Origin of the sequence: Burkholderia sp. BCC1993, from assembly GCF_905339865.1 — a bacterium.
Lineage (GTDB): Bacteria > Pseudomonadota > Gammaproteobacteria > Burkholderiales > Burkholderiaceae > Burkholderia.
The window spans coordinates 56,474-171,816 of the sequence record NZ_CAJPGZ010000011.1 but is presented as its reverse complement, the minus strand read 5'-3'; the positions used below and the strand labels follow the sequence as shown (position 1 = coordinate 171,816).

89 protein-coding genes, 1 pseudogene and 1 riboswitch (2 of these 91 running past the window's edge) are annotated in these 115,343 nt (G+C 67.3%); of the genes and pseudogenes, 42 read left to right on the top strand and 48 right to left on the bottom strand.

Annotation, left to right across the window (positions count from 1 at the left end):
* Positions 1–280, top strand: partial view of a FadD3 family acyl-CoA ligase gene (locus U4Y91_RS20005; protein ID WP_321806644.1) — the final stretch only. The gene continues 1,265 nt to the left of window position 1, outside the view; 280 of the gene's 1,545 nt are visible here — the last part of the coding sequence; its start codon lies beyond the left edge, outside the window; it ends in the stop codon at positions 278–280.
* A 58-nt stretch (positions 281–338) separates the two neighbouring features.
* Positions 339–1,145 carry an SDR family NAD(P)-dependent oxidoreductase gene (locus U4Y91_RS20000; RefSeq protein ID WP_321806521.1) on the top strand — a complete coding sequence of 269 codons (807 nt, stop codon included), beginning with the start codon at positions 339–341 and terminating at the stop codon, positions 1,143–1,145.
* Positions 1,146–1,249: 104 nt separating this feature from the next.
* Here U4Y91_RS20000 and dmpG read toward each other — a convergent pair whose 3' ends face one another.
* The 6 genes from dmpG to U4Y91_RS19970 all read right to left on the bottom strand — a co-directional run bounded on the left by dmpG (position 1,250) and on the right by U4Y91_RS19970 (position 8,007).
* The gene (gene dmpG, locus U4Y91_RS19995) at positions 1,250–2,281 is read right to left on the bottom strand and encodes a 4-hydroxy-2-oxovalerate aldolase (protein WP_059539660.1); all 1,032 of its coding nucleotides are present in this window, start codon (positions 2,279–2,281) and stop codon (positions 1,250–1,252) included.
* A gap of 16 nt (positions 2,282–2,297) precedes the next feature.
* Positions 2,298–3,197, bottom strand: coding sequence for an acetaldehyde dehydrogenase (acetylating) (locus tag U4Y91_RS19990; protein WP_044845651.1), 900 nt, complete (start codon positions 3,195–3,197; stop codon positions 2,298–2,300).
* 19 nt (positions 3,198–3,216) lie between these two features.
* Entirely contained in the window at positions 3,217–3,999 is a 783-nt protein-coding gene (dmpE, locus tag U4Y91_RS19985; protein ID WP_321806520.1) for a 2-oxopent-4-enoate hydratase, read from the bottom strand.
* Between the two features lie 83 nt (positions 4,000–4,082).
* A complete protein-coding gene (locus U4Y91_RS19980) occupies positions 4,083–5,465 on the bottom strand; it encodes a DUF1329 domain-containing protein (RefSeq protein ID WP_321806519.1) in 1,383 nt (460 codons plus the stop codon).
* Positions 5,466–5,506: 41 nt separating this feature from the next.
* Positions 5,507–7,072, bottom strand: a complete 1,566-nt coding sequence (locus tag U4Y91_RS19975; protein ID WP_321806518.1) for a DUF1302 domain-containing protein — start codon at positions 7,070–7,072, stop codon at positions 5,507–5,509.
* Between the two features lie 155 nt (positions 7,073–7,227).
* Positions 7,228–8,007: an SDR family oxidoreductase gene (locus U4Y91_RS19970; protein ID WP_321806517.1), complete on the bottom strand. Its 780-nt coding sequence runs from the start codon at positions 8,005–8,007 to the stop codon at positions 7,228–7,230.
* Positions 8,008–8,145: 138 nt separating this feature from the next.
* Between U4Y91_RS19970 and U4Y91_RS19965 the strand changes: the two genes are divergently transcribed.
* The 6 genes from U4Y91_RS19965 (at position 8,146) to U4Y91_RS19940 (ending at position 12,639) form a co-directional block, all read left to right on the top strand.
* Positions 8,146–8,982: an alpha/beta fold hydrolase gene (locus tag U4Y91_RS19965; RefSeq protein WP_321806516.1), complete on the top strand. Its 837-nt coding sequence runs from the start codon at positions 8,146–8,148 to the stop codon at positions 8,980–8,982.
* Between the two features lie 62 nt (positions 8,983–9,044).
* The gene (locus U4Y91_RS19960; protein WP_321806515.1) at positions 9,045–9,833 is read left to right on the top strand and encodes a glucose 1-dehydrogenase; all 789 of its coding nucleotides are present in this window, start codon (positions 9,045–9,047) and stop codon (positions 9,831–9,833) included.
* A 38-nt stretch (positions 9,834–9,871) separates the two neighbouring features.
* Positions 9,872–10,621 carry an electron transfer flavoprotein subunit beta/FixA family protein gene (locus U4Y91_RS19955; RefSeq protein ID WP_321806514.1) on the top strand — a complete coding sequence of 250 codons (750 nt, stop codon included), beginning with the start codon at positions 9,872–9,874 and terminating at the stop codon, positions 10,619–10,621.
* 16 nt (positions 10,622–10,637) lie between these two features.
* The gene (locus U4Y91_RS19950; RefSeq protein ID WP_321806513.1) at positions 10,638–11,600 is read left to right on the top strand and encodes an electron transfer flavoprotein subunit alpha/FixB family protein; all 963 of its coding nucleotides are present in this window, start codon (positions 10,638–10,640) and stop codon (positions 11,598–11,600) included.
* 3 nt (positions 11,601–11,603) lie between these two features.
* Complete coding sequence (locus U4Y91_RS19945; protein WP_321806512.1) at positions 11,604–12,134, top strand: transferase hexapeptide repeat family protein; 531 nt, start codon at positions 11,604–11,606, stop codon at positions 12,132–12,134.
* Positions 12,135–12,390: 256 nt separating this feature from the next.
* Positions 12,391–12,639, top strand: a complete 249-nt coding sequence (locus U4Y91_RS19940; protein WP_321806643.1) for a hypothetical protein — start codon at positions 12,391–12,393, stop codon at positions 12,637–12,639.
* 23 nt (positions 12,640–12,662) lie between these two features.
* Here U4Y91_RS19940 and U4Y91_RS19935 read toward each other — a convergent pair whose 3' ends face one another.
* Positions 12,663–13,826 carry an MFS transporter gene (locus tag U4Y91_RS19935; RefSeq protein ID WP_321806511.1) on the bottom strand — a complete coding sequence of 388 codons (1,164 nt, stop codon included), beginning with the start codon at positions 13,824–13,826 and terminating at the stop codon, positions 12,663–12,665.
* A 345-nt stretch (positions 13,827–14,171) separates the two neighbouring features.
* Here U4Y91_RS19935 and U4Y91_RS19930 point away from each other — a divergent pair, with 345 nt between their 5' ends.
* The 3 genes from U4Y91_RS19930 to U4Y91_RS19920 are packed head-to-tail and all read left to right on the top strand — an operon-like array spanning position 14,172 to position 16,002.
* Positions 14,172–14,816, top strand: a complete 645-nt coding sequence (locus U4Y91_RS19930; protein WP_044844625.1) for a DUF1326 domain-containing protein — start codon at positions 14,172–14,174, stop codon at positions 14,814–14,816.
* Entirely contained in the window at positions 14,813–15,604 is a 792-nt protein-coding gene (locus U4Y91_RS19925; RefSeq protein ID WP_321806510.1) for a DUF2182 domain-containing protein, read from the top strand. Before U4Y91_RS19930 ends, U4Y91_RS19925 begins: the two co-directional genes overlap by 4 nt.
* Positions 15,605–15,648: 44 nt before the next feature.
* Positions 15,649–16,002, top strand: a complete 354-nt coding sequence (locus U4Y91_RS19920) for a copper-binding protein (RefSeq protein WP_321806509.1) — start codon at positions 15,649–15,651, stop codon at positions 16,000–16,002.
* A 438-nt stretch (positions 16,003–16,440) separates the two neighbouring features.
* On the opposite strand, the gene U4Y91_RS19915 is transcribed toward U4Y91_RS19920, so the two are convergent.
* The 5 genes from U4Y91_RS19915 to U4Y91_RS19895 all read right to left on the bottom strand — a co-directional run bounded on the left by U4Y91_RS19915 (position 16,441) and on the right by U4Y91_RS19895 (position 24,109).
* Positions 16,441–17,979: a tetratricopeptide repeat protein gene (locus U4Y91_RS19915; RefSeq protein ID WP_321806508.1), complete on the bottom strand. Its 1,539-nt coding sequence runs from the start codon at positions 17,977–17,979 to the stop codon at positions 16,441–16,443.
* A 127-nt stretch (positions 17,980–18,106) separates the two neighbouring features.
* Positions 18,107–20,101 (bottom strand): phospholipase D-like domain-containing protein, encoded by a 1,995-nt coding sequence (locus U4Y91_RS19910; protein ID WP_321806507.1) that lies wholly within the window; start codon positions 20,099–20,101, stop codon positions 18,107–18,109.
* A 35-nt stretch (positions 20,102–20,136) separates the two neighbouring features.
* On the bottom strand, positions 20,137–22,872 hold the full coding sequence (locus U4Y91_RS19905) for a type VI secretion system Vgr family protein (RefSeq protein WP_321806506.1): 2,736 nt from the start codon (positions 22,870–22,872) through the stop codon (positions 20,137–20,139).
* Between the two features lie 301 nt (positions 22,873–23,173).
* Positions 23,174–23,584 carry a VOC family protein gene (locus U4Y91_RS19900; RefSeq protein WP_321806505.1) on the bottom strand — a complete coding sequence of 137 codons (411 nt, stop codon included), beginning with the start codon at positions 23,582–23,584 and terminating at the stop codon, positions 23,174–23,176.
* 63 nt (positions 23,585–23,647) lie between these two features.
* Positions 23,648–24,109, bottom strand: a complete 462-nt coding sequence (locus U4Y91_RS19895) for an Lrp/AsnC family transcriptional regulator (protein ID WP_321806504.1) — start codon at positions 24,107–24,109, stop codon at positions 23,648–23,650.
* Positions 24,110–24,224: 115 nt separating this feature from the next.
* On the opposite strand from U4Y91_RS19895, the gene U4Y91_RS19890 reads away from it, so the two are divergent.
* The gene (locus tag U4Y91_RS19890; RefSeq protein ID WP_321806503.1) at positions 24,225–24,863 is read left to right on the top strand and encodes a LysE family translocator; all 639 of its coding nucleotides are present in this window, start codon (positions 24,225–24,227) and stop codon (positions 24,861–24,863) included.
* A gap of 126 nt (positions 24,864–24,989) precedes the next feature.
* On the opposite strand, the gene U4Y91_RS19885 is transcribed toward U4Y91_RS19890, so the two are convergent.
* Positions 24,990–26,918 (bottom strand): TonB-dependent receptor domain-containing protein, encoded by a 1,929-nt coding sequence (locus U4Y91_RS19885; RefSeq protein ID WP_321806502.1) that lies wholly within the window; start codon positions 26,916–26,918, stop codon positions 24,990–24,992.
* 322 nt (positions 26,919–27,240) lie between these two features.
* Positions 27,241–27,434: riboswitch (cobalamin riboswitch) on the bottom strand.
* A gap of 110 nt (positions 27,435–27,544) precedes the next feature.
* Positions 27,545–28,591, bottom strand: a complete 1,047-nt coding sequence (locus tag U4Y91_RS19880) for a helix-turn-helix domain-containing protein (protein ID WP_321806501.1) — start codon at positions 28,589–28,591, stop codon at positions 27,545–27,547.
* 169 nt (positions 28,592–28,760) lie between these two features.
* Here U4Y91_RS19880 and U4Y91_RS19875 point away from each other — a divergent pair, with 169 nt between their 5' ends.
* From U4Y91_RS19875 to U4Y91_RS19855, 5 genes and pseudogenes are all read left to right on the top strand, one after another.
* Complete coding sequence (locus tag U4Y91_RS19875) at positions 28,761–29,105, top strand: hypothetical protein (RefSeq protein ID WP_321806500.1); 345 nt, start codon at positions 28,761–28,763, stop codon at positions 29,103–29,105.
* The gene (locus U4Y91_RS19870) at positions 29,095–29,727 is read left to right on the top strand and encodes a Dabb family protein (protein ID WP_321806499.1); all 633 of its coding nucleotides are present in this window, start codon (positions 29,095–29,097) and stop codon (positions 29,725–29,727) included. Before U4Y91_RS19875 ends, U4Y91_RS19870 begins: the two co-directional genes overlap by 11 nt.
* Before the next feature lie 56 nt (positions 29,728–29,783).
* Positions 29,784–30,776 carry an NADP-dependent oxidoreductase gene (locus U4Y91_RS19865; protein ID WP_321806498.1) on the top strand — a complete coding sequence of 331 codons (993 nt, stop codon included), beginning with the start codon at positions 29,784–29,786 and terminating at the stop codon, positions 30,774–30,776.
* 44 nt (positions 30,777–30,820) lie between these two features.
* A pseudogene (locus U4Y91_RS19860) lies at positions 30,821–31,698 on the top strand (SDR family NAD(P)-dependent oxidoreductase).
* Position 31,699: 1 nt separating this feature from the next.
* On the top strand, positions 31,700–32,524 hold the full coding sequence (locus U4Y91_RS19855) for an SDR family NAD(P)-dependent oxidoreductase (protein WP_321806497.1): 825 nt from the start codon (positions 31,700–31,702) through the stop codon (positions 32,522–32,524).
* A 150-nt stretch (positions 32,525–32,674) separates the two neighbouring features.
* Here the strand turns inward: U4Y91_RS19855 and U4Y91_RS19850 are convergent, their stop codons facing one another.
* From U4Y91_RS19850 to U4Y91_RS19835, 4 genes are all read right to left on the bottom strand, one after another.
* Complete coding sequence (locus U4Y91_RS19850; protein ID WP_321806496.1) at positions 32,675–32,914, bottom strand: hypothetical protein; 240 nt, start codon at positions 32,912–32,914, stop codon at positions 32,675–32,677.
* A gap of 131 nt (positions 32,915–33,045) precedes the next feature.
* Positions 33,046–34,020, bottom strand: coding sequence for a threo-3-hydroxy-L-aspartate ammonia-lyase (locus U4Y91_RS19845; protein WP_321806495.1), 975 nt, complete (start codon positions 34,018–34,020; stop codon positions 33,046–33,048).
* Between the two features lie 57 nt (positions 34,021–34,077).
* Positions 34,078–34,716 (bottom strand): transcriptional regulator, encoded by a 639-nt coding sequence (locus U4Y91_RS19840; protein WP_321806494.1) that lies wholly within the window; start codon positions 34,714–34,716, stop codon positions 34,078–34,080.
* Positions 34,713–35,234: a YbaK/prolyl-tRNA synthetase associated domain-containing protein gene (locus U4Y91_RS19835; RefSeq protein ID WP_321806493.1), complete on the bottom strand. Its 522-nt coding sequence runs from the start codon at positions 35,232–35,234 to the stop codon at positions 34,713–34,715. The genes U4Y91_RS19840 and U4Y91_RS19835 overlap by 4 nt, the downstream gene beginning before the upstream one ends.
* Before the next feature lie 414 nt (positions 35,235–35,648).
* Here U4Y91_RS19835 and U4Y91_RS19830 point away from each other — a divergent pair, with 414 nt between their 5' ends.
* On the top strand, positions 35,649–37,232 hold the full coding sequence (locus tag U4Y91_RS19830; RefSeq protein WP_321806492.1) for an isocitrate lyase: 1,584 nt from the start codon (positions 35,649–35,651) through the stop codon (positions 37,230–37,232).
* Between the two features lie 78 nt (positions 37,233–37,310).
* Here the strand turns inward: U4Y91_RS19830 and U4Y91_RS19825 are convergent, their stop codons facing one another.
* Positions 37,311–38,027 (bottom strand): EthD domain-containing protein, encoded by a 717-nt coding sequence (locus tag U4Y91_RS19825; RefSeq protein WP_321806491.1) that lies wholly within the window; start codon positions 38,025–38,027, stop codon positions 37,311–37,313.
* A 51-nt stretch (positions 38,028–38,078) separates the two neighbouring features.
* Entirely contained in the window at positions 38,079–38,600 is a 522-nt protein-coding gene (locus U4Y91_RS19820) for a nuclear transport factor 2 family protein (protein ID WP_044844607.1), read from the bottom strand.
* Between the two features lie 218 nt (positions 38,601–38,818).
* Between U4Y91_RS19820 and U4Y91_RS19815 the strand changes: the two genes are divergently transcribed.
* The 6 genes from U4Y91_RS19815 to U4Y91_RS19790 all read left to right on the top strand — a co-directional run bounded on the left by U4Y91_RS19815 (position 38,819) and on the right by U4Y91_RS19790 (position 46,283).
* Entirely contained in the window at positions 38,819–39,319 is a 501-nt protein-coding gene (locus U4Y91_RS19815) for a nuclear transport factor 2 family protein (RefSeq protein ID WP_321806490.1), read from the top strand.
* Between the two features lie 52 nt (positions 39,320–39,371).
* Entirely contained in the window at positions 39,372–40,238 is an 867-nt protein-coding gene (locus tag U4Y91_RS19810) for an SDR family NAD(P)-dependent oxidoreductase (RefSeq protein WP_321806489.1), read from the top strand.
* Positions 40,239–40,247: 9 nt separating this feature from the next.
* A complete protein-coding gene (locus tag U4Y91_RS19805) occupies positions 40,248–41,003 on the top strand; it encodes an SDR family oxidoreductase (protein ID WP_321806488.1) in 756 nt (251 codons plus the stop codon).
* 144 nt (positions 41,004–41,147) lie between these two features.
* A complete protein-coding gene (locus U4Y91_RS19800) occupies positions 41,148–41,924 on the top strand; it encodes a glucose 1-dehydrogenase (RefSeq protein WP_321806487.1) in 777 nt (258 codons plus the stop codon).
* A 524-nt stretch (positions 41,925–42,448) separates the two neighbouring features.
* Positions 42,449–44,314, top strand: a complete 1,866-nt coding sequence (locus U4Y91_RS19795; protein ID WP_321806486.1) for a phosphoenolpyruvate carboxykinase (GTP) — start codon at positions 42,449–42,451, stop codon at positions 44,312–44,314.
* Between the two features lie 448 nt (positions 44,315–44,762).
* Positions 44,763–46,283, top strand: coding sequence for a cellulase (locus U4Y91_RS19790; RefSeq protein ID WP_321806642.1), 1,521 nt, complete (start codon positions 44,763–44,765; stop codon positions 46,281–46,283).
* A 213-nt stretch (positions 46,284–46,496) separates the two neighbouring features.
* Here the strand turns inward: U4Y91_RS19790 and U4Y91_RS19785 are convergent, their stop codons facing one another.
* The 5 genes from U4Y91_RS19785 to U4Y91_RS19765 form a co-directional block, all read right to left on the bottom strand.
* Positions 46,497–47,405 carry an NAD-dependent epimerase/dehydratase family protein gene (locus tag U4Y91_RS19785; protein ID WP_321806485.1) on the bottom strand — a complete coding sequence of 303 codons (909 nt, stop codon included), beginning with the start codon at positions 47,403–47,405 and terminating at the stop codon, positions 46,497–46,499.
* 78 nt (positions 47,406–47,483) lie between these two features.
* Positions 47,484–48,320 (bottom strand): SDR family NAD(P)-dependent oxidoreductase, encoded by an 837-nt coding sequence (locus tag U4Y91_RS19780; RefSeq protein ID WP_415750481.1) that lies wholly within the window; start codon positions 48,318–48,320, stop codon positions 47,484–47,486.
* A 40-nt stretch (positions 48,321–48,360) separates the two neighbouring features.
* Complete coding sequence (locus U4Y91_RS19775) at positions 48,361–49,119, bottom strand: SDR family oxidoreductase (RefSeq protein ID WP_321806484.1); 759 nt, start codon at positions 49,117–49,119, stop codon at positions 48,361–48,363.
* 40 nt (positions 49,120–49,159) lie between these two features.
* Positions 49,160–50,017, bottom strand: coding sequence for an SDR family NAD(P)-dependent oxidoreductase (locus tag U4Y91_RS19770; RefSeq protein ID WP_321806483.1), 858 nt, complete (start codon positions 50,015–50,017; stop codon positions 49,160–49,162).
* A gap of 3 nt (positions 50,018–50,020) precedes the next feature.
* Positions 50,021–50,437, bottom strand: a complete 417-nt coding sequence (locus U4Y91_RS19765; protein ID WP_257773627.1) for a nuclear transport factor 2 family protein — start codon at positions 50,435–50,437, stop codon at positions 50,021–50,023.
* A gap of 457 nt (positions 50,438–50,894) precedes the next feature.
* Between U4Y91_RS19765 and U4Y91_RS19760 the strand changes: the two genes are divergently transcribed.
* Both U4Y91_RS19760 and U4Y91_RS19755 read left to right on the top strand, forming a co-directional pair.
* Positions 50,895–51,104: a hypothetical protein gene (locus tag U4Y91_RS19760; protein WP_321806482.1), complete on the top strand. Its 210-nt coding sequence runs from the start codon at positions 50,895–50,897 to the stop codon at positions 51,102–51,104.
* A gap of 319 nt (positions 51,105–51,423) precedes the next feature.
* Positions 51,424–52,920: an FAD-dependent oxidoreductase gene (locus U4Y91_RS19755; RefSeq protein ID WP_321806481.1), complete on the top strand. Its 1,497-nt coding sequence runs from the start codon at positions 51,424–51,426 to the stop codon at positions 52,918–52,920.
* Between the two features lie 152 nt (positions 52,921–53,072).
* Here U4Y91_RS19755 and U4Y91_RS19750 read toward each other — a convergent pair whose 3' ends face one another.
* Positions 53,073–54,737 (bottom strand): acid phosphatase, encoded by a 1,665-nt coding sequence (locus U4Y91_RS19750; protein ID WP_321806480.1) that lies wholly within the window; start codon positions 54,735–54,737, stop codon positions 53,073–53,075.
* Between the two features lie 417 nt (positions 54,738–55,154).
* Between U4Y91_RS19750 and ftsH the strand changes: the two genes are divergently transcribed.
* Together ftsH and U4Y91_RS19740 are read left to right on the top strand one after the other, a co-directional pair.
* Positions 55,155–57,122, top strand: coding sequence for an ATP-dependent zinc metalloprotease FtsH (gene ftsH / locus U4Y91_RS19745; RefSeq protein WP_321806479.1), 1,968 nt, complete (start codon positions 55,155–55,157; stop codon positions 57,120–57,122).
* A gap of 124 nt (positions 57,123–57,246) precedes the next feature.
* A complete protein-coding gene (locus U4Y91_RS19740; RefSeq protein WP_321806478.1) occupies positions 57,247–57,714 on the top strand; it encodes an OsmC family protein in 468 nt (155 codons plus the stop codon).
* 22 nt (positions 57,715–57,736) lie between these two features.
* Here the strand turns inward: U4Y91_RS19740 and otsA are convergent, their stop codons facing one another.
* Entirely contained in the window at positions 57,737–59,143 is a 1,407-nt protein-coding gene (gene otsA / locus U4Y91_RS19735; protein ID WP_321806477.1) for an alpha,alpha-trehalose-phosphate synthase (UDP-forming), read from the bottom strand.
* A gap of 465 nt (positions 59,144–59,608) precedes the next feature.
* Positions 59,609–61,636, bottom strand: a complete 2,028-nt coding sequence (locus U4Y91_RS19730) for a TonB-dependent receptor (RefSeq protein WP_321806476.1) — start codon at positions 61,634–61,636, stop codon at positions 59,609–59,611.
* 462 nt (positions 61,637–62,098) lie between these two features.
* Here U4Y91_RS19730 and adhP point away from each other — a divergent pair, with 462 nt between their 5' ends.
* Positions 62,099–63,127 (top strand): alcohol dehydrogenase AdhP, encoded by a 1,029-nt coding sequence (gene adhP, locus U4Y91_RS19725; RefSeq protein WP_321806475.1) that lies wholly within the window; start codon positions 62,099–62,101, stop codon positions 63,125–63,127.
* A 64-nt stretch (positions 63,128–63,191) separates the two neighbouring features.
* On the opposite strand, the gene U4Y91_RS19720 is transcribed toward adhP, so the two are convergent.
* From U4Y91_RS19720 to U4Y91_RS19710, 3 genes are all read right to left on the bottom strand, one after another.
* Positions 63,192–64,652, bottom strand: coding sequence for a sialidase family protein (locus U4Y91_RS19720; protein ID WP_321806474.1), 1,461 nt, complete (start codon positions 64,650–64,652; stop codon positions 63,192–63,194).
* Positions 64,653–65,105: 453 nt separating this feature from the next.
* On the bottom strand, positions 65,106–65,537 hold the full coding sequence (locus U4Y91_RS19715) for a MarR family winged helix-turn-helix transcriptional regulator (RefSeq protein WP_321806473.1): 432 nt from the start codon (positions 65,535–65,537) through the stop codon (positions 65,106–65,108).
* On the bottom strand, positions 65,534–66,451 hold the full coding sequence (locus tag U4Y91_RS19710; protein ID WP_044844586.1) for a serine aminopeptidase domain-containing protein: 918 nt from the start codon (positions 66,449–66,451) through the stop codon (positions 65,534–65,536). The genes U4Y91_RS19715 and U4Y91_RS19710 overlap by 4 nt, the downstream gene beginning before the upstream one ends.
* Positions 66,452–66,752: 301 nt before the next feature.
* On the opposite strand from U4Y91_RS19710, the gene U4Y91_RS19705 reads away from it, so the two are divergent.
* On the top strand, positions 66,753–67,718 hold the full coding sequence (locus U4Y91_RS19705; protein ID WP_321806472.1) for an ABC transporter substrate-binding protein: 966 nt from the start codon (positions 66,753–66,755) through the stop codon (positions 67,716–67,718).
* Positions 67,719–67,770: 52 nt separating this feature from the next.
* Complete coding sequence (locus U4Y91_RS19700; protein WP_321806471.1) at positions 67,771–68,871, top strand: LLM class flavin-dependent oxidoreductase; 1,101 nt, start codon at positions 67,771–67,773, stop codon at positions 68,869–68,871.
* A gap of 134 nt (positions 68,872–69,005) precedes the next feature.
* Here the strand turns inward: U4Y91_RS19700 and U4Y91_RS19695 are convergent, their stop codons facing one another.
* The 6 genes from U4Y91_RS19695 to U4Y91_RS19670 form a co-directional block, all read right to left on the bottom strand.
* Positions 69,006–69,938 (bottom strand): ABC transporter substrate-binding protein, encoded by a 933-nt coding sequence (locus tag U4Y91_RS19695; RefSeq protein WP_321806470.1) that lies wholly within the window; start codon positions 69,936–69,938, stop codon positions 69,006–69,008.
* Positions 69,939–69,972: 34 nt separating this feature from the next.
* A complete protein-coding gene (locus U4Y91_RS19690) occupies positions 69,973–71,760 on the bottom strand; it encodes an amino acid ABC transporter permease/ATP-binding protein (RefSeq protein ID WP_321806469.1) in 1,788 nt (595 codons plus the stop codon).
* 59 nt (positions 71,761–71,819) lie between these two features.
* A complete protein-coding gene (locus U4Y91_RS19685; protein WP_321806468.1) occupies positions 71,820–73,178 on the bottom strand; it encodes an LLM class flavin-dependent oxidoreductase in 1,359 nt (452 codons plus the stop codon).
* A gap of 7 nt (positions 73,179–73,185) precedes the next feature.
* Positions 73,186–74,244: an LLM class flavin-dependent oxidoreductase gene (locus tag U4Y91_RS19680; protein ID WP_321806467.1), complete on the bottom strand. Its 1,059-nt coding sequence runs from the start codon at positions 74,242–74,244 to the stop codon at positions 73,186–73,188.
* A gap of 39 nt (positions 74,245–74,283) precedes the next feature.
* Complete coding sequence (locus tag U4Y91_RS19675) at positions 74,284–75,225, bottom strand: ABC transporter substrate-binding protein (RefSeq protein WP_321806466.1); 942 nt, start codon at positions 75,223–75,225, stop codon at positions 74,284–74,286.
* A gap of 62 nt (positions 75,226–75,287) precedes the next feature.
* On the bottom strand, positions 75,288–75,848 hold the full coding sequence (locus tag U4Y91_RS19670; RefSeq protein WP_321806465.1) for a GNAT family N-acetyltransferase: 561 nt from the start codon (positions 75,846–75,848) through the stop codon (positions 75,288–75,290).
* A 917-nt stretch (positions 75,849–76,765) separates the two neighbouring features.
* On the opposite strand from U4Y91_RS19670, the gene U4Y91_RS19665 reads away from it, so the two are divergent.
* Complete coding sequence (locus U4Y91_RS19665; RefSeq protein WP_321806464.1) at positions 76,766–77,548, top strand: alpha/beta hydrolase; 783 nt, start codon at positions 76,766–76,768, stop codon at positions 77,546–77,548.
* A 708-nt stretch (positions 77,549–78,256) separates the two neighbouring features.
* Positions 78,257–78,541: a hypothetical protein gene (locus tag U4Y91_RS19660; protein ID WP_155636938.1), complete on the top strand. Its 285-nt coding sequence runs from the start codon at positions 78,257–78,259 to the stop codon at positions 78,539–78,541.
* Between the two features lie 145 nt (positions 78,542–78,686).
* Here the strand turns inward: U4Y91_RS19660 and U4Y91_RS19655 are convergent, their stop codons facing one another.
* The 4 genes from U4Y91_RS19655 to U4Y91_RS19640 form a co-directional block, all read right to left on the bottom strand.
* A complete protein-coding gene (locus U4Y91_RS19655) occupies positions 78,687–78,896 on the bottom strand; it encodes a type II toxin-antitoxin system MqsA family antitoxin (RefSeq protein WP_321806463.1) in 210 nt (69 codons plus the stop codon).
* A gap of 47 nt (positions 78,897–78,943) precedes the next feature.
* Positions 78,944–79,978: a succinylglutamate desuccinylase/aspartoacylase family protein gene (locus U4Y91_RS19650; protein ID WP_321806462.1), complete on the bottom strand. Its 1,035-nt coding sequence runs from the start codon at positions 79,976–79,978 to the stop codon at positions 78,944–78,946.
* Positions 79,979–80,221: 243 nt separating this feature from the next.
* On the bottom strand, positions 80,222–80,497 hold the full coding sequence (locus tag U4Y91_RS19645) for a hypothetical protein (protein WP_321806461.1): 276 nt from the start codon (positions 80,495–80,497) through the stop codon (positions 80,222–80,224).
* Positions 80,498–80,770: 273 nt separating this feature from the next.
* Positions 80,771–82,321: a diguanylate cyclase domain-containing protein gene (locus U4Y91_RS19640; RefSeq protein WP_321806460.1), complete on the bottom strand. Its 1,551-nt coding sequence runs from the start codon at positions 82,319–82,321 to the stop codon at positions 80,771–80,773.
* A gap of 507 nt (positions 82,322–82,828) precedes the next feature.
* Between U4Y91_RS19640 and U4Y91_RS19635 the strand changes: the two genes are divergently transcribed.
* The 3 genes from U4Y91_RS19635 to U4Y91_RS19625 are packed head-to-tail and all read left to right on the top strand — an operon-like array spanning position 82,829 to position 87,674.
* Positions 82,829–85,705: a xanthine dehydrogenase family protein molybdopterin-binding subunit gene (locus U4Y91_RS19635; RefSeq protein ID WP_321806459.1), complete on the top strand. Its 2,877-nt coding sequence runs from the start codon at positions 82,829–82,831 to the stop codon at positions 85,703–85,705.
* Positions 85,702–86,418, top strand: coding sequence for a (2Fe-2S)-binding protein (locus tag U4Y91_RS19630; protein ID WP_321806458.1), 717 nt, complete (start codon positions 85,702–85,704; stop codon positions 86,416–86,418). Before U4Y91_RS19635 ends, U4Y91_RS19630 begins: the two co-directional genes overlap by 4 nt.
* Complete coding sequence (locus U4Y91_RS19625) at positions 86,415–87,674, top strand: cytochrome c (RefSeq protein WP_321806457.1); 1,260 nt, start codon at positions 86,415–86,417, stop codon at positions 87,672–87,674. Before U4Y91_RS19630 ends, U4Y91_RS19625 begins: the two co-directional genes overlap by 4 nt.
* A gap of 95 nt (positions 87,675–87,769) precedes the next feature.
* Here the strand turns inward: U4Y91_RS19625 and U4Y91_RS19620 are convergent, their stop codons facing one another.
* From U4Y91_RS19620 to U4Y91_RS19610, 3 genes are all read right to left on the bottom strand, one after another.
* Positions 87,770–87,943 carry a hypothetical protein gene (locus U4Y91_RS19620; RefSeq protein ID WP_185640807.1) on the bottom strand — a complete coding sequence of 58 codons (174 nt, stop codon included), beginning with the start codon at positions 87,941–87,943 and terminating at the stop codon, positions 87,770–87,772.
* A 289-nt stretch (positions 87,944–88,232) separates the two neighbouring features.
* Positions 88,233–88,724: a peptidoglycan-associated lipoprotein Pal gene (gene pal, locus U4Y91_RS19615; RefSeq protein ID WP_321806456.1), complete on the bottom strand. Its 492-nt coding sequence runs from the start codon at positions 88,722–88,724 to the stop codon at positions 88,233–88,235.
* Positions 88,725–89,041: 317 nt separating this feature from the next.
* On the bottom strand, positions 89,042–90,223 hold the full coding sequence (locus U4Y91_RS19610; protein WP_321806455.1) for an AraC family transcriptional regulator: 1,182 nt from the start codon (positions 90,221–90,223) through the stop codon (positions 89,042–89,044).
* A gap of 65 nt (positions 90,224–90,288) precedes the next feature.
* On the opposite strand from U4Y91_RS19610, the gene U4Y91_RS19605 reads away from it, so the two are divergent.
* Positions 90,289–91,488, top strand: coding sequence for a cytochrome P450 (locus tag U4Y91_RS19605; protein ID WP_321806454.1), 1,200 nt, complete (start codon positions 90,289–90,291; stop codon positions 91,486–91,488).
* A gap of 2 nt (positions 91,489–91,490) precedes the next feature.
* A complete protein-coding gene (locus tag U4Y91_RS19600) occupies positions 91,491–92,534 on the top strand; it encodes an NAD(P)-dependent alcohol dehydrogenase (protein ID WP_321806453.1) in 1,044 nt (347 codons plus the stop codon).
* Between the two features lie 229 nt (positions 92,535–92,763).
* Here U4Y91_RS19600 and U4Y91_RS19595 read toward each other — a convergent pair whose 3' ends face one another.
* Positions 92,764–94,023: a porin gene (locus tag U4Y91_RS19595; protein WP_321806452.1), complete on the bottom strand. Its 1,260-nt coding sequence runs from the start codon at positions 94,021–94,023 to the stop codon at positions 92,764–92,766.
* 569 nt (positions 94,024–94,592) lie between these two features.
* On the opposite strand from U4Y91_RS19595, the gene U4Y91_RS19590 reads away from it, so the two are divergent.
* Positions 94,593–107,003, top strand: coding sequence for an LWXIA domain-containing protein (locus U4Y91_RS19590; protein WP_321806451.1), 12,411 nt, complete (start codon positions 94,593–94,595; stop codon positions 107,001–107,003).
* A 119-nt stretch (positions 107,004–107,122) separates the two neighbouring features.
* Here the strand turns inward: U4Y91_RS19590 and U4Y91_RS19585 are convergent, their stop codons facing one another.
* Positions 107,123–107,782, bottom strand: coding sequence for a response regulator transcription factor (locus U4Y91_RS19585; RefSeq protein WP_321806450.1), 660 nt, complete (start codon positions 107,780–107,782; stop codon positions 107,123–107,125).
* On the opposite strand from U4Y91_RS19585, the gene U4Y91_RS19580 reads away from it, so the two are divergent.
* The 3 genes from U4Y91_RS19580 (at position 107,748) to U4Y91_RS19570 (ending at position 112,962) form a co-directional block, all read left to right on the top strand.
* Positions 107,748–109,691, top strand: coding sequence for a hybrid sensor histidine kinase/response regulator (locus tag U4Y91_RS19580; protein WP_321806449.1), 1,944 nt, complete (start codon positions 107,748–107,750; stop codon positions 109,689–109,691). The two genes, U4Y91_RS19585 and U4Y91_RS19580, sit on opposite strands and share 35 nt — an antisense overlap.
* A 463-nt stretch (positions 109,692–110,154) precedes the next feature.
* Positions 110,155–111,036 carry a sterol desaturase family protein gene (locus tag U4Y91_RS19575; RefSeq protein ID WP_321806448.1) on the top strand — a complete coding sequence of 294 codons (882 nt, stop codon included), beginning with the start codon at positions 110,155–110,157 and terminating at the stop codon, positions 111,034–111,036.
* A 9-nt stretch (positions 111,037–111,045) separates the two neighbouring features.
* The gene (locus U4Y91_RS19570; protein ID WP_321806447.1) at positions 111,046–112,962 is read left to right on the top strand and encodes a serine hydrolase domain-containing protein; all 1,917 of its coding nucleotides are present in this window, start codon (positions 111,046–111,048) and stop codon (positions 112,960–112,962) included.
* A gap of 154 nt (positions 112,963–113,116) precedes the next feature.
* On the opposite strand, the gene U4Y91_RS19565 is transcribed toward U4Y91_RS19570, so the two are convergent.
* Positions 113,117–113,758 carry an ankyrin repeat domain-containing protein gene (locus tag U4Y91_RS19565; RefSeq protein WP_321806446.1) on the bottom strand — a complete coding sequence of 214 codons (642 nt, stop codon included), beginning with the start codon at positions 113,756–113,758 and terminating at the stop codon, positions 113,117–113,119.
* A gap of 92 nt (positions 113,759–113,850) precedes the next feature.
* Positions 113,851–115,343, bottom strand: partial view of a catalase gene (locus U4Y91_RS19560; protein ID WP_415750482.1) — the 3' portion only. The gene runs 10 nt beyond the window's last position; 1,493 of the gene's 1,503 nt are visible here — the last part of the coding sequence; the start codon falls outside the window, past its right edge; the stop codon is at positions 113,851–113,853.

Genomic DNA, 115,343 nt, shown 5'->3' with positions numbered 1-115,343 from the left:
GGCGGAAATCGAGAACATGATCGGCGCGCACCCGGACGTCGCGCAGGTTGCGGTGATCGGCGTGCCCGACGCGCGGCTGGGCGAAGCCGGCCACGCGTTCGTCGTGCCGCGCGCGGGCGCGGCGCTCGACGAGGCGACGCTCGCCGCGTGGTGCCGCACGCGGATGGCGAACTACAAGGTGCCGCGCGGCATCGCGTTCGTCGACGCGCTGCCGCTCAACGCGTCGGGCAAGGTATTGAAGCCGGCGCTGCGCGCATTGTTTGCGCGGGATGCGGCGTGACGTGCGACCGTCGGCGCTTGAACCATCGACACAAAAAATTCAACACGGGAGACAACACGTGACGATTCGAACCCCTTCCTCGCATGGCGACGTATCGCGCATTGCACTCGACGCACCGGCCACCGGCGTCGTCGTGACGGGCGGCGCATCGGGCATCGGCCACGCGTGCGCGGAAGCGCTCGCGGCGGTCGGCCGCCCGGTCGCGATCTGGGACATCCAGGCCGACAAGGCGCGCGACGTGACGGGCCGGCTCGCCGAGCGCTACGGCGTGCCGACCTTCTGTATCGGCGTCGACCTGTGCGAAGCCCGCCAGATCAACGACGCGCTGGCCGCGACGCGCGCCGCGTTGCCGACGCTCGGCGGCCTCGTGCATGCGGCGGGCGTGGTCGACCAGAGCGGCATCGACGGGCTGACCGAGGCACGCTGGGACGCCGTGCTCGACGTGAACCTGCGTGCGCTCGCGCTGCTCGTGCAGGCGATGCTGCCGGACCTGCGCGGGCAGCGCGGCTCGGCGGTCGTCGCGATCGCGTCGATCAACGCGACGCTCGGTAACGGCTTGATTCCGGCGTACACGGCATCGAAGGGCGGGGTGCTCGCGCTGGTCCGCTCGCTCGCGGACGGCCTCGGCGACGACGGTATCCGCGTGAACGCGATCTCGCCGGGCCAGATCCTGACGCCGATGCTCCAGCCGGCCGTCGACGCGTTGCCGGCCGGCACGTTCGAGCGTCGCATCATGCTGGGCCGGCTCGGCGATCCGGCGGAGATCGGCCGCGTGGCGCGGTTCCTGATGTCCGACGAGGCGAGCTATGTGACCGGGGCCGAGCTGGTCGTGGATGGCGGCAACATTCCGTCGCAGCGGTTCTGAGTGAATCGTCGTAGCGAATCGCAGTTGAAATGAAAACGCGGAGCACGAGGCTCCGCGTTTTTCATTGGGACGGCCAGGGCGGCCGCCGAACGCAATGGTTCAACTCAGGCCGCCACCGCCCGTGCCCGCGCCATCGTCAGCGCCGCATCCTCGATCATGTCCTCCTGCCCGCCGACGAGCCGCTGCCGGCCGAGTTCGACGAGGATGTCGCGTGCCGGAATCCCGTACTTCGCCTCCGCGCGCTTCGCGAACAGCAGGAACGACGAGTAGACGCCCGCGTAACCGAGCGTCAGCGCATCACGGTCGAGGCGGATCGGCGCGTCCATGATCGGCACGACGAGATCCTCGGCGACGTCGGAAATCGCGAACACGTCGACGCCGGTCTCGATTCCCATCCGGTCGCACACCGCGACGAACACTTCCATCGGCGTATTGCCCGCGCCGGCACCGAGGCCGGCGGCAGCCGCGTCGATCCGGTTCGCGCCGGCGGCGACCGCCGCGACCGAGTTCGCGACGCCCATCGCGAGGTTGTGGTGGCCGTGGAAGCCGAGTTCCGTCTCCGGCTTCAGCGCGGCGCGCACCTGGCCGATCCGCGCGGTCACGTCGTCGGGCAGCATGTGGCCGGCCGAATCGGTGATATAGATGCAGTTCGCGCCGTACGACTCCATCAGCTTCGCCTGCACGACGAGCTGCTCGGGCGATGACATGTGCGCCATCATCAGGAATCCGACGGTATCGAGGCCGAGCGTGCGCGCGAGGCCGATATGCTGTTCCGACACGTCGGCTTCGGTGCAGTGCGTCGCGACGCGGATCGTGCCGACGCCGAGCTCGTGCGCCATGCGCAGGTGCTCGACGGTGCCGATGCCGGGCAGCAGCAGCGCCGACACCTTCGCCTGCTTCAGCTCCGGTATCACGGCGCTCAGGTACGCCTCGTCGGTATGCGCGGGAAAACCGTAGTTGACCGAAGCGCCGCCGAGCCCGTCGCCGTGCGTGACCTCGATCAGCGGCACACCGGCCGCATCGAGCCCGCGCGCGATGTTGCGCATCTGGTCGAGCGTGATCTGGTGACGTTTCGGGTGCATCCCGTCGCGCAACGACATGTCGTGGACGGTGATCTTCTTGCCTGCAAGTGACATCGTGTGACTCCTCGACTCAAGCGGTGGCGGCCGTCGCGGCCAGCATCTGTTCGGCGAAACGCTCGGCCGTGGCGGCCGCGGCGGCGGTCATGATGTCGAGATTGCCCGCGTATTTCGGCAGGTAATCGCCGAGCCCCTCGACTTCCATGAAGACCGACACGCGGTTGCCGTCGAACACCGGGCCGTTCTTCAGCGTGTAGCCGGGCACGTAGCGTTGTACCTCCTTGACCATCGCATGCACCGACGCGGTGATCGCGTCGACGTCGGGCGGGCCGTCGGTCAGGCAGTGAATCGTGTCGCGCATGATCAGCGGCGGCTCGGCCGGATTGATCACGATGATCGCCTTGCCCTTGCGCGCGCCGCCGACCTGTTCGATCGCACCGGACGTCGTGCGCGTGAATTCGTCGATGTTCTTGCGCGTGCCGGGGCCGACCGAGCGCGACGATACGGTCGCGACGATCTCGCCGTACGCAACCGGCTGCACGCGCGACACCGCGTACACCATCGGGATCGTCGCCTGGCCGCCGCAGGTCACCATGTTCACGTTCATCTGCGCGCTGCCGAGATGCGCGTCGAGGTTGACCGGCGGCACGCAGTACGGCCCGATCGCGGCGGGCGTCAGGTCGATCATCTTCACGCCGAGCGCGGTGAGCTTGTCGGAGTTGTCGCGATGCACGTAGGCCGACGTCGCGTCGAACGCGATGCGGATCTCGTCGTCGGCGACGTGCGGCAGCAGCCCGTCGACACCCTTGTCGGTGGTCTTCAGCCCGAATTCACGCGCGCGCGCGAGGCCGTCGGACGCCGGGTCGACGCCGACCATCCACACCGGTTCGAGCACCGGCGAGCGGCGCAGCTTGTAGAGCAGGTCGGTGCCGATGTTGCCGGGCCCGATCAGTGCGCATTTGATTTTCTTCATCAGGATTCTTCCTCTTCCTTTAGATAAAGCGGACGTCGCAACCGCCGATGCCGGAAATGTGCATCGACAGCGCGTCGCCGGCCGTGACCGGAATCAGTTTCGCGAGCGAGCCGGACAGCACGATCTCGCCGGCGAGCAGCGGTACGTCGTATTCGGCGAGCGTGTTCGCGAGCCACGCGACCGCGTCGGCGGGATGGCCGAGCGCCGCATCGCCGCGGCCTTGCGCGACGGTCTCGCCGTTCTTCTCGATCGTCATCTCGCACGCGGCGAGATCGAGCGTGCGCGGATCGACGCGCGCATCGCCGAGCACGTACACGCCGCACGACGCGTTGTCGGCAACGGTGTCCTCGATGCGGATCGCCCAGTCGCGGATGCGCGAATCGACGATCTCGAAGCAGGGCGCGACCGCGGCCGTCGCGGCGATCACGTCGGTGCGGTCGATGCCGGGGCCGCGCAGGTCGCGCGCGAGGATGAACGCGATCTCGCCTTCGGCGCGCGGCGCGATCAGCGACTCGGCGGCGATCGCCTCGCCGGCCGCGTAGTGCATGCCGGACAGCAGGATCCCGAAATCGGGCTGGCGCACGTTCAGCATGTCCTGCACGGCCTGGCTCGTCACGCCGATCTTCTTGCCGACCACCGATTCACCGCATTCGACGCGGCGTTCGATGAAGTGTTGCTGGATCCGGTACGCATCGTCGAGGGACAGCCGGCGCGGCCGCCCCGACAGCGGCGCGACCGGCGCGCGGGAGTGCCACGCGGCATACAGCTCGTCGCCGAGCGTCGCATGCAAGCGGTTGGACATGGTAGGGCCCTCGAATGGAAAAGGCCGCCGTCTCGGGCGGCGTCAGGCGCCGGAGCGAGGCTCCGGCGCGTGCGGCGATTTGCTTAGTTACCCGAACTTCGGATCGCGTCCGGCGAGAAATACGCTTCGCTGAACTGCGGGCTGCTGTCGAGCTTCGGCATCGGCCCTTCGTTGGTCAGGCGGTCGGCCATGTAGGCGCCGGAGATCAGGTCGTGGAAGAACACGACGCCCGGGTAGAACGTCTTCGCGTCATACGCGTACAGCGTCGTCGCGACGTTGGTGCGCCACAGCTGGCCGCGTGCGTCGTAGTTGTCGGCGAGCAGCGTCATCCACGAATCCTCGTCGATGTACAGCACGCGCTTCGCGTACTGGTGGCGATAGCCGCTCTTCAGCGTCGCCTGCAGCACCCACACGCGATGCAGCTCGTAGCGGATGTACGAAGGGTTTTCATGTCCCTTGGTCAGCAGGTCCGCATACTTGACCGAGCTGTCCATCGCCTTGTAGTTGTCGTACGGCACGTAGACTTCGCGCTTGCCGACGATCTTCCAGTCGTAGCGGTCGCCGGGGCCGTTGTACAGGCGGTCGTCGTCGACGGTGCGGAAGCCGCCCGGGCCCTGCGGCTGGTCATAGCCGTATTCCGGCGCCTGGCGCACGCGCCGCGTGCCGGGGTTGTACATCCACGTGCGCGACGAGTTGTCCGCGCCGGCCTTGTCCCAGTTCTGGAAGCCGACGATCAGCGAGCCGCGGTCCGACAGCGGCAGCTCCGTCGCGTTGCGGTAGAACGTGCGGTTGTTCAGGTCGCTCTTCACGTCGTACTTGCCGACGTTGCGCGGCGAGTAGATGTCGTAGCGCACCTTGCCCCACGCGATGTTGCCGTCGGAGTACACGACCGCCTGGTCGTAGGTTGCCTGCTCGGTGCCGATCGCCGACGAGAAGCGCTGGTTCCACAGCAGCTCGGCGGCCGTCTTCGGAATCGGGTACGGCACCTGCGGCGGCGCGTTGGTCAGCCCGTTCGCGTCGGACGTCATCGTCGAATCCGGCGCATACGTGCGGATGTCCTTGTAGACGGCATCCGCGTAGCGGAAGTCGCGATGGCTCGGATAGACGTTGATCTTGAACGTGGCCGGATAGCGCTTGAACATCGCCTTCTGGCCGTCGGTCAGGTGCTCCGCGTACTGCGCCATGTTCTCGGCGGTGATCGTCGCGACCGGCTTTTCGTTCGCGAACGGATCGGGGTAGCGGCTGCCGCGCTTGTACTGCACGTCGGGCGGCGTGCCGAGCCACTTGCCCGACCACTCCGGCACGCTGTTGTCCTTGCTTGCGGCGCGCACTGCGCCCATCGGCGTGAGCGGGCCGTCGAGCGCCTTCAGGTCGTCCGGCGTGACCTTCGCGAACGAGGCCGTCGCGACGAGCGCGCAAGCGGCCATCACCGATGCGCGCAGGAGGGGGAGACGAGTTCGTTTCATGACAAATCCTCTTCTTGCTGAGTGACGAGCGGCCGGGCCGCTCAGAAGTGGTAGGTCGCCGTGGCGAGCACGTAGTCGCGATCCGCGAGCGGACGCGTGACCGGGTTGGGCGAGCCGAGGAACTTGGCGTAGACGAGCGCCAGCTGCAGGTTGCTCAGGCGCGTGAACGTCACGCCGGCCGTCACGCGGTGATCGCCCTGGCCCGTCAGCGAGCCGAGCGCACCCGCGAGCGGCGACGTGCCGGTCAGGTCGTGCGAGTAGGTCAGCGGCACGTCGAGATCCCAGCCGTTGAACACGTTCTTGTAGCTGAGCGTCCACGCGATCTCCATCGCGAGCGCGTTGCGCGAGTTGGCGAGCGTGGTCGAGCCGTCGAGCGCGGAGATGCTGCCGGCATGCACGTACGTCAGTTCGCCGACCAGCGACTGCGAGTTCGCGAGGAAGCTCGGCCCGATCGAGTAGATGCCCGACAGGTTGGTCTGCAGCACGTTCGCGCGCGTCGACTGCGGGCCGGTGGGCGTGTTGACGAGCACGGCCGCGCCCTGGCGATACGACACTTCGCCCGCGACGTTCACCGGGCCGACCTGCGTCGAGAAGCTCGCGCCGGTCAGCTTGATGTTGCTGAAATATTTTTGCTGGTACTGGAGCGTCGGGAAGTACGTCGTGACGACGCTCGGGTTCATGTCGTTGTAATGCAGGTGGTACACGCCGAGCTCGGTGTCGCCGAGCACGCGCACGCGTGCGCCGATACCCCACTGGTTGCGGGCGCTCGGCTTGTCGTCGGCCCCGCGCGGAATGATCATCCCGCCCGGGCCGATGATGAACTGCGCGCCCGGGCCGACCACGTCCGAATAGCTCCAGTACGTGCCGGGCGCGGTCAGGCGGTTCTGCTGGAACGAGAACTGGTAGTAGCCGAGCAGGCTGAAGTTCGGCGTGATCTGCCATTGCGTCGAGATCTGCGGCACCGGCAGCAGGATGTCCTTCACCTGAGCGCCCGCGACATAGGACTTGGTGGCATCGGCCGGGCCTTGCGCGCCTGCGATGTTCGGGAAGAACAGGCTTTCGCCCCACGCGACCACCTGGTCGCCGACCTTCACGTTGAGGCTCGTCGGGCCGATCTTGAAGGTGTTGTAGGCGTAGGCGGCGAGCAGCGTCGTGTGGCCGCCCGACCAGTAGCGGGCGTCGCCGGTGAAATTGTTGTACTGGCCCGTGTGGTTGACCGTGCCGGGCGCGTCGTTGTAGTTCGGGTGGCGGTACGCCTGATCGTAGAACGTGCTCGCGCGGACGAACACGCCCCAGTCGTCGTGTTTCAGGTTCACTTCGCCGAGCAGGCTGACCTGGTTCTCGATCAGCTTGTTCTTCGCGAAGTTGCGGTCGCCGTCGTCGCCGTTGATGTTCGCGGGCGTCAGCAGATTGCCGCTCGGCGCACGCGTGCGCATGCCGAGGCCGTAACTCAGCGTGAACGTGTAGTCCAGCGTCGTGTCGGCGCCAAGCTCGATCGTGCTGCCGGCGTGCGCGTCGGGAACGGCGCACGTCAGCAGCGCGGCGGCCAGCGTCGACAGCGTGGCGATGGCCCGCTTGTCGGTACGGCGCGAAATCCGTTGATGCATGGTGTCTCCTCTGGGGGTATCGACGACGGTCGACTGTGGTTGTCGTGAGAGGCAGAGTAGGGAGATCGCGATAGCAGGGAATCGTCAAAATGAACTAGATGACTTCCCTAGGACTGGAAACCATCGAGCGCACGACACCGCTCGCGCCGCGCGGGTTATCGCGCGTCGGTCTGTGCCGCCGACAGAAATGCGGGCCGCTCCCCGCCGCCGTCGAGCCGCAGGTTCGCGCCGGACGTGTACGACGCATCGGGTGACGCGAGGAACAGGCACGCCGCCGCGACGTCGTCGGGCGTCGCGAGCCGTCCGGCCGGAATCGTCGCGCGGATCGCGTCGAGCGCCGCATCGTCACCGTAGTGGCCTTCGGTCGCGGATTCGGTTTGCACGAGGCTCGGGCTGATCGCGCACACGCGCACGCGCGGCGCCCACTCGACCGCGAGCGACGTGACCGCGTTGACGAGCCCCGCCTTCGCGGCGCCGTAGGCCGCGGTGCCGGGCGACGGCCGCGACGCGCTGACGCTCGCGATGAACAGCATCACGCCGCCGCGCGGTTGCGGCTGCATGATCGCGTTCACGCGCTGCGCGAGTTGCAGCGGCGCGATCAGGTTCAGCCGCACGATCGATTCGGTGAAGCGCGGCGATGCGTCGGCCGCGAGCACGAACGGCGAGCCGCCCGCGTTGTTGACGAGCACGTCGAGGCCGCCGGTCGCGGCGCGGACCGTCGCGAGCATCGCATCGACCTGTTCGATGTCGCGCAGGTCGGCCGCGACGAAAGTGGCCGTGCGGCCGCCCGCCGACGGCGGCATGTCGGGTGCGCTGCGCCCGCACACGAACACGCGCGCGCCCACCGCGAGAAACCGCTCGGCGATGCGCCGCCCGATGCCCTTGGTGCCGCCCGTCACGAGCACCGTCTTGCCGCTGTAGTCGAATCCGTTCATCGTCTGCCTCCGTTTCGGTGGCCCGATGATAGGAACAAGCGCGCGCGGCTTCGTAGTCTGAAAGGATGATGCCGGCCGGCGCCGGCGGCGCAATCATCGTGGCAGGCATCCATCGACCGAGGAAGGAGACAACCCGCGATGACGACCCCCACGACGCCGCCGGCCGGCATCTTCACCGACGTACCGGGCGGCCTGCGCCTGCATCATTTCGAGGCGGGCGAAGGCCGCCCGGTGGTGTTCATCCACGGCAGCGGCCCGGGCGCCAGCGGATTCAGCAACTTCAAGCACAACTACCCCGCGTTCGCGGCGGCCGGCCACCGCGCGATCGTCGTCGACCTGCCGGGCTACGGGCAGTCGTCGAAGCCGTCCGACGTCGCCTACACGCTCGATTTCTTCGTCGGCGCGCTGCACGCGCAGCTGTCCGCGCTCGGCATCGGGCCGGCCGTGCTGCTCGGCAACTCGCTCGGCGGCGCGATCGCGCTGAAATACGCGCTCGATTACCCGGACGAAGTCGACGGGCTGATCATGATGGCGCCGGGCGGCGTCGAGGATCGCGACACCTATTTCCGGATGGAAGGGATCCAGCGGATGGTGAAGCTCTTCACCAATCGCCAGATGAATGACGACACGATGCGCGAGCTGCTGACGCTGCTGGTGCACGATCCGGCGATCGTCACCGACGCGCTCGTCGCCGAGCGGATGAAGGTGTGTGTCGAGCAGCCGACCGAAGTGCTGTCGACGATGAGCGTGCCGAACCTGACGGGCGCGCTCGGCGACCTGCGCTGCCCGGTGCTCGGTTTCTGGGGCACGGACGACCGCTTCAATCCGGTCGGTGGCGCGCTGACGTTCCTCGAGCGCTGCCGCGACGCGCGCTTCGTGCTGCTGAACCGCTGCGGCCACTGGGTCATGGTGGAGCATGCGGCCTATTTCAATCGGGAATGCCTCGATTTCCTGGCTGCGCCGAATACGCGATAACGCCAGATACCCCTGATGACCGGCCGGTGCGAGGCCGGTCCGCCTGATTACACGGAGACACCATGAAACTCATCGAAGACCTGTTCGACCTGCGCGGCAAGGTGGCCGCGATCACCGGCGGCGCGCGCGGCATCGGCGCGGAAACGGCGCGCACGCTGGCCGCGGCCGGCGCGAGCGTCGCGATCCTCGACGTGCTGTCGCAGCCCGCGGAAGCGCTCGTCGAGGAGATTCGCGCGCAAGGCGGCCAGGCCGCGTTCTGGTCGCTCGACGTCACGCACGAGGCCGACGTCGAGCGCGTGTTCGGCGAGATCGTCGCGCACTTCGGGCGCCTCGACGTGCTCGTGAACAACGCGGGCATCGAAGGGCACAACGTGCCGACGCACGAACTCACGCTCGCGCAATGGCAGCGCGTGCAGGACGTGAACGTCAACGGCGTGTTCCTGTGCACGCGCGCGGCGATTCCGCGCCTCGAAGCGGCCGGCGGCGGCTCGATCGTGAACCTGTCGTCGATGTACGGGATCGTCGGCGGCCCGGACGTGCCGGCGTATCACGCGTCGAAGGCCGCGGTGCGGATGATGGCGAAGGTCGATGCGATGCTGTATGCGGCGAAGAACATCCGCGCGAACTCGGTGCATCCGGGCTACATCCGCACGCCGATGCTCGAGGAAGCGTTCCGCCAGATGGGCCAGGATCCCGACAACGTGTTCGGCTATCTGCAGACCCACGTGCCGATGGCGAAGATCGGCAGCCCGCGCGACATCGCGGCCGGCATCCTGTATCTCGTGTCGCCGGCCGGGCGCTACGTGACGGGTGCGGAGCTGGTGATCGACGGCGGATACACCGCGCGCTGACGCGCCGCGGCGATCGCAACGAAACAGGAGACAGGCAGTTGAAAGCGCTCGTGGCAGTGAAGCGCGTGGTCGACGCGAACGTGAAGGTCGGCGTGAAGTCCGACCGCACCGGCGTCGACATCGCGAACGTGAAGATGTCGATGAACCCGTTCGACGAAATCGCGGTGGAAGAGGCCGTGCGGCTGAAGGAGGCCGGCGTCGTGACGGAGGTGGTGGCCGTGTCGGTCGGCGTCGCGCAGGCGCAGGAAACGCTGCGCACGGCGCTTGCGATCGGCGCGGATCGCGCGATCCTCGTCGAAGCTGGCGACGCGGTCGAGCCGCTCGGTGTCGCGAAGATCCTGAAGGCGCTGGTCGACAAGGAACAGCCGCAACTGGTGATCCTGGGTAAGCAGGCGATCGACGACGATTCGAACCAGACCGGTCAGATGCTGGCTGCGCTGGCTGGCCTGCCGCAAGCGACGTTCGCGTCGAAGGTGACGATCGCCGACGGCCGTGCGACGGTCGCGCGCGAAGTCGACGGCGGCGCGGAAACGCTGTCGCTTCGACTGCCCGCAGTCGTGACCACGGACCTGCGCCTGAACGAGCCGCGTTACGTGACACTGCCGAACATCATGAAGGCGAAGAAGAAGCCGCTGGAAACGGTGAAGCCGGAAGACCTGGGCGTCAACGTCGCGCCGCGCCTGAAGACGCTGAAGGTGGCCGAGCCGCCGAAGCGCGCGGCCGGCGTGAAGGTGCCGGACGTGCAGACGCTGGTCGACAAGCTGAAGACCGAAGCCAAGGTGCTGTAACAGGGAGCGGACGGACATGACGATTCTGGTAATCGCCGAGCACGATGCGGCATCGGCAGGCGGCGCGTCGCCCATCAAGGCCGCGACGTTGAACACGGTGGCGGCGGCCGCCGAAGTTGGCGCGTTCGGCGGCGGCGACATTCACGTGCTGGTCGCGGGCCACCACGCGCAAGCGGCGGCCGATGCGGCAGCGAAGATCGCAGGCGTTGCGAAAGTGCTGCTCGCCGACGCGCCGCAACTCGCGGACGGTCTCGCGGAGAACGTCGAAGCGACGGTGTTGACCGTCGCGTCGAACTACTCGCACATCCTCGCGCCGGCCACCGCCTACGGCAAGAACATCGCGCCGCGCATCGCCGCGAAGCTGGACGTCGCGCAGATCTCCGACATCACGGCGGTGGTATCGGCCGACACGTTCGAGCGTCCGATCTATGCAGGCAGCGCGATTGCGACGGTGCAGTCGGGCGACCCGATCAAGGTGATCACGGTGCGGACGACGGGCTTCGATCCGGTCGCGGGCGTTGGCGGCAGCGCAGCGGTCGAGAAGATCGAAGCGGCAGCAGACGCGGGTGTGTCCCAGTTCATCGGCCGGGAGGTGACGAAACTCGATCGCCCCGAACTCACCAGCGCGAACATCATCGTGTCGGGCGGCCGCGGCCTGGGCAGCGGCGAGAACTACATGAAGGTTCTCGAGCCGCTGGCCGACAAGCTGAGCGCCGCACTCGGCGCATCGCGCGCGGCGGTGGACGCCGGCTACGTGCCGAACGACTACCAGGTCGGCCAGACCGGCAAGATCGTCGCGCCGCAGTTGTACATCGCCGTCGGTATCTCAGGCGCGATCCAGCATCTGGCCGGCATGAAGGATTCGAAGGTGATCGTCGCGATCAACAAGGATCCGGAAGCGCCGATCTTCGGCGTGGCCGACTACGGCCTCGTCGGCGATCTGTTCACGCTCGTGCCCGAAGCGGCCGCGGTGCTCTGAGCGATGCCGCTGTTCGAATTCAACGGCATGCGCCCGCGCGTCGATCCGTCCGCGTACGTTCATCCGAGCGCGGTCGTGATCGGCGACGTGACGATCGGCGCGGGCTGCTACATCGGCCCGCACGCGAGCCTGCGCGGCGACTTCGGCGCGATCGTCGTCGGCGATGGCAGCAACGTGCAGGACGGCTGCGTACTGCACGTCGGCATCCGCGAGACGTGCCGGCTCGGCGTGAACAGCCACATCGGCCATGGCGCGATCGTGCATGGCGCGACGCTCGAGCCGGACACGATGATCGGGATGAACGCGGTCGTGATGGACGGCGCGACGATCGGCGCGACCACGATCGTCGCGGCCTGCGCGTTCGTGAAGGCCGGTTACGACGTGCCGCGCGGCGTGCTGCTCGCGGGCGTGCCGGGCCGTGTGGTGCGGCGGCTGAGCGACGCGGAGATCGACGCCAAGGCGAACGGCACGCGGATCTATCAGCAGCTCGCGGTGGATTGCCTGAGGACGCTCCGGCAGATCGACGGCGCATAAGCGATGCGCGTCGTCGTTCAGGCGGCGGATGCTTGCCGGCGGCAAGACCGTCGTGCGTCAGCGTGAATACCGCAAACCCGTGCGCGCCGCACGACGCCGCGCCGAAAGCGCGATGTCACGGGTTTTATCGGGGTTTGTGCGGATGGCGATTCGCCGTCGTGCATGCCGGTCGCGGCGTTCGCGCGGGATCGATTGCCTGATGCGGCGCCGTTGTCTTAAGATCGGCGTCAGACCATCCCACCGCCTCCGGCGCCGAATGAAAACGACCCTACGCCTGCGCGTCGCCATTATCGCTTCCGCTTTCGCCGTCTATCACGTATTCATGCACATCCAGTGGGTCGCCAGCGGTTGCATCGAATTTCGCGGCAGCCGGCATTGCAGCTTCGAGAACAGTGCGAATTTCGAAGGCATGATGGACTTCGACCTGCTGCTGACCTGCGCGTGGGTCGCGGGCGCGATGATGGCGTGGTTTGCCGTCGCTCGCGCGCCGAAAAAAACTGGGTGACCGCGCCGGCATGGCGCCGCCGCTTATTGCGTGCGCACCGGCTCCGGCCGGTCGCGCAGGATCGCGAGCGACAGCGCCGCCAGCCCGCAGCTGGCGATGAGCATCAGCAACGCGCCCTTGCCGGCATGCACCATCACCCAGCCACCGATCGACGGAAACCCGAACGCGCCGATGAAATACGACGCGACGAACCAGGTCAGCACGCCATGCCGTTGCGCGTCCGGGCAATCGTTGACCGCCTGCGCCAGGATCACCGGATACATGAGACCGTAGCCGGCGCCCAGCAGGACGGCCGCGACGGACTGCAGCGATGCGTGCGCGGCAGCGCCGAACATCGCGAGCGCGCCGAGCAGCATCAACATGAGCAGGCCCTTGGTCGCCGTTTCGGGGCGCGCCATCCTGACCCATCTCCCGAGCAGCCAGCGCGCGCTCACCACCGTCATCGTATAAACACTGAAGAATGTGCCGGGCCGCGCCTGCGTGCCCTGCATGAGCGACATCTGGAACGTCATCAGGCCGGAGAACACGCAGGTGCCGAGCGCAATCATCGCGATCGGCGCGGCCGCCCGCGTGCGCGAGATCGTGCGCAGCTCGCGCACCCACCGGCCGCCGGCGACGGGGGCGGACGGACGCGGGCTCAGGCGGCCGAATGCTTCCAGCATCAGCGACGCGAGCGCGCACAGCGCGCCGACCGCGTAAAGCGTGTCGTCGATCGACCAGTGGAGCATGCGCATCGCATAGGCGGCAAACGCCGGGGATGCACCGATACCGGTCATCTGGAACGTCGCCGATCGAAAGAACCAGGTGCCGCGCTCCGCACCGCTGGTACGCTCGGCCAGCGACATCGGCGCGGCCAGGTGAAACGCGCCCCAGCCGAAGCCGACCAGGAAGCCGGACGGCAGGTCCGCGTAGGCCGCGCGCCCGACGAGCGCGAAGCCGACGATGCCGGCGCCGATGCACAGTGACGACAGCGCGGCGATCCGTGCGGTGCCGATCTGCTGCGAGAACCAGCCGACGAACGACAAGCCGGCGAACGTGCCGACCGTCGCCGCGGCCAGTGCCGCGCCGGTATCGAGATCGCTGCCGCCGATCGCGCGAAAGCGCATCGACAGCAGGAAGGTTGCACCGTAGCCGCCCGCGGTGAGCAGGGTGCCGACGAGAAAAAGCAACGCACTTTGAACGCGCATGACAGCCATCCGGGGCGACGGCGACGGTCGGGGTAAATCGTCGATTGCGAGACAGTATGGACCAGGACCGATGCGGGATGCCCGCATTCGTGATGCCGCGGACGTGCCGTCGGCTTTTGTCCGACATGGCTCGAACACGCTCGTTCGAGCGCGCCGTTGCGCATCGAAAGGCCTGCATCGGCGGGGCTGCACGGCGATGTCGAATGCGTCGGGCCAGGACCGTTGCGCGCCGCGCGGGCGCGCGGTTTTTTTCGACGCACGAGGCACTCGCGCGCACTTTGATTTCCCCTGTCCGCTGCACTAGATTCGAAACATTACGTGCCAGCGACTGCGCGAGGTGAAGCCATGACGCCGTGGGAGATTCAGGGAACCGAACTGATGAACTGCAATTGCTCATACGGTTGCCCCTGCCAGTTCAATTCGTTGCCGACGCACGGCAACTGCGAAGCGATGGGTGCGATTTCGATCGACAGCGGCCACTACGGCGACGTGGTGCTCGACGGTGTCCGGATCGCGGTCGTGTTCCAGTGGCCCGGGCCGATTCACGAAGGCCACGGCCGGTGCCAGCCGATCGTCGACGAGCGTGCGAGTCCCGCGCAGTGCGAAGCCGTGCTGAAGATCATGACCGGTCAGGATACCGATCCGTTCGCGACGATGTTTTCCGTGTTCGCATCGACGCTCGAACAGGCCTACGAGCCGATCTTCGCGAAGATCGATTTCGACGTCGATGTCGATGCGCGGCGCGGCCGGATCAGCATCGACGGCGTGCTCGACATCGTCGGCGAGCCGATCCGCAATCCGGTGACGGGCGCCGAACATCGCGTGCGGATCGACCTGCCGCACGGCTTCGAATACGAGCTGGCCGAGATCGGATCCGGCACCGGCCGGTCGCACGGCCACATCCAGCTGGATCTCGAGCGGAGCTACGCGCAGTTCGCTCGGCTGCACCTGAACAACCACGGGCTGATCCGGCATCGCGTCGCGGCATGATCCCCGTCGGCGAGCTTCTCGGACGCGAGCGCGTCGTCACGCTGCTCGGCATGACCGTGCTCGTCGGCGCGTGCTGGGCCTACCTGTGGACGGGGGCCGGCACCGGCATGTCGGCGCTGGACATGACGGCGGTCGCGCTGTTCCCGCATCGGCTGGCCGACGGCATGGGCGCCATGGATCCGTCGCTGGCGACCGTGATCCTGATGTGGTGGGTGATGATGATCGCGATGATGACGCCCGGCGCGGCGCCGGTCGTGCTGCTGTACCGGCGCGTGCTGCGGCATCACGATCGGGGCGGTGCGGGGTCGGCATTCACGTCGACGTGCCTGTTGGCCGGCTATCTGGCCGTATGGCTCGCGTTCTCGGTCGGCGCGGCCGTGCTGCAGATGCTGCTGCAGCCTGCCGGCCTGATCTCCGGGATGATGCTGTGGTCGAAGAGCGCCGCGCTGTCCGCGATCGTCCTCGCGCTGGCCGGCGTCTATCAGTTCTCGCCGCTGAAACAGGCATGCCTGCGGCAATGCCGGTCGCCGGTGCGGTTTCTCGCGACATACTGGCGCCCGGGAATCACCGGCAGCTTCCTGCTCGGCGCGCGCCACGGCGCGTATTGCGTGGGCTGCTGCTGGCTGCTGATGGCGCTGCTGTTCGTCGGCGGCGTGATGAACGTCGTGTGGATCGTCGCGTTGTCGCTGTTCGTGCTGGTCGAAAAGGTGCTGCCGGGCGGCGAGCGGGTCGGCCGGGCGCTGGGTGTCGTGCTGATCGGGTGGGCGGTCGCGACGTTGCTGGTGTAGCGGGCGCGTTGCATGCGTTACCCGCTGCAGCCGGGAGTCGGTTGATGAAGATTCGAAATATTGCCGTCGCCGTCCTCTGCGCGATGAACGTCGTCGCGACACCGGCGTATTCAGCCGGCAGCATGTCCGACATGAACATGGACATGGGCGACCCGAAGACGTCGGCGCCGGATTCGGCGCTGACCGACGCCGAAGTGAAACAGATCGATGCCGGACACGGCATGGTGACGCTGAAGCACGGCGCGCTCCAGAACGTCGGGATGGCGCCGATGACGATGGCATTCAAGGCCGGCGACCCGGCGATGATCGCGTCACTGCACGTGGGCGACAAGGTCAAGGTCCGGGTCGAGCGCGTGAATGGTGCGCTGACGATCGTGAAGCTCGAGAAGCAGCGGTGAGGTTCGCCGCGCGTGATGGCAGGCGAGACGGGCCAAACCCGAACGCTTCGATCTGCATGCGGCACATCGTGCCCGGGAAGGATCGCAGGTACGGCGCGTGAGGGGGGCGCGTCCGGCGAGCATTCCGGGGGGCGGTAGTCCTGTCACGCTCCGGACCACGACCCGGTAGTCGAGCGACTGACCAACGTGCAGCCGTATGTCGTGCGATGTCGATGGAATGCAACTAGCACGTCACCGATGTACAACTTCGCATCGCCCTCAACTATCGTCGGTGTTCAGTACCCTTGGCGTTCGATCGCATCGCCTGGCCGTCTACCGCATCGGTATTCGAACCTGTCGTAACGGTGTTGTCATGAGGTACGAGCGTATCGCCCACCACGATGACCTGACGGACCATTTGTTCTTTGCTCGCGCGAGACAGCGTGGTGGGCCGAACGCTTACAATCCAATCGTATAGATGCCAGGCACGCCGGTTTCCGGATTCGGACTGCCTAGGTACGTCCATTGCACATCCGTCAAGGCGACGTCGATGAAGCTATCTCCGGAGTGCGGAAATTCCTGGCCTTTCTCGACGAATGCTTGACGATCCCACCCGTTGTACAGTGCTGCCATCGGATGCTCCGCAGCCACGCGACCTTCCCATATTCCGGTTTGGGGGCAACGTTGATGACCACTACACCGGACTGGAGAGGCTGTCTCGGGCACTTCACGCAGCAACCCCGTCTCGATCATGTGCTTCAGAAAATCATGGCGTTGCGGGGGCAGGGCATAGGCTTCGCCAAGGTAGTGCCACTGCACCTGCTCAGCGGCCAGCCAGTCGAATGACGGTGCGCCGAAGCGTTCCCCGATTTGATAGCGCTCCGCAATGTTACGGCGGGCGGGGATCAGCTCGGCTTTGGAGGCAGAGGGTGGGCCATACAGCGCGAGCCAATAGCCATCGCGTGGTACTGGTTTGTCGCCCGTGACAACCATCGTGCTATGTTCTCGTGCCGCCACGGCATACCCGTCCGGAATGAATTCCCGGCCTTGCTGCGCCACACTCTTTTGCGGCTTGGGGGGCGGTGTCACGGCCTTTGCGCCGTCGATCAGCGTCTGTGCTTTACCATCCCATTTCGGCAACGGGGCGGGTGGCAGCGGGAGTACCTTGTCAAGATTCGGCAGCTTCAGGCGACCCTGATAGAACTCGAGCGCATCCCCGAGCTTGCTGTAACGTTCCGCACGTGCTTTGTCGATATGCCCGACCAGGTTGGTTCCATCGGTAAGGTCCATTCCATCGAATTCGGTGAAAAGCTTATTTGCGCATTCAGCGGAACCTAGCTTGACCCCTTGATGAAGAACATGAAGCGCACGCAGCTTCGCTTCAGCAGTTTGCGGTCTCGCGTAGACGTGTCCTAACTCTTTCGCAGCAGTTCCATATCCCTGCGCGAGGGCACATTCCAGCATTTGCGTCGCGATAGGCAAATTTCCCCAGAATTCACCGCCGGGGTCGTCATATGCAGCATCTGTCTTTGTTCCAATGAACGTTTGTGCGGACGGGCTGCCCATATCAGCAGCGCGCTGGAAGAAGGCATAGGCACTGGTGGCATCACCACCTTTAATCAGCCCGTTCTGATGGTAGATCCCCATCATGTCGTAGGCGTCAGGCACGCCCAGTTTCATCGCTTTTTCTACCCAGCGGATAGCAGTTTCGGGATCATGGGTTGGAACACCCTGACGATCGCTCAATATCAGTGAGGCGATATTCAGCATGGCCTTCCAGTGATTGCGCTCGGCAGCCTGCGAGTAGAGTTGGTAAATCTTCGGGTAATCACGCTTACCGTAGTCAATGTTCGGGTCATCAAGCGCCAGCGCCTGCTGAAACCACAATTCAGCCTGGGGGTCGACAGGCGGTACGTGTTGGGCCTGATACACGCACGCGAAGGACTTGCGATGAGGGCTGAATAACGGCAGTTTCTCGTAACGGGGCAGGTCGGACATGGAGGCACTCAGCTGGCTGGTCTGGGCTGAAAAAGGGCTAGCTTGCGAATTGGCGGCCAGCAAGCAGAGGCTGGCGAATAGAAATCGCAGAACGAGGGTGATCAGTTTCGCGTTGGATCGATTCATCTCAAGTAAGGGCCGATGTGTCTGACGTCGATGGAATGGTCGCGGAGGCGTGCATCGTGCCAGTAGCGCGGTGATCCTCGAAGGGGAGAAGAAAACCTTTGAGAGCTGTCTTGCCTGCTTTCCATACGTCGCGATTGTTGTCCATACGCGCCACCCATCGCTTGAACACTGAAGGGATTTCTTTAAAGTCGCCGCTGCCTACGATATCTCCGCCGGAATGCAGCTTGAATATTCTTTCTCGCAATGGAGCAGCATAGTCCAACCCGGTCGCTCCAATGTTGATCTCGCTGTCCGCAGTCATGCTGCGCTGATTCATGTTCGCGCTGCCAACCGTAATAAATACATCGTCGACAATCATCAGCTTCGAGTGAATGTAGATTTCACGGTAGGCCATATCGTGATCTGAGATCGGTCCACTTGCGCGCAGCCGAGCAATACTGACCTTGATTCCATATACGGACGCCAATTCCTGTACGCTGGGGTGATCGAGAACCTTGGTCTCTGAAAAGACCGGACCCATACCGGTGTCACGTTGATACGAAACAGTCTTCGCATCGGGGTAGTCTTGAGACCGATGGTTTTCCTTGTCATAGGTACCCTGGTTCGACATTGCAGGATTATTCGCTGTCGGGTCGCTCGCGCCAAACTCGGTCAGCATGTCGTAGGTGCGCGGAATCATGCCATCATCCTCGGGATGCGGGATGACGATGAACATATGCAGGATGCCCATTTCGCTGCTTGGTCTTCCGGATTTTTCAGCCCATGCCTTCCAGTGATCTTTTCGTATCGATTTCAGTTTTTGCGCGAAGGTCGGATAGAAGAAATACTGGTTCTCCATGTAGATATAGTTGCGCGCCCAGGAACTTGCGTGAATGTAGAGTTCCTTGATCGTTTTATCCTTATCCCGGGGATGAGTGCGAACGATCTGCACTGCATGGTTGGCGTTTGCAGGCACCTTTTGAATATTACTCGGTACCTCCGCAAGCTCCGGCATTCGGTGCGTATCTGGGGCGTAGTGATTCCAGTCCAGTGCAAAGTTGTCATACACCCGCTTCAACGCCGGACCGAACAGGCGGCACGCATAGTCCTGATAGGGGCGAACATGTTTATAGCCCTTTGTAGCCGGTTGCTCCAGCGTTGCCTCCTCATGAGCCTGCTCAGCCTCCAGTCCTTTGCTCGCCAGCAGTTCTCGCAGAGGATCGTCGATGGCGTGCTTCGTCGTGTCCCAGTAGTCAGTCACGGAGTTCAATCCCATCACGTAGCCGACCGCTTTGTAGCCGTTGTTGTAGTCGTAGTCGATCACGATCGGCTTCTGATGATGGGTGGGATAGTCCGTCATGAGAGGACGTTCATTGGTCGGCAACATACCATCTTGCGGTTTGAACTCCTCGTCGGCCAAAGCGTGCGCGGCGTCTGCCGAATCGACGGAACGGAACGTCACCAGCAAGTTTTTGTTCTTTCCGCTGCAGTTCCCCTTGGGGCGATGCGTCTTCCACCACTCGATGCAGTACTTCTGGCGATCCTTGTTGTCGTAAGGAGATTTGGACGTGCCAACGACAAAAGCGGCCGGATTCGTAAACGGGTTGTGGCCGGTGTCGGAGTAGCCCGGGACGTTATTCTGTTTAGCAGACGCGGTTTCCTGGTACCACACCATCAGCCGAACCGTGACGCCTTTGTTTGCAATCTCCTCGAGCAGTTCGCCATAGGTCTGGCCACGTGGCCATTTCGCTTTGCCTTTGTCGCGGATGAGTTCCATACCCGGGTCGAAGCCCCAGCAGCAGAGGTTGACCGAACCCTTCGCGAGCTTCAGATCATTCGCGATATTCGCGAACCCCTCTTCGCCGCAAATCTGGAACTCAAGGTGATTCTCATAGGTTATCGGCGCGATGTCCTGCCGGTTTTCCAGTAACCATTGTGCAGATGATTTCGCCGCGCGCGACTTTTCGTCAATCGCGACGGTCGCTGGATTTTGGGATTTCAGGATACAGTCGACCACGTTGAGGTCCTCATTATATGTGGCGCAATATGCAGTTATCCGCCCAACCGTTCGCCGCGGTTGGTTCGCTGGTCATGGTGATCGGGATCGTCCTGGAGTGCGTCCTTGACCTTCAAGTCAAACTGTCCGCCATTCGCAAGCTTGACCTGGTAGGCCGGCGTACCAGGTTCATGATCGTTCACCACGACACGTCCGAATTCATCCGTCACGCCTTGTCCGATTTTGGCGCCACCCTTGTATAGATCATACGGTTCACTCACGTACTGATGTGCCTCGCCGGGTAGCGCTCCCAGCGCGAAATGCAACTGCTCTTTCTCTGGCGGCGATGCGGGAATGCTTGGCGTGCTGACACTGTCTGGCCCAGTCCACGTATGGTTTGCCGCATGGACCTCGAAGCCGCCCGACGTCCCACTCTTGATTTGGCCTGCCGTCCATCGCGTATAGCTGCCGCCACCGTTGATTTCGACTTCCTGCTGTGCGCTGAGGGTGATCTTCGTGGCCGTCACCGTCACGTTCAGCTTGGCCAGCAGATTAATGCTGTCCTTCAGCGCTTTCACATCGATGTCGCCGGCCGCTGCAATAAGCCGCATGCCCGCTTCCGTGACGAACAGACGCAGTGCCCGGCGCGCGCTTGCAAAGAACCCGCCTCCCGTGCTGATCGACACGTGCTCGCCGCTCGTCAGCGCGGTGGTCTTGCCACTACTGAGGTGAATTTGTTCCGGAGTGCTTGTGGCGATACCGGCGGGACTCGCCAACACCAAATGCGGCTGCTCGAACTGCTTCAATGTACCGCCGCCCTGGATGGCTTTTGCCTGCGCTTTCAGGGACCGGGCAACAGCTTTCTGTTCGTCCTCTTGCGCACCGGCCGATTGGGCGGATTGCGCGAGGCTCGCGGCGGTATCGTGGGCGTTTGCCAACTGAAGGTTGACCTCATCGACGCTGAAAGCGTCGCCGCTTGCGCCGGGGCGAGGATGGGTCGTCAGCAATAGCCCGCGTGCACCGCGCACGGCGGCATTCCCGTCGGTGCGCAGTTCGACGCCTTCGCCACGCTTCTCGCCGCGACCAGCGGGTTCGCTCACGCGCGTGAGATAGCCGGCATGAAAGCCTGATTCGAGGTGGTCGCTGCGTATCTGGGTCTGCACCTGACCTTGTGTGTCGTCTTTAAGCCAGACGTTGTTTTGTACGCCACCTATTTCCTTACTAACGAAGCCCGATAGTGGATGCTGGTCAGGCAGGTTCCACTGCGGCCGGTTTGCGCCGTTCCCGACGCGGGCGGTGATGATCGGCCTGTCGGGATCGCCGTCAAGGAACGATACAACCACTTCATCGCCGATTCTTGGCAATTGGATGCCACCGAAACCAGCGCTCGCCCATGGCTGTGCCACGCGTACCCAGCATGAACTGCGCTCGTTGCGCTGGCCGATCCGATCCCAGTGAAACTGGACCTTCACGCGACCCAACTCGTCGGTATAGATTTCCTGCGCCTGCGGCCCGACGACCGTTGCAGTCTGCATTTGCATAACGGGTTTGCAATGTTCGAGCGGACTGCGGAATGGAACGGACTTGCGTTGCGTTTCGATTTCGACGAAGTAAAGACCTGCGGAGCCGTCTGGGTGAGCGACTCTGATCGCCCCGGTTTGTTGACGGTTTGACGCTGCGTCGGCCAGCCTACTTTGGAGGCTTCCGGGTAGATTCGCGTGGTGGCTTGACCCTGGAAGATTGTTTTCGATTAACCACGACGTTTCGAGAACGACGAACTGGCGCGTGGCCGCCGAATCCTGGTCATGCTCGGGATGGCCGGTCAATTCGAACCATCGTCCAGCATCCACTCCGCGCAGACCCCCTGTGCCATGGAACCGCTTTGCGCGCGACTCCCATTCCTCCATCCGGATTCTGGTCAAGTGCTCGCCACGATCGTCCTTCAGGTACGTATAGGCACCCGTGTATTCGTAGACTTCCAGTTCCTCCGGCAACTCGTGCGACAGCGTTGGCACATGGGTGCCTTTCGGATTGGCAAGTGACGACGGACTCTTGTAGTCGAACGTACGGGTCGCAAGCGCGGCACTGTGCAGGCTTCGCACGCCCGACCAGTGCAGCAGTGCGTCGACCTCACTATTCATGCCGTCGCGCGAAAACGGCACCGTCTGCGGCGTGAGCGATTCGCAAGCCTCGAGCCTGTCGGTGACGGTCAGTGTGTGTGACTTGCCGTCATTGGCCTGTTGCCAAATACCGAACAAACCTTCAGCTTCCATCAGCCGGTGAACAAAGGTCCAGTCATCTTCATACTGCGTGCAGTACGAACGCGGTTCGAGTGGCCTCGAAATCGCAAATCCAAACTGTCCTTTTGCCTGGGAATGCGCATTGAAAACGTCGGTCAGGATTTGATCTACAGTCTGGTCCTGCCAAATGCGTTGGTCGCGACGGAACTTCAAGAAATGCATCCACGACGCGAAACGGAGTTGGTAACTTGTCAACCCGCCTTCTGATCCCAGCCGCCGGACGGAATAGACATAACCGTGGCGGGGGAGATAGGAATGATTGGCCTGCTGAAGCCATAGGGTGACGGGCTGACCAATCAGCTGCTTGAGTTTGATATTGCTATTGGCCGACTGGACGTCGAGCGTAAACTCGAAATGTCGGCCAACGCGTGACCATCCCGCCACACGCTGCGGTAACAGTACGTCCGGGCCGAGCGGCGTGTCGAGCTTGACCAGTCTCTCATTCTGGATCAGGCCGCTGCGGATTGCCCTCACAATATCCTGCGCACTCATGTTCCATCCCTTTATTATAATTGCCCACTTTTTGTCATTGGTTTGACACATCATCGGACCGGCCGATTCTACAGCCTATTGACCTGACGATTGCAAGAAATCGCAAGGTACAAAATACCGACTCTCGTCCTCCGCGGGTTCGTGCCTCTCCGCGCCATCTATTCAACAAACGGCGAAATGCTTGAAAAGCACGAGGATTTGTTTAGATTCGTACGCGAAAGGGCCAGTTTCCGCTGCGAGGTACGCGGAAACCGCATGTGTGACGATGTTCAGGAAAACCGCAGCGTCGATGTGCCGAGCGCTAATTCCGTTTGTCGCCGGAATTTCCGCCGGCTTCTGCAAAATTCAACTCGACGCCATTACCGGCCGGATCGGTGAAAAAGATCTGCAGCTGGCTCGTGATCGGCACGTACCGGCGCGCGTACCGGACCTGCGCGTCGGCAAGACGCCGCTCCATGTCGTCGGCATTCGCGCACGAAAACGCCATATGGTCGAACGTATTGACGACGTTCGTCGGCCGCACCTCGCCGGGTCGCGCTTCCGACAGGTGGAGGAGCGCCTGCGCCCCCGCGTAGAGCCAGTAGCCGCTGCTCTGGAACGGCGGTCGATATCCGGGTTCGAGGCCCACGACGTTCACATAGAAGTCGCGCAGCGTATCGAGCGTGGCCCGATCCGCGCGCAGGTTGTAATGATCGAGTCCGATGACTGACATGGCAGGTTGTCCTGTTCGCGCAAGCTGCGCATGGCACAGCATCGCGCAGCGCGGGGCATCCTGTCACCCCCGCATGCCTTTGACCGCCGCGGCCGGACGCGCGAGCCCGCGCGCCGGCAGCGGCGTCGACATCACGATCGACGTGCGCGTTTCGCCATACAGGTTGATGCGCTCGATCAGCTGTTCGAGATGCGCCATGCTGACGGCGACGAACCGCATCACGTAGGAATCCGCGCCGGTCACGTGATGGCACTCGACCACTTCGGGAATGGTCTCCAGCAGCTTCAGGAATTTCGCCTTCGCCGGCTGCGGCACCGTGATGCCGATCAGCGCGCTCACCGGGTAGCCGGCCGCGGCCGGATTGACCCGCGCCGCGTAGCCGTCGATCACGCCGGCCGATTCGAGGCGCTTCACGCGTTCCGTGACCGCCGGCACCGACAGGTGAACCTGGCGTGCCAGCTCCGTGTAGCTGATGCGGCCGTTGGCCTGCAGCAGCGCGAGTATTTTCCAGTCGAGTTCGTCCATCGCGGCGGAGTTTTTAAGGTGAAGCGGCTATTTTTCCTTAAAAACCGCCTTCAGCGGCGACCGGAGTTTCCCTACGATGACGGTTCAACGCATTGCATGTCGCGAGGAGCCGGCCATGCTGTTCATCAAGTCCGTCGTAATGGGATTGTCGATCGCGGTGCCGGTCGGCCCGATCGGCATGCTGTGCATCCAGCGCAGCCTGAGCCGCGGCTTTCACGCGGGGTTCGCGACGGGCATCGGCGCCGCGTGCGCCGATGCGATCTACGGGCTGCTCGGCGCGCTGGGCGTCGCCGGCATCGTCACCGCGTTCCCGATGCTGACCGTCGCGCTGAAAATCGGCGGCGGCGCATTCCTCGTGTGGCTGGCGTGGTCGATCGCGCGGCAGGCGCCGGCCGCGTCGGCGGCGGTGCGCGACGTGCCGCGCACGACCGTGCTGCGCGATTTCCTGACGACCTTCGGCCTCACGCTGTCGAACCCGATGACGATCCTGTCGTTCGTCGGGATCTTCGCGGCGCTCGGCCCGCTGGCGGGCACGCATGAAGGTGCGGTGGGGGCGACCGTGGCGCTGATGGTCGCCGGCGTGTTCCTGGGTTCCGCGACGTGGTGGCTGTGCCTGAGCGGCACGACTGCCGCGTTGCGCACGAAGATGTCGCTGACGTTCATGCACGGGCTGTCGCGCATGTCGGCCGTCGTGATCGCGGCGTTCGGCGCGATCCAGTTGATCGCGGGCGTGCGGGGCGTCGTAGGGGCCTGACGCGTAGCGCGGTGCGAGCGAACGCGATCGCGCGATCGCTCGCTCGCGGCCGACGACATCCGGCACCCGTACACCCGTCGGCATCGACACCCGCGCACCTGGGCGCCGATGCACCGACCACCCCGCTCAGAACGTATAGCTGACCTTGCCGAACGCCGTGCGGCCGAGCGTGTTGTAGCCGTACGCGGTCATGTACTGACGGTCGAACAGGTTCGACAGCGTTGCGGACACCGTCAGGTGCGCGTTGATCCTGTACGACGCGCGCAGGTTCACGCTCAGGTACGACGGCAGGTACGTCGTGTTGGCCGGGTCGTCGAACGTCGTGCCGCCGTAGCTCAGCGACGCGCCCGTGCTCAGTGCGTGCAGATGGAATTCGTCCCACGTATGGTCGATGTTCACGCTGACGGTCTGGCGCGGCCGGCGGTTGAGCCAGCTGTCGTTGGTCTCGTCCTGCGGATTCAGGATCCCGATCGCGACGCTGACCGGCGTATAGCGACCGATCGTGCCCTTGTACGACAGGTCGATGCCGCGGATATGCGCACGGCCGATGTTCATCGGCGAGAACGTCGCGGGGTTGTACGCGATCAGGTTGCTGACGCGCGTGTCGTAGATCGCGGCGCTGAACGTGCCGTACGCGGTGTTCGCGTCGAGCGCGGCCTCGACCGAATCGCTGCGTTCCGGGCTCAGGTCCGGATTGCCGTAGCCCGGGTAGTACAGGTCGTTGAACGTCGGCAGGCGGAACGCATTGCCGTACGACACGCGCGCCGTATAGACCGGCGTAATGGCCCACGACAGCGCGGCGTTGCCGGTGTTCACGGCCTTCCCGGCGATGATCTCGTGGCGGCCCGCGACGAACATCGTCACGCTGCCGAGCGTTGCCGACTGATGCAGCGAGAACGCGGAATCGTTGCGCGTCGGCACGCCGTCCGGCACGTCGACCGGCAGGAACGCCTGTTCGCGCGTGAAGTCGTACGCCACCTTCGTCTCGCCCGACAGCGGCAGGCCGAACAGGTGGAAGCCATGCGCCTGATGGGTCAGCGACGTCGACGAACTGATGCGCTGCGAGTTGATCTGGTCGGTCGGGATGGCCGGGTCGCTCGCGTACAGGAACTGGCGATCGTTCGCATAACCTAACGACTGGTCGAACTGCGTGTCGGGCGTGATGTCGAGATGGAACGCGAGGCCGGTCGTCAGCTGATGATCGAGCTCGCGGTTCGCAAAGCCGGCGTTGTCATAGGACAGGTCGGAGCGGTGGTACAGCGCGAACGTCGAGATCGACCAGTTGTCGCGCGCATAGCCGAGGCGCGCATCGAGGTCCTGCGCGTGATACGGATTGCGGCCGTCTTCGTGGTAGGGCAACACGGGCCGCGTTGCGTCGATGCCCGCCGTGTTGTAGTCGTGCAGGCCGAGCGTGTAGGTGAGGCCACTCAGCGCGGCGAGCGGCCCCGTCGACGGCACGGTGCCCGACGTGCGCAACTGCGTGTCGAAGGTCTTGTTCGAGCCGCCGCCGAACGACACGGTGGTCTGGTTCGGCTGGCCGGCGGCGCGGCGCGTGAACAACTGCACGACGCCGCCCATCGCGTTCGCGCCGAACGACGCGGCGGCCGGCCCCGAGATCACCTCGACGCGCTCAAATGCTTCGGTCGGCAGGTCGGCCCACGGCGCGATGCCGGTGGTCGGCGAGCCGATCCGGATGCCGTCGATGAACACCGCGACCTGGCTGGCCGACGAGCCGCGGATGCTGACCGACGCCGACGAACCCGGGCCGCCGTTCTGCGAGACGGTCACGCCCGGCAGCGTCGCGAGCGCCTGCGTGATGCTCGGGTCGCTCGGCGACAGCCGGTCGAGATCGGCGCGCGTGAGCACCTGCGTCGTCGCATAGCGCTGGTCGAACGACTCGGGCAGATGCCGCGTGTCGGTCACGCTGATCGTCGGCAGGTCGGCGCCTTCGGCGGGTTGGGGTGGCTGCGCGGGCGGCATGTCGCTGGCGGCGTGGGCGATCGGGGAGAGCAGCGCCGTGGCGGCGGACGTGGCGAGAAGGTGGCGAAGATTCATGAGGCAGCGAGCGTGATCGTGTTGCAGGTACGGCGAGCGTAAGCGGGGGGCGGCGAGTATCGCCTGGTTATCGTTGGTCTATCGCGAGACCGGGCAGCGTGGGCGGCATTCACGCGTGTCGTCATGACACGTGCCGGACGACTCGGCACACGCGTGCGGACACGCCGCGCGGACTGGCCGCGCAACGGCACGACGCTTCCGGCGTGGAAGCGGAGGCGGAAAGATCGGACATCTGAAGGGTCCTGAGGTCGGGCCGTCCATGCAACGGGGCGACCGCCAAAGGCGGTGCTGGCGCATCGGGACACCCCGCCCGGTGCGGCTGCTTGGACCTCGGGTCGATGGCAGGTCTCCTGGCTCGCGGGTCGCTATTCGCACCGGCCTTCCCGGTTTCCCAGTGGCATGGGGTGGTGCGGATTCGCCGCTCACAGTTGCGGGGGCAGCCGCAGATTCGAGGCACGGCCTCTCCTGCGTTCCCTTTTGATCCCGTTCCCGGGAACCATCAGCGCGCAAGCGTAATGGCGAGCGCGCCGGCGCGTCAATTATCGAAGTGCGCAGGGATGCGAAAAAACGTCAGTGTTCGCCGGATGCTTTCGAAATCATTTCAATTCGAGCCTTCGCACCGCGTTTCATGCCTGACGAAACGGATCGCCGGCGGCGCTGCAATCGCGCCGGAACCGGCTCGGCGCGATGCCCGTCCAGCGCACGAACGCCCGCCGAAACGCTTCCTCGCCGCCGAACCCGAGATGCGCGGCGATCCGCGCGACCGGCCAGTCCGACTCGCGCAGGCAGCGCCGCGCGACGTCGGCGAGGCACTGTTCGCGCAACGCGTGATAGCCGCTGCCTTCGGCCGCGAGCCGCCGCCGCAACGTCGCCTCGCTGACGCCGAGCCACGTCGCGAGCTCGGCGAGCGCGGGCAGCGCCTGTTCGCGCGCGAGCGCCGCATCGAGAAAGCCGCGCACCTGCTGCGCCCATGACACGACGGCCGGCGCCGCATCGATCAGCCGAAACGGAAAATCGACGAGAAACGCGGTCAGCTCGCCCGGCTGGCGGATCACGCGCGCATCGAGCCGCATCGCGTCGAACGCGAAGCCGTAGGTCCTGCGGCCGACGTCGACCGGCGCGTTGAACAGCCCGAGCAGCGGCATCGCGTCTTCGCGGCGCGGATGGCCGAGCCAGACTTCGTCCGGCCGCAGCGGCTGCCCGATCAGCCAGCCGAACAGTTGCAGATAGCAGAACAGCCCCGTCAGGTCGACGAGGCACGCGGCGGGGCTGCGCGTGCGGCGCAGCGAATCCATCCGGAACGTCGCGCGTCCGTCGCGCACCGCGAGCGACAGCGCGCCGGCGCGCGGCGTCAGCATCTCGCAGAACTCGGCGGCGCAGCGGATCGCGTCGGCGAGCGTCGCGCAACTGAGCAGGCACCGGCACATCAGGTCGACTTCCTGCTTGCGCATCGGCGGATGGCCGTCGCCGCGCGCGACCTGCGCCTCGAGCCGCTCGATCGCGTCGCGGTACAGCGCGACGAAGCCGCCGGGTGTCGTCGTCGACGCAGCAGCAACGGCAGGCGGCGCAGGCCGTTGCGCCGGCGGCACGCCGCTGCGCGCCAGTTCGTCGAGCAGACGGGCACCGAGGCCCGGCAGCACGCGGCCGCGTGCCGGCAATGCGCGCTGTTTCATATGTCTCCCGGTTTGAGCGTCCTGACAGGGGCCGGTGAGCGTGCCGGTAGGGGTTCGCCGGCCGCCGCCACGCAAGAATGCTATCCACGCCGGCCGCTTCCGGCCTCGCCGGAACGGCGTAGGCGGCCGGCACCGCATTGCGCCACGAACCACCCGAGACGACCCGCGAATGATCCAGATCGTAGACGAAATCACGCTTGCGCCCGAGCGCATTCCCGACGTGCTGGCGCTGCTGCGCGACCGCTATTTGCCGGGCCACGCGGCACGCGGACTGACGGCGGCCGGCCGCTGGGTGTCGCCGCCCGTCGCGGTGCCGGGGCGGCCGAGCACGCTGTGGCTGACGTGGCAGGTCGCCGATGCGCCGTCGTACTACCGGATGCGCGCGCTGACCGATGGCGACGTGGTCGCGTTCTGGATGGCCGTCGACGCGCTGTGCGACGCTCGCCGTCGCCATGTGATGACGGATGCCGATGCGCCGCTGCCGGCCCTGACGGAGGTCGACCATGCGGCATGACACGGCCCAGATATTCGTTTCGGCGACCGGCGATGCCGGCGCATTCGAACGCGCGTTGCACGATGCCGCGCAGGCGTTGCCGGGCGCGACCCGCGTCGCGCTCGCGCGCAATCTCGACGGCTGCTGGGGCGCGGGCGACTACACGCTCGACGTGCTGCGCGACGCACGGGCGACCGGCCACGCGACGGATTTCGCCGCGCTGGCCGGCCTGCCGGGCGTCGTGCGGATCGACGGCGCAGCGTGTCATGCGATCGGCGGCGGCCTGCGCGAACCGGCGCTGCGCGACGGCGTATGGCGCACGCTGATGCTGCGCGTGCGGCCCACGGCCGACGAAGCGCAGGTGCGCGACCTCGAGCGCGAGTTGCTTCGGATGCCCGCGTTCATGCCCGGCATCCGCAACTGGCGGCTGAGCCGGATCGTGACGCCGGGCGCGTGGACGCACGTGTGGCAACAGGAATTCGCGCACGTCGGCGATCTGCTCGGCGAATACCTGCTGCATCCGTATCACTGGGGCTGGGTCGACCGCCGCTTCGACGCCGAAAGCCCCGACTGGACGGTCGATGCGATTTCGCATGCGTTCTGTCCGCTCGCGTCGAGCCTGCTGGCCGACACGGCGGCGTGACGCAAGGCGCGCACGCAACGCGCCGCCATACACATGACAACACCGGAGACACCACCATGCGAGCCTTGCTGATCGACCGCGTCGGCCATTCCGACGCGCTGCGACTGGCCGACGTTCCCGCCCCGAAGCCGGGCCCCGGCGACGTGCTGATCCGCGTCGCGTACGCGGGCGTCAATCCCGCCGACTGGAAATGCCGCGAAGGCTATCTCGGCGCGTTCATGCAAATGACGTTTCCGTTCGTGATCGGTTTCGACGCGGCCGGCGTGGTGGAAGCGGTCGGCGACGGCGTCGACGGTGTCGCGCCCGGGATGCGCGTGTTCGCGCAGACCGACGTCGGCGCGGGGCGCTGGGGCGCGTATGCGGAATACGTCGCGGTGCGGCACGACTCGGTCGTGCGGCTGCCGGACGCGGTCGGCTTCGCGGAAGCGGCTGCCACGCCGACGCCCGCGCTGGCCGCGTGGGCCGGCCTGTTCGACGACGGCGGGCTGCGGGCCGGACAGACCGTGCTCGTGCACGGCGGCGCGGGCGCGGTCGGCACCTTCGCGATCCAGCTTGCCGCCCAGGCCGGCGCACGCGTCGCGGCGACGTGCTCGGCGCGCAACCGCGCGAGCGTCGAAGCGCTCGGCGCGGCGGCGAGCATCGACTATCGCGCGCAGGACATCGCGACGGCCGTGCGGGCGTGGGCGCCCGGCGGTGTCGATCTCGTGCTCGATGCGGTCGGCGGCGACACGCTGCCCGCCGCGCTCGACCTGCTGGCGCCGGGCGGCACGCTCGTGACCATCATGACGCTCGCGCCCGGCGATGCGCAGCGGCTGGCCGCGACGGGCGCGGAGGCCGCGCGGCGCGGGTTGCGCACCGCGATGACCTACAGCCGGATGCCGAGCGGCGCCACGCTTTCATCGATCGCCGAGCGGCTCGGCACGCGCGCGCTGCGCGTGCCGCGCTTCGACAGTTTTCCGCTCGAACAGGCGGCGCGCGCGCTCGACCTCGTTCAAACGGGCGACGCGAAAACCAAGTTCGTGCTGCACGTTGCGGATATCGCGGGCTGACGCATAACGCTCCCCGACACAACATCACCTACACCGGAGACATCATGACCGACCACCGAACCGCGACGCTCGCGGGCAAATGCGCGCTCGTGACGGGCGCGAGCCGCGGCATCGGCCGCGCGATCGCGCAGCGCCTCGCAGCCGAAGGCGCGACCGTCGTCGTGACGGCGCGCAGCCTCACGCACTCGGCGACGACCGCCGGCACGCTCGCCGAAACGGTCGCGCTGATCGAACAGGCCGGCGGCCGCGCGCTCGCGCTCGCGGCCGACCTGTCGAAGCCGGCCGAGCGCGACGCGCTCGTCGCGCGCGCGGCCGAGGCGGCCGGCGGCCTCGACATCCTCGTGAACAACGCGGGCGTGGCCGACTACGCATGCGTCGACGCGATGCCGATGACGATGTTCGACGCGACACTCGAACACTATCTGCGCATCCCGTTCGCACTGAGCCAGGCCGCGATTCCGCTGATGCGCGCGCGCGGCGCCGGCTGGATCGTGAACGTCGGCTCGGTCACCGCGCTCGCGCCGCTGCGGCCGTTCGACGACTTCGCGCGCGCGGGCGGCGCGACCATCTATGCGGCGGTCAAGGCCGCGCTGTCGCGTTTCACGCAGGGGCTTGCGGCCGAACTCGAAGCCGACGGCATCGCGGTGAACCTGGTCGCGCCGAGCACCGCGATCCGCACGCCGGGCGCGGCCCGCTACATCCCCGAAGGCTATCCGACCGAGGACGTCGCGTATCTGGCGGAAACCGCGCTCGCGCTGTGCAGCCTGCCGGCGCGCGAGCGCACGGGCCTCGTCACGCACAGAGCCTGCATTTCCCGCTGTCGCAGGGGCTCGCGGTGCGCTCGCTCGACGGCCGTACGCCGGTGCCGCCGCCCGAGATTCCGGCGTACGCGCATCCCCATATCGACCCGACAGGACTGTGACATGACGAACTCGATTCGCTTCGACGGCGGCACCGCCGTGATCACCGGCGCGGCCAGCGGCATCGGCAGCGGGCTCGCGCGCCATGCTGCGGCACTCGGCATGCGCGTGGTGTTGGCCGACCTCGACCCGGCGAAGCTCGACGCGTTCGCCGCGACGCTCGACACCGACGTGCTGTGCGTGCCGACCGACGTCAGCCGCCCGGAAGCCGTCGACGCACTGGCCGACGCCGCCTGGCGGCGTTTCGGCGGCGTCGACCTGCTGTTCAACAACGCGGGCGTGATGGCGACCGGTTTCAGCTGGGAAATCACGCCGGAACGGTTCGAGCGCAGTTTCGCGATCAACGTGCACGGCGTGATGAACGGGATCCGCAGCTTCGTGCCGCGCATGCTCGAGCGCAACGTGCCGGCGCGCGTCGTCAATACCGCGTCGGTCGGCGGGTTCCTGCCGAGCCCGTTGATGTCGCCTTACTCGGCGACGAAATTCGCGGTGGTCGCGCTGACCGAATCGCTGTACGGCGAACTGAAGATGCTCGGCGCGCCGGTCGGCGTGTCGCTGCTCGCGCCGGGCCCGGTGCAGACGGGCATCTTCAACGATCCGTTCGGCGCCGCGCACGACCGGCCCGAGGTGCAGGGCTTCGTCGAGACGATGCGCGCGATGCTGAACGCGCACGGGCTCACGCCCGACGCGTTCGCGGCGCGCGCGTTCGACGGCATTCGCGACGGGCGCTACTGGCTGATTCCGCAGCCTGAGACGCTCGACGGCGCGCTGCAGCGGCGCACGGCGGACATCCTCGCCGCGCGCGATCCGTCGCTGCCGTCGTTGTGATGGCGTGACGCGCTGAAGTGCCGAAGCACCGAAGCACCGAAGCACCGAAGCACCGAAGCACCGAAGCACCGAAGCACCGAAGCACCGAAGCACCGAAGCACCGAAGCACCGAAGCGAGCCGGCCGACCGACGCGGCCGGCTCGCGCGGCATTACATATGCGTGCCGCCGCGCGCGCGACCGGCCGGGTCGCCGCCGCGATCGGGCGGCGTATTGTTCTGATCGATCTTCGCGAGCACGAAGCCGGCATGCGGCAGCGCGGCGGGCGAACGGTGGGCGACCGGGGCGTGCGGCAACGTGGCGGGAAAAACGGATGACGTCACGCCCGGTTGAGCGAACGCCGAAAGGGATGCTGCCGCGAGGGCGGCGGCGACGATCGCGTGCGTGTTCATGGTGACTCCTTCTTCACGACTGACTGCGGGACAACGCATTCAGTCTAGGGCGCGAAACTTAACGCGGCGTGAAGGAGCGGCGGCGCGCGGATGACAGGATGTTCATGCGGTCATCCGCGCGCTGCGACGCATCACGCGGATGCGGATACCAGCGCGCAGAAGTTCTCGAGATCGACGTTGCCGCCGCTGATCACGATGCCGACGCGCTTGCCTTGCAGTTCGTCCTTCATCCGGCGCGCGGCCGCGAACGACAGGCAGCCGGTCGGCTCGACGACAATCTTCATACAGGTTGCGAAGAAGCGCATGCAGTCGACCAGCTCCGCGTCGGTCGCGGTCAGGATGTCGTCGACGTCGCGCCGCAGGATCGGGAACGTCAGGTTGCCGAGGTGCTGCGTCTGCGCGCCGTCGGCGATCGTGCGCGGCGTGTCGATATGGACGATCGACCCGGACCGGAACGATTGCTGCCCGTCGTTGCCGGCTTCCGGCTCGACGCCGTACAGCTTCGCGTGCGGCGACAGCGCGCGCGTCGCGAGCGCCGTGCCCGACAGCAGGCCGCCGCCGCCGAGCGGCGTGAAGACCGCGTCGAGCGGCCCGACTTCGTCGAACAGTTCCTTCGCCGCCGTGCCCTGGCCCGCGATCACGTCCGCGTGGTCGTAGGGCGGCACCAGCGTGAGCCCGTGCTTTTCCGCGAGTTCGCGGCCGATCTGCTCGCGGTCCTCGGTATAGCGGTCGTAGGTCACGACGTTGCCGCCGTAGCCGCGCGTCGCGGCCATCTTCGCGGCCGGTGCGTCCTGCGGCATCACGATCGTCGCCGGGATGCCGAGTATGCGCGCCGACAGCGCGATCGCCTGCGCATGGTTGCCGGACGAGAACGCGACGACGCCGTTGCGCCGCTGCGTCGCGTCGAAGCGCGACAACGCGTTGAACGCGCCGCGGAACTTGAACGCGCCCATGCGCTGCAGGTTCTCGCACTTGAAGAACACCTGCGCGCCGAGCGCTTCGTCGATCGTGCGCGACGTCATCACGGGCGTGCGGTGCGCGTGGCCGTCGAGCCGCGCCGCGGCGGCCGCGACGTCGTCGTAGGTGGGGAGGGTCGGAGTGTTCATGAGTCGCTCGTCGGAAGAGTCAGTCAACAGGTAAGCGGGGCGCGCCGCGGGCACGCATCATTTCGCATCGTTGTATACAGTGGCGCGCGACACGCCGAGGTGCTGCGCCACGATTTCCATCGCGCGGCGCACCTCGAGGAAGCCGTCCGCCTTCAGCGTCTGCAGCAGCTCGCGGCGCTGGTCGGTCTTCAGCTCGCGCGGCGTGGTCGCGAGGCGCGTCGCGAACGCGTCGATGCGCTGCCGGATCGCGTCCGCGCCGGCCGGGTCGAGCGTTTCGGCGACCGGCGCGCCTTCGGTGCTGCAGAACTGGTTCAGCATCCCCTGGAAGCCGCGGAACAATGTGACGTCCGCGTTCAGGCACAGCGCGGCCACATAGCGGCCGCCCGAATCCTTGATGCCGATCGACGTGCTTTTCGCAGTGCGGCCGTCGGCGAAGCGGTTCGCGTAGTTCGCGAGCACCTGCGGGAAGTCGTCGTCCGCGATGCGGGCGAGCCCGAGTTCGGTCGCCGGATCGCCGATCGCGCGGCCCGACAGGTTGTTGTGGATCGCGAGGATCGCGTGCTCCGGCGTGCGCAGGTCGTGCACGACGACTTCGGTGAACGGCGCGAACATCGCGCCGAGCCCTTCGGCGATGCGCAGCACCTGCTCGATCAGCGACGCCTGTTCCGACTGCGGCCTGGGGCGGGGCGTGGTCATGCGCTGGCCTCGAGCGCGGGCGCGCCGGTCGTTTCCGGCCGCGTGATGTCGGCCAGCAGCGGGCGGGCGATGCGCACGTAGTCGGACGCGTCGAGCACGACCGAGCGGTCGAGGCGGCCCGCGTTGAACGCGATTTCGTCGTTGAGTTCGATCAGCGCGGGATCGACGACGAGCGTCACGTTCGCGTCGAACACGAACGGCGGCACGGCGCCCATCACGCAGCGCGTGACCGTGGCGGCGAGTTCGGGCGGCGCGAGCGTCGCCTTGCGGCGGCCGACCGCGTCGGCGACCTTGCGGAAGTCGATCTTCAGGTGACCAGGGATCACCGCGAGCGCGGTGGCGTCGCCGCCGTCCTTGAACGTGCAGAGCATCGCCTTCGCGCCCTGTTCCGGACGCGTGCCGCGAAGCGCGGCGATCACGTCGGATTTGCCTTCGGCCGGGTGATCGAGCACGCGGAACCGCGCGCCGGAGGTGTTCAGCAGTTCGCACAGCGTGTCGAAGACGGGGTAGTCGCTCATGGGGTTCCGGGCAGGAGGGCGCGCATCGCGGTACGCGGGGACGGCGCGCCTGTCGGTTTGTCGTCGATGGATTGTCCAAGTATAGACGTTTTGTCATGTCTGTGGCAAAAGCGCGAAACATGGATCGCCGCGCCTGTCCTCCCACCAACTGCCGAAAGGCCGTTTCATATCGCGGAATGCACGCCGAATTCCCGCCGTGTCATCTTCCCGCGGCTTGAAAACCTGTTTTGCATCGCAAAACGCGCTGCTTATCTCATTGAAAAACAAGAAGAATTTATATCTTATGTCTTATATAAGAGTTGATCGACAGTGCGTCGCGCAGCGTTACCATTGAGTCCATGCAGTTCGCTTCGTCACACGGAGCGGGCACGCTGAACCCTTTACTCAAATGCGCTTCGTTCCCAGGAGATTGACATGTCCCAATATCAAGACGACATCAAGGCAGTGGCTGGCTTGAAGGAAAACCACGGCAGCGCGTGGAATGCCATCAGCCCCGAGTATGCGGCCCGCATGCGTGCCCAGAACAAGTTCAAGACGGGGCTCGACATCGCGAAGTACACCGCGAAGATCATGCGCGCCGACATGGCCGCGTACGATGCCGACCCGGCCAAGTACACGCAGTCGCTGGGATGCTGGCACGGCTTCATCGGCCAGCAGAAGATGATCTCCATCAAGAAGCACTTCAACAGCACCGAACGCCGCTACCTGTACCTGTCGGGCTGGATGGTCGCCGCGCTGCGCTCGGAGTTCGGCCCGCTGCCGGACCAGTCGATGCACGAAAAGACCTCGGTCAGCGCGCTGATCCGCGAGCTGTACACGTTCCTGCGCCAGGCCGATGCGCGTGAGCTGGGCGGCCTGTTCCGCGAGCTGGACGCCGCCAAGGACGCCGCTGCCAAGGCCGCGATCCAGGAAAAGATCGACAACCACGTGACGCACGTCGTGCCGATCATCGCGGACATCGACGCCGGTTTCGGCAACGCGGAAGCGACCTACCTGCTGGCCAAGCAGTTCATCGAAGCGGGCGCGTGCTGCATCCAGATCGAGAACCAGGTGTCCGACGAGAAGCAGTGCGGCCACCAGGACGGCAAGGTCACGGTGCCGCACGAGGACTTCCTCGCGAAGATCCGCGCGATCCGCTACGCGTTCCTGGAACTGGGCGTGGACGACGGCATCATCGTCGCCCGTACCGACTCGCTCGGTGCCGGCCTGACCAAGCAGATCGCCGTGACCAACGCGCCGGGCGACCTGGGCGACCAGTACAACGCGTTCCTCGACTGCGAGGAACTGTCGGCCGACCAGCTGGGCAACGGTGACGTCGTGATCAAGCGCGACGGCAAGCTGCTGCGTCCGAAGCGCCTGCCGAGCAACCTGTTCCAGTTCCGCGCCGGCACGGGCGAAGCACGCTGCGTGCTCGACTGCATCACGTCGCTGCAGAACGGCGCCGACCTGCTGTGGATCGAAACCGAAAAGCCGCACATCGCGCAGATCGGCGGCATGGTCAGCGAAATCCGCAAGGTCATTCCGAACGCGAAGCTGGTGTACAACAACAGCCCGTCGTTCAACTGGACGCTGAACTTCCGTCAGCAGGCATATGACGCGCTGAAGGCCGCGGGCAAGGACGTGTCGGCATACGACCGTGCGCAGCTGATGAGCGTCGAGTACGACGAGACCGAACTGGCCAAGCTCGCCGACGAGAAGATCCGCACGTTCCAGGCCGATGCATCGCGTGAAGCCGGCATCTTCCATCACCTGATCACGCTGCCGACGTACCACACGGCCGCGCTGTCGACCGACAACCTCGCGAAGGAATACTTCGGCGACCAGGGCATGCTCGGTTACGTGGCCGGCGTGCAGCGCAAGGAAATCCGCCAGGGCATCGCGTGCGTCAAGCACCAGAACATGTCCGGCTCGGATATCGGCGACGACCACAAGGAATACTTCAGCGGCGACGCAGCGCTGAAGGCCGCGGGCAAGGACAACACGATGAACCAGTTCTGAGCGTCGTCGTAATCGAAGCAGAACGCCAACCCGTCATCACGGGTTGGCGTTTTTTTTCATCCGAGCGATCGCCGCGCGTTAGCCACGCACCGCCTTCACGACGTACTGGCTCGTCGGCACCACGTCGATCTTGTCGAAATCGATGAAGCGTCCGCAGCTGTCCATCATCTCCGCCACGTTGCGCTGGAATTTCTCCTCGTCGCCGACCGCATCGAAGAACGCGTAAGGATCGGTCATCGCCGCGGCCGGGAAGCACTCCTCGACGATCGCGTCGTAGCCGGGCGCCGCATGCGTGAGCGCGCGCACGACCACGTTCTGCACGTACAGGAAGTTATCCTGAGTATCGATCGCGACGCGCGTGTGATGGCCGTGCCACACGTCGAGCCACGCTTCGTGCGTGAGGCGCGGCGGGCGCTTCAGGAACGCGAGCTGCGAGAAGCCGCTCGTGCGCTCGCCGGGCCGTGCCGGAAAGCGCGTGTTCGGAATCGGCTGCGATTCGGTGACGAGATACGCGGCCATGTGCGGGACGACCGCGCGCACCGCGTCGTCGAACGGCTGGCGGAACATCGGGTTCGCACTGTCGATCCACACCGCGACGATGCCGTCGATGCCCGGGTGCGTGTTGGTCTGCTTGAGGCCGGCGGCCGGCGCGACATCGGCGTCGGCGACGTTCACCTGCACGCCGTGCGCGCCGAGCGACAACAGCTTGTCGGCGAGCTGCGCGCGCACGCTGCGGATCCACGGCTCGGGCGCGGCCTGCGCGTCGCGCCACAACACGTAAATGACTTTCTCCATTGCTCCGGCTCCAGGGGGGAATGACGGGATCGGCGGCGCTGCCGCCGGGTTTCAGGAAGCGCTGGCGGCCGAATCGGCCGGGCGCGTTGCGTCGTGCGCGTGCGGCGCGAAGCGGTTCGCAGTCAGCGTGAACGACGGCGGAATCGGCGACGTGACGGTTTCGAACAGGCGCTCGTGGCGCGTCGCGTGAATGCGCCACGCGCCGTCGCGTTTCACGTACTGGTCGTCGTAGAACGCGGCGCCGTGCATCAGGTAGTTTTCCTCGAGATTGATCGCGTGATCCTCGAGAAACCACACGCCGCACGCGTGATCGGCGGACACCAGCGTGAGCTCGGGGTGATGGCCGTGATGCATCGTCAGGAAGGTCGGCTTGCCGATCAGCGCACGCAGGCTCGACACGAATGCGTCGCGGCCGTCGTACGCATAGCGGCCGCCTTGCAGCCGCACCTCGCAATCCTCGGTCACGCATTGTTCGAGCAACGCCCAGTCGTGCGTGTCGATCGCGCGGAAATACCGGTACTTCAGCTGGCGGATCTGCTCGTACTCGTAGAGCGTGCGGGTCGTCTCGTCCATCGCCGTGTCTCGTGGTGGTGTCGTCCGATGGTAGGAACGAAGCCACCTGCGTCACATCGTCTGTTCGGACGAACGCCGCGACGGTAGCGACCGCCGCATTCACCGTCGTCGATACGAACCCTCGGTTTCATCCAAACAGGTGATGGCCGGCCATTCGTGCGCCTGTAACGTGGCGTCGACGCGGCTTCGATCCGCGCACACGAGACCAAGGAGACGGCATGACCCCGATCGAACGAATGGAAGTGCGCGTGCGCAGGCTCGAGGACGCCGACGCGATCCGCCAACTGAAGGCCCGCTACTTCACGTGCTGCGACCGGAAGGATCCGCAAGGGATGCGCGATTGCTTCGCGCCCGGCACCGTGCACATCGACTACGGCCGGATCGGCACGTTCGACCATCGCGACGCGCTCGTCGACGTGTTCGAGCGGCTCGGCTGCCACACGCACATCGTCGAGATGCACCACGGCGTGAATCCCGACATCACCGTGCTCGACGACACGCATGCGCGAGGCACCTGGGGGCTGCATTACCAGATGCTCGACACCAACGCGCGCACGCTTACGCAGCTGGGCGCGACCTACGACGACGAATACCGGAAGGTCGACGGCGAATGGAAGATCGCGGCCACGCGCTGCGTCGTCACGTCGACGCTGTCGGCCCGCTACGACGGCGATGCGCCGGGCGTGCTGTTCGCCGGCGCGCAGCCGCCTGCCGCATGACGACGCGCGCTACCCGCGCCGGTTGAGAACATTCCCCCAGGAGACATCGAACATGACACAGAACCACGAGGCGCCGGTCGCCGTCGTGACGGGCGCGTCGCGCGGCGCGGGCAAGGGCATCGCGCGCGCGCTCGGCGCGGCCGGCATGACCGTCTACGTGACGGGCCGCTCGCAGAACGAAGGCGATGCGCCGTTGCCCGGCACGATCTACGAGACCGCGCGCGAGATCGACGCGCTCGGCGGCCGCGGGATCGCGGTCGCGTGCGACCACGCGGACGACGCTCAGGTGAAGGTGCTGTTCGAGCGCGTCGAACGCGACAGCGGGCGGCTCGACATCCTTGTCAACAACGCGACGTACCTGCACGACCAGCTGATCCTGCCGGGCCCGTTCTGGGAGAAGTCGCTCGACCTCGTGAACATCCTCGACGTCGGGCTGCGTTCGGCCTATGTCGCGAGCTGGCATGCCGCGCCGCTGATGGCGAAGCGTCGCAGCGGGCTGATCGCGTTCACGTCGTCGTTCGGCGCGAGCTGCTACATGCACGGCGCCGCGTACGGCGCGCAGAAGTCCGGCGTCGACAAGTTCGCGAAGGACATGGCGGTCGACCTGAAGCCGTTCGACGTCGCGACCGTGTCGATCTGGATGGGTCCGCTGCGCACCGAGCGCACGACGCGCGTGTGGAACGAGCATCCGGACCTGTACAAGGAATTCTCGCTCGTCGCCGAAAGCCCCGAATTCACCGGCCGCGTGATTCAAGCGATCCATGCCGATCCGCAGCGCATGGCGCTGTCGGGGCAGGTGCTGGTCGGCGCGGAAGCCGCGCTGCAATACGGCATTGCCGATCTCGACGGCAAGCAGCCGCCGTCGTATCGCGACCTGCTCGGCGGGCCCGTGCAGGCGCATCCGGCGATCGTCGCGTAAGGAGCGCACATGGGCATCCTCGCAGGCAAGGTCGCGCTCGTGACGGGCGCGGGGCAGGGCGTCGGGCAAGGCGTCGCGCACGCGCTCGCGGCCGAAGGCGCGCAGGTGGCCGTGGTCGGCCGCACGCGCGACAAGCTGGTCGCGACGTGCGATGCGATTCGCGCACGCGGCGGGGTCGCGGAGCCGTTCGTGTGCGACGTGATGGACGCCGCGCAGATCGTGCAGTGCGTCGATGCGGTGGTCGAGCGTTTTCGCGGCGTGCAGATCCTGATCAACAACGCGCAGGTCGTGCCGCTCGGCCGCCTGCTCGACGTGACCGACGCGGATTTTCTCGCGGGCCTCGACTCGGGGCCGGTCGCGACGCTGCGGATGATGCGCGCGTGCCATCCGCATCTGAAGGGCGATGGCGTGATCGTCAATTTCGCATCGTCGGCCGCGGTGCGCTGGGACACGTCGGGTTACGGCGCCTATGCGGCAACCAAGGAAGCGATTCGCGCGCTCACGCGTGCGGCAGCGTGCGAATGGGGCGCCGACGGCATCCGCGTGAACGCGGTCGCGCCGCATGCGCTGTCGCCGGGGCTGAAGGGCTGGGTCGACGCGAACCCGGATGAGGCCGCCGCGTTCTTTCGCACGATCCCGCTTGGCCGCGTCGGCGACTGCGAGCAGGACATCGGGCGCGCGATCGTGTTTCTCGCGAGCCGCGATGCGGCGTATCTGACGGGCGCGACGCTGCCGCTCGACGGCGGGCAGGCGTACTGGGGCTGACGGCGGGCGCGGCATCGCCGCGTCGTCGTCAACTCGTAATCGGCCGGCGCACCGGCGCGCAGCCGCGCGTCACGGCCGGCAAACGGAATCGGAACCGGAACTGAAATCGGAACTGAAATCGGAACCCATCGAAGAGAGAACGACATGACTCGACTGGAAGGAAAGGTAGCGATCGTCACGGGCGGCGCGCGCGGAATGGGCGCGGCGACGTGCAGGCTGTTCGTCGAAGCGGGCGCGCGCGTCGTGATCGCCGACGTGCTCGACGCGGAAGGCGAGGCGCTCGCGCGCGAGCTCGGCGCCGCCGCGCGCTTCATGCGGCTCGACGTGGCCGACGAAGCGAACTGGCAACGCGTGGCCGACGCGACCGTCGAGCAGTTCGGCCGCATCGACGTGCTCGTCAACAATGCGGCGGTGCTGATCTTCGGCGCGATCACCGAGTTGTCGAAACGCGATTTCGAGCGTGCTGTGTCGATCAATCTGGTCGGCACGTTCGTCGGCATTCGCACGATCGCGCCGCACATGATTGCGCAGAAGAGTGGGTCGATCGTCAACATTTCGTCGGTCGACGGGCTGCGCGGCGTGAATGCGCTGGCCGCCTACGTATCGAGCAAATGGGGCGTGCGCGGGCTGACGAAGGTCGCGGCGCTCGAACTCGGCCAAAAGGGCGTGCGCGTCAATTCGATTCATCCCGGAGGCGTGAACACGGTGATGTCGAATCCGACCGGCGCACCGCTCGACGAAGTCAACAAGCACTACACGCACGTGCCGCTGCAGCGCGTCGGTTTGCCTGAAGAAATCGCGCGCGCGACGCTGTTTCTCGCAAGCGACGAAGCGTCGTACTGCAACGGCGCCGAGCTGTCCGTCGACGGCGGGATGGCGGCGGGCGCGTATTACCCCGAATTGCCCGGCGCGCCGTTTTGAGCGGTAGCGTACACAACGCGCGTGCGACCGATGTTTGTGTACGCAACCTAATTCAGGGTTTGCCTGAGTAGCGAAAACGCGAATTCGGACGGCGACGGTTCGGGTGCATCGCATGCGAACGTGTCGCGCCGATTTTGCGTTATTTCGAAACCCTTGCCGGACGGACGTTCCAGCGGTTTCGTCCCCAAAGCGCACGCGGCGGCGCAGAAAAAAGGACCGGCCGGCAAGCGGCGTGCCGGCGCGTCGACACAGTTGTTTCTTGTTGCAACGCAACGCCAGCCCAATAACGGCGATGGTATGCTGGCCGATATGGAGTTGTACGGCAGGTTGCTTGCATGGCGAAACTCGCGTTCGCACGCTCATACGAGACATCACATTCTCTCGCCCGCATCGCGGCATCGACACGCGCTCCGCTCGCGTGTCCCGCCTTGCGCGTCGCTGCACCCTGCGCTCCGACCGCATTCCCCATCTCGCGGGCTCGCCCCGCATCCCCCATCCCCGCCCAATAATCTGGAGACATTCCCATGTCGCAAAACTCTTTGGCCGAAGCGACGCACGGCCCGCTGATCGCTCCCCCTGCATACGTCAAACATCGCAAGCTGATCGACTGGGTATCGCGCATCGCGGCGCTGACGGAGCCCGAGCGTGTCATCTGGTGCGACGGCTCGCAGGAAGAGAACGACGCGCTGTGCCAGGCGATGGTCGACCAGGGCACGCTCACGCGCCTGAACCCGGCGAAGCGCCCGAACTCGTATCTCGCGCAGTCCGATCCGTCCGACGTCGCGCGCGTCGAGGACCGCACCTTCATCTGCACCGAATCGCCCGACGACGTCGGCCCGACCAACAACTGGATCGCGCCGGAAGAAATGCGCGAGACGCTGAACGGCCTGTTCCGCGGTTCGATGCGCGGCCGCACGCTGTACGTCGTGCCGTTCTCGATGGGCCCGCTCGGCTCGCCGATCGCGCACGTCGGCGTCGAGCTGTCCGACAGCCCGTACGTGGCCGTGAACATGCGGATCATGACGCGCATGGGCCGCGAGGTGTATGACGTGCTCGGCGAGGACGGCGAATTCGTGCCGTGCGTGCACAGCGTCGGCCATCCGCTCGAAGCTGGCCAGCAGGACGTGCGGTGGCCGTGCAACCCGGTCAAGTACATCGTGCATTTCCCCGATACGCGCGAGATCTGGAGCTTCGGCTCCGGCTACGGCGGCAACGCGCTGCTCGGCAAGAAGTGCTTCGCGCTGCGCATCGCGTCGACGATGGGCCGCGACCAGGGCTGGCTCGCCGAACACATGCTGATCCTCGGCGTGACGTCGCCGACCGGCAAGAAGTATCACGTCGCGGCCGCGTTCCCGTCCGCGTGCGGCAAGACCAACTTCGCGATGCTGATCCCGCCGCAGGGCTTCGACGGCTGGAAGGTCACGACGATCGGCGACGACATCGCGTGGCTGAAGCCCGGCCGCGACGGGCGCCTGTATGCGATCAACCCGGAAGCCGGCTTCTTCGGCGTCGCGCCGGGCACCGGCGTGAAGACCAACCCGAATGCGATCTCGACGCTGAAGGAGAACGTGATCTTCACGAACGTCGCGCTGACGGAAGACGGCGACGTGTGGTGGGAAGGCCTGACCGACACGCCGCCCGCGAAGCTGACGGACTGGCAGGGCAACCCGTGGACGCCGGAAGTCGGCAAGGAGACGGGCCGCAAGGCCGCGCATCCGAACTCGCGCTTCACGGCACCGGCGTCGCAATGCCCGTCGATCGACGCGGACTGGGAGAACCCGGCCGGCGTGCCGATCGACGCGTTCATCTTCGGCGGCCGCCGCTCGACGACCGTGCCGCTCGTGACCGAGGCGCGCGACTGGGTCGAAGGCGTGTACATGGCCGCGACGATGGGCTCCGAGACGACCGCCGCCGCGGCCGGCCAGCAGGGTGTGGTGCGCCGCGACCCGTTCGCGATGCTGCCGTTCTGCGGCTACAACATGAGCGATTATTTCGCGCACTGGCTGAAGCTCGGCAAGCAGCTCGAAGGCGCGGGCGCGACGCTGCCGAAGATCTATTGCGTGAACTGGTTCCGCAAGGACGCGAACGGCAAGTTCGTGTGGCCGGGCTTCGGCGAGAACATGCGCGTGCTGAAGTGGATGCTCGATCGCCTCGAGGGCAACGGCGGTGGCGGCGAACATGCGTTCGGCGTGTCGCCGGCCTATGACGATCTGCACTGGGACGGGCTCGACTTCACGCGCGAGCAGTTCGAGGCGGTCACGTCGATGAACGCGGACGAATGGCGCGACGAGCTGAAGCTGCATGCGGCGCTGTTCGACACGCTGAAGCTGCGTCTGCCGACCGAGCTGAGCGACACAATGAAGAAGATCGAACAGCGCATCGGCGGCTGACGATCCGGGTCGCCCATGACGCCCCGCAGCCGGTTCGTATAGCCGGCGGCGGGGCGTTTTTGCATCTTCACTTCGCGCGATGTCCGTTACGGCCAGCATCGCGCTCGCGATTCCGGCGCCCGCCGATTGAATGAGTGCGATAACGCACGATCGCAGCCACCAGATTCGAGACAATCCAGATCGATTGTGCGCGTTCGCGTAGTCGGTCTGTCCTGCGAACCGCAATCGAAACCCGGCCTTGGACACGATGACCGGGCGAGTTATTGCCTTAGGCGCCCGTGTTCGTGGCAGCCGGTGCCTCGGTACACATTCACAGGGAGCGCGGATGATCTCCAAAGCAATAAGACGGCTGTCGAATGCAGCCGCTCGAGCGCGATCGAATCGTTCGATTCGTCAGGGTGATCGCGCGAATTTGGTTCAGGCCGGATTGGCGTGGGCGACGCTCATCATGGCGCTGCTGGCGGGCCTGGCGGGGCAACCTGCAATCGGCCAGACCAATACGCCCGTGCCTGCGATCAATCTGGGCAGTGAAATCAACGACATCATCAACCAGAACGCCAGCGACCCGACGCAAGCCATCAACAACTACATGGCCGGTCTCGCGGCCACGAATGCTCGCTGGGTGCGGATCGATATCAACTGGGCGCGCATTCAACCGTCGCAAAGCACGATCAACATCAACGACCCCAATCCGGGTACCAGTAGCGGATTGAACTGGGGTGTAACGGACACGGTCATCCGTGCCGCCCGCAACCATGGTTTGCGCGTGCTGGGCCTGATTTTGCTGACGCCGCCGTGGGCGGCCAGTTCGAAGTGTTCGAGCAGCTACCAGCAAGCGAACGGGGTTGCATCCTGGCTGTGCGCACCGGATCCGACGTTCTACACCAACTTTGCCCGGGCCGCGGCCAAGCACTACGGCAGCGACAGCTATGGCGGCCAGGTCGACGCATGGGAAATCTGGAACGAGCCGAACTGCGGCGTCGATTTCATGCCCCACGATCCGGTGCTGTATACGCAGATCCTGAAGAGCGCCTACCCGGCGATCAAGCAGGCGAATCCGGGCGCGTACGTGTATGCGGGCGGGAGTGCGGCCTGTACGACCTCCCCGAACAACACGAGCGGAGCGCTGCCGTCGAACGGTGTGGCCGGGCTCGTCAATTCGACCAACCCGAATTATCCTGCGCCCACGCGGTGGGACCCGCGCGACTGGCTGGCGGTGATGTACGCGAATGGCGCACATGGCTATTTCGATGCACTTGCCCATCACCCGTACTGCTATTCCGACGACTGGCAATCGGCTCAGGACCAATGTCCGAGCACGTCGCTCAACACGACGCATCCGCAGTACTCGAATGCGTTCAACATGATGTGGCATAGCTTCTCGTCGCCGTCGTACGCGTGGCCGTCGAGCAGCGGCAATACGTTTTCGAGCTACACCGGAACGAGCTTGCGCGATCAGATGAATGCGGCGGGCGACGGCGCGAAGGCCATCGCGCTCACCGAGTTCGGCGCGCCCACGACAGGGACGGACGGCGCGACCAACTTCACCGGGCAATTGGGTGGCTCGTCGGAGCAATATACGAACGCCGATTTCCGGACCAGGGAGAATGCGCCATTCCTGACGCAGGCCAACCAGGCGCGCGAATACCGGGCGCTGATGGCATGGATCGCGCAGCAGCCGAAGGGCGCCTACGGTCCGGTGTATGCGTACTGCTATTCGGACATGGCGTTGTCGTTGCCGAACAGCACGAACATCTATGAGCCGTACTTCGGCATTGCCACGCTCGGCCCGACGACCGGATCGACTGGCACTCCCGGCCCGGCGAAGATAGCAGGCACGCCTCAGGCGACTTCGAGCCAGTATTATCCTGCATGGCCGGATTTCGGTACCAATGCGCGTGCGGCTGCGGCGGGCACCGCCGGTTATGCGCCGATCGGTCCGGGCTGGTTCAACGCGTTGGGCAAGTAACCGTTTCGGATGGCGCAAGCCCGCGCATCTGGACATCGACGGGTACCCGGGGAGCGGCCGGCCGACTTGCCGCTCGTGACCGATGCGCGTGACTGAGCCGAATGCGCGGAGACATGCCCGCGACGGCGGGCTCCGAGGCGCTTCCCGACGTCCCGCCACCGGCATCCATCGCCGGCGGCGGGACGTTCTTGCATCCGCGCCGCTCGCTTGCGATTACTGCATGCCGCACTGCGCAACCACCTCATTCACCGCGCGCTGCACGTCGCCGCGCCGGTAGCGCAGCAGCGCGATATCGGCCGGGTCCGGCTCGTATGACACGACGTTGCCGCGCCCCGTATAGATCGCGATGTCCGGCAACAGCGGATGCTCCTGGTCGAGCGATGGCACCGGCTGCGGATTGCCGGCCGCCCGGAAGAACGCCGCGAAGTAGTCGGCGAAGCTCAGGTTCTCGTCGCCGACGAGATAGGCCTTGCCGGATTCGCCGCGTTGCAGCGCGCCCAAGATCGCTTCCGACAGCGATTGCGTCGAGATGAAGTTGCTGCCGCCGGCCGGCCCGTACACCGGCAGTCCGGCGAGCTTGCCCTGCGCATAACCCGTGTACGCGGCGAACATCTCGTTGCGCAGCCCCGGCACCGAGCCGACCACGAACGGCGCATTGACGCTGCACACCGCGAACGACGGCGACGCGAGTGCGCGCACGCGCTCGTCCGCGAGATGGCGCGAGCGCACGTACGGCACCGTGTCGACGAGCGCCGGCGCGACCTGCGGATAGAAGCTGCCGACCAGCACCGCGCGCTTCACGCCCGCGTCGCGCGCGAGCGCGAAGAAGCGCGGCACCGCGTCGACGTTCGCGCGTTCCCAGTGCGCGGCTTCGTCGGTGCCGGGCGGCAGGTGGCGAATGTCGTTGCCGGCTGCGAACACGACCGCGTCGAACGGCGCGAGATCATCACGCGTGAAGTTGTCGGCCACGTAGTCGCGCAGCAGCACGTCGAATTGCGCGAGCGCGCTGCCCGGCGCGGGCGGTTTGCGCGCGGCGAGCGTCACGTCGTTGCCTTGCGTGCGCAGATGCAATGCGGCGTGGCCGCCGATGAGGCCGGTACCGCCGATGATCAGGATTTTCATGGTGTCTCCGGTGGCGGCGCAGGCGCGCCGCTTGAATTGAACCGATGATTGAACGGACGAATCCGTGCGGAACGTCGCTCAGAAATTGAAGCCGTTGCCGGTGACGACCGGCATGTTGGTCCAGAAGCCGTTCGGATCGCGATACCAGCCGGCCGCCGCGAGTGCGCCGCCGTCGACATGCAGCGTCGTGCCGGTGACCCACGCGGCGAGCGGGCTCGCTAGGAACAGCGCGGCGCCCGCGATGTCGCCGGCCGCACCGAAGCGCCCGAGCGGAATCCAGCGCGGGATGTGCTCGCGATGCTCGGCCGCGACCATCGCGCTGACCGGCACCTGCGGCGTCTCGGTGGTCTCCGGCGCGATCTGGTTCACGCGGATGCCGGCCGGCCCGAGTTCGAGCGCGAGGCTTTTCGTGAAGCCGGTCAGCGCGGCCTTGAACGATGCGTACACGGTGCAGTTCGGAATCGCGCGAAAGCCCTCGATCGACGACACGCCGACGATGCTGCTGCCCGCGCCGCGCTTGCGCAGCAACGGCAGCATCGCGCGCGTGACGATGAACACCTGGCGCAGGTTCACGTCGAACAGCCGCGCGATGTCGTCGTCGGTATGGTCGTCGAACGGTTTCGCGATCTGCAGGAAATCGCCGACGTTGTTGACGAGCACGTCGAGGCCGCCGAAGCGGGCGTCGATCGTCCGCGCGAATGCGTTGACCTCGTCGCGGCGCGTGACGTCCACAGTGCCGACCAGCGCGTCGACGCCCGCGGCTTCGAGTGCCTGGCGCACGTCCTGCGCGCGGGCGGGATCGACCTCGGCCACCACGACGCGTGCGCCTGCCGCGCCGAACGCCTGTGCGCACGCGCGGCCGATGCCTGCGCCGCCGCCGGTGACCAGCACGGTCTTGCCGGAAAAGGAAATCATCGGAACGCTACCCCTTCGAACGGAAAAGCCACGCGCCGCATCACAGCGACGCAACCAGTTGCGCGTTGTCGATCCGCAGCTCCGCGCCGTTCACGAAGCGCGATTCGTCGGATGCGAGGAACAGCACGAGATTCGCGACGTCCTGCGGGTCGCACATGCGTGCCATCGGATCGTTACCGATGCCGAGCTCGGCCGGATCGAGGTCGGGCATCAGCGCCTGCGTCATCGGCGTCCAGATGCCGTCCGGGTGGATCGAGTTGCAGCGGATCCGGTAGCCGCTGCGCTTGCAGTGCACGGCGACGCTGCGCGCGAGCGCCGTCACCGCGCCTTTCGAGCCGGTGTACGCGCACATCATCGGCAGGCCGCCGAGCGCGGCGACCGACGACATCATCACGATCGAGCCCGGCGTGTCGTTGTGCTTCATCGCGCCGATCGCGTACTTGCAGCCGAGAAAGTAGCCGTCCGCATTGACGCGCAGCACGCGCCGCCAGGTGTCGAGGCTCGTGTCCTCGATCGAGCCGACCGGGCAGATCGCCGCGTTGTTGACGAGCACGTCGAGGCGGCCGAAGCGCTCGAGCGTCGACGCGATCGCGTGCCGCCAGCCGTCTTCGTCGGCGATGTCCTGATGGACGAACAGCGCGGTGTCGCCGATCTCGCGCGCGAGTGCGCGGCCGGCGTCCTCGTCGATGTCGGTGAGCACCACGCGCGCGCCTTCGGCGGCAAGCAGCAGCGCATCCGCGCGGCCGACGCCGCTCGCCGCGCCGGTGATCAGCGCGACCTTGTTTGCGACTCGATTCATGTCAGGTCGATTTCCGGTGACGTTGAAAGAAGGCGGGCGCTCATGCGGCGCCCGGCGCACGGCCGGCCTTGACCGCGTCGAGCGCGGCCGCGCCGTAGATCTGCGCGATCGTGTCGTCGACGCGCGGGTTGGCGCGCAACTCGTGGCCGCCGTCGACCGCGAAGCTCTGGCCGGTGACCCAGCCCGACTCGGGGCCCGCGAGATAGCGCACCGCGTGCGCGATCGCTTCCGGCTCGCCGAGTGAGCCGAGCGGAATCTGGTCGAGGAAGCTGTCGACGAGCGCCCGGTTGTCGAACATCGGCGCGGTGGCCTCCGAGCGCGTGAGGCCCGGCCGCACCGCGTTCACGCGGATCTTCGCGCCGGCCAGTTCCTCGGCGGCCCCGCGCACCAGCGCTTCGAGCGCGGCCTTCGCGGTGCAGTACGCGGTCAGCCAGCGGAAATTGATCTGCGCGGCCGTCGACGAGATGCAGACGATCGTGCCGCCGCCGCTGTCGGCGAGCCGCGGCGCGGCGTGGCGGATCGCAGCGAACGCGCTGTGCAGGTTCAGGTCGAGTTCCGCGCGGAAGCTGTCGGCGTCGTGCATCAGCAGCGGCCGGAACCCGGCGCCGCCGACGGTCGGCACGACGATGTCGAGACGGCCGTCGAGCGCCCACGCGGTGTCCAGCGCCGCCTGCAGGTCGCCGTCGTCGCAGGCGTCGCCGGCATGGATCGCGACGCGGCTGCCGGGCAGCGTGTCGGTCAGGTGCCGCTGCGTGCGTTCGAGTGCATCGCGGCGGCGGCCCATCAGCACGACGGCCGCGCCATCGGCGGCAAGCGCGTGCGCACAGGCCGCGCCGATGCCGCCGGCGCCGCCCGTGACGAGCGCGGTGCGGCCGGCGAGGGGAAGGGATGCGCGCATCGTTCAGCCCTCCAGCGGCAGGTCTTGCGACCAGTCGACGTGCAGCGTGCGCGCAGCGAAGCGCCACGTGCCGCCGTCGAACACGCAGCGGTCGCGATAGCGCAGCCCCCAGTCGAGCTTGCGCTTCACGCCGTCGCGCACGTACACGTGGCACGCGAGGCAGTAGGTCTCGACGTCGGCCTCACCGCCGTCGAGCGTGACGAGCTGGTTGTGCACGTGATGCTGGGTGGTTTCGTAGCGCTCGATCACGCGCATGCCGGCGACGATCGCATCGCGGTCGTCGAAACGGAAACCGGGGCCGTCGAGCTGGGCGTCGGCGGTGAAGAGGGTGGCGAGGCGCGGCCAGTCGCGCCGGTCGACGGCCTGCGCGTAACGGCACGCGAGTTCGTACAGCGCGTGGCGGGGATTCGAATCGGTCATGCGGTACTCCCGTGAATGAACGGAAAGACTCGGCCGCGCCGCGAGTGCGGACGCGGCGGCATTGCGACGTCGACCCGCAGGTTCGCATCGGACCGCACGATCCTCATCATCCATACGGAGCAGGGGCACGATCGGGGAAAACACCGGCGCGACGGCCGCTCATCGTCCGATGGTGCGATGCAGCGGCGAACGCGCGGCGCGCCCGAAGATCGCGCGCCCCGTCACGACAGGCTGCGGCACGCGGTTTTCCGATCGCGACGACGCTGCCGCCGCACGGCGATGCTGCGGCGCCGCACGTCGCGCCAGGCCCGCTGCGTGTTTGCCCCTAGTTGAAATGGACGATGGCCGGCGGGCCGGCGCTGGCTACCGTGCAGTCATCCGGTGCGGTTGCCTGTTTGCCCGAGGCCAGTGCGCCGGACACGAACCGCGATAGCGGCCAACCGGAGGGGACACGATCATGAGACTGACGACTCGCAAGCTGTGCGTATTGGCGATCGGCGCGTTCGCGGCGATGGCGATGGCGCGATATGGCGCCGAGCAGGTCCCGGCGCCGCCGTATGCGGCCGGCATCCTGCAATGCCGCTCGCTCGATGTGAACGGCCTGCCGACCGGTTGCGTGCCGATCGATCCTTCGCGCTTCGGTTTCGCCGCGTTGCGCGGCATGTGACGACGGCACGGCCGCGTGCCGCGCCGACTCGATGTCACGTTGACGCCGTCACGATGCGACGGCGACCGGGTGGACGGCGTTCGTACAGCGCAGCGCAGTGTCACGGTGCGGCGCACTCACGGCAGTTCGTCCGGCGCGTGCATGCCCCCGGCTTGGCTCGCCGCTGGCGCTCGATTTCCCCGTCGACGACGCGGCGTTCGCGTGCCTGCGATCGCTCGCATCGACGTCGCGCCGGTGTCCTGGCCGGCCTGCCGGTCCGGCCGCGCAGCGCCCCGGCCGCCGCCTTTCACCGAATCCCTTCACGCAGACCCTTGCCTCCATGTCATCCGAATACTCCCTCGCTCGCCCCCAGAACATCCGCGACGTGCATCGCTGGGACGCCGAACACGACGTCGTGATCGTCGGCTTCGGCGCGGCCGGCGCGTGCGCGGCGATCGAAGCCGCGAGCGCCGGCGCCGACACGCTGATCGTCGAGCGTGCCTCGAGCTACGGCGGCACGAGCGCGCTGTCCGGCGGCGAGATCTACCTCGGCGGCAGCGGCGGCACGCCCGCGCAGCGGCAGGCCGGCTTCAGCGACGAAACCGAGGACTTGTACCGCTACCTGATGCTCGCGGGCGGCCGCGACGCCGACGAGGCGAAGGTGCGCCTCTATGCGAACGAGAGCCTCGCGCATCACGACTGGCTGGTCGCGCAGGGCGTCACGTACAAGAACACGTTCATCGCCGAGCGAATCATCGAGCCGGAAACCGACGACTGCCTGATCTGGTCGGGCAGCGAGGAAGCCTGGCCGTTCAGCGAGGCCGCCAAGCCGTGTCCGCGCGGCCATACGCCGCAATGGCCGGGCTGGGGCGGCGGGCAGATGCTGATGCGCGTGCTGGCCGAGCGCGTGCAGGCGCTCGGCGTATCGACGCGCTACGACACGCGCGCACAGGCGCTGATCGTCGATGATGCCGGCGTGGTGCGCGGCGTCGTGCTGCGCGCGTACGGCGAGACGGCGTTCGTGCGGGCGCGCCGCGCGGTGATTCTGTGCGCGGGCGGCTTCGCGATGAACCGCGACATGGTGCGCCAGCACGCACCGCAGTTCCTGCGCTCGGCCGAACCGATCGGCAGCCCCGGCGACGACGGTTCGGGCATCCTGCTCGGCCAGAGCGCGGGCGGTGCGGCGATCCACATGGACCAGGGTTTCGTCAGCCTGCCGTTCTACGCGCCCGAATCGCTGATCCGCGGGATCTTCGTGAACGCGCGCGGCCAGCGCTTCATCAACGAGGACGGCTATCACGGCCGCACGGGCCACCACGCGTTCCACCAGGCCGACGACCGGATCTACCTGCTGGTCGACCAGGCGACCTACCAGGAACCGCCTGACATCGCGCGGATCGGCATCGCGGCGGCCGGCGAGACATGGGACGAAGTCGAGCGCGACCTGCAGATGCCAGCCGGCACGCTGACGGCGACCGTCGACGTCTACAACCGTCACGCGGCCGAAGGCGTCGATCCGCTGTTCCACAAGGCAAAGAAGTGGCTGAAGCCGTTGATCGAGCCGCCGTTCGTCGCGCTCGATTGCCGGATCGACTACGCGTTCTACCCGCATTTCACGCTGGGCGGGCTCGATACGCTCCCGACCGGGCAGGTGCTCGACGCGGCGCGCACGCCGGTGGCGGGCCTCTATGCGGCCGGCCGCACGACCTGCGGGCTGCCGCGCTGGGGCGCCGGGTACAGCTCGGGATTGTCGCTGGCCGATTCGACGTTCTTCGGACGGCAGGCAGGTCGTCATGCCGCAAGTGCGGCGAGCGACGCGTTGCACAGCGTCGCGTAGCGTCGCCTGCGCGGAGCACGGAGCACGGAGCACGGATCGCCGAACGCAGAACGCGAAACACGCAACGCAGAACGCAGAACGGCAAAACACGACGCCCCGGGCAACCGCGTTGCACCGGGGCGTCGTCGTTTCAGCGAGGCGTCAGCCGTTCGTCAGCCAAGATCGAGCGCGTTCGTCAGGTCACCCGGCGGCGTCGCGCCGCGCGACGCGAACGCCTTGTCGCGCGCGACGACGCCGTCGAGCGGCGCGAGCCCGTGCACGCGGCTGATGAAGCGCAGGATCGAGTTCGTGTCGTACATCGTGTGGTCGACGTAACCCTTCTTCGCGAACGGCGAGATCACGAGCGCCGGAATCCGCGAGCCGGGGCCCCAGCGATCGCCGACCGGCGGCGCGACGTGATCCCACCAGCCGCCGTTCTCGTCGTGCGTCATCACGATTACGGTGTTCGCCCACTGCGGGCCGCGCCGGATCCGCTCGATCACGTGCGCGATGTGACGATCGCCGGATTCGACATCCGCATAGCCCGCGTGCATGTTCAGGTTGCCCTGCGGCTTGTAGAACGCGACGGCCGGCAGGCGGCCCGCGTCGATGTCGGCGATGAAATGATTGGTCGACGGCTCGTCGCCGAGGCCCGCGTCGCGCAGGTGCTTGCGGCGCGCGTCGGTGCCCGGCGCGTAGTTCACGAAGTAGTTGAACGGCTGGTGGTGGTACTGGAAATCCGGCACCGTGCCGGTTTCGCGGTGCTCGAGCGCGTACTGCCACGCGCCGCTGTACCACGCCCAGTCGACGTTCTTCTCCGACAGGCGGTCGCCGATCGTCGCATGGCCTTGCGGCGGGATCACGCGACGGTCGGCCGGATCCGCATACGCGGCGTTGCCCGGATCGGCCGGCGGCACGTAGCTCGGCTGGTAAGGCGGCGCCATCGTGTTGACGCCGTAGCCATCGGGCGTCAGCGGGCCGTCGACCGCGAACTTCGGCGGGCCCTCGAGCGCGGACGCGGGCGAATCGGCGGCGAGCGTCAGCCGCGTGCCGGCCGGATCGTCGCCGTCGACCTTCGACAGCAGCTTCGCCGCGTGCGGATGCTTGTGCGCATCCGGATACATCGGCGGCTGCGCGGAAATCAGGAACATGTGGTTCAGCCACGAACCGCCGAAGGCCGCCATGAAGAAGTTGTCGCACAGCGTGTATTGCCGTGCGAGGTTCCACAGCCGCAGCGTGTCGGCGGAATTGCGGTAATGGCCCATCACGAGGCCGCCGGAATCGGCCCACGCGGCGAACTGGTCATTGCGGCCCGCGGCGATCTGCATCTGGTTCTGGTAGAAGCGGTGCCACAGGTCGCGCGTGATCACGCCGTTCGGCAGCGGCTTGCCCTGTGCGTCGGCGATCCGGAACGGCGCGTTCGGCAGCTTGTCGATGTCGCGCTCGGCGATCGCGTAGCGCTTGCCGCCGATTTCCTGCGCCTGCGGCACGAGCCCGCCCCAGATCTTCGGCAGCACCGGCAGCGGCGTCTTGCCGTCGCGATCGAGCTGCCGCGCGTGCTCGGGCTTCACCTCGCTCAGCGGATATTGCACGCCCGGGAAATCGCCGTACAGGTTCGAGAAGCTGCGGTTCTCCGCGTAGATCACGACGATGTGGCGCACCTGCCGGCGCAGCGCGTCGTCGAGCCGCAGGTCGGCGGCCGAGCGCGGGGCGCTGCCCGGCGTGGTCTCGCAGCCGCCAAGCGCAACGCCCGCGCCGAGCGCGGCGAGGCCGCCGAGCATGCGGCGGCGGTCGGGATCGACGGGAAGGTCGTTGGGGCGATCGGGGGTGTCGTTCACGTCGTGTGCTCCTCGGATGGGGCGGTTGTTGTTCGATGCGCGGCAGCGTCGCACAGCCTGCCGCGACGCGCGGCGGGACGCAACGGCCGGCGTCGCGCCTGGGCGGGGGCGACGCCGGCTGTCACTAAAATGTCACGAACGCGACTATAACGCGGCCGGCGGCGTCGATGAAAGGCGTTTGTCGGACAATGCGCGACGTCCGCGCGCGAACTAGACTTGAATCAGGGCGGCGCGTTGCGGCGCGCTGCCCGCGCGAACGGCGCCCGACGGCGCCGTCGCGGTGTCATTCATGCGACGAAACGAGGCGACGATGGCGCGGATCCATTCCGTTTGCGCGTGGCCGGCGATGCCGCGCGCCGACCGGGCGCGCATGCACGCGTAAGCGCGCGCGTCGACGCGCGCGGCCGGCCCGATGCCATGGACAGGAAATTCGATTACGCAGGATTGCTGATCGCGGCGGGCTTCTTCGTGCTGTTCGCCGCGCAGTTGCTGATGCTGCGTCCGGCGCAGACGATGATCGCGTACAGCGACTTCCACCGGCTCGTCGCCGCGCGGCTCGTCGACGATCTCGAGATCGGACCGGCGACGATCACGGGCACGCTGACGATGCCGCAGGCCGGCACGCTGCTGCCGGCGTCCGAAGTCGCGGCCGTGAAGTCGGACGGCACGCCGCCGCGCTTCAGCACCAACCGCGTGACCGACCCGCAGCTGATCGATACGCTGACCGCCGCCGGCATCCGGTTTCACGGCGCGTCCGACACCGGCTGGATCGCGTCGCTCGCGTCGTGGCTGGTGCCGCTCGTCGCGTTCGTGTTCATCTGGAACCTGATGCTGCGCAAGCGTGGCGGGCTGCAGGATTTCACCGGGATGGGCAAGAGCCGCGCACGCGTGTACGTGCAGCAGGAAACCGGCATCACGTTCGACGACATCGCGGGCATCGACGAAGCGAAGGCCGAGCTGCAGCAGCTCGTCGCGTTCCTGCGCAACCCCGATCGCTACCAGCGGCTCGGCGGCAAGATCCCGAAGGGCGTGCTCGTCGTCGGCGCGCCCGGCACCGGCAAGACGCTGCTCGCGCGCGCGGTGGCCGGCGAGGCGGCCGTGCCGTTCTTCTCGATCAGCGGCTCGGCGTTCGTCGAGATGTTCGTCGGCGTCGGCGCGGCGCGCGTGCGCGACCTATTCGAGCAGGCGCAGCAGAAGGCGCCGTGCATCGTGTTCGTCGACGAGCTCGACGCGCTCGGCAAGGTGCGCGGCGTCGGCCCGATGTCGGGCAACGACGAGCGCGAGCAGACGCTCAACCAGCTGCTCGTCGAGATGGACGGCTTCCAGGCCGGCTCCGGCGTGATCATCATGGCCGCGACCAACCGGCCGGAGATTCTCGATCCCGCACTGCTGCGCCCGGGCCGCTTCGACCGTCACATCGCGATCGACCGGCCCGACGTGAACGGCCGCCGCCAGATTCTCGGCGTGCACGTGAAGCGCGTGAAGCTCGCGGCCGAGGTCGATCTCGGCGAACTCGCGTCGCGCACGCCGGGCTTCGTCGGCGCCGATCTCGCGAACGTCGTCAACGAAGCCGCGCTGCATGCGGCGGAACTCGGCAAGCCGGCGATCGGGATGGCCGACTTCGACGAGGCGATCGACCGCGCGCTGACGGGCCTCGAGCGCAAGAGCCGCGTGATGAACGCGCAGGAGAAGCTGACGATCGCCTATCACGAGGCCGGCCATGCGCTCGTCGCGGAAAGCCGCGCACATTGCGATCCGGTGAAGAAGGTATCGATCATTCCGCGCGGCGTGGCCGCGCTCGGCTACACGCAGCAGGTGCCGACGGAGGATCGCTACGTCCTGCGCCGCAGCGAGCTGCTCGATCGGATCGATGCACTGCTCGGCGGGCGCGTCGCGGAAGAACTCGTGTTCGGCGACGTGTCGACGGGCGCGCAGAACGACCTCGAGCGCGCGACCGCGATGGCGCGCCACATGGTCATGCAGTACGGGATGAGCGAGAAGATCGGGCTCGTCAGCTTCGACGACGGCGAAACGCGCACCGGCATCCCGGGCGCATGGCATGCGGGCGAGGGCCGCTGCAGCGAGCACACCGCACGGATGATCGACGACGAGGTGCATACGCTGCTGACCGACGCGCATGCGCGCGTCGCGGCAACGCTCGGCGAACGCCGCGAGGCGCTCGAGCGGATCGCGCAACGGCTGCTCGCGCGCGAGGTGCTCGAACGCGATGCGTTGCAGGCGCTGATCGAGGGGCGCGAGGCGCCGGTCTCCGAATCTTCCCTGACCGATCGCGGGCCATGCACGAGCGCGAATGCGCCGGAGCAGGCGTCGGCGATCGAGCGCGATTTCGTCGCATACGGGCCGCCGCGCGAACCCGAACGCTGAAGCGCGGACCGCTCGCGCAGCCGGCGGGCGGCCATGATCGAGCCGCGCCTTCGCTGCAATTCGCACTTGCCGGCACGGCGTTGCGCCGGCGTTTCCTTTCCCTTTTTCGAGTCACGGAGTCGCCATGAGCGAGGCGCACGTATCGGTCGATGTCGCGCAGCATGCGCGTTTCAGTTTCGAAGTCACGTTTGCCGGCACCGAACTTTCGCCGGTGCTCACCGACGAGCCGCCGCCGCTCGGTGCCGGCCGCGGCCCGAACCCGGTCCGGCTGCTGGCCGCGGCGGTCGCGAGCTGCCTCGCGGCGAGCCTGCTGTTCGCGCTCGAGAAGCAGCGCGTCGATCCGCAGCCGGTCACCGCGCATATCGACGTCGACATGGTGCAGAACGATGCGGGCAGGGTGCGCGTCGGCGCGATGGCCGTGACGCTGTCGGTCGGCAAGGCATGGGCCGATCTCGCGGCGGCGACGCGCATGCTCGACCGGTTCGATGCGTATTGCGTGGTGACCGAGAGCATGCGCGAAGGCATTCCGATCGCGGTGGCGGTGCAGGACGTGAACGGTGCGGTGCTCGACCGCGAGATGACCGGCGTGTGAGCGAGCGGCAGGACCCGGCGCGTCAGGACTCGGTCGCGGCGGCGACTTCCGCCGCCTCGGCGAGCGCCTCGAGAAAGCGCGTGCGCCACCAGTGCACGTCGGTCTTGCGCACGATCGCCATCAGCGCGTCGTGACGCTGGCGGCGTTCGTCGAGCGGCATCGTGAGCGCGCGCTGGATCGCCTGCGCGGTGCCCTGCGTGTCGTACGGATTGACGAGCAGCGCAGGCTTCAGCTGCTCGGCCGCGCCCGCGAAACGCGACAGCACGAGCACGCCCGGGTCGGCCTCGTCCTGCGCGGCGAGAAACTCCTTCGCGACCAGGTTCATCCCGTCGCGCAGCGGCGTGACGAGCGCGACGCGGCTCGCGCGGTAGAGGCCCGGCAAGCGCTTGCGCGCGACGGTGCGGTGGATGTAGCGCATCGGCATCCACTCGAGTTCGCCGTAGTCGCCGTTGATCGCGCCGCACAGGCTGTCCATCTCGCGCCGCAGGTCGTCGTACGCGCCGAGATCCTCGCGGCTCGGCGCGGCGATCTGGATCAGCGTCGCGCGGTCGCGGTTCTCCGGATACTGTTCGAGCAACTGACGGAACGCGTGCACGCGCTGCGGCAGCCCCTTCGTATAGTCGAGCCGGTCGACGCCGACGAGCAGCTGGCGGCGCGAATACTCGTCGCGCATCCGCTCGAACATATCGATGCCGTCGCGATTCTCCGCGAGCGCCGCGAATTCGTCGACGTTGATGCCGATCGGGAACGCACCGGCCGACAGCGTGCGGCCGAACGCGCGCAGGCGGCCGTCCGGCAGCCGCGCGGCACCGGCTTCCGCCTCGACGTAGTGCTCGAAGTGAAGCAGGTCCGATTCGGTCTGGAAGCCGACGAGGTCGTAGGCGAACAGCGAGCGCATCAGCCACTCGTGCTCCGGGATCGCGGCCATGATCGGCGGCGGCGGCATCGGAATGTGCAGGAAGAAACCGATCGGGTTCGTGCAGCCCGTCGCGCGCAGCTCGGCGGCGAGCGGAATCAGCTGATAGTCGTGGACCCAGACGATATCGTCGGGGCGCAGCAGTGTGCTCAGCTTGCGCGCGAACAACTGGTTCACGCGCCGGTAACCGTCCGCGAAGCGGCGGTCGAACTGCGCGAGATCGAGGCGGTAGTGGAACACCGGCCACAGCACGTTGTTCGAGTAGCCGAGGTAGTACGCGTCGTAATCCTGCGGATCGAGATCGATCGTCGCGAGCTGGATGCCGCCGACGTTCTGGATCTGCACGTCTTCGCCGTGCGCGGGATGGTCGCCGTCGCCGCGCAGCCTGCCGCTCCACCCGAACCAGACGCCGCCCGATTCCTGCAGGCTGTCTTTCACGGCCACGGCAAGCCCGCCTGCCGCGGCCTTACGGGGATCTGCAATACGATTGGATACGACGACGAGTCGGCTCACCAGCTCTCCTGCGAATGGTTGGGGAAGGTTCGTGCGGCCAGGGCGTGAGGCGGACGCCGCCATCGACGCGTGGCGCGATGGGGCCGCGATACGAGCGGACGGGAATCAGGGCGCGCGATTCGCCGTTCGAACGTGGAGTGCTTTTTTAAGCATACTCGTCATTCGGCTGATTTAAAAGTGCATGACCGGGATCAACGATCCTGCCTGTCGGTGCGATGCGATGCGCGGCGTTCCGCGCGTTCGACCGGCAGGACTGGAAATTGCATGGCACTGCAGCGGCCGTGTGCGCAACGGAATGTGGAGGACCGGAGAAGGGGGAGCGAAGGCGAGGGCGATCGATGCTGTTCGATCACGCCGGCGCGGTCGATCGCGACGGTTTCGATCGACGCAGGCGGGCTGCGCCGATCGATCATGGTGGGCGTTGGCGACGCGCGGGACGCGTGGCGCGAACGCACCGGCTCGCGATCAGAACGTCGTGCGCAGGCCGGCCATCACGCTGCGGCCGCCTTCCGGCGCGAAGCCGCGCACGACCGAGGTCGCATAGCGGATCTCCTGGTTCGTCAGGTTGTCGCCGCGCAGGTACGCGAGCCAGTGCGTCGCGCCGACACGGAACTTGTACGTCAGCATCACACCGAGCGACGTGTAGCCGTCCGTCGGGAAGTCGTTGTCGGGCACGCGGTGCTGCGACCACGCGTGCGTGACCTGCGCGCGTGCGCCGAACGGGCCGTAGCCGTAGTCGGCCGCGAGCGTCGCGCGCAGCGGCGCGATGCGCGGCAGCGGCTGGCCGGTGTCGACGTTGCGCGCATGCGTGTAGTCGGCGGTCAGTTCCAGGTCCACCGTATGGCCGCGCCGCGAGAACGCGCGCCATTTGCCGTCGAGTTCGACGCCATAGAACTCGGCGCGCACGCCGCGATAAATCGCTTCGTTGAGCGTATCATCTGCGCCGGGCGCGACAGGTTCGCCATCGCCGTTCACGACGCGGCCCGTGTTGTACTCGGTCAGGTAGTTCGAGAAGCGGTTGTAGAACACACCGACGCTGCCGCGGTTCGGGCCGCTCGCGTAGCGCAGCGACAGGTCGGTCGACACGGCTTTTTCCTTCGACGCGTTCGGGTTGCCGATCAGGAACTGGCCGGTCGCATCGTGCGGGCCGTTCGAGTACAGCTCGTAGAAGGTCGGCGCGCGTTCCGTGTAGGCGACGTTCGCCGCGACCGACCACACGGGCGTCAGCGAGAACAGCGCGCCGGCCGAGACGCTGCCGGCATTGAAGTCGCGCGGCTGCGCGAGCGCGAATTTCTCCACGCCGGCCGGATCGGGATCGACCTTCACGTGCTCGAAGCGTCCGCCGAGGCTCAGCTTCAGCGCCGGGACGACCTGCCATTCCTCGAGACCGAACAGCGCGACGCTGTTCGTACGCGTGGACGGCACGAGCAGTTCGTCGCCGAGCGCCGAGAACGTGTTCTGGCCGAACTGCACGCCGATCGCGCCTTCGAACGGGCCGATCCTGCGATGCCGCGCCTCGATGCGCGCCTCGTAGCCGCGGTTGCGGAAGGTGGTGGCGGTCTCGCCGTTGTCGACTTCCTTGTGGCGATAGTCGGTGTACGCGAAGTCGAACTTCAGCTTCGTGAACGGGCCGCTCAGGTTGCGTATCTCGGACGCGAACGCGAGCCGTTCCTGGCGCATCCGCAGGCGCACGTCGTCCTCGGCGACGGAGCCGTAGTTCGACTCGTAGCCGCTGTACGACAGGCCCGCGAAACCGTCGGCCCACGTGTACGACGCGCCGAGCGCGCCGCCATGCACGCGGCCGTCGCTGTTCGGCACGTTGCCGGACGGTTGCGGCGTGTCGGGATCGTCGATCGCGCGTTGCTGGCTGCTGCGCGCGTAGCCGGGAATCCGCAGCTTGCTCGTTTCACGGTCGAATGCGTCGACATGGAACGCGAAGCGGCCGTTGCCGCCTTCGACCTGCGCGGCGCCCGCGCGCACCGAGTTCGCGCCGCCGTAGCGCGCGTCGAGCGCGCCCGTCACGCCTTCGATCGCTTCGCGCGGAATCCGGTTGTCGATCGTGTTGACGACGCCGCCGACCGCGTTGCCGCCATACAGCAGCGCGGCCGGCCCACGCACGATCTCGACGCGCTCGATCGACAGCGGATCCTGCGGCACCGCGTGGTCGTACGACAGCGACGACGCGTCGTAGGCGGCGACGCCGTTCTGCAGCAGCCGGATCCGGTCGCCGTCCATCCCGCGGATGATCGGGCGGCCGACCATCGGCCCGTAGGTGGTGGTCGACACACCGGGCAGGCCGTTGAGCGTCTCGCCGAGCGAATCGGCCTGGCGGCGCGTCAGCGCATCGCCGGACAGTTGCGCGGTCGGCGCGATCAGCTCGGTGTCGCCGAGCGGGTTCGCGGTCACGAAGATCGGCGCGAGCGGTGTGGTCTGCGGCGGCGAAGACGGGGCAGGCGTATCGGCCTGCGCGTGCGCGACGGCGGCGAAAAGCATCAGCGAAACGGGCGAGAGCGGGCGAAGCGGTAGACGAGGAAGGTCGCGCATGGTCGGTGAATCGGTTGGTATCGGATCGGAAAGCGAGCCATGCGGGCCAAGGCTGGATACGATATATTGTTGCATTTGCGGCGCGCAGTGACCCGGTTGGATTGGACTCGGCGTAGCCCGGCCACCCGGATGAGAGGGTTTCAGGTGGACGAGGTCGCGAAATGATATGTTATATCATTTCAAATTCCAAGCGAAACGGCGGCATGCCGCAGGGTTTGCGACAAACTGCGGAAATGGCGGCGAAAGCAGAGGCGGGCCGTCAAACCGGCGCCGGCACCGGCGGCCCGCGCAATATGTCTCGCGATGAATCCTCCATCATCACGCGCGTTTCCCGCTCCGTTGATACGTATCAAGTCGTTCCGGTTTCGAGCCCGGATACTGGCCCGGTCATCGACCAGACAGGAGCGACGCATGACTCAAACCATGAAGGCGGCGGTGGTCCACGCGTTCGGCGAACCGTTGCGCATCGAGGAAGTGCCGATTCCGACGCCGGGCCCGGGCCAGATCCTCGTCAACATCAAGGCGTCGGGCGTCTGCCATACCGACCTGCACGCAGCCGACGGCGACTGGCCCGTGAAGCCGACGCTGCCGTTCATTCCCGGCCACGAAGGCGTGGGCGTCGTCGCGGCGGTCGGGGCGGGCGTCACGCACGTGCGCGAGGGCGACCGCGTCGGCGTGCCCTGGCTCTACACGGCATGCGGTCACTGCGAGTACTGCCACACCGGCTGGGAAACCCTCTGCCACGGGCAGCAGAACACCGGCTATTCGGTCAACGGCAGCTATGCGGAATACGTGCTGGCCGATCCCGACTACGTCGGCCATCTGCCGGCGCAGGTCGCGTTCGACGAGATCGCGCCGATCCTGTGCGCGGGCGTGACCGTCTACAAGGGCATCCGCGTCACCGACACGCGTCCGGGCCAGTGGCTCGCGATTTCGGGCATCGGCGGGCTCGGCCACGTGGCCGTGCAGTACGCGCGCGCGATGGGCCTGCACGTCGCGGCGATCGACGTGTCTCCCGCCAAACTCGCACTCGCGCGCGAACTGGGCGCCGAGCTGACGATCGATGCGTCGGCCGACGATCCGGCGAAGGTGATCCAGAAGGAGATCGGCGGCGCGCATGGCGTGCTGGTGACGGCCGTGTCGCGCAGCGCGTTCGCGCAGGCGCTCGGGATGGTGCGACGCGGCGGCGCGGTGGCGCTCAACGGCTTGCCGCCCGGCGATTTCCCGTTGCCGATCTTCTCGACGGTGCTGAACGGCATCACGGTGCGCGGCTCGATCGTCGGCACGCGTCGCGACCTGCAGGAATCGCTCGATTTCGCGGCGGACGGGCTGGTGCGCGCGCATATCCAGCGCGACCGGCTCGGCAACATCAACGACATATTCGCGCGGCTGCGCGAAGGGAAAGTCGACGGTCGCATCGTGTTGACCGACATGCATTGACGCGCATTCGGGTGCGCTGCCGCGACGCAACGGACGTCGCGGCAGCGCTGCGCTCACCCACGCATCATGGCGCGAAGAACACGTCGGTACGGTTCGTCAGGTTGCCCGCGTTGGTCTGGACGAAGAACGGATGGAACGACGACGACGGCAGCACGTCGAGCCCCTGGTAATCGCCGATGAAGAAGCCTTCCGCATTCGGCGCGAGCTTCATGTCGAACGGGCCGCCGACGCGCCGCTCGTCCGCGAACGTGGTGCCGCCGTCATGCGAGATCTTGCGCCAGAACCCGGTCGGCAGCGTCGTCGTGTTGCCGGCCTGCAGGTCGCGGAAGTCATAGTAGTTGACCATCACCGCGCCGGCATTGTCGACGCGCACCGCCGGATTGAACGCGGGACGCCCGGTCGGCGTGTTCACTTGCAGCGGCGCGCTCCAGCTCGCGCCACCGTCCTTCGACGTCGACAGCGCGATCTCGTCGTAGTTGCCGCCGTTGAAGCGGCTGTCCTGCCACACGACGTACAACTGCCCCGACACCGGATCGATCGCGGGTTCCGGAATGATGTCGCCGGTGCGTACCGGTTCGCCGGTGTTCGGATCGGTCACGCCGACCGTCTGCAGCCCGGCGATCACCCGCGGTTTCGTCCAGGTCGCGCCGTCGTCGGTCGACTTGATGAACGCGACCTTGCCGGCCGCCTTGCTGAACGGCGGCTGGATCAGGTCGAAGAAGTCGTAGAGCGTGCCGGTCTTCGGATCGACGACGATCTGGTTGCCGATCGTCTGCTGACGCGACGGCACGTTGACGATGACCTTCGCACGGCTCCACGTCTTGCCGCCGTCGACCGTCTTCGAGAAGAACGTCGGCCCGCGGTATGCCGCCGTGTGCAGGTTCGCATACGGGTTGCCGTTCGGCAGTTCGAGGCGGTCCCACACCGCGTAGGCCGTGCCGGCCTTCACCGGGTTCGCCGTCACCGATTCCTTGTCGTTGAAGAACTGCGTCGTCGGTTCGTCGTTCGCGATCAGCACGGCCGGGCTGCTCCACGTCTGTCCGCCGTCGGTCGACACCGAAGCCGCGACCGCGTTGCTGTTGTTCGACTGGTTGAACGAGATCGATACCGAATACGCGGTGCCGTCCGGCCCGAACGAGACCCACGGATCGGACGCGCGCTCGTACTTGAGCCCGCCCGGCGCACAGGCGCTGAACGGCTGCGGCGTGCGCGCCCAGGTCGCGCCGCCGTCGAACGTGTAGCCCGCGACGAGCCCGTGGGCGCCGCCGTTCGACCAGCGGTCCTGCTGCCACACGCCGATCATGTTGGTCGGGTTCGCCGGGTTGACCGACAGCCACGGTTCGACCTCGGCGTTCACGTAGTTCGTGCCGGGGCCGCCGATGGTGCAGGCGGCGAACGGGCTCGGGCCGGACACGACCACGGGATCGGCATGCGCGGCCGCGGCGGTGGCCATCGCCACGGCCATCGCGGCGGACAGGCGGGTGAGGCGGGGGACAAGCGAGTGGGACACGATCGTGCGTCGCATGGACGGCTCCTCGTTGACGTGCGGCGGCGATGGCGCGGCACGGCGGCACGACGCGCACCGGTACGCGCGGCAATGGATGCCGTGCCACGCGTCGGATCGTGTCGTTCGGGAAGCCGCTGCGGTCATCGCAATCCGCGTGTGCTGGAGGCCGCCAGCACGTCGGTCAAGACACCTCTTCGTTTTCATTGCTTGTCGGGTGCGTCCAGGAATGCGGACGCGACGGGAAGGCCAGGCCGTGCAGTCGACGAATGCGTCGAAGTGGATTGCAATGTAGGCGATCGATATGCGGCGCGGGAGGCAATTTTTTGTAACAGTACGTAGCCGGAAAGCGTTGCCGAAGCAATGCCACCGGAACGCAAAATTTGCCGCCTGAAAGTTCGGAAAACGAATCGAAAAAACGAATCGCTATCGATTACGCGGATTCGTGCCGATGCGGCGCGCCGCCGGCGCGGTTCAGCGCTCGGCCGGAAAGCGGTCCTGCAATGCGTGCAGCCAGCGCGCGACGACGTCGAGTTCGGCGTCGGAAAAGCCGTCGCACAGCATGCCGTTCAGCTCGCGCAGCGCCACACGCGCGCGCTTGAGCGCCGCGTGTCCTTCGTCGGTCAGGAACAGGCGCGTTGCACGCCCGTCGTCCGTGTCGGCGTGACGCGCGAGCAGGCCGGCCTTCGCCATCCGGTCGGCGAGCCCCGTCATCGCGGACGGCGCCAGTTGCAGCGCCGCGCCGACTTCGCCGATCAGCGCGCCGTCCTGCCTCGCGAGGCAGAACAGCACGCCGGCCTGCGCGGCGCTCGCGCGCGCATCGGTCTCGGCCTTGCGGTCGACCCAGCGCTGCACGCGCCGCTGGCCGATGGTCAACAGGAAAAACAGTCGTCGGTCTTCGCTCAAGCTCGGTTCCCGGCTGCAATGGAAAGGGACGGGCGACCCGCATCGCGCGGCGCGTCGAGCGCCTGCGCGAGCCAGTCGGCGACCGCGGGCCACAGCACGGTGCCTGGCCGGCTGCGGAAGAAGCCCATGTGTCCGACCGGCCCGCTGCCCGCGGCGTGCGGATCGATCTGGCGGCGTTCGACGGCCGCCCGGGTCAGGTAGCTTACCAGCAGGTCGATCGCAGGCGGGTTCGCCCACGGATCGTCGTCGAAGCCGAGCACGAGGATCGGCAGCTGCTGCTTCGAGAAGCGCTCGGCCGCGCCGAGCGTCGGATCGTCGAAGAAGTAGCGCGGCAGCGTGGTCCAGCGGCTCCATTCGCGGAACACGCCGGCCGGGAGATCCTCGCCGAGGCCGAGCCGCTTGCCGGGCACGTAACCGAGCAGCGCGGACGCGAGCGGGCCGAGCACGCGCAGGATCAGCCGCACCTTCAGCCGCTCGGCCGCGCGGGCAATCAGCCGCGTGCTGCCCGCGTGCGCGGCGACGAGCACGGCCGCGCGCAGGTGCGCGGTGCCGGCCGACAACCCGATCGCATGGCCGCCGACGCTATGCCCGACCGCCAGCAGCGGCAGCCCGTCGTGCGTAGCGCGCGCCCACGCGATTGCGGCGCCGACGTCGAGCTCGACCCAGTCGCGCATGCGGGCCTGCAGCGCGCTCAGCCGCGCGGGCCGCGACGCGCCGATGCCGCGATAGTTGTAGGTGAGCGCCGCGAAGCCGCGTTCGGTCAGGAAGCGCGCGAAGCCTGCGTAGAGCCGCTCCGGCACGGCGGTGGCGGGATGGATCAACACCAGCGCGCGCGGCGGCGCGTCCGGCGACCACAGCGTGCCGCGCAGCGTGTAGCCGTCGGCGGCGGAAAACTCGATGGGTTCTGACGTCATGGCCGTCCTCGTTCCGGGTGGGTATTTCGTATGCGAAATATAGTTCGCGATGTATTTCGCGTGCGAAATATCTGTCGAGGGTTCATTCGAACGGCGTCCCGCGAAGCCCGGTTGAAGGCATCGCTTCGCGGCGATCTTTCCATAAAACATTTGCATCTTTACATAGCAGAATATTGCGTTTGTCTCATGAAGCGGATCGCCGTATCTTCATCGGTTCCATACCGTTCGCCAGCCGTCGCGCCGGGCGAACCCAAGGGCGCCGCCGTCGCGCGGCCGCCCGCCAACCTCCGGGGAGATCACGTTGTTGAGCCGAATCGTCACGGCGTTGCTGCTTGCGCTCGCCGCGCAGCCGGGCATCGCGAAAGACACCGTCACGCTGCGCGTCGGTGAACAGAACTACTTCAACATCCAGGCATCGATGGAGGCGTCCGGCGTGTTGAAGGACCTGCCTTACACGATCGAGTGGAAGCACTTCCAGGCCGCCGCGCCCGTCGCCGAAAGCCTGAACGGCAATGCGATCGACGTCGGCTTCCTCGGCGATTCCGCGCTGCTCACGCTCGCCGCGCGGGGCGCGCCGGTGAAAGTCGTCGCGGTGTCGCGGCAGAGCCTCGACGGCGTCGCGATCCTCGTGCCGAAGAACTCGCCGGTGCGCACCGTCGCCGACCTGCAGGGCAAGACCATTGCGGTCTGGCGCGGCGCGTGGAGCCAGCAGCTCGTGCTGCGCGCGCTCGAACACGCCGGCCTGCGCGCGGATTCCGTCAAGTACGCGTACCTGATGCCGATCGATGCCACCAACGCGCTCGCGAACGGCTCGGTCGACGCCGTGTCGCTGTGGGAGCCGTTCGTCAGCACGCTCGCGCTGCGCCAGGGCGCCCGGCCCGTGACGACCGCGCAGGGCCTGATGCCCGCGCTCAGCTTCGTCGCCGCGAACGAGCAGGCGGCCACCGGCAGGCGCGCGGAGATCACCGATTTCCTGAAGCGCGTGGTGGCGGCACGCCAGTGGGTCGACAGTCATCCTCGCGAGTACGCGGACCTGTGGGCGAAGCGCGCGAAGCTGGAGCCGGACGTCGCGTACCGCTGGCTCAACAACGCACACCAGCGCGTGGGCCCGGTCGACGACACGGCCGCGAAGGATGCGCAGAACACCGCCGACTTCCTGCACAAGGCCGGCGTGATTCCGGTCGCGTACGACACGGCGAAGCTGCTCGACCGCTCGTATGCGGGCGCGTTCGCGGCGTCCGCGCAAAAGACGGCCGCCGCGCAGTGAGCGTGCTGCAGCGCGCGGCCATTTCCGATCGACAACGAGAAGGACCATCGACATGCCCGTCGACATCATCGGCATGATCACCGCGACGCCCGGCGCGGAGGTCGACGTACCGGGCGGGGCCGCCGTCCAGCCCGACTACGTGCGGCGCTTCGCGCAGGCGCACGAAGCCGCCGGCTTCGACCAGATCCTGGTCGGTCATTTCAGCAACGCGGCGGACGGCTTCATCGTGGCGTCGTTCGCGGCCGCCGCGACCGAACGCATCCGCATCCTGCTCGCGCACCGGCCGGGCGTGATCGTGCCGTCGGCCGCCGCGCGGCAGATCGCGACGCTCGACGTGTTCAGCGGCGGCCGGCTCGCATTGAACGTCGTGTCGGGCGGCGACGATGCCGATCTTCAGCGCGATGGCGATTTCGTGCCGCACGACGCGCGCTACCGCCGCACCGGCGAATATCTCGACGTGCTGAAACGCATCTGGCTGGCCGACACACCGGTCGATCACGACGGCGAGTTCTATCGGCTGCATGGTGCGTCGCCGGTCGTGAAAGGCGCGCAGCGGCCGCACGTGCCGATCTATTTCGGCGGTTCGTCGCCGGCCGCGCTGGCCGTGGCCGGGCAGCACGCGGACGTCTACATGACGTGGGGCGAGCCGCTCGCGGCCGTGCGCGAGCAGATCGCGCGCGTGCGGGCCGCGGCAGTGCCGTTCGGACGCGCGCCGCGTATCAGCGTGTCGTTCCGGCCGATCGTCGCGGACACCGAAGCCGCCGCGTGGGAGAAGGCCGAGGCGATCCGTGCGCGCGTGCGCGCGGCGCGGCTCGCGAACGGCCAGCCGATCGATGGCCATGCGCCGCAGAACGCAGGCTCGCAACGCCTGATGGCCGCGGCCGCGCAGGGCGACGTGCTCGACGAGCGGTTGTGGATGGGCGTCGCGAACCTGACCGGCGCGCGCTGGAATTCGACCGCGCTCGTCGGCACGCCGGAACAGGTCGCGCGTGCGCTCGGTGCGTATTACCGGCTCGGCGTATCGACGTTCCTGATTCGCGGTTTCGATCCGCTCGACGATGCGCTGGATTACGGACGCAAGCTGATTCCTGCGATTCACGCGCACATCGCGGAACTTGACCGCCATCGCGATCGCGCGGCGGTGACGGCGTAGGAAACGACGGCCCACCCACGTCCGTTCGCCCCGGCATCTTCTTTACGGGATGCCGGGGCGATTTCATTTGCTGCCCGACCGATGCGAGCTTGATGCGCCGGCGCAAAGGCGCGTCAGCATATCGACGCATCGAATCAAAACGACGGCAATCCCGGCGGATTCGTCTCCGCGCGCGCGACCGCCTCGCTCTGCAACCCCCAGCGCGCCAGCGCCTGCCCGTAGCGGCCGTTGCCGATCAGCGCGTTCGTCGCGAGCGTCAGCGCCGGCGCGAGCCCGCTGCCGCGGCGCGTCGCGATCGCGACGTCCGCATTCGCGGGCCAGCCCGCGTTGACGACGCCGACCCGCCGGATCTTGCCGTCGCGCGCGGCCTCGTACGCGAGCGACGCGTTCGGATTCAGCTCGGCATCGGCGCGGCCCGACAGCAGCGCGACGCGTGCTGCCGCATCGTCGTCGAAATAGAGCAGTTCGGTCGGCTTCAGCCCTTGCGCGACGTTGCGCCGGTTCCATTCGAGCAGGATGCGCTCCTGGCTCGTCCCCGCGCCCGTGATGACGCGCAGGCCGGCGACGTCTTTCGGTTCGGCGATCTTCGCGATCGGGCTCGCGGTGCGCACGTAGAAGCCGTGCAGCCCGAGCCGGTAGGTCGTGAAGTCGTATTTCTCCTTGCGCTTCTCGGTCACGCCGACGTTCGAGATCACCGCGTCGTACTTGCCCGACGTGAGCCCGAGCGGCCAGTCGGCCCATGCGATCGGCACCAGAACCAGCGTGCGGCCGAGCGCGTCGGCGACGAGCTGCGCATAGTCGGGATCGGCGCCGACCACGGTGCGTGCGTCGGTCGCATAGGTCGATACCGGTGGCGCGTGCGGCGAGATCGCGACCGTGAAGGCCCCGTCGCGTACCCAGCGGTAGTTGCTTGCCGCGCGAATCGCCGCATCGTCGCGCGATGCGCGGATCCGGCCGGCCTGGCGCGGATCGAGGTCCGCCGTCGTGGCGGCGGCCTCGGCCGCGTGCCACCGGAGGCCGGCGGCGGCCGCCAGCGTGGCGGTGATGAACTGGCGTCGGTCGATCATCGTCGGTTGCCTCGCAGGTCGTGAGCGGCGTGCATCAGAGCACCCGCGACAGGAACGCGCGCGTGCGCGGATGGGCCGGCGCGTCGAGCACGACGGCGGGCGGCCCCGACTCGACGATGCGGCCGCGCTCCATGAACAGCACGTTGTCCGCGACTTCGCGCGCGAAGCCGATCTCGTGCGTGACGATCAGGAGCGTGGTGCCCGAGCGTGCGAGCTCCTTGATCACGTCGAGCACTTCGTTGACGAGTTCGGGATCGAGCGCCGACGTCGGCTCGTCGAACAGCAGCACCTTCGGGCGCAACGCGAGCGCCCGCGCGATCGCGACACGCTGCTGCTGGCCGCCGGACAGCTGGCGCGGGTACGCATCGGCTTTATCGGCGAGGCCGACGCGCGCGAGCAGCGTGCACGCGGTGCGTTCGGCGGCCTCGCGCGTGACGCCGCCAACGGCGACCGGCGCCTCGATCAGGTTCTCGAGCACCGTCAGATGCGGAAACAGGTTGAAGTTCTGGAACACCATGCCGACCGCCGTGCGGCGCTTCAGCACCTCGCGCTCCTTCAGCTCGTGCAGCACGTCGCCGTCACGCCGATAGCCGATCAGCTCGCCGTCGATGTCGATGAAGCCGTCGTCGACGCGCTCGAGATGGTTGATGGTGCGCAGCAGCGTCGACTTGCCCGAACCGGACGGCCCGACGATCACCGTCACGCTGCCGCGCGGCGCGACGAACGACACGTTGTCGAGCACGCGCTGCATGCCGAACTGCTTCGATACGTTGTGCACGGCGACTTCGCCGCCGGTGTGCTGCACCGGCGCGGCCGCGGCGTCGCCGTGGGCCGCCACGCCGGTTGCCGTTGCGTTGCGCGCCGCCGCATGCCGCCACAGCGCACTGACGCGCGCCAGCACGAACGTCAGCGCCGACGGCGGCGGGTTGCGCAGCGCGCCGCGCGCATAGTGGCGCTCGACCTGCACCTGGATCGCGGACAGCACGGTCAGGATGATCAGGTACCAGACGGTCGCGACCATCAGCAGCGGAATCACTTCGAGATTGCGCCGATAGATCACCTGCACCGTGTAGAACAACTCGGGCATCGCGAGCACGTAGACCATCGACGTGCCTTTCGCGAGCGAGATCAGGTCGTTGAACGCGGTCGGCAGGATCGCGCGCATCGCCTGCGGCAGCACGATCCGCGTGGTCTGGCGGCCGCGCGGCAGGCCGAGTGCGGCGGCCGCTTCGAGCTGCCCCTGGTCGACCGCGAGAATGCCGCCGCGAATCACTTCCGCGGAAAACGCCGCGTGGTTCAGCGAGAGGCCGAGCACGGCTGCGAGGAACGGGCTGATCAGGTCGGTGGTCGGTGTGTCGAACCACACGATGTCGGTGAACGGCACGCCGAGCCGCACGTGTTCGTACAGGTAGCCGAGGTTGTTGAGGATCAGCAGCAGCACGATCAGCGGAATCGACCGGAACAGCCACACGAAGGTCCACGCGCTCGCCGCGAGCAGTCGCGAGCGCGACAGCCGCGCCAGCGCGACGAACCCGCCGAGCGCGAAGCCGAACACCGCGCCGAGCAGCGTCAGCACCAGCGTGCGCGCGAGCCCGGACAGCACCGGCGGCGACAGGAACCATTCGGCGAACACCGGCCAGCCCCATTGCGGGTTGCCGAGGATCGAATACAGCGCGAGCGCGATCAGCACGAGCGCGAGCACGGTGCCGACGGTACGCGACCGGTGCCGGGCCGGCACGATCCGCAGGTGCGCGCCGGCGTCGCGGGCGCGGGAGGGGGAGAGCGGCGGCAGCGCGCCGCCGAGATGGGTCGTGTCGCTCATGTCGGTGAGGGTCCTCGATCGAGTGGGCCGGAAGCGCCGCGCGCGGCGGCGCGTCGGCGTCATGCGTGCGCTTCGGCCGCGTCGTCCTGTTTCTGCACCGTGCCGGGCGCCGCATGGCGGCTCGCCTTGCGCGGCAGGCCGAGGTGGTCGCGCAGCGTGCTGCCCGGCAGGTCGCGGCTATAGCGGCCGCGCGCCTCGAGTGCCGGAATCACGAGGTCGACGAAGTCGTCGACGCCCTGTGCCTGCACCGGGAAGCCGAGGATGAAGCCGTCGCCGGCACCGGCGTCGTGCCAGCGGATCAGCTCGTCGGCGACGTGCTCGGCCGTGCCGATGAAGTTCGGGCGCGGCGTCGCGACGGCGAGCGCCGTCTCGCGCAGCGTGAGGTGCTTGTGCTTTGCGTCGGCCTTGATCCGGTCTGTGGTCGAGCGGAAGCTGTTGCGGCCGATTTCGCCGAGTTCGGGGAACGGCGCATCGAGCGCGTACTGCGTGAAATCGTGGTGGTCGAAATAGCGGCCGAGATACGCGAGCGCCTCGTCGATCGTCAGCAAGTCGCGGATCGCCTGGTATTTGTCTTCCGCCTCGGCGGCCGTGCGGCCGACGATCGGCCCGACGCCCGGGAAGATCTTCACGTCGCCGGGCTGCCGACCGTGCTCGACCGCGCTTTGCTTCACGCGCCGCGTGAACGCGGCCGTTTCGTCGAGCGACGGCGAGTGCGTGAACACGGCGTCCGCGTACTTGCCCGCGAGCCCGATGCCGGTGTCGGACGAGCCGGCCTGGAAGATCACCGGCTGCCCCTGCGGCGAGCGCTGGATGTTCAGCGGGCCGGCAACCTGGAAGAAGCGGCCGTGGTGATCGAGCGTGTGGAGCTTGTCGCGATCGAAGAAGCGCCCGGTCGCGCGATCGCGCACGAACGCGTCGTCGTCCCAGCTATCCCACAGTCCCTGCACGACGTCCAGATATTCGTCAGCGATCTCGTAGCGCAGTGCGTGCTCGGGATGCACCTTGCCGAAATTCTTCGCGGTGCCTTCGAGCGGCGTCGTCACGACGTTCCAGCCCGCGCGCCCGCCGCTGATCGTGTCGAGCGATGCGAGCTGGCGCGCGACCGTGAACGGCTCGCTGTACGACGTCGAGATCGTGCCCGCGAGGCCGATCTTCTTCGTCGCGACCGCGAGCGCCGACAGCACGGTAAGCGGCTCGAAGCGGTTCAGGAAGTGCGGGATCGACTTCTCGTTGATGTAGAGGCCGTCCGCGACGAACGCGAACGCGATGCCGGCGGCTTCCGCCTTGCGCGCGATGCCGATCACGAAGTCGAGGTTGATGCTCGCGTCCGGCGGGTTGCTCGGGTGCCGCCATGCATTCATGTGGCTGCCTGCGCCTTGCAGCATCAGGCCGAAGGGAATCGATCGTCGGGTCGTCATGAGAGCGTTACGCGTTCTGGTCGGGGGAAAGGGAACGAAGGGAGCGTTCGGCCGTGAGGGCTGCCTGTACGGGGGTGATCGACTGCGCGCCGCCGAGCCATTCGGCCGACGCGAGCCGTGCCGCGTAATCGGTCACCGGCGAGTCGATCACGAACGCGTCGACGTCGAGCCGCCGGCTCAGCGCGTCGAGCGCGCGGTGGATGCGCTCGGGCGTATCGGCCAGCACGGTCGGGCGCAACTCGTCGATCCGGTAGTCGGACGCGCCGCTTTGCCGCGCGAATTCGGCCGCGGCCTGCGCGCTCGCCAGGTTGAAGCTTTGGCCGCCGGCGAACTGCAGCTTGAAGATCTTCAGCGGCCCGATCAGTTGCTCGGCCTCGTCGCGGGTCGGCGCGGCGACCGCGTACAGCGCGACGAGCGCTCGCGTGCCGCCTGCGTCGCGGTAGGCGGCGAGCGACCGTTCGAGGTTCGCGTCGTCGCCGTTGAAGTGCCCCGCGTAGCAGAAGCGCCAGCCGTGGCGGGCGGCGAGCGCGCCGCTGTCGGGCGAGCCGCCGAGCAGGATGCGCTCCGGCGCGTGCGGCGGCACCGGCATCGCGACCGCGCCGGCGAGCGGATGATCTTCGGCGACACCCCAGCCGAGGAACGCATCGAGTTCGGCAAGCTGGCCCGCGAAGCCGGGCTTCTTCGCCTTGTCGTGAAACCACTGCAGCGCGCGCGTGGTCAGCGGCAGCCCGCCGGGCGCCTTGCCGACGCCGAGATCGACGCGGCCCGGTCCGAGCGCGGCGAGCAGCTTGAAGGTTTCGGCGACCTTGAACGGGCTGTAGTGCTGCAGCATCACGCCGCCCGAACCGACGCGAATGCGCGACGTGTGCGCGAGCAGGTGCGCGACGACGATCTCGGGCGCGGAGCTCGCGAAGCCGGGCGCGCCGTGATGCTCGGCGACCCAGAAGCGCTCGTAGCCGAGCTGTTCGGCGCGCTGCGCGAGGGTCGTCGTGAAGCGCAGCGCGTCGGCGGCGGTCGCGCCGTCGGCGATCGGACTCTTGTCCAGCAATGAAAGCGAGTAAGACATGGTGTTCGGCGTTCCTGCGAAGGCGTGAAGGGGCGGCGCTCAGCTCTTCGGCAAACCCGGCGGATTCGTGCGCGACTGGTCGATCGCTTCGGACGCGAGGTTCCAGCGGTCGAGGATCTGCTGATAGCGGCCGTTCTTGATCAGCCCGTTCAGCGCGACCGTCAGCGGATCGGCGAGCCCGCTGCCGCGGCGCGTCGCGATCGCGATGTCGGCCGTGCGCGGCCAGCCGCCGCTGATCGCGCCGACGAGCCGCGTCTTGCCCTGCTGCGCGCTCTGGTAGGCGAGCACCGAGTTCACGCTGAACACGGCATCGGCGCGGCCCGACTGCACGGCGACGATCCGCATCGCCTGGTCGTCGTAGTACTGCACCTGCACCGGTTTCAGGCCGTGCGCGACGTTCTCGCGGTCCCACGCGAGCAGGATCTTTTCCTGGTTGGTGCCGGCGTCGGTCACGATGCGCAGCCCCGCGACGTCCTTCGGCTCGCGGATCGACTGGATCTTGCTGTCGTTGCGCACGTAGAAGCCGACCTGGTCCTTGCGGTAGGTCGAGAAATCGAACTTCTGCTTGCGCTCCTCGGTGACGGTGACGTTCGAGATCACCGCGTCGACCTTCCCCGATTCGAGCGCGAGCGGCCAGTCGGCCCATGCGAGCGGGACGATCTTCAGCTTGCGGCCGAGGCTGTCGGACACGAGCTGGCCGACGTCCGCGTCGAAGCCGATCACGGTGCGCGCGTCGGTCGCATACGTGCTGATCGGCGGCAGGCTCGGCGCGACGCCGATGGTCAGCGTGCCGGCTTCGGCGAACTTGAACGATGCGGGCACCGTGCGCTCGACGGCCGCATCGGCCGTGCCGCGCGGGCGGCCGCGCTGCTCGGGGCTCAGGTCGAAGGTCGCGGCGGCCGCGGCGATCGCGGTCACGCCGATCAGCGCGGCGGCCAGTGTGCGGAGCGCGCGCGGCGTGAAGGGTACGGGTCGTTGCATGGATGCGTCCTTGTTGTGTTGTCGTCGGGAGCGAGGGAGCGGAATCGGATGGCGCGACGCGTTCAGCGCGGCAGCACCGCTTCGGGCAGCGGCGCCCACAGGTCGGCGAGCGTCGACGTGCGCGACGGATCGGCGAGATCCTTGCCGAAGCGCAGGTGGAAATACGCTTCGGGGTCGATCGACGAATCGAACAGCCGCGTATAGCCGGTGCGGTCGTACAGCGCCCACGCTTCGGGCTGGCGAAAGCCGGTGGTCAGGTACACGCGCCGATAGCCCAGCTGCGCGGCGCGCAGTTCGAGTGCGTCGACGATCAGGCGCGCGAGCCCCTGGCGGCGCAGGTCCGCGCGGGTCCAGATGCGTTTGAGTTCGGCGGTCTGCGCGTCGTAGCGCTTGAACGCACCGCCGCCGATCGTCTCGCCGTCGCGCAGCAGCAGCACGAACGCGCCTTCGGGCGGCGCGAACAGCTCGGCCGGGTAGCGCGCGAGTTCGTCGCGTGCGGACGCGCGGCTGTCGGGGCGGTACGCGTCGTAGCGCGTCGCGTATTCGTCGATCAGCGCGTCGATCAACGGCTGGGCGCGGACGTCGAGCGGCGTCGTGTCGAGGATGCGGTCGTTCGTGGCCATGGGCATCGCGTAGGGCGCGCGATGCGGACGTTCCTGGCGGGGGCGGGGCACACCGCCCGGCCGGTCTGTTCCGTTATCGCGACGCGGTTGTCGTGATGACGGCGGCCGCGGTGCTTCCTGCGCTGCATCCGGCGTGCCGCCGCCGTTTCGAACACGTTAGCGGCGCGGCCGGCAAAGACGAACGAAGCAATTTCGATAAGGATTTCGCGGGGAGCGTCAGAAGGCTTGCAGGGGGAGTGGGGTGGGGGAGGCGATCGAGGGTAGTGCAGAGCCGAGCCAGTTAGATGTGTGTGCGACGCATGTGAACGCCATGAATTTGCACGATGTTGTTGTTCGATGGTCTCTGGGCATTGCCGATTGGGGGGCGATCAGACTTGGCAGGAAGCGGCCAATTTGAGTCACCCACCAGCTTCCTTCGACCGACCGCTCTCTGGTAGGCACGCGACGGCCGTGGAATCGGTTTATGCCGTTGTGCTGCTCGTCGGAGGTAAGCGAAGTCGAACCCAGACGGCTCAGCAACGCCTCGCCGACCATGGCGCGTAGCCTCTGCGTGATGGTCGGCGGAAGCGCCTCTGCGCCGCCGACCTTCCGGGTGGTGCCGCACGAGCGTCGCTCGAAGAAGCCGCGGCGGCCGGTCCCGCGGTGATCAGGTCGGCCGGCTCGTTCTTGCCATATCTCAATAGCGATTTGCGCCGCGATGGACTAACCTCTGAACGGGCGAGATGATTGCAGGGCCGTGATCCGTTCGGGGAGGCGATATGAAACACCGCGGGTTTGCATGGGTTGTCGTTGGTTCCGGCTGCGTCGCAATTAGCCTGGTTGCGCGAGCCGAGCCACCCCCGGACATCTCACCAAAACTAGCCGCCATCGGACGCGTCATCGACCCTGTCGCGACGGGTGCGCTCTACGCGCCTCGGTTGAAAGTTCAGTCCTATGCCGGCGTACATGTCACGCGAGACGCGAGCTATGGTCCGGACGAAAAGCAGCGTCTCGACATGTTCGTGCCCGAAGCCGCTCCATCGTCGCCGCGTGCCGTGATGATCTTCGTGCACGGCGGTGGCTATGTCCGCGGCGACAAGCATGCACCCGACACCCCGTTCTACGACAACATCATGCTCTGGGCCGCGAATCACGGGATGATCGGCGTGAACGTGAACTATCGGCTGGCGCCTCAAAACCGCTGGCCATCGGGCGCGGAAGACGTGGGGCTTGCGGTGCGCTGGGTGCAACAGAACATCGCCGCGCAAGGCGGCGCTCCATCGCGGATATTTCTCATCGGCCATTCGTCCGGGGCGTCGCACGTAGCCAGCTATGTCGCGCAGCCGCGCTTTTACGGACCGCAGGGTGTCGGGCTGGCAGGCGTCGCCCTGATATCGCCCAGCATCATCGATCCCGCCCGCGCGAAAGGACCGGTGCGCGACGCGTATTTCGGCGAAGACGCGAGCGTGTATGCGGAGCGGTCGTCGCTGCCCGGCATGCTGAGCACGCCGCTACCGATCATGGTGACAATGGGTGAGTTTGATCCGCCCGAAATTGAGGGTTACGCGACGCAACTGAGGGCAGCGCTATGCGATGCACAGCGCTGCCCGACGTGGACACGCTTCGCGGGACACAATCACATGTCCGTGGTCGACTCGTTCAACACAGCCGACGATGAAGTCGGCGCGGCATTGCTCGCATTCATGCAGGCGAGCCGATAGCGCTTTACTTGTAGAGACTTGCATCAGCCCGCTCCTGCTTGCCTTTGCCTGTCTCACGGGCTTGCCTGCGGATGCAGGGCCCGCGGCGTCAGTCTTGAGACATTCAATTCTCTGAGCCTTCCGTGGTACCGACAATTGGCTGTCGCTGAAGAGCCTTCCTGCCTGGAATCGGGCACGAAGCTGGCACCCGGCCCCGACAGCACGCAGCGCCGCTCCTTGATGCCTTGTCCGACGTGGCAACCGGACGGACGTCTATATTCGTCGCCGCGCCCGCGCCTGATTGATTTCAGGCGTGACCAGCAGGAACGGCTGAAATCCGCAACACAGTCGACATTCGGTGGCGCTTAACGAGCGGGCGAGACGGGGCGGGGACGGCCGATCGCGTCGGGCAGATGTCGGCCAGGAGCGGTCAATCGACGGCATCGGAGAGATCGGTAACAATCAGTCCAGTTCTTATGGGGCAGGGAAACGTACATCGCCGGCAAACAACCGAGACGCAACTAGAACAAAGTGCTTGAGACAAGGGGCACGAATATGCGATCCAGTCTTCACTCTTACATTTCGATTGCTACGACATTTGTTCTCTGCCTGTGTCTTGGGGCTTGCAAGCAGGAACAGGGCAAGTGGCCTGCTCTATTGCAAAACGTGACGGCGAGTGGTGGTTACTGGGGCGCGTGCCCGCCTAAGGACAGGATCGGACAGGAAACGTTGAAAACCATGGGGCGGCTTGGAACATCGCCTGAACTTGACGCCCGATTGAATGCCGGTTTCCCTCCTGGATCGGATGCTCAGAAACTCGAAAGGATCCTTGCTGAACAAGGATTTCACCTTGACGGTGTCTGCCAGACAGACCGGTCGATTCATGCTGCCGACTTTTTCCGTAAAGGCGAGGGCTTCCTATCTTACGGTGTGTCCGCAGAAGTCTATTGGAAAGTGGATCAAATCGGAAAAATCGAGTGGACGAAAGGATTTGTTATGTTTGTCGGCTTATAGACATCGTCGGATTGTTGACAACAAAGACTGTGGTTGGTCGATTGAATGACCGTTTGCAAATCACTAAAGGACCGCTTCGGGTCGGTACCGGTCATGACGCGCCATCTACGCAGCGGCCCTCATCCCATCGAACCACGACGTGCGTCTAGTTCGCCCGTCCGTCGAATTGTGTGGCGAACCGCGTCATCGCATCACCGAGACGACTGGCATTTTCGATATCGAGCACCGCTTCGCCGCATGCCGGGCAGAAGTCGCCCGTTATACCTCCAACGACCGTGGCCACACGCTGAAACGCATACGGAATATCGCGTGTGTCGCGAACCAGTTCGACTTCACCGCAGGCCGGACATTTCATCTTCGTGATCTCCTCGACGACTCGATCACGCACATTACCCGCGCACATCACCCGATGACCCGCGGCGGCGTCGACGCCTCCGCCAGCTGAAACAGGCAATCGCCGCGCCGCACCTGCGCGGGCACACGCTTGCACACCACTTCACCATCGCCCTTGAAGCGATGCAGCACCGGTTCGCGCAGCGGCGTATCGGGGAAGTGCACCCACGCGGCCGGCTGGCCGGCCTTCACCTGGTCGCCGAGTTCGACGAGCGGTTCGTACAGCCCGCGTTCGTACGCGTAGACGAAGTGACGATCGCCGTCGACGCGCAGGAAGCGCGTGACGGTCGGCGGCGCGTCGGGCACGAGCGCGCCGTGCAGCAGGCCGATGTAGCCGAGATAGTGCAGCAGCCCGTGGCGGCCGAGCCGGATCAGCGACGGATCGGCCATCCCCGCACCGCCGAGTTCGGTCACGATCGAGATCGCGCCCTGCCGGCGCGCGGCCGAGGCCGAATGCACCGGGTTCGGCGCGTGCAGCAGCGCGTTCGGCAACCCGAACGCGACGAGCAGCCCGTTGAGCTTCGCCGCTTCGTCGTCGTCGAGCGGGTCGATCGCGAGCATGTTGCCGCCCTGGTACAGCAGCGAGCTGCCGCCCGAATGCAGGTCGACCAGATACTGCGCGCGCGACAGCAGCGCATGCTCGATGTAGTGGGCGATCATCTGCGTCGGCGTGCCGGTCGGGTCGCCGGGAAAGCTGCGGTTCAGGTTGCCTTCGTCGAGCGGCGACACGCGCAGGCCCGCGTCGGCCGCTGGGAAATTGGCCATCGGCAGCAGGATCAGCTGCCCGGTGACGCTCTCCGGGTCGATCTCGCGCATCAGCTGCGACACGATGATCTGGCCTTCGTATTCGTCACCGTGGTTGCCGGCCATCACGAGCGCGACCGGGCCGTCGCCATTGCGGATCGACGCGATCGGGATCGGCAGCCAGCCGTACGCGGAGCGATGCACCGAATGCGGCAGGCGCAGATAGCCCGCATGCTTGCCTTGCGCATCGAGATCGATTTCGCAGTGGATGGGATTTCGGTGTGAGGAGGAGGCGGTCATGGCGACATCGTTCGAAGAACGGGAATCTGCCATCTTATCGGGAAACGACCGCCGCGCGGCGCGCGGTGCGGCCGATGTAGAGCGCCGTCAGGCGGCCCGTGCGCGAACGCGCGGCAAGCGCAACCGGAGCAGCCGCGCGCGATGTTGCAGCGCTGAAACGCATGCCGGCGTGCGGGCCGGCCGCCTGCGCACGCCGCGCTGCGCGTCAGCCCCTTGCCGCGACGGCGCCGGCGCGCGAGCGCGTCAGCGGCCCGATGTTTCAGCCTCGATACGGCCTTCTTCCCACAGCGTCCAGAAACGGCTGCCGGCGCGATACGGATTCGCGCGCCGCGCCGCGTGATCGGTGACGCCCTGGCGAAACGCGCCGTACAGCGTCAGCGGCGGATGGTCGACGCACGCGGCTTCACGCGCGGCGGGCATGCGGCGCTCGGAAACGAGCCGCCGGATCAGCGAGGCACCGTCGATCACGTCCAGTTGATCGATCGTTTCCGCGCGGCTGAGGACTTCGACGGTATTCATGAGTGGCCTCCCTGACATGCTGTTTCCTGGTCAAGGAGCAATAAGAGTGCCAGCCATGAAATGCCGCGCGCCGTCGCGATCGTGCGGGCTTCTGCGGCGAACGCTACGCGCGGCGCGGGCCGATGTTACGGAACACGTCACGTGACACGGGCGGCCGCGGCGGAACACCCGCGCGCACGCGTCGAACCACGCAAGGCGTTTCCGGAATGAATCGCGGGAAGCGAACGGGCGAGCAGGACAGTGCGGCGGCGGCCGGCGGGAACGGGCTCGCGCTCAACTCGCGGTCGCGGGCGTCACGCGGCTGCTTCCGGCCGAATAGAAGCGGTAGATGCCCTTGCCGGCCGACTTCGCGTCGTACAGCGCGCTGTCGGCCTGCCGGATCAGTTCGTCGGGGGAGCCGTGCCCGTCATCGAGCGCGATGCCGATGCTGATCCCGAAGACGACGGTCTCGCCGATCGACAGCGTGTACGGTGCCGAGATCTGCCGGATGATCCGCGCGGCGAGGACCGAGCACGCCTGCATCGTGGTCGCGTCGAGTGCGACGATGAACTCGTCGCCGCCTACCCGCGCCGCCAGTTCGCCGGGCGGCAGCGTCTTGCCGAGCCGCTCGGCGACCTGCATGAGCACTTCGTCGCCGGCCTGGTGGCCGAAGCGGTCGTTGATCGCCTTGAAGCCGTCGAGGTCGAGATACATGACGGCGAGCGCGGGGCTCGGCAGGTGCGGCCGGTGCGCGAGCATCCGTTTGAGTTGCGCATGCAACTCGTGGCGGTTCGGCAATCCCGTCAGTGCGTCGTGCCGCGCGAGGTGCCGGATATGCTGCTCGGTCTGGCGGCGCGCGGTGACGTCCTCGACGATGATCACCGCGTTGCCGTCCGGCACGCGGTGGCGCGTGAGTTCGAGCTGGCGGCCGTCGGCGAGCGCGATGTCGAGCGGCTCCGGTTCGTCATGGTTCAGCCAGAGGTCGCATTGCACGGCGAGACTGGCGCCGTCGGGATCGGTGAGCGCGTTCGCGCCGAGCGCCGCGACGACGTCGGGCAGCGGCGTGTCCAGCATGATCTCGCGCGGCGAGCCGAACAGTTGCGCGGTGCGCCGGTTCGCGACGATCACGCGGCTTTCGCCGTCGATCATGCACAGGCCGTGCGGCATGTAGGTAAGGGCGGCGTCGAAGCGCGCGACGAGCTCGGCGTTGCGCTGGCGTGCGGCGATCAGCGCGACCAGCACGCGGTAATGGCGCTCGACGACCGTACGCATGGCCGCGAGATAGATCACGAGCGGCGGCAGCAGCAGCCATGCGCCGGGCCGCTGGACCAGCAGCGCGCCGACGCCGATCGGCACGACGCCGAGCGTGACCTGCGTCATCGCGAGCCGCGGCAGCGCCGAATTGCGCGACGCGATCCCGCCGAACACGCCGCCCGCGACCATCACCGCCAGCGTGCCGAGCTCGACGTCGGGCGCATCCACGCAGCCCATCACGCCGACGCCGAGCACGAAGCACGCGGCGAGCGACACGGGCGCATAGCGCCGTGCCCAGTATTCGGCGCGATCGTCGCCGGCGGCACGACGTACCGCATACGCACGTGCGATCGCGAGCCGCGCGGCGAGCAGGCCGACATCGACGACGAGCCACACGAAACACCAGAGTTGTTGCAGCCGGATCAGCGCGATCGCCGCGACGAACGCGCTGGCGAGGCCGGACAGCGCCATCGGACGCACGTCCTCGAACAGCGTGACGAGCATCGACGGGCGCAGCGCGGCCGTCACGTAGTGATCGCCGCAGGGGGGCGTGGCGAGAACGGCGTTCAGGAGGCGTGCCTTGACTGCCATGGCTATTTTGACCTCGACACGATGCGGTGCATCGCCGGCCGCCCCGCCCCGCCCGGCACGGGGCGGGATGACCGGCGAACCGGATGCGCATGACATTACCATGAAACATCGGCCGCGCGTGCCATGCGCGGACGTCGGCGCGTCGTCGTCAACCTCGTCCGCGCGCGTCTTGCGGATTCGCCGATGCGCAGGCAGGATCGTTGCCGACGGAACGATCTCGGGCAGCTGCGCGCGGACCGTTTCGGCGCGCGCCGCACGGGGGCCGCCGATGGCGCACGATGCGGCCGGCAGCCATCGATGCGGCCGGCGCGACACCGCGCCGTCGCGCTCGTGTGCCGCCCGCGACCGGGCGCCGCAGCTCGTCCGAATCCCGTTATAAGAAATCCGATAAGCATTTCATGTGAGAAATACTATAGGCGATATATCAAAAACAATGCCAGAATGCGCGCCGCTCCGAACGCCGCGACACCCGATCGCTGTCCGAGCCGCATCAGGAGGTTCCCCCCAATGAAAAACCACGGCCTGTCACGGCGGGGTTTTCTGAAAGCCAGCGTGCTGGCGGGCGTCGCGGTCTACGTCGCGCCCATCGGCAGCCGCGCGTTCGCGGCGCTCTTCGAAGAAAAACTCCTCACCCCCGTCAAATGGGATAGCGTCACCGGCATCCCCCAATTCCGCATCGACGGCATCGCGAAGGTCACGGGCTCGAAAGTGTTCGCCCGTGACGTGCGCGCGGCCGACATGCCGCACTGGCCGCAGCAGCAGTCGCACGCGCTGATCCTGCGCGTCACGCAGGCCGACCGCACCTACGAGGGCTTCGACCTGTCGCTGCTCGGCGACGAGTTGAAGCCGGACCGCGTGGTCACGGCCGACGATCTCGCGCGCGACGGCGTCGCGTTCCCGACGTTCTACGGCGACGACATGCTGTTGCCCGCCGGCAAGACGCCTGCGTATCTCGGCCATGCGGTCGCGATCCTCATCTACCACGACTTCGCGCGCTTCCGCTTCGCGAAGAACGCGCTCAAGTTCCGCGACGACGTGATCCGCTACGGCGCGGTCACGGGCCCGCTCGAGCGCGATCCGTGGGGCACGTTCCGCTACGTGCGGGTGGGCGGCAAGACGGCCTACGACGACGATGCCTATTCGAGCCTGAAGGATGCGCCGATCTTCCCGAGCATGATGCGCAAGCACCTGCCGGTCTGGCCGGACGGCAAGGAGCACGGCAAGCTCGACGAGCAAGGCATGTTCCTGGCCGGCCAGATCGCCGCGGAACTCGACCATCCGTCGGCCGACTGGCTCGTGTTCGACCGCGAGTACAACACGCAGTCGGTCGATACCGCCGCGCTCGAACCCGACAACGCGAACTGCTGGTACGACGCCGCGACGCAGTCGCTGCACCTCGTCGTGCCGACCCAGTCGCCGCTCGAAGTGTCGGAGAACGCGGCCGCGATGGTCGCGAAATGCCGCTTCCCGGTGAAGAAGTTGTTCGTGCATCCGTGCTACACGGTCGGCTACGGTTCGAAGGATCACTTCAACGTGCCGTTCTACGGGCTCGTCTGCGCGCTGTACGCGGACGGCCGCCCCGTGCGGTTCGCGAACGACCGCTACGAGCAGTTCCAGACGTCGCTGAAGCGTCACGCGTTCAAGATGCATTACCGGATCGCGGTCGACCGCAACACGGGCCTTCTGCAGTCGTTCAAGGGTGACTTCGAGGCGAACGGCGGCGGGCGCTCGAACTTCTCGCCGTCGGTGGCGATGGTCGGCGCGACGGCCGCGCAATCGATCTACTACTTCCCGAAGAGCGACCTCGCGGCCGTCGCGATCGCGTCGCGCGCGATCGATGCCGGCTCCGCCCGCGGCTACGGCACGCTGCAGAGCATGGCCGCGACCGAGATGGCCGTCGACGAGATCGCCGCGCAACTGAACCTCGATCCGATCGAGTTCCGCCTGCGCAACGCGCTGCGTTCTGGGATGAAGAACACCCAGGGCGCGATTCCCGCCGGCGCGCTGCGCGTCGACGAAGTGCTGGAACGCGCGAGGCAGCATCCGCTGTGGACGCGCCGCGCGGCGCGCAAGGTCGAATTCGAGGCCGCGAACCCCGGCAAGCGCTACGGTGTCGGCTTCGCGTGCGTGCAGAAGGACTTCGGCACGGGTGCCGAGGCATCGTTCGCGAAGGTCGAATTCGACGAGCACGGCAAGGTGTCGCTGCAACACACGGCTGCCGAGATCGGCACCGGGATGTCGACGTCGCAGGCCGTCGCGGTCGCGAAGTGGCTCGGCCGCCCGGCGACCGAGGTGCGCGTCGCGGTGACCGAATGGCCCGACCTGCCGGTCGAGACGAGCGGCGATCCGTACCTGATGTCGCAGGCCGACCAGGATCGCCTGAGCGCGAATCCGCGCTGGTCGCCAGGCTATGCGTCGCCGTCGAGCGCGACCAACTCCGCGTACTACTTCACGCACAGCACGCGCGAAGCCGCGCGCGCGGTGTTCCGCTACGGGCTGTGGCCGGCCGCGATGTCGATCTGGACGCGCGGCCTCGGCGGCGGCCAGGCCGCGCCGTACACGATCCGCATCGAGGACGCGCGCTGGGTCGACGGCAAGCTGAGCGCCGACGGCCTCGAGCCGCTGACGTTCGAGCAGCTCGCGAAGCAGGCGCACGCGCTCGGCCTGCCGACCGGCGCCGTCGTGCACGTGTTCAACCGCTGGCAATGGACTGACGCCGAGTTCGACGTGGGCGGCGCGGTCGAGCGTCTGCCGATCGACGGGCTGTCGCTGCGCGTCGGCGCGCCGAAGACGGGCGTCGAAGGCCCGCTGCCGGGCACCGTCGCGCCGGCCGGCGCGACCGCGCTGCGCGGCACGCTGGCGCCGACCGCGAACGGCTATCGCGTGCTGGACCGCAAGCGCGTGTTCATCCCGCCGACGAGCCGCAACAACGCGGCCGTCACGTACTACACGGCGGTCGGCACGCTCGTCGAGCTGGCCGTGCACGAAGCGACCGGCAAGGTCGAGCTGCTCACGCATCACTCGATCATGGAGTGCGGCAACCAGATCTCGCCGCAACTCGTGTCGGGCCAGCTGCAGGGCGGCCTCGCGATGGGCATCGGCCATGCGCTGCACGAGTACCTGCCGCTCTACGAAGACGGCCCGGGCAACGGCACGTGGAACTTCAACCGTTATCAGCTGCCGCGCGCGACCGACGTCGCCGTGTGGTCGCAGACGGGCGACATCCTGCCGCCGCTGTCCGAGACCGATCCGCCGAAGGGCGTCGCCGAAGTGGTGATGATCCCCGTCGTCGGCGCGATCGTAAACGGCATCGCGCACGCGATCGGCCATCGTTTCACCGACTTGCCGGTGACCCCGCAAAAGATTCAGGAGGTGCTCGCATGACGACCGCCCAAACCGCTGCGTCGGCCGCGAGCGCCAGCGCGGCTGCGACCGGTACGTCCGCGTCGAACGCGGCTTCGGCCGCGCCGGCATCCGCATCCGCCGCCATGCCCGCGGCATCCGCCGCATCCGCCGCAGCTTCGGCCGCCGTCGAGCGTCCGCTCGTGCGTTTTCAGCAGAAGCCGCTGTCGGTGAAGATCAACGGCAAGTCCATCGGCCCGATGCAGGTGCCCGAAGGGCTGATGATGATCGAGTTCCTGCACGAGTACGCGGGCCTCACCGGTTCGCGGCTCGGTTGCGGGCAGGGCATCTGCCATGCATGCGTCGTGATCGTCGACAAGCCGGACGGCACGAGCGAGGAAATGCGCACCTGCATCACCGGCGCGCACTTCTTCCACGGCCGTTCGATCCGCACGATCGAAGGGCACGCGAAGCGCAACGAAGCCGGCGAAGTGGTGGAACTGTCGCCGATCCAGCAGAAGTTCCTCGAGCACTTCAGCTTCCAGTGCGGCTACTGCACGCCGGGTTTCGTCAACGCGGCGACGGTGCTGATCGAGCGCCTGAAGCGCGAGCCGGTCGCGAAGGCCGACGTCGAGCGCACGATCACCGACGCGCTGAACGCGCACCTCTGCCGCTGCACGGGTTACGTCCGTTATTACGAAGCCGTGAAGGACGTGATTTTGATGACGCCGGGACTCGTGAAGGACGCCGCATGAAACGCACATTCGCCCATCGTGCCGCGCGGGCCGCAGGCCTGCCCGCGCTCGCGGCCGCCTGCGCGCTGCTGCTCGCCGCCTGCGGCGGCCATGACGCGCCTGCCGCGAGCGCGGCGTCCGGCGCACCCGGTGCCGACCCGGTCGCGCGCGGCCGCTATCTCGTCAAGGCCGCCGACTGCGCGGCGTGCCACACCGCGAAGGACGGCGCGCCGTTCGCGGGCGGAGCGCCGCTCGAATCGCCGTTCGGCACGTTCTACGGCTCGAACATCACGCCCGACAAGGATCACGGGATCGGCAACTGGAGCGCGGACGACTTCTACGCCGCACTGCACGACGGCAAGGCGCCCGGCAAGCGGCTGTATCCGTCGATGCCGTACACGTCGTACCGGCAGCTCACGCGCGCCGATAGCGACGCGATGTACGCGTACCTGAGGACCGTAAAGCCGGTCGAGCAGGAAAACCGCGCGCACGCACTCAAGTTCCCGTACAACCTGCGCTTCGGCATGGTGTTCTGGGACATGGTGTTCCTGAAGGACAGCCTGCCCGACGCGTCGAGCGGCCAGTCCGCCGACTGGCAGCGCGGCCGCTACCTGGCGGGCGCGCTCGGCCACTGCGCGGAGTGCCACACGCCGCGTGCGTTCACGGGCCAGCTCGACGACGCGAAGCCGTTCGCGGGCGCGGCGCTCGGCCGCGTGGCCGCACCGGACATCACGCCGGCCGGCCTCGCCGCGCGCGGCTGGACGGGCACCGACCTGCAGACGTTCTTCGGCGTCGGCATCGCGCCGCAAGGCTCGGCGTTCGGCGAAATGTATCCAGTCGTGCACCTGAGCACGCAGTACCTGGCGAAGGACGACCTGCGCGCGCTGTCCGTGTACCTGCTCGGCGATACGCCGCCGGCACCGCAGCCGGTGAAGCCGGTGTCGGCCGACGCCGCGCAGCTGGCGGCCGGCCGCTCGGTGTATCTCGCGGTGTGCGCGGGCTGCCACGGCTTCAACGGCGAAGGCAAGCCGCACGTGGCGGTGCCGATGAACGGCAATTCGACGCTGCGTCAGGGCGACGCGCGCAACCTGCTGGTCGCGATGCTCGACGGCATCGACGAGCAGCAGTTTGCCGGCTACGAAAACCTGCAGCCGATGCCGGGTTTCGCGCACACGCTGAGCGACGACGAACTCGCGCAGCTCGCGAACTACCTGCGCGCGACGTGGGGCGGCCAGCCCGCGAGCGTCACGCCGGCCGACGTGAAGGCCATGCGTTAAGCCGTCGAGCGGCAGGGCGGGGCGTCGCGCGCAACGCAGCCGGTTCCCGGCTGCGCTCCCGCGCGATGCCTCGCCCGATTCCGGGAGGCGGTGTGTCAGTAGCCGCCGCCGCCTCCTCCGCCACCACTACCCCCTCCGTTGCCGCCCGCGCCGCCGTAGCGGCTCATGCCGGACCCTTGCGACATCCCGCCGCCCGACGACGTACATCCCGCCGACAGCACCAGCATCAGCGCCGCGACGAGCGCCGCGGCCAATCTTGCCGATTTCATTTCACTCTCCTTGGACCGCGCAGGCCGCGCGGCAGGGCGGTTCGCGTGAACCGGCGACCGCGCGATGACGAAACGTCTCCGTCAGGCGGTTTATTCCATGTTTTTTGGGTATCGGCGCGTCGCGGCATATAGCGACACGAATCGGCGCGCGGGGCGCACGCGCGTCGGGCGGCGCCGTGCTCGCGTAGCGGCGCACGCGCTCACACGAGCACGCAGCCGGGGCGCCCCGGCGATTCGCCGCATGACAAGGTAACGGGGGACGGAATGTCGCCGTCGCGGCGGCATCCGGTCAACGATAGACGAGATCGGCGCGGCGGTTCTGCGCCCACGAATCTTCGTCGTGGCCGAGCGCGACCGGCTTTTCCTTGCCGAGGCTGACCGCTTCGAGTTGCGTGGCCTGCACGCCCAGCGTTTCGAGCGCGCTCATCACGGCTTGCGACCGGCGTTGGCCGAGCGCGAGGTTGTATTCGGACGTCCCGCGTTCGTCGGTGTTGCCCTGGATCAGCACGCGGCGCGACGGATGGCTTCGCAGGTAGTCGGCGTGCGCCTGCAGCAGCGTCTGGTATTCCGGCTTCACGGAGTACTGGTCGAAATCGAAGTAGACGCTGCGCTTCGCGAGCGGGCTGTTCGGATTGTTCAGATCGTCGGCCGCCACCGTCGCGACCGCTTCGCTCGACGGCGTCGGCGCCATCCCGGCATTCTCGGGCGTTTTCGCCGCGTGGTGGCAACCCGCCAGCAACGCGAAGGCTGCCATGACCGCGAATCGGTTCGTTTTGCTCATCGTGCGTCTCCTGCGGTTGACTGCATGGAAAGCGTGGTGCAGGCGATCTGCCGAGTCACGCATGCGGCGAGACGGCACGAAAGCGCCGGCTTCCGTGCGCGATGCGCTTTCGTAAGCCGGCGATGTGCCCTATGAAAGATTGTCTCGGCCGGACGCCGACGCACGGCGCCGCTGCAACAAGATTAGGAAAAATGTCACAGCGTGACCAGTTTCTCGGTCTTTTTTGCGCGGAAACGACGCAGCACGCATTCTTGCTTGCGCGAACGCGCGCAGCATGCGCCATTCCGGTGCGGGCGTGTCGCGCGTCGCCGGCGCACTCATAACTTGTTAGCGCCCAGCCGATATTCCGATGGAGCAATGCCCATCCAGTCCCGGAATGCGCGTCGGAACGCCCGGTCACTGTTCATCCCGATCCTCGCTGCAATGTCGGTCAGGTGCATATCGGTGGAGGTGAGCAGGTGCTGCGCAGCCTCAAGCTGACAGAGCGCGCGCAAGTCTCCGTACGAGCAGTGTTCGGCTCGCAGGCGCCGACGCAGCGTCGCCGTGCTCATGTGGAACAGCTGAGCCACGGTTTCGCAGCTGGGTGCGGCCCCTCGGTGCTGCAGTGCGTCGAGTAATAGCAGGCGCACTTGATCTGATAATTTGAATTCGGGAATCGCTGCCAGACCGAAATCGAATGGAAAGTAGTCGATGATGGCTTCCAGCTCGGAATACGAACGGACCACCTTATGGTTCAGCAGACGAGCAGGGAAGCTGAACGAGTTGACCGGCTGATCGAAGCGCAGTGGCGCGCCGAACACGTCGATCAGTTGATGCAACGGATCCGGCGGCGGATACGCAAGCGCCACTTCCTTCAAATTCAGCGGGCGGCCGATCAGCCAGGAAAATAGCTGATGGTAGAAATAGAGGCCGGTAAGATCGACCAGTAGTGCGGCATGGTCTCGGCTACCACGCCGGGTTTCCATCGTGAACTGCGCCGTCGCACCATGCTCTACCGTCGCCAGTCGGCCGCCGCGTTCCTCCATGGCATCGTTGAATCGCGCCGCTCGTTCTACGGCCTTCCCTAAAGTCGAGCAGTGAATCACGCAGTAGCACAGCATGTTGACCGCGAGGATGCCAAGCGGCCGATGCCCGTCGCGCTCGCAGCACCATGTTTCCAGCGTGCCGATGCCATGTCGATACAGCCGCGAAAACTCCGGTGTCGGCAATGCCGCCACCACGCCCTTCAGCACGGCATCCAGTGACGTATTGATTCCAGCGCTTTGCCAGAGTCCGGGCAGCACGTCGTCGCCCATTTGCCTGAGCTCATTGATCAAGGGCCGGGCATAGCCGATCGGAATCGTGTTCGAGAATTCGCGCTTGTGCATGATGGCCTTATGTCTGAACAGCGCATCGAGCTTGTGCTCGCTTGGCAAACGCGTCAAGCATTGATCGTTTTTGTCCGGTGGATTGCCTGTTTCCAGCCTTGGTTGGTTGTTCGCGCTGTCATTAAATGGCACCTCATATCTCGACCAGACTCGGTGCCGATATCGCCATCGACGCTGACCATAGTGAGGAGACTGACATGGTGTACTACGACCCCTACGACCGGGAACTGATGAAAAATCCCTGGGACGCGTATCGCCAATTGCGCGATGAGGCTCCCGCCTATTTCATGGAAAAGTACGACGCGTGGGTGCTGTCACGCTTCGACGATATTCAGAAAGCCTCGCTTGATCGGGAGAACTACACGGCGAAAGCCGGCATTGCCACGGGCAATCTGCTGCAGAAGCGCTTGATCCCGGACAGCAGTACGTTCATGTCGATGGACCCGCCCGAGCATACCGGTTTTCGTAAAGCGGTCGCATCCGCTTTCCGTCCGACCGAGGTGCAGGCGCGGCTGCCGGCATTCATCGCCGAGCGCATCGAGACATACGGCGCACCGTTGCTGAGCCAAGGGGAATTCGATGCGGTCAAGGCGTTTGCGTCGCCGGTCGCGACCGACGTCGCGGCACACCTGACGGGCATTCCGCTCGAGGACGGACCGATGCTGGTGAAGTGGGTCGAGGTGTTCGAGCCGTTCTTCCACGACATTCCCCCGCAGGGGGCTTCGGATACATCGGCGACAAGCGCCGACGCCGCCGGAGGCCAGTTGATCGACTACTTTCTGCGACTGGTGGACCGTCACCGCAAGCAAGGTCCGTCGCCCGACAACGTGATCGGGATGCTGCTTCTAGCGGACATCGACGGGCACCGCCTGGACGACCTGACGGTCGCGCAAAATGCGCTGCCGCTTTTCATCGGCGGGATGGAGACGTTTCCCAAGCATTTCGGCAGCCTGTTGTACTGGCTGGCCGAGTTTCCCGAGCAGCGCGCCAAGGTCGCGAGCAATCGCGCACTGTGTGGGAAAGCGGTCGAGGAGGCCATGCGCTTCGATGCGCCCGCCCCGATGCTTGGACGCCGGGCGGTGAATGCCGTGACGTGGCATGGCCACACGATTCAGCCGGGTCAGGCGGTGATGTTCCTTTATCAGGCCGCGAATCGCGACGACCGTACTTTCGAACGCCCGGATGAATTCGACGTCGAACGCGCTTTCATACCGCAGGTCGCGTTTGGATCAGGCATCCACGTATGTCTTGGCATGCACGCGGCTCGGATGGAAAGCCGCATGATGCTCGAATGGTTGCTGAGCCACGCCCCCGACTACAAGGTGGACAAAACCCGAGCCGTCCGTGGCCTGCTCGCCGGCATGCACGGGTTCCGCAGTCTCTTCATCGAGGTATGAGCATGAGTCGGGTAGCGCGTGCGTACCACATCGAGCACTACGGCACGATCGACGGCATCCGAATACGACAGCATGTTCGACCCAGGCCCGGAGTCAACCAGGTCCTGGTTCGAGTGCGTGCCAATGCATTGAACTATCGCGACCTTCTGGTCATGCGTGGCATTCCGGTTGGCGCAGATCTGCCGCCGGGGAGAGTGCCGTTGTCGGATGGCGCCGGCGAGGTCGTCGAGGTCGGGGAGAACGTGACGCGCGTTTGTGTCGGCGAGCGCGTTGCCGCGATCTTCCGTCAGGACTGGATCGACGGTGATTACCGACACGAAGGCGCGCAGACGGACCTCGGCAGCGGCATCGACGGGATGCTTTCTGAATTTGTCGTCCTGAACGAGCAAGGCCTGGTACGCCTTCCGTCTCATCTGTCCTATGAGGAAGGCGCGACGCTTCCAACCGCCGGTGTGACGGCATGGATGGCTATCGTCGGCAAGGGACAGGTGACGGTAGGAGACACAGTGGTGCTGCAGGGGAGCGGCGGCGTTGCGGTGTTCGCGTTGCAGTTCGCAAAGCGCCTCGGCGCCCGAGTCATCATGACCACGTCAAGTGCTGAAAAAGGCGAGCGGCTGAGCGCATTGGGCGCGGACGAGATCGTCAACTACAAGACACACCCCGATTGGGCAGACGAGGTCCTGCGACTGACAGACGGTCGTGGCGCCGACGTCGTCGTCGACAGTGGCGGTGGAGGAACGCTCGCCAATTCGTGTGCGGCGGCGCGCATCGGTGGAAGGCTGGTCTTGATGGGATTGCTGGCTCAAGGCGAGGAGGCCGGTACCGTATCCGAGTTGTTCTACACGATGTTCCTGCGTGATCTGACTGTCGTTTCGGTACACGCGGGCAGCCGGACAAATTTTGAAGCGATGAATCGAGCCATCGAGCAGCATGGCCTCCGCCCGATCATCGGTGAGCGCTTTCCGTTCGGCCGCGCGCCCGACGCATATCGCTATCTGCAGAGCCAGGCGCATCTCGGTAAGGTGGTGATCGGGCATGACGGATAGGCTGGTCGTTGGGAGACCCTCGTAACCGATCACACGCTCAGCAAATCGATCCATGTGCCCGGATCGCCGTGTTAATCCCCCACGGCTTTATGCCGCACACGCTTGATGGCGTGTGCGGCTTCTTTTATTGGATCGTCGTTGTGTAGCCGGGGAAGGTGGATGACTGCTTTCAGGTGATATGCGTGATCCGCAGCTTCCGGTGCGGGCGCGTCGCGCGTCGCCGGCGCACTCAGAACTTGTGCCGCAGCCCGAGCGCGACCACGACCTGGTTGCTGTTGGCTGACGGCGTCATGGTCCAGACGGTCGCGTTGAACGCGGGGTTGCCGTTGCCGCCGCTCACGCTTTGATAGACGGCTTCGAGATACGCGTCCGTGCGTTTCGAGAACGCGTAGTCCGCCTGCGTGACCACGTGGTTCCATTTCGGGCGCGTCTGGCCCGTGCGCGTGTCGAAACGGCCCATCGTGTACGTGTACGCAGCGGCCACACTGAACGCCGGCGTGACGAAGTAGCGGCCGTCGACCGTGAAGTTGTCGAACACGAGCGATTCACCCTTCAGCGGGGTGATGCCGCTGCCCTGGAGCACGCCGCTCACGCCGTCGGTGGCCGAGTGCGACCATGCGGCGCCGACCGAATGCGGGCCGAACGCGTAACGGCCGGCCACGGCCCAGATCTGCTGATTGCCGCCCGTGATCGTCGCCGAGCCGTCGAGCGTGCTCAGTGCGCCGTCCGGATTCGCCGCGTTGCGGTCGCGGCTGATCTTCAGGTAACCGGCGCCGAGCTTCAGCGGCCCGTTCGCATACCCGAGCCCCGCGCTCCACACGGCGTTGTTCGAGAACGCGCCGGCCGTGTTCGAGAATCCGAACATCGCGCCGAGCGTCAGCCCGCGATACGTCGGGCTCGTGTACTTCACCGCGTGGTTGATGCGCAGGTTGCGGTTCGAGTCGTCGTTGTCGTACGGATGCACCGCGAGGTTGCCGCCCCAGCCGGGGCCCGACGCGCCGAGCGGCGTCACGAAATCGAGGATCAGGTCGTACTGGCGGCCGAACGTGAGCGTGCCGGCCGTCCGCGAGCTCACGCCGAGCCACGCCTGACGGCCGAACAGATCGACGCCTTTCTGCGACAGCTTGCCGGTCGTGCCCGAGAAGCCGTTCTCGAGCGTGAAGACCGCGGCCGTCCCGCCGCCGAGATCCTCGCGGCCGCGCAGCCCCCAGCGCGACGCGTTCATCGCACCGCTCGTCATTGCGACACTGCCGCTGCCCGGCGAACCGGCGCCTTGCGTACGCTGGTTGGTCGCATAGGTGATCGACGTATCGATCAGGCCGTACAGCGTCACGCTGCTCTGCGCTCGCGCGACGCAGGGAATCAAGCAGCCGGCCACACAGGCGGCAATCACGGTCATTGGGAGTGCGCCGGTACGACGGCCGCGGCGGGCGGCAAGCGGCGCGGCAACGCGCGCGCCGGCGGGCTGGCTGGTTTTATAGGAATGCATAGGATTTTTTATCGTTGGTCTCCGGCCCGATCGCCGGTGGGTCGTGTCGGCGCGCGGGCCGACGGATCGAGTGGGCATTATTGAAGAACGTGCGACCGTCGATTAAGGCGCTGCACAGGAAAGGTCCTCTGCGGGATCGCGTGGAATCGCGGCGTTTCGACGCGGGATGTTTTCGTCGAATCGGCGCGAAATGCGGCCATCGCGCGTGCGGAACGATTCGGCGGGGCCGGGGCGGTTCAGCGTGAGCGTCGGCGCGGTCAGGAGCAGGCGGCGGCGGGCGGCGGGGCGGTGACGCATCGCGAAAGGCGTGTGTCGCCGGTTGGCGGCAGCGTGTATTTCTGACCCGATGCGCGGCGACCAGCAAAATTTTCCGCCCGAAGCGGCAAGGACCGAATTGCGGCATCGGGTTCATTGCGTTCGTAGCGCGGGTCGTCCCGCGCCGCCGCAACCCGCCCGACGACTACGTAATGCGCGGCTTTTTCACGCGCGCCCGTTCGGCACAATGGATCATTGCGCGTGGCCCGCCTGCCGCTGTGCCGGCACGTCACGCATGCCGCGGGAGAACGGACATGGTGTTGATGGCTGTGGGCGGGGGCGGACCGGTGAACGTGCCGCAGCCGCAGGATGACAACGATCCGGCACCGAAGAACGGGGCCGGCAGCACCCCGCCGGCGCAGACGCCGGAACAGCAGGCCCTCGCGGCCGCGCAGGCCGAAACGCAGCGCCTGCTGCAGCTCGCGCAGGCCGAAATGGCGACGCTCAAGCGCCTGCACGACCAGGGCGCGTCGCAGGCCGATCTCGACAACCAGGTGAAGAAGGCCGAAGCGGCATGGGGCTCGGTGCAGGCGGCCGTCGAGAACCAGATGCGCGTCGCGGCCGACGGCGGCGGCGACACGAACAAGGCGATCGCGGGCGTGGCCTCGGATCTGCGCAATGCGACGCCGAACGATCCGGTGCTCGGCTCGGTGCTCGACGATGCGCAAAAGGCGGTGTCGGCCGAATCGGCACCCGAGCGGGCGACCAACGTGAAGGCATTCCAGTTCGCGCTGGCGATGCAGAAGGACCAGGCCGCGAACGCCGACGTGAAGCAGTACAACGCGCTGCCGGGCGGTATCCGGCGCGCCGATCCCGACACCGGCGCGCAACTGCGCCAGGCGGCCGGCACGGCCGACACGAATGCCAACAACGCCTACACGGCCCTCACCACCGCGTTGCGCCACGAATACAGCACGTCGGCCGCGACGCTGCGCCTGAACGACGCGAAGGCCGACTATGCGGCGTGGCAGAAGGAGCCGGGCGGATTGCGCCGTGCCGACGAGGCCGACATCACGCAGGCGCTGGCGCAGGCGCAGAGCCAGTACGACAAGGTCGTGACGGGCGGCGACGACACCGCACTGACCTACGTGACGGCCGACGAGCAGAAGCAGGTCGTCGCGTCGGTGAAGCAGAATCACGACGGCATGTGGTACACCGGCCTCGTCGACGCGCTGGGCGAGGAAAGCCAGCTCAAGCGCACGATCACGACGATCAATCCCGACGATCCGTCGCTGTCGCCGCAGATGAAGCAGCTCGCGCAATCCGATCCGGTCACGTTCGCGCTGTTGCAGGACACCGGTGTGACCGTCGATCCAAACGATCCGAAGCTGTCGCCGCAGGAGAAGGCGCTCGCGCAGCAGAATCCGCTCGCGGAGGCGTTCGTCAAGCTGACGGGCATTCCGGTGAGCACCGACGGCAAGAGCGACGCGGACGCGAAGGCGCTGAACGCGCAGATCGACCAGGCGGGCGGCGTGTTCGCGTACGCGATGGCGCAGGCGCAGGCGCAAGCGATGACGCAGGCGGACAAGATCAATCCCGGTTATCAGAAGATCCAGACGCTGCTTGCGGCGGCGCCCGAGGTGCGGCTGCAGTACACGAAGCAGCAGGTCGCGCAGCTGATGCAGGGCCCGGGCAGCAATCCCGGCGCGGCGCTCCAGGTGCTGAAGACCAACATGGACGCGTCGTTCTCGCTCGACGAGCGCCAGACGCTGTGGACACAGGTGGGCCAGCCGCATTTCGACGCGAAGTTCATCCATACGCAGATCGATCCGCTGATGCAGAAGCCCGATGCGGATGCAACGGATCAGGCGAGCATGCGTGCGCGTTACGACGACACGATGAACGCCGACAAGGCTGGCAAGTGGATGCAGGACATCCTGAACAATGCGCCGCCCGAGTTCGCGGGCGTCGTGCTCGACACCGTCGAGCACGATTTCGGCAACAAGTGGATGCAGACGAACACGGGCACGCCGCAGCCGTACGGGCAAGGCACCGAGTTCTACAAGGGGCTCAGCAAGGCGGTCGGGCTGGCGGACCAGCAGCCGACCGCGAGCGGCGTGCCCGTGCAGCGCGAGGACGACGTCGCGAACTGGCTGCTCGACGACAAGGGCAACGCGAAGACGCTGATCTACACGCTGCGCGGCAGCAACACCGGCTACGGTTTCGACACGGTGCGCGAGGCGCTGTCGTCGGGTGTCGATCCGGCGCTGTCGAAGGCGCTGCTGTCGAAGATGCAGAACGACGACCGGTTCCAGGCGGGCTTCGCGAACGACTTCCAGCTGCGTTACGACCAGGGCATCAAGAGTGCGCAGAACAAGCAGAACAAGGACGCCGCCAACGCCAGCTACAAGCTGTTCCAGGCCGATCCGGACAAGCAGCTGAAGGCGTATTTCGACGACTTCCAGAAGAACTTCGACGACAAGTCCTACACGTTCACCACCGGCTCCGACCAGATGACGAACTTCGTCGGCGCGGGGCTCGGAATCCAGCCGGACGACCCGGCCGCGACGCCGACCGACCGGAACGACGTGCCGTCGATGGCGATGCTCGAGCAGTTGATCGTCGGCAACGGGCAGTTGCAGAACGGTGTGGCGGTCAACAGTCGGTCGCTGTACGCGAAGAATTCGGCGGCGACGCAGATGATCCAGACCGTCGTCGACCAGATCCGCAAGGTCGGCGGCGACCACGCGGTCGTGTCGCTGGTGCCGATCTACTACGTGTCGAAGGGGACCGGTACCGCGCCGAGCGCATTGTTCAAGGTGCAGGTCGCGAACCATCCGGACCAGTTCAAGCTGATCGACGATCGCGGCTGGAAATACGACACCGTCGACGACTACCAGCACAACAACGCACTGTCGGACGACGGCAAGCTGTACGTGCCGAAGAGCCTGACGAACGGCGCGGCGTCTGGCGGATATTCGCAATACGAATCGATCGACGCACACAAGACGGAGTGGTACCAGCACGTCGAACACTATCTCGAGATCGGCACGGGCATTCTCGCCGCGGCGGGCGGTGTCGTACTGGTCGCGAGCGGCATCGGTGCGCCGGTCGGCGGCCTGATGCTCGGCGCCGCGTGGACCGCGGTCGGCGCCGGGATGGCGGTCGGCGTGCCGGCCGCCATCAGCGACCTGAACAATCTGAGCGAGCACGGGCAGTCGATCGGGTTCGGCAATGCGCAGGCGCGCGGCGACTGGATCAGCCTGATCGGCAGCGGCGCGGGCATCGCGGGCGGCGGGCTCGGCGTCGCGGCGAAGTCGCTCGCGGAGGCGTCGTCGCTGCTGCGCACGACGGGCCAGGTCTCGGACATGGTCACACTGGCATCGCGCGGCGAGGGCGTGACGGCCGACGTGGCCGGTCTCGGCCGTTTCGCGCAGGAAGCCGACGCGTTCCAGTCGGTCGCGCAGACGACGGGCCGCACGGCCGGCGTGCTCAACGTCACGGGCGGCGCGATCGGCGGCTATCAGATGGTCGACCAGGGCGTGTCGCTCGTGAAGAACTGGGACGCGATGTCCGATTCCGATCGCGCGCAGCAGTTGCTGAACCTCGGGATCGGCGTCGCGCAGATGGGCCTCGGCTCGCATACGCTGATGGAACGGCCGATTCGGGCGATCACGAAGACGCCGGCCCCGCCGGCGACGCAGCGGCCGATCACGATCGACGTGGCGAACACGATGTTCGGCAACGGGCTGGCGAACCAGCGCCTCGCGGTCGGCGAGATCGGCAACCCGTGGCAGCACGCCGAGGAGCAGGCGGCCAGTTTCGGCGAGCCCGCCGGCGACGGCGAGCCGGTGTCGCCGGCGGAAGGCGGGCTGCGGTCGCGCTTCACCACATGGCTGCGTGCGCGCCGCACGCAGGGCACGCCGGACGACGGCGACGCGATCCTGCTGCGGCTCGCGCCCGATGCCGAAGGGATCGACGGCGAAGCGACGCCGGCCGTTGCCGCCGCGATTGCGGGCGATGATGCGACGCCGGCCGGGGCCGGCACGCCGGTAACGGCGGGACGCCCCGCGTCGTGGCCCATTCCCGCGCATGTGGCGGCCGATCCGGACGCGCTGGGCGGCGTGGTCGGGTCGATTCTCGACAGCGGCAACCGCCTCGAGGACGTCGAATACTACGTGTACGCGCTGGAGGACGGCGAAGGGAACGTGCGCAAGCCGGACGAAGACGGACTCCCCTCGACCGAACGCGGCAACCTGGGGGACGACATCCGGGCGGCGAACGCGGACGCGCGGCGCGCGGCGGCCGGAGACGATCCGGTGAAGCTCGCGGCCGCCGCCTCCAGCGAGGACGGCACGATCGGCGTCACGCGTTACGCGTCGTTCCACGACGCGATGATGGTCGCCCGCGGCGGGGTGGCGGCGGGCCGCTACCAGATCGCGCTGGTCGACCACGGCGCGCTCGCCGCGGACGGTACGGTGCCGCCCGAAGCGGTGATCGCCCGGGTCGGGCTCAACGACGCCGGCGACGCGCTGATGCTGTCGATGAACGACGCGTACGATCGCACGCTGCGCGTGATGTACCCGCGCGGGTTCGATCCCGCCAAGCCGCTGATCCGCAGCGAGGACGGCCGGCGTGTCGACGTGATCAACGCGCCGCCCGGCATGGACGAAACGCAATGGGGCGCGTATCCGCGCCGCGAAGCCGACCTCGCGATCTATTCGAACCATCCGGACCAGCCCGAGAACCGGCTGCCGGCGGGCGAGCGGCCATTGATGCCGGTGCCGCCCGGCTACTTCGCGGTATACGCGCATGCGTGGTCCGACGCGTTCGCGAGCGCGACCGGCAAGCCGATGAGCGCCGAAGACCTGGCCGAACTGGTGCGCCAGAGCGGCTGGGACGGCAAATCGCCGGTGATCCTCTATGCATGCGGCGCGGGTACGCGGGTGAGCCCGCTCGCGCAACTGCTCGCGAACGTGCTGGGGGTGGACGTGTACGGCGCAAGCGGCTTCGTCGCGTGGCGCTCGCCGCGCTATCGCAGCGACGGCAGCCCGGACTCCGGCTATACGACCGGCATCGTGGTGGAGCCCGGCGCCCCCAGTCTCGCGGGGAAGCCGGACCTTTCGGTGCAGCATGCGCCGCGCACCTACCGCTTCTCGCCGGCGCTGGCGGTCATCGACCAGGGCGCGCACGCGGTCGACTGGAGCACCGTGGCGCCGCGCCCGGTGTCGAATCGCTGGGGCGGCAGCGGCGCGTCGGGCGACGCGCGCGTGCCGCTCGGCGTCTACGTCTGGCGCGTGCTGACGAATCGCGGCGGCGCGGTCATCAATCCGCGCAGCGGCCGCTCGGCGAGCGCGCTCGAGATGACCCACGCGCTGGAGGAACTGGCGTGGAAAGGCTATACGCCGGGCACGCCGATCGCGCTGGAGGGGCCGCGCAGCGGCGCCGATCCCGAATTGCTGCAGGAATTCGCGGACCTGATCCAGGCGCCGGTGTTCGGCCGGCTGGGCGACGACGACGCGGCCGGCTGGCAGCGCGCGATCCCCAATCCGGGCCGCCGGCTCGCGCGCTTCCAGATCGAACCCGACGTGAACGGCAAGTTCTCGCCGGGCCGCGCGCAGCCGGTTCGCGTCAATCCGCTGGAATTGCGGCCGGTGCCGGGCTCGAATGTCGTGAACCTGCTGGGTCACGCGACCGCGCGGCAGTTCCTGAAGGTGTCGGGCTTCGACATCGCCGAATCGCATGGTACGAAGCCGCGCGACGTGAGCTGGGACAGCGCGATCGCCATCACGAAAGACGGCAACACGATGTCGCCCAGGGAATTCGCGCGCAGCCTGCTCGAGGATCCGGCTTACACGGAAGGCAACGGCGTGCTGCTGACCGGCTGCTATCTCGGCTCCGGCGGCTACCCGTTCGCGCAGGAACTCGCGTATGAACTGCAGGTGCCCGTGATCGCGTCGATCGCGTCCAATTCGATACGCGGCACCGGCGCGCTGGAACTGCACCCGAACAGCGACGACATCGTCGTGCCGGCACACGATCCGGATGTGTCGACGCGGCTCTACCTGCATGTCCCGGAGGCGCCCGACGCGAACGAACCGCCGCTGGTGTTCGCCCGGCGCGGCGAACCCGTGCCGGGCGCGGTGGCGCACGGGTACGACGGCGCGCCGGTCGAGCCGGTGCGCCCGATCGACGCGCAGATCGATCCGGACGCCGACAGCGGGCGGCGCGGCTACACCGGCACGCCGGGCGATGCCGCGCGGCCGGGCGCGACGCCACATGGGCCGGCCCAGCCGCAGCCCCGGGCGCATTCGCGTCTCGCGCCGGAGCCGGACGCGGGCGAGCCGCCCGTCGACGTGCCGGTTCCGGTCGTCGACGTGGCGCCGGGGCAGATCTACACGGCGGACGAATGGGCCGCGCGCACCGAGCAGGCCGCCGAGGCCGAAGCCGACGATGGCCTGTCGGGGATTCCGCAGAAGACGTACCGGAACAACAGCCGCGTCTATACGGACCGCGCGATCGCCAACGACGGCGTGATGACGACGACGATTCACGGCGAGTCGGTACTGCAACCGGGCTTCGACGACGTGACCGGCGTCGACGCAACGCAGCACCCCGAATTCCTGCGTCCGGCCGACACGCTTTTGATGCCGGCCGGCGACCCGCTGCATCCGGTCGGCGCGCGCGGGCTGATGTCGCCGCCGGGTCATCACGTCGTGTTCGGACACGGCATGTCGGCCGATGCGATGCTCGGCCCGGAAGGCCGGCCGGTGACGCCGGACGAGGTGGCCGAGCGTGTCGCGCCGCAGCTTGAACCGGGGCAGGACGTGACGCTGTATTCCTGTTTCAGCGGGTCGGACAAGCACGATCCGCTGCGCGTCGCGCCGGGCCAGGTGCGGGCCGCGAGCGGGACGTTCGCGGCCGCGCTCGCGCAGCGCCTGTCCGAACTCACCGGGCGGCCGACGTCGGTCTGGGCGCCGCAGGACATCCTGCTCGTCAAGCCGGACGGCTCGGCCACCGTGCGCGGGACGCGCCGGACCGGCGAGGTCGACACCGATCGCCTGCCGATGCAGCGCTTCGTCGGCGATCCCGCGCGGGCGGGCCGCCCGGCACTGCCCGCCGCGCCGGACGCGGAACCGGCGCCGACCGCTGCGCACACGGCGCCGCCGCCACGGGCCGAGCGGCCGGCGCGTCCGACGGTGCCGCGCGTGCCCGATCCGACGTTTGCCGATCCCGGCTACGACTTCACGCCGATTCCGGACGACACGTTCGAATCGGTCACGCTCGACCATCCGTTCCGCAGCGCGCTGGCCGACCGGCCGGGCGTGATCGGCGAGGCCGCGCGCGTGACGCAAGCCGGCGGCGCCGTAAGCCAGCACTGGCCGAGCTATTTCCTCGACGGCCCCGAGCCGACCCGCGTGATCGACGACGTGATGCAGGCGTTCGACGCGGCCGGCCTGACGAACCTGCGCGTCGAATTCGTGACGGGCGACGGCAGCATCGTGCTCGGCAGCGGCACCGATTTCGGCGCGCTCGATCCCGAGGCGGGCTGGTTCCGGTTCAGCGGCACGGTGCCGGACGCCGCGGCGTCGGCAGCGCACGCGACGGGCCGCACGGCCGCCGAAGCGCGGCGCGCGTTGCCGGAAGGCGTGAGGACGGTCGTGCACGACGATCTCGGGCAGGCGCTCGATGCGGCGCATGCCGGGTCGCGCAATCACGCGTACGTGCCGGCCGATGCGCTGCCGGACGACACCGCGTTCGCGCAGGGCGACCTGACGCCGGCGGAACGCGTCGCGGCCAGCGCCACCGCGCACCGGGCCGCGGTCGAGGCCGCTGCGCCGACCGACGTCGTGCTGCTGTCGGCACTCGGCCACGATCCGGCGAGTGCGCTGCGCATCACCACGCCCGACGGCGGCTCGCTGTTCAAGCCGGCCGGCGTCGACATGTACGTCGTGCGTACCCGCGACGCGGTGACCGGCGACGTGTCGTACCGGCTCGTCGGCGTCGATCATTCCGGTTTGCCGGAAGGCTATGCGGCCGTGCATGCCGGCGGGACGCGCGCGCTTGGCGCGGTCGACGGCAGCCCGACCTGGCCGAGGTTCGGCCACGCGGGGCCGGCCGGCCGTCTGGCGAGCCCGGCCGGCGACCCGGCAAGCAACCAGGCAGGCGACCCGTCCGCCGCGGCGCCGCCGGCTACCGTTTCCGGTCATTCAGCCGCCCCGGCCGCGCCCCAGGGTGCCGCAGCGGTCGAGGCGGCAAATCAGGCGCGCGCCGCCGACTGGCTCGACACCCTCGGCCGCCGCACGCTCACGCGTGTCGACGGCCGTCATGCGCCCACGCTGGACGGACTCGCCCGGCAGCTCGGCCCCAACGCGCATGTGCTGATCACCGCGCATCACGCGCCGCCCAACGGCGCCGCGGCCTATACGCCGCCGGCCTTCGTCGCGGTGCTCGAGACCGACGCGAACGGCGCGCTCGGCCCGGTGCGGATGCTGAACGGCAAGCGCGTGCCGCCCGCGCTCACCAAGGCGCTGGAAAATGCCAACAGCGGCGGCCGACGCGCACGCGGCAAGTTCGATTTCCATGTGTCGCCGGTCGCGCACGACGAACTGGTGGCGTTCGGCGGCCCGTCGAAGATCAAGACGCCGGACGGCAAGACGTCGTGGGACGTGACGGCGTCGGGCCATGCGATCGAGACGACGCTCGCCGGCGACGTGTCGAAGCTGCAGGACGCGCCGGTCTTCAAGCGGCCGCGCCAGGCCGTGCGTGCGGTCTCCGGCGCGCAGCGCTGGATTCATGTGGTCGACGACGAGACGGGCAAGGTGCTCGGCCATGCGGAGCGCAACACGAACCACGCGTGGAAATATTTCGAAAAGGCGTCGCTCGGCGACACGGAGATTCCCGAGCAGGATCTGCGCACGGTGTTCCGGCGCCGCCGTCGCGGCGGCATTCCGGTCGGCCGGTCGCCGCGCCGCGGCATCCGCTTCGTCGTCAGCGACGTGGCGCCGGCCACCGTCGACCGCATCGGCGGGTTCCGGCCGGCGAAGGCGGCCCCAGCCGTCGAGAAGAAACCGATCCGCTCGGCCGGCGACCTGTTCCAGTCGATCGTGCCGGTGCGCCGGCCGCTGGCGCGCGCGGAGCAGGGCGACGACGCGAACGCCGCGCCGCTGGCGCCGGTCGATCCGCATCTGTTGCCGTCGGACAAGTCCGCGCTCAACGCGGTCGACTTCAGCGGCAACAGCGTGTCGCACCTGCTGACCGCGATCCGCAACGGCGCGCTGGACGGCGGCCGCCACGTGATCTACGTGTTCCGGACCGACGGCGCGGTGGCCGAGGCGCTCGGCGATCCGCTCGGCGTGATCGCCGAGCGCGACGGCGAGATGCGCTGGTTCGACAAGATCCCACAAGTCAACAACAAGAACCACCTGGGCGTGCCGCTCGACGCCATGCCGATCGGCAACGATCGCTTCGGCACGGACGTGCATTTCCTGCTCACGCAACTGTCGCCGCGCGATTTCCTGAACAGCGCGCGGCCGACGCGCGTCGCCGCGCTCGAAGCGCGCGCGAAGGCGCTGCACGATCAATGGAAGGACGCGGAAGCGCGCGGCCTGCACTCGGCGCCGTTCCGCGCGCTCGCGGCCCGGACGCGGCACGGCTACAACGAGGTGCTCGCGGACTTGCGGCGCCTGGGGAGCAAGGGCACCGCGCCCGAGCCGCTGTCGATCGAGCCGTACCAGCCGGGGCTGTCGTCGGCGACCTCCGTCGAGTTCAGCCTGCGTAACGGCGCGGCGAAGCCCGAGCAGTATTTCGCGACGCACCAGCAGATCGAGGCGTACAACAAGCAGGCGCAGCGGCCCGGCGACGTGAACCTCGTGCTGAAGGGCGAGCCGCAGGCCGTGATGGTCGACGTCGGCATGTGGCGCACGCTGCTCAACAAGCTGTACGTCGCGCGCGACGTGTCGACGTCCGCGTCGCGGTTCCTGCCGGTGCCGGGCAAGCTGCGCGCGCGGACGCGCAACCTGGGCGCGGCGACCGTCGCCGACAAGCGGATCCGGCAGATCTTCACGCGCTCGAGCGAAGCGTTGCAGGATCGCATGGTGCCGATGGCGCGCTCGTTCTCGCTGAGCGACGATCCGGCGTTGATGGGCGCGCTCGTCGAGCGGTATGGCGGCGTGATGCCGGTCGCCACGCTCGTGATCGATCCGCATTCGCTCGCGGCGGTGCTCGGCAAGGCGCACGATCCGGAGTTCCTGCGCGCGGTGCGCGCGCTCGGCGACCAGAAGCACGCCGTGTTCGACGGCGAGAACGGAATGATCCATCCGGCGCAGGGCTCCGACGGGACGGCGCTCGCGCTCGACGATCTCGCACATCTGCATCGCTGGCTCGACGAGGCCGCACGCACCGGTTTCGCGATCCGGCTCGAGACGGCGCCGTCGCGCGCGCTCGTGTCCGGCGCCGACTACCGGTTCCAGTCGGGCACCAACGACACGTATCACGATTACGTGCGTGTGATGAGCGCCCTCGAACGCTGGTCGAACGCGCATCCCGACACGAAGGCGCCGAACGTGATGGTCACGTTCCACGGCTGGGACGCGGTGCCGGAATCGGTGCCGGGCGGCGGACACGAGAAGCTGCTGCGCGCGGTGCTCGAGCGCAAGGGGCTCGAATGGGTGCACATGGGGCTGTCGTACGGCACCCACGGCGCGGACTTCATCGGCAATCAGGATCTGACCGGCGCGCTCGCGAAGCTGATCGTCGAGAACCGCAACCGGCCCGGGATCATCAACCGCCTGCATGGCGCCGATGCGCTCACGCGCGTGTTCGAGCGGGTCGACCAGCAGACGCTGGCTAACCAGCATCAACTGCTGTTCGCGGAAGTCGAGCGGCTCGGCGCCGCGGACGGCATGACGCCCGCGGACATCGCCGCGCTGCGCCAGAAGCTCTACGAAGGCAACACGACCGTCTGGCTGAACCAGGCGCGCAAGGCGACGATCGAGCATGCGACGCCGCTGTGGGACGCCGACGGCAACCCGCCGCGCACCGGGACGGACGAGGGCGCACGCAGGTTCGGCGGCCGCTGGCTGGCCGACTACGGCGCCGGCGTGCCCGACCGGGTGACCACCGGCAAGCGGCCGGCCGCCGCCGACCCGCTCGACCACTGGCGCGCGGTCGTGCACGATCCGGCGCTGATCAACGACGGCACCAAGCCGATCGGCGCGAGCCGCCGGGAAGCGGCGCAGCTCGCGAAGGTCGACATTCCCGACGCGAAGCGCGCGCAGGCGGAACTGCATGCGCTGCGGGTGCACGACGAACCGATCGGCGAGAACACGCCGCCGCCGTCGCCCAGGCGGATCGCCGGCGACATCGCGGCGGCCACCGTGACCGGCGGCGCCGGCGCGGGCGTGCTCGTCGCGGTCGGCCGGGAGTCGGTGCGCACCGCGACGAACTCGCTGTATGCGGGCCTGCGGGTCGGGCGCGTGTTCCAGGCGCTGCATCACGGCGCGGTCGCCAGCCTGAAGAACGGCGATCCGCGCGTGTTCGATCGTGTCGTCGACCGGCTCGTGCGCGGGCTGCAGGCACAACTGAAGGCGAACGGCTTCGACGTGGACGCACGCGGCGCGCAGCTGGAGCAGATCGCGCACGAAGGCAAGGCGATGGCCGCCCAGCTGCGCGCGCTGAACGACGACGGGATGCTGTCGTTCGACGATACCGTCGCGCATACGAAGGCGATCGCCGCCGACATGCTCGCGCAGATGCAGGGCGTGGTCGGCGGGACGTCGCTGAAGCTGCTGCATCACGGCAGCCCGCGCCATTCAATCGGCCGCGTCGGTCGCGTGCTGGCGCTCGGCGGCTACGGCGGCTCGATCACGATGAATGCGTTCAGGGCGATCACGCACGGCGACCTGCTGGCCGGCGGACAGGCGATCGGCGGCGCGTTCAGCGCCGTCTACACCGGTATCGTTTACAAGGGCAGCCTGCGCGGCGTGAATGCCGAGAACCGCAGCCAGCTGGCGCGGATCGCGAGCGCGACCGGCGACTACCTGACCTCGGCGGTCGGCATCGCAACCGGCGTGCATACCGCGCTGACCGTGGATCCGGTGACCGGCACGCTGACCGCGATGTCCGGCGCGCTGCTCGGCGCCGGGCGGCTGCATTCGCATTTCCCGAACGCGACGCCGTGGATGGAGCGCTTGCCGACCGGCATCGCGCTGGCGCCCGTGGCGATCTTCGGGATCATGCAGGGGATCAGCCTGTACACGTCGGCAACCGCGTCGGACGATCAGCACAAGCCGCCGGGTTCGTCGCCGAAACCGTCGGGTTCGAATGCCGGGGCGCCGACGCCGGGCGCGTCGTTTGCGCCGTCGCCCGGCACGACGAGCGCACCGGTGCAGCCGAATGCGTCGGCAACGCCGTCGGCATCGGCGACGGCGAGCGCGCAGCCGGCGGGTACGCCATCGCAACCGGCGCAGCCTTCGACCGGTTCACCGAGCCCCGCGCCCACGCCGCTGACGGTGACCGTGGCGGCCGGCGATTCGTTGTGGACGATCGCGGCAAGTCACGAAGGATCGTTGCTTGCTGCGGCACACGTGCCGGCCGACCAGCAGCAGCGGATGTCGGACGGTCAGCGGATCGACGTCGCGCTCAACGAGATCCTGCAACTGAACCGGAACCTGGCGAGCAATCCGGGCGAGATCGATCCGGGGCAGCAGGTCGTGGTCGGGTGACGGGGGCGGCGCGCGGAACGTGTGCAGGGCGGATGCAAGCGACGTGTCGCGCGTGACCACGATCGACGGGAGGGCGCGCCACGACGCGCATGCATGCGTCGTCGTCGCCGGCCCGTGCGTCAGCGCAGTATTGCCTCCGCGCCGACATCGTCGGACCGCGGCAGCACGGTCAGGCCGTCGCGCAGCGCATACGCGATCACTTCGGCGACGTTGTGCAGCGCCAGTTTCGACATCAGGTTCTGTCGATGCTTGCGTACCGTGAGCACGCTGAGATTCAGCTTGATGGCGATGTCCTTGCTCGAGTGTCCGTTGGCGATCAGCACGAGGACTTCCTTCTCCCGGGCCGTCACCGGCGGCACGGCGGCGGCGCCGGTGTGCTCGAGGACATGGGCGAGCGAGTCGCTGACATACCGGATACCCGACAGTACCAGCGCGACGGCACGCAGCAGTTCGTCGCCGTCTTCGTGCTTGAGCATGTAGCCGTCGACGCCGATCGCCACGGCCGCCCGGACCGTGGCCGGGTTCTGATTGCCCGTGACGACCAGGATCCTGGTCTGCGGCGATTGCGCCTTGACTTGCTTCGCCAGTTCGATGCCGGGGAAGCCGGGTAGATCGAGATCGAGCAACAGCAAATCGGCCTGCGTATCGCACACCAGCTGACCGACCATCCGGCCGTCGCCGGTCTCCCCCACGACGGTCCAGTTCGCTCGCGTCTTCAGCAGCAACTTCAGCCCGTCGCGAATAATGGCGTGGTCTTCGGCAAGCACGATTTTTTTCATTTTTCTTTCGCCTTCTCCCGGGGCACCCGGAAGCTCGTTCCTTTGCGACAATACGATGCAACCCCGTTGCGACGTGTCACGCGGCGGGCGAGATCGACGCCCGCCCCGTTCAACGCCGGATCCGCTACGCGATTTTGAAATGGCAAACAGGATAGCGCAAGAATACCGTGCCCACGTACAGCTGGAACTGGTCAATACGCTGTACCGACAGTCTCCGCCGATCCTGTTCGGCAACATCGCCGTCGTCAGCCTGACCACCTTTCTGTTGTGGAACGAGGTGTCGCGGCATGCGCTGCTTGCGTGGGCCGCGGCGATCTGCGTGCTGACCGCCATCCGTACCGTCATGGTCTGGCGGGATCGCCGCGCAGGCGAACATCCTGCCGGGACGGCCAGGCGCCGCGCGCGGAAATACATGGTGTTCGCGGGCGCGTCCGGCTGCCTGTGGGGCGCCATGGGCGTGCTGTTCTTTTCGCCGGACAACACGATCGTGACCGCGCTGATCTGCATCGTGCTGGCCGGCATGACCGGCGGCTCGGTGGCGTCGCTCTCGTCGTGGTGGCCGACCTACGTGGCTTATGCGTTGCCGACGGTGCTGCCGTTCGCGATCCGCTCGTTCGCGTACGGCAGCGCGCTGTTTTCGGTGCTGGGCTTCCTGTCGCTGTTCCTGCTCGCGGTCAATCTCGCCTTCAGCCGGACGCTGCAGCGTACCGTGCGCGATGCCGTGTCGCTGCGCTTCGAGAACGTCGACCTGATCCGGCAACTGACGCAGGAGAAGGAGCGCGCCGAACTCGCCAATCGAAGCAAATCGCAATTCCTGGCCGCCGCCAGCCACGACCTGCGTCAGCCGACGCATGCGCTCGGCCTCTACATCGCGACGCTGCGGGCGATGGCGCGCGCGCCGAGCGTCGACGGAACCGCTCTCGACGACATCGCCGAACGGCTCCGCACCGCGTTGAAAGGCATGTCGCAATTGCTGAACGTGTTGCTGGACATTTCCCGGCTCGACGCGGGCGTGATCGAAGTCGAGCCGCGCCGCTTTGCGCTGCAGCAGGCGCTCGACGCGCTGGACAGCCAGTTTCGTCAGGCCGCGCTGGCCAAGGGGTTGACGCTCAGGATCCGGCCGACCGCGATCTGGCTGGAAACCGATGCGGTGCTGCTGCACACGATCCTGTCGAACGTGCTGTCGAATGCCGTGCGCTATACGCAGCGCGGCGGCATCCTGCTGGCCTGCCGGCGGCGCGGCACCGACGTCGAGATCCAGGTTTTCGATACCGGCATCGGCATCGAAGGCGATCAACTGCCGCACATCTTTCGGGAGTTCTACCAGATCGGCAACGCGGCGCGGGACCGCGAGCAGGGGCTGGGCCTCGGGCTCGCCATCGTGCAGCGCACGGCGGCGCTGATCAATGCGAGCGTGCAGGTGCGTTCGACCGCGGGCCGCGGCTCGCTGTTCTCGGTGCGGCTGGCCATGGCCGACCGTGTCCCGTCGCGCGCCACCGGCGCGCACCCGTCGGGCGAGCGTGCGGACCCCGGGCGCGGGCAGGCGCGCAAGACCATCCTCGTCGTCGACGACGATCGCGACGTGCTGGCCGGCATGCAGACGCTGCTTCAGACCTGGGGGCACACCGTGATCGCCGCGCCATCGCTGGAGCGTGCGATCGAGCTTGCCGCGCCGCGGCGCGCCGAACTGGACATGATCGTGACGGACTTCAGACTGGCGGGGCACGTGACCGGCGCCGACGTCGTCCACCGGGTGTTCCGCGTCATCGAACGCGAGATTCCGGCCATCATCATTACCGGCGATACGTCGCCCGAGGGCATCCATGCCGCTTCGTCGAGCGGCTTCAGCGTGATGCACAAGCCGCTTGACCCGCAGGAAATGCAGACCTTGATCGACGCGTCGGCGTGACGGCGCAGCGATGTCATGGCATCGCGCCCGCTCGGCGCCCGCACGCGAATGCGACGCGTTCGCGACGGCAGCCGGCGCGGCCGGTGCAGCGGCGACGGCACTAACTACTGCATCTGCGGTATTTCCCAAACGAAACGGGTGCAGTACCTTCGCACCTGCTGGCAATCGTAAAAAAACAGTCGCGCGGGGTAGCGAAGAAAGCTGGACAGCCGGGGAGACCAACCCACGGTTCGGGCCGCACGTCCGATCGAATCGGCACGGCCTGACGCCGCGGAACAGGATCGGTCGCAGTGCAGCCGATCCTGTTCCGGGCGCCGTCCTTTCTGAAAGCATTGCGACAGGGTGCCGTGCCTGCACCCTGAATCGCGCTCGCCTTGCGCACGAGCCGACCGGCCTCTCGCGGTCGAATCCTTGAACGGCCATGGCGCGGCCTCGCCGCCCGCCTGTCTGGAGCGCAATGGTGATGGACAATCTGCCCAATATCATGGTGGCCGCGTTCCCGGCCTTCGCGGTGCTGATCGCCGTGGAAATCGTACTCGCGGCGGTGCTCGGCCGGTCGCTGTACCGGACCCGCGACACGCTGGCGAACCTCGCGCTCGCGGCCGGCGCATTCGTCGCCAGCGTGCTGACCGGCGGGCTGGTGCTGGCGGTGCTGAGCTGGGTGTACGCGCACCGGCTCTTCACGATCCCGACGAACGTCTGGTGGGCGTGGGTGCTGTGCTTCTTCGCGGACGATTTCAGCTACTACTGGTTCCACCGCCTGAGTCACGAGGTGCGCTGGTTCTGGGCGTCGCATTCGGTCCACCATTCGTCGGAACAATACAACCTGTCGGTATCGCTGCGCCAGACGTGGACGGGCACGATCACCGGATCGTTCCTGTTCTGGGCGTGGATGCCGTGGGTCGGGTTCCATCCGAAGATGATCCTGTTCATGCAGTCGGTGAGCCTGATCTACCAGTTCTGGATCCACACCGAAGCGATCGGCAAGATGCCGCGCTGGTTCGAAGCGCTGCTGAACACGCCGTCGCAGCATCGCGTCCATCACGGCAGCGATTTCGACTATCTGGATACCAACTACGCCGGCACCACGATGATCTGGGATCGGCTGTTCCGCTCGTACACGCCCGAGCGATTCACGCCGCACTACGGGCTGACGTCGAGCATCGGCACCGACAATCCGTTCAGGATCGCGTTCTACGAGTGGCGCAATATCGCGCGCGACCTCGCGAAGGCGGACAGCCTGCAGACCGCGATCCAGTACCTGATCCGGCCGCCGGGCTGGAGTCCCGACGGCAGTTCCCTGACGACGCGCGACGCGCGGCGTGCCGCACAGCAGGTTTCCTGAGAAGGCGATATGGCTCACACACGCGATCCACACGACCGGCGCCACGACGCGGCGCCATCCAGCGCCGGCCGCCGGCAATTCCTCGAATACGCGGGCGCGGGGTTGTTGTCCGCGATGCTGCCCGGTTGCGGCGGCGCGGATACGATTCAGCGGTCGACCTACGACGCGACCATCGCGGCGGGGCGGCAAACGATCCAGGCCGCGCTCGATGCCAATCCGCGGAACCTCGCGGGCATCTCGGTCGCGTTGCTCAAGGGCAATCAGGTCGTATGGGCGCAGGCGTTCGGGAATGCATCGGTCAGCCCGGCGGTCGCCGCCACGCCGACGACGCGCTACAACATCGGTTCGGTATCCAAAGTGATCGCGGCGCTGGCCGGCGTGATCCTGCAGGATCGCGGGCTGATCGACCTCGACGCGCCAATCGTCCGGTACGTGCCGTCGTTCACCATGCTGTCGCCGCAGTATGCGCAGATCACGTCGCGCCATCTGCTGTCGCATTCGTCCGGGCTGCCCGGCCAGAACGTCGACGACATGTTCTCGTACGCGCCGATTCCCGGCTATGCGGCGACCGCGCAAAAGGTGCTCGCCAACGAACACCTGAATCATCCGCCGGGCCAGTTCGCGGTGTACTGCAACGACGGCTTCACGATCTTCGAGCTGGTGGTCGCGGCCGTCACCGGGCTGAGCTTCGCCGATTTCGTTCAGCGCGACATCCTCGCGCCGCTGAACATGACGAACTCCGGCTTCCTGACCAGCGTGCCGACGAGCGGCCAGTTTGCGCTGGCGTACGCGAACGGCACCCAGTACGGGCAGGAATTCGCGAATCCGCACGCCACCGGCGGCCTGTCGACGACGCCGCTCGACATGATGAACCTCGCGCAACTGTTCATCGGCAACGGCGTGTTCCAGGGGCGACGCATCGCGTCGGCGGCCGGAATTGCCGACATGCTGACGGACCAGACCGACCGGTGGCAGATCAAGTCGACCCGGCTCGGTTACTCGTATGCCTATGGTCTCGGCTGGGACGACGTCGACGATCCGGTCCTGCGCGCGGCCGGCGCCGCGGGGGCATACAAGAGCGGCGGCACGCAGTTCTTTTCAAGCCATTTCTACGTGCTGCCGGCTGCGCAAATGGCGCTGATGATCACCGGCAGCACGGGCTATGACGCGGCCGGCATCGCGCCCGCGATCCTGCTGCAGGCGTTGCAGGAAGACGGCAGCATCGCCGGTGCGCCAGCGCGGCTGAATGTCGCTGCACCGCCGGCGGCTGCGTCGCCGGACGTTGCCGCGGTCGGCGGCGTCTACGGCAACGAATCGGCGCCGATGCAGGTCGCCGTGAACGCGGACGGCAGCCTGGCGTTGACGCAATGGAACGGCACGGCGTGGACGGACGTTGGCCCGAACGGCGCGCCGTACGTGTATCGCAGCGACGGCTGGTGGTGGAGCGACGGCGATACCGTGTCGTACCGGTTCGATATCCTGCCCGGCACGGACGACGCTGGCAACGCGGTGAGCAATCGGTATCTGACCAAGCGTGTCGTCGACGGCTCGGGCTATGTGTTCCGCGTCACGCCGTATGCACAGCAACTGCCGGCACTGCCGGCGCTCGACGCCGCCTGGCAGGCACGTGTGAACACGTCGTGGAACGTGATCAACGAATCGGCGCAGTCGGTGTTTTCAGGCGGCAAGCTGCGGGTGTCGCTCGGCAGCCTCGACGCGTTGCGGGGCTATGTCCTGTTCGCCTACAGCACCAGCGGCGGCGCCCACTTCAACTACCAGTTGTTGAAGCCGCTGGCCGACGACCGCTGCGGGATGACGGTGCAGATACCGGTGATGCCCGGCCGCGATCTGTTCGAAATCAGCATGACGAACGTGAGCAATGTCGAGACGATGGCGGCTTCCGGATGGCTGTGCCAGCGCGCGTGAGGGCCGGTGGGAAGGGCGCGATGCGCGACGATCGGCGGCATGACCTACGCGCCGGCAAGCCGACTCCGGTGTCGAGGCCGGGAGCGTGTGCCTTCGTGACCTTGTGTCGCATGACGATGGACAGGCGATCAACCTTGAGGGCAAGCTCGAGCGGTCACGGCCTCGCTCGCAACGTCACATCGGCATTCGGCGTCGCGCCAACCTTTTCGAGTCCCGCAACCGCGGCGTCGTTGCCTTGCAGGATGGCGTTCTGCAGTGCGGTGCGGCCGAGCGCATCGACGTGATCCGGGTTCGCGCCATGGGCGACGAGCACCGGCAGCATGTCGAGGCGGCCGAACAGCGCGGCGAACGACAGCGCCGTTTCGCCGGCGTGATTGGTCTGGTCGATCGGGCAGCGCGTATCGGCCAGCCGCTTCGCGATCGCAGTCTCGCCCTTGAACAGCGCGCCCATCAGCGCCGTGTTGCCGTGACCGTCGCCGAGACACGGGTCCGCGCCGTTGCGCAGCAGATAGTCGAGCGTCGCGGGCTGGTCGCGATAGGCGGCGAGGATGACCGCTGTGTAGCCTTCGCGCGTCGTCGCGTCGATCGGATAATGTGCGTCGACGAGTGCTTGCAGGATGTCGATGCGGCCGAGGCGCGCGGCGGCAAACCATGCATCGTCGTAGCGGCGCAGGTCGGCGTGCGCGTCGGGGTGGGGAACGGCCGCGGGTGGTGCGATCTGTGTGCAGGCCGCGAGCGCGACGGCACCCGCGATCGCGAGCATGCGGAAGAGGGCGGTTCGGAGTCGATTCTTCATCAGCATTGCGCGCCGCGCGTGGCCGCGCGGCGCAATCGGATGATTGGTTGGGACGCGAAGGCCGCACCAGCAGCCTCCGCGAGATTGCCCGATCAGTTCTCGACGAGTTTGTCGGCGAGCGATTTCACGCGCGAAAGGTCGGCGTTCGTGGCACGTGCAAGGCGGCTACCGTAGTCCGCATCGGCCTTGTAGAAGTACGACAGCATCGCGTACTTGTTGGCGTCGTTCGTCACGTGGTTCAGGTCGCCCGACAGCGCGGTCACGAGGTCCTGCCGTTCCTGCGCGGGCAGCATGCGGTAATACTCGCCCGCTTGCCGGAAGTTCAGCGTCTTGCGGATCGCGGCCTGCTGCGTCGTGCCGGCAAGCGGCGTCTGGACCGACTTGTAACGCGGGTTCTGTGCGAGTTCGTTCAGCGTCGACGGCTCGTAGTTCACTTCGCCCTTGCGATCGCCGAAGTTCATCGCGCCGTCCTGGTTGTTGTTCGTGACGGCCACGCGCGGACGGTTGATCGGCAACTGGTTGAAGTTCGCGCCGAGGCGGTACATCTGCGTATCGGCGTACGAGAACATCCGGCCCTGCAGCATCCGGTCTTCCGACGGCTCGATGCCCGGCACCATCCGTGACGGTGCAAAGGCGGATTCCTCGGTCGACTCGAAGTAGTTGTCCGGTATGCGGTTCAGCGTCAGCGTGCCGATCTTGCGCTCCGCAACGCCGGCCCACACCTTCGTATCGTCGAGCGGGTTGAAGTCGAACGCATCGAGCTCGGACGGCTTCAGCACCTGAATGTAAAGATCCCACTTCGGCGCGTCGCCGGCCTTGAGTGCGCCATACAGATCGTTCGTCATCAGGTTCCAGTCGGCGCCGATCGAACCCGGAATGTCCTTCGGACGCAGCCCGTGCATCCCTTGCTCGCTCTTCCAGTGGAACTTCACGTACGTGAAGTTGCCGTCGGCGTTGACGAACTTGAATGCGTGCACGCCATAGCCGTCCATGTGCCGGTACGAATCGGGCATGCCTTCGATCGAGTACAGCCGCGTCAGCATGCTGGTCGCCTCCGGCGCGTGCGCGAAGAAATCGAACGCGAGGTTGGGGTCCTGCACGCCGGTGACGGCGCTCGGCTTGTTCGCATGAACGAAGTCGGGGAACTTGATTGCATCGCGGATGAAGAAGATCGGCAGGTTGATCCCGACCAGATCCCAGTTGCCTTGTTCGGTGTAGAACTTCACCGCGAAACCGCGCGGATCGCGCGCCTGCTCGGGTGAGCCGCGATAACCCATCACGGTCGAGAAGCGGACGAACACCGGCGTCTTCGTGCCGGGCGTGAAGACCTTGGCCGTCGTCAGGTCGCTGATGTCGGCACTCGGCACGAATTCGCCGAATGCGCCGGTGCCGCGCGCATGCACGACACGCTCGGGGATGCGTTCGCGATCGAAGCGCTGGAGTTTCTCGATGAGATGCGAGTCTTGCAGAAGCGTCGGCCCGTTCGGTCCGGCCGTTTGCGAATTCTGGTTGTCGCCGACGGGCGAGCCGTTGTCGCGCGTCAGTTCAGCGGCATGAGAAGAAGAGGCCAGTGCGATGCAGGCCG

Coding starts and splice junctions, on each gene's coding strand:
- U4Y91_RS19650 (WP_321806462.1), bottom strand. CDS start 79,978: ATGACCGCCTCCTCCTCACACCGAAATCCCATCCACTGCGAAATCGAT.
- U4Y91_RS19795 (WP_321806486.1), top strand. CDS start 42,449: ATGTCGCAAAACTCTTTGGCCGAAGCGACGCACGGCCCGCTGATCGCT.
- U4Y91_RS19920 (WP_321806509.1), top strand. CDS start 15,649: ATGAAGATTCGAAATATTGCCGTCGCCGTCCTCTGCGCGATGAACGTC.
- U4Y91_RS19635 (WP_321806459.1), top strand. CDS start 82,829: ATGAAAAACCACGGCCTGTCACGGCGGGGTTTTCTGAAAGCCAGCGTG.
- U4Y91_RS19600 (WP_321806453.1), top strand. CDS start 91,491: ATGAGTCGGGTAGCGCGTGCGTACCACATCGAGCACTACGGCACGATC.
- U4Y91_RS19895 (WP_321806504.1), bottom strand. CDS start 24,109: ATGGACGAACTCGACTGGAAAATACTCGCGCTGCTGCAGGCCAACGGC.
- U4Y91_RS19840 (WP_321806494.1), bottom strand. CDS start 34,716: ATGACCACGCCCCGCCCCAGGCCGCAGTCGGAACAGGCGTCGCTGATC.
- U4Y91_RS19855 (WP_321806497.1), top strand. CDS start 31,700: ATGACGAACTCGATTCGCTTCGACGGCGGCACCGCCGTGATCACCGGC.
- U4Y91_RS19595 (WP_321806452.1), bottom strand. CDS start 94,023: ATGCATTCCTATAAAACCAGCCAGCCCGCCGGCGCGCGCGTTGCCGCG.
- U4Y91_RS19565 (WP_321806446.1), bottom strand. CDS start 113,758: ATGAAGAATCGACTCCGAACCGCCCTCTTCCGCATGCTCGCGATCGCG.
- U4Y91_RS19670 (WP_321806465.1), bottom strand. CDS start 75,848: ATGGCCACGAACGACCGCATCCTCGACACGACGCCGCTCGACGTCCGC.
- U4Y91_RS19825 (WP_321806491.1), bottom strand. CDS start 38,027: ATGGAGAAAGTCATTTACGTGTTGTGGCGCGACGCGCAGGCCGCGCCC.
- adhP (WP_321806475.1), top strand. CDS start 62,099: ATGACTCAAACCATGAAGGCGGCGGTGGTCCACGCGTTCGGCGAACCG.
- U4Y91_RS19695 (WP_321806470.1), bottom strand. CDS start 69,938: ATGATCGACCGACGCCAGTTCATCACCGCCACGCTGGCGGCCGCCGCC.
- U4Y91_RS19940 (WP_321806643.1), top strand. CDS start 12,391: ATGAAAACGACCCTACGCCTGCGCGTCGCCATTATCGCTTCCGCTTTC.
- U4Y91_RS19875 (WP_321806500.1), top strand. CDS start 28,761: ATGATCCAGATCGTAGACGAAATCACGCTTGCGCCCGAGCGCATTCCC.
- U4Y91_RS19810 (WP_321806489.1), top strand. CDS start 39,372: ATGACACAGAACCACGAGGCGCCGGTCGCCGTCGTGACGGGCGCGTCG.
- U4Y91_RS19690 (WP_321806469.1), bottom strand. CDS start 71,760: ATGAGCGACACGACCCATCTCGGCGGCGCGCTGCCGCCGCTCTCCCCC.
- U4Y91_RS19625 (WP_321806457.1), top strand. CDS start 86,415: ATGAAACGCACATTCGCCCATCGTGCCGCGCGGGCCGCAGGCCTGCCC.
- U4Y91_RS19960 (WP_321806515.1), top strand. CDS start 9,045: ATGAAACTCATCGAAGACCTGTTCGACCTGCGCGGCAAGGTGGCCGCG.
- U4Y91_RS19630 (WP_321806458.1), top strand. CDS start 85,702: ATGACGACCGCCCAAACCGCTGCGTCGGCCGCGAGCGCCAGCGCGGCT.
- U4Y91_RS19720 (WP_321806474.1), bottom strand. CDS start 64,652: ATGCGACGCACGATCGTGTCCCACTCGCTTGTCCCCCGCCTCACCCGC.
- U4Y91_RS19580 (WP_321806449.1), top strand. CDS start 107,748: ATGGCGTGGTCTTCGGCAAGCACGATTTTTTTCATTTTTCTTTCGCCT.
- U4Y91_RS19585 (WP_321806450.1), bottom strand. CDS start 107,782: ATGAAAAAAATCGTGCTTGCCGAAGACCACGCCATTATTCGCGACGGG.
- U4Y91_RS19835 (WP_321806493.1), bottom strand. CDS start 35,234: ATGAGCGACTACCCCGTCTTCGACACGCTGTGCGAACTGCTGAACACC.
- U4Y91_RS19850 (WP_321806496.1), bottom strand. CDS start 32,914: ATGAACACGCACGCGATCGTCGCCGCCGCCCTCGCGGCAGCATCCCTT.
- U4Y91_RS19785 (WP_321806485.1), bottom strand. CDS start 47,405: ATGAAAATCCTGATCATCGGCGGTACCGGCCTCATCGGCGGCCACGCC.
- U4Y91_RS19755 (WP_321806481.1), top strand. CDS start 51,424: ATGTCATCCGAATACTCCCTCGCTCGCCCCCAGAACATCCGCGACGTG.
- U4Y91_RS19865 (WP_321806498.1), top strand. CDS start 29,784: ATGCGAGCCTTGCTGATCGACCGCGTCGGCCATTCCGACGCGCTGCGA.
- U4Y91_RS19965 (WP_321806516.1), top strand. CDS start 8,146: ATGACGACCCCCACGACGCCGCCGGCCGGCATCTTCACCGACGTACCG.
- U4Y91_RS19645 (WP_321806461.1), bottom strand. CDS start 80,497: ATGAATACCGTCGAAGTCCTCAGCCGCGCGGAAACGATCGATCAACTG.
- U4Y91_RS19605 (WP_321806454.1), top strand. CDS start 90,289: ATGGTGTACTACGACCCCTACGACCGGGAACTGATGAAAAATCCCTGG.
- U4Y91_RS19710 (WP_044844586.1), bottom strand. CDS start 66,451: ATGACGTCAGAACCCATCGAGTTTTCCGCCGCCGACGGCTACACGCTG.
- U4Y91_RS19980 (WP_321806519.1), bottom strand. CDS start 5,465: ATGAAACGAACTCGTCTCCCCCTCCTGCGCGCATCGGTGATGGCCGCT.
- U4Y91_RS19870 (WP_321806499.1), top strand. CDS start 29,095: ATGCGGCATGACACGGCCCAGATATTCGTTTCGGCGACCGGCGATGCC.
- ftsH (WP_321806479.1), top strand. CDS start 55,155: ATGGACAGGAAATTCGATTACGCAGGATTGCTGATCGCGGCGGGCTTC.
- U4Y91_RS19885 (WP_321806502.1), bottom strand. CDS start 26,918: ATGAATCTTCGCCACCTTCTCGCCACGTCCGCCGCCACGGCGCTGCTC.
- U4Y91_RS19620 (WP_185640807.1), bottom strand. CDS start 87,943: ATGAAATCGGCAAGATTGGCCGCGGCGCTCGTCGCGGCGCTGATGCTG.
- U4Y91_RS19915 (WP_321806508.1), bottom strand. CDS start 17,979: ATGTCCGACCTGCCCCGTTACGAGAAACTGCCGTTATTCAGCCCTCAT.
- U4Y91_RS19780 (WP_415750481.1), bottom strand. CDS start 48,320: ATGATTTCCTTTTCCGGCAAGACCGTGCTGGTCACCGGCGGCGGCGCA.
- U4Y91_RS19950 (WP_321806513.1), top strand. CDS start 10,638: ATGACGATTCTGGTAATCGCCGAGCACGATGCGGCATCGGCAGGCGGC.
- dmpG (WP_059539660.1), bottom strand. CDS start 2,281: ATGTCACTTGCAGGCAAGAAGATCACCGTCCACGACATGTCGTTGCGC.
- U4Y91_RS19700 (WP_321806471.1), top strand. CDS start 67,771: ATGCCCGTCGACATCATCGGCATGATCACCGCGACGCCCGGCGCGGAG.
- U4Y91_RS19685 (WP_321806468.1), bottom strand. CDS start 73,178: ATGACGACCCGACGATCGATTCCCTTCGGCCTGATGCTGCAAGGCGCA.
- U4Y91_RS19930 (WP_044844625.1), top strand. CDS start 14,172: ATGACGCCGTGGGAGATTCAGGGAACCGAACTGATGAACTGCAATTGC.
- U4Y91_RS19790 (WP_321806642.1), top strand. CDS start 44,763: ATGGCGCTGCTGGCGGGCCTGGCGGGGCAACCTGCAATCGGCCAGACC.
- U4Y91_RS19975 (WP_321806518.1), bottom strand. CDS start 7,072: ATGCATCAACGGATTTCGCGCCGTACCGACAAGCGGGCCATCGCCACG.
- U4Y91_RS19890 (WP_321806503.1), top strand. CDS start 24,225: ATGCTGTTCATCAAGTCCGTCGTAATGGGATTGTCGATCGCGGTGCCG.
- U4Y91_RS19905 (WP_321806506.1), bottom strand. CDS start 22,872: ATGAGTGCGCAGGATATTGTGAGGGCAATCCGCAGCGGCCTGATCCAG.
- U4Y91_RS19765 (WP_257773627.1), bottom strand. CDS start 50,437: ATGACCGATTCGAATCCCCGCCACGCGCTGTACGAACTCGCGTGCCGT.
- U4Y91_RS19680 (WP_321806467.1), bottom strand. CDS start 74,244: ATGTCTTACTCGCTTTCATTGCTGGACAAGAGTCCGATCGCCGACGGC.
- U4Y91_RS19730 (WP_321806476.1), bottom strand. CDS start 61,636: ATGCTTTTCGCCGCCGTCGCGCACGCGCAGGCCGATACGCCTGCCCCG.
- pal (WP_321806456.1), bottom strand. CDS start 88,724: ATGAGCAAAACGAACCGATTCGCGGTCATGGCAGCCTTCGCGTTGCTG.
- dmpE (WP_321806520.1), bottom strand. CDS start 3,999: ATGTCCAACCGCTTGCATGCGACGCTCGGCGACGAGCTGTATGCCGCG.
- U4Y91_RS19880 (WP_321806501.1), bottom strand. CDS start 28,591: ATGAAACAGCGCGCATTGCCGGCACGCGGCCGCGTGCTGCCGGGCCTC.
- U4Y91_RS19970 (WP_321806517.1), bottom strand. CDS start 8,007: ATGAACGGATTCGACTACAGCGGCAAGACGGTGCTCGTGACGGGCGGC.
- U4Y91_RS19590 (WP_321806451.1), top strand. CDS start 94,593: ATGGTGTTGATGGCTGTGGGCGGGGGCGGACCGGTGAACGTGCCGCAG.
- U4Y91_RS19900 (WP_321806505.1), bottom strand. CDS start 23,584: ATGTCAGTCATCGGACTCGATCATTACAACCTGCGCGCGGATCGGGCC.
- U4Y91_RS19990 (WP_044845651.1), bottom strand. CDS start 3,197: ATGAAGAAAATCAAATGCGCACTGATCGGGCCCGGCAACATCGGCACC.
- U4Y91_RS19770 (WP_321806483.1), bottom strand. CDS start 50,017: ATGCGCGCATCCCTTCCCCTCGCCGGCCGCACCGCGCTCGTCACGGGC.
- U4Y91_RS19575 (WP_321806448.1), top strand. CDS start 110,155: ATGGACAATCTGCCCAATATCATGGTGGCCGCGTTCCCGGCCTTCGCG.
- U4Y91_RS19675 (WP_321806466.1), bottom strand. CDS start 75,225: ATGCAACGACCCGTACCCTTCACGCCGCGCGCGCTCCGCACACTGGCC.
- U4Y91_RS19815 (WP_321806490.1), top strand. CDS start 38,819: ATGACCCCGATCGAACGAATGGAAGTGCGCGTGCGCAGGCTCGAGGAC.
- U4Y91_RS19775 (WP_321806484.1), bottom strand. CDS start 49,119: ATGAATCGAGTCGCAAACAAGGTCGCGCTGATCACCGGCGCGGCGAGC.
- U4Y91_RS19925 (WP_321806510.1), top strand. CDS start 14,813: ATGATCCCCGTCGGCGAGCTTCTCGGACGCGAGCGCGTCGTCACGCTG.
- U4Y91_RS19570 (WP_321806447.1), top strand. CDS start 111,046: ATGGCTCACACACGCGATCCACACGACCGGCGCCACGACGCGGCGCCA.
- U4Y91_RS19820 (WP_044844607.1), bottom strand. CDS start 38,600: ATGGACGAGACGACCCGCACGCTCTACGAGTACGAGCAGATCCGCCAG.
- U4Y91_RS19760 (WP_321806482.1), top strand. CDS start 50,895: ATGAGACTGACGACTCGCAAGCTGTGCGTATTGGCGATCGGCGCGTTC.
- U4Y91_RS19740 (WP_321806478.1), top strand. CDS start 57,247: ATGAGCGAGGCGCACGTATCGGTCGATGTCGCGCAGCATGCGCGTTTC.
- U4Y91_RS19640 (WP_321806460.1), bottom strand. CDS start 82,321: ATGGCAGTCAAGGCACGCCTCCTGAACGCCGTTCTCGCCACGCCCCCC.
- U4Y91_RS19800 (WP_321806487.1), top strand. CDS start 41,148: ATGACTCGACTGGAAGGAAAGGTAGCGATCGTCACGGGCGGCGCGCGC.
- U4Y91_RS19945 (WP_321806512.1), top strand. CDS start 11,604: ATGCCGCTGTTCGAATTCAACGGCATGCGCCCGCGCGTCGATCCGTCC.
- U4Y91_RS19845 (WP_321806495.1), bottom strand. CDS start 34,020: ATGAACACTCCGACCCTCCCCACCTACGACGACGTCGCGGCCGCCGCG.
- U4Y91_RS19935 (WP_321806511.1), bottom strand. CDS start 13,826: ATGCGCGTTCAAAGTGCGTTGCTTTTTCTCGTCGGCACCCTGCTCACC.
- U4Y91_RS19655 (WP_321806463.1), bottom strand. CDS start 78,896: ATGAAATGTCCGGCCTGCGGTGAAGTCGAACTGGTTCGCGACACACGC.
- U4Y91_RS19830 (WP_321806492.1), top strand. CDS start 35,649: ATGTCCCAATATCAAGACGACATCAAGGCAGTGGCTGGCTTGAAGGAA.
- U4Y91_RS19805 (WP_321806488.1), top strand. CDS start 40,248: ATGGGCATCCTCGCAGGCAAGGTCGCGCTCGTGACGGGCGCGGGGCAG.